The organism is Pseudomonas brassicacearum (assembly GCF_009601685.2).
GTDB classification, from domain to species: Bacteria; Pseudomonadota; Gammaproteobacteria; order Pseudomonadales; family Pseudomonadaceae; genus Aquipseudomonas; species Aquipseudomonas kilonensis_B.
In genome coordinates, this window is sequence record NZ_CP045701.2 from 5,049,164 (window position 1) to 5,162,356 (window position 113,193).

At 60.6% G+C, this 113,193-nt stretch carries 112 protein-coding genes and 1 pseudogene (2 of these 113 only partly in view); 71 read left to right on the top strand and 42 right to left on the bottom strand.

The annotated features are described in order from the left end of the window. From GFU70_RS21730 to acs, 5 genes are all read right to left on the bottom strand, one after another. Positions 1-393: the 5' portion of an ABC transporter ATP-binding protein gene (locus GFU70_RS21730; RefSeq protein WP_018612663.1), read on the bottom strand. 372 nt of this gene lie to the left of the window's left edge; only the first 393 of its 765 coding nucleotides appear in the window; the start codon lies at positions 391-393; its stop codon lies beyond the left edge, outside the window. Between the two features lie 56 nt (positions 394-449). Beyond that, the gene (locus GFU70_RS21735) at positions 450-1,148 is read right to left on the bottom strand and encodes an ABC transporter permease (protein WP_058543456.1); all 699 of its coding nucleotides are present in this window, start codon (positions 1,146-1,148) and stop codon (positions 450-452) included. Beyond that, positions 1,145-1,834: an ABC transporter permease gene (locus tag GFU70_RS21740; RefSeq protein WP_003204800.1), complete on the bottom strand. Its 690-nt coding sequence runs from the start codon at positions 1,832-1,834 to the stop codon at positions 1,145-1,147. Before GFU70_RS21740 ends, GFU70_RS21735 begins: the two co-directional genes overlap by 4 nt. A 90-nt stretch (positions 1,835-1,924) precedes the next feature. Further along, positions 1,925-2,698, bottom strand: coding sequence for an ABC transporter substrate-binding protein (locus GFU70_RS21745; protein WP_058543455.1), 774 nt, complete (start codon positions 2,696-2,698; stop codon positions 1,925-1,927). A 682-nt stretch (positions 2,699-3,380) separates the two neighbouring features. Beyond that, positions 3,381-5,336: an acetate--CoA ligase gene (gene acs, locus GFU70_RS21750; protein WP_116641464.1), complete on the bottom strand. Its 1,956-nt coding sequence runs from the start codon at positions 5,334-5,336 to the stop codon at positions 3,381-3,383. Positions 5,337-5,790: 454 nt separating this feature from the next. Here acs and GFU70_RS21755 point away from each other — a divergent pair, with 454 nt between their 5' ends. From GFU70_RS21755 to GFU70_RS21770, 4 genes are all read left to right on the top strand, one after another. Continuing rightward, complete coding sequence (locus GFU70_RS21755) at positions 5,791-6,054, top strand: DUF2790 domain-containing protein (protein ID WP_058543453.1); 264 nt, start codon at positions 5,791-5,793, stop codon at positions 6,052-6,054. A gap of 32 nt (positions 6,055-6,086) precedes the next feature. Further along, entirely contained in the window at positions 6,087-6,302 is a 216-nt protein-coding gene (locus tag GFU70_RS21760; RefSeq protein WP_058543452.1) for a hypothetical protein, read from the top strand. Positions 6,303-6,792: 490 nt separating this feature from the next. After that, the gene (locus tag GFU70_RS21765) at positions 6,793-8,040 is read left to right on the top strand and encodes a ribonucleotide-diphosphate reductase subunit beta (RefSeq protein ID WP_025215114.1); all 1,248 of its coding nucleotides are present in this window, start codon (positions 6,793-6,795) and stop codon (positions 8,038-8,040) included. 391 nt (positions 8,041-8,431) lie between these two features. Further along, the gene (locus tag GFU70_RS21770; RefSeq protein WP_058543451.1) at positions 8,432-8,941 is read left to right on the top strand and encodes a Bro-N domain-containing protein; all 510 of its coding nucleotides are present in this window, start codon (positions 8,432-8,434) and stop codon (positions 8,939-8,941) included. Positions 8,942-9,354: 413 nt separating this feature from the next. Here GFU70_RS21770 and GFU70_RS21775 read toward each other — a convergent pair whose 3' ends face one another. Further along, the gene (locus GFU70_RS21775; protein ID WP_175360015.1) at positions 9,355-9,531 is read right to left on the bottom strand and encodes a type II toxin-antitoxin system prevent-host-death family antitoxin; all 177 of its coding nucleotides are present in this window, start codon (positions 9,529-9,531) and stop codon (positions 9,355-9,357) included. 317 nt (positions 9,532-9,848) lie between these two features. Between GFU70_RS21775 and GFU70_RS21780 the strand changes: the two genes are divergently transcribed. After that, positions 9,849-10,841: a hypothetical protein gene (locus tag GFU70_RS21780; protein ID WP_153388800.1), complete on the top strand. Its 993-nt coding sequence runs from the start codon at positions 9,849-9,851 to the stop codon at positions 10,839-10,841. Positions 10,842-10,846: 5 nt separating this feature from the next. Here GFU70_RS21780 and GFU70_RS21785 read toward each other — a convergent pair whose 3' ends face one another. Continuing rightward, entirely contained in the window at positions 10,847-11,662 is an 816-nt protein-coding gene (locus tag GFU70_RS21785) for a sulfite exporter TauE/SafE family protein (RefSeq protein ID WP_153388801.1), read from the bottom strand. A 112-nt stretch (positions 11,663-11,774) separates the two neighbouring features. On the opposite strand from GFU70_RS21785, the gene GFU70_RS21790 reads away from it, so the two are divergent. Then, complete coding sequence (locus tag GFU70_RS21790; protein ID WP_153388802.1) at positions 11,775-12,551, top strand: AraC family transcriptional regulator; 777 nt, start codon at positions 11,775-11,777, stop codon at positions 12,549-12,551. An 83-nt stretch (positions 12,552-12,634) separates the two neighbouring features. Next, positions 12,635-12,952, top strand: a complete 318-nt coding sequence (locus tag GFU70_RS21795) for a helix-turn-helix domain-containing protein (protein ID WP_003204826.1) — start codon at positions 12,635-12,637, stop codon at positions 12,950-12,952. Between the two features lie 17 nt (positions 12,953-12,969). Here GFU70_RS21795 and GFU70_RS21800 read toward each other — a convergent pair whose 3' ends face one another. Then, positions 12,970-14,028 carry an MBL fold metallo-hydrolase gene (locus tag GFU70_RS21800; RefSeq protein WP_058543447.1) on the bottom strand — a complete coding sequence of 353 codons (1,059 nt, stop codon included), beginning with the start codon at positions 14,026-14,028 and terminating at the stop codon, positions 12,970-12,972. Between the two features lie 190 nt (positions 14,029-14,218). Between GFU70_RS21800 and GFU70_RS21805 the strand changes: the two genes are divergently transcribed. Next, the gene (locus tag GFU70_RS21805; RefSeq protein ID WP_058543446.1) at positions 14,219-14,827 is read left to right on the top strand and encodes a TetR/AcrR family transcriptional regulator; all 609 of its coding nucleotides are present in this window, start codon (positions 14,219-14,221) and stop codon (positions 14,825-14,827) included. A gap of 23 nt (positions 14,828-14,850) precedes the next feature. Here the strand turns inward: GFU70_RS21805 and GFU70_RS21810 are convergent, their stop codons facing one another. Together GFU70_RS21810 and GFU70_RS21815 are read right to left on the bottom strand one after the other, a co-directional pair. Further along, complete coding sequence (locus tag GFU70_RS21810; protein WP_153388803.1) at positions 14,851-15,375, bottom strand: DUF1003 domain-containing protein; 525 nt, start codon at positions 15,373-15,375, stop codon at positions 14,851-14,853. A 92-nt stretch (positions 15,376-15,467) separates the two neighbouring features. Beyond that, positions 15,468-16,415, bottom strand: a complete 948-nt coding sequence (locus GFU70_RS21815) for a LysR family transcriptional regulator (protein ID WP_153388804.1) — start codon at positions 16,413-16,415, stop codon at positions 15,468-15,470. Between the two features lie 14 nt (positions 16,416-16,429). On the opposite strand from GFU70_RS21815, the gene GFU70_RS21820 reads away from it, so the two are divergent. The 3 genes from GFU70_RS21820 to GFU70_RS21830 all read left to right on the top strand — a co-directional run bounded on the left by GFU70_RS21820 (position 16,430) and on the right by GFU70_RS21830 (position 18,372). Further along, positions 16,430-17,140 (top strand): CTP synthase, encoded by a 711-nt coding sequence (locus GFU70_RS21820; protein ID WP_153388805.1) that lies wholly within the window; start codon positions 16,430-16,432, stop codon positions 17,138-17,140. Further along, positions 17,137-17,451: an antibiotic biosynthesis monooxygenase family protein gene (locus GFU70_RS21825; RefSeq protein WP_116641457.1), complete on the top strand. Its 315-nt coding sequence runs from the start codon at positions 17,137-17,139 to the stop codon at positions 17,449-17,451. Before GFU70_RS21820 ends, GFU70_RS21825 begins: the two co-directional genes overlap by 4 nt. A gap of 630 nt (positions 17,452-18,081) precedes the next feature. Continuing rightward, complete coding sequence (locus GFU70_RS21830) at positions 18,082-18,372, top strand: hypothetical protein (RefSeq protein WP_153388806.1); 291 nt, start codon at positions 18,082-18,084, stop codon at positions 18,370-18,372. A 724-nt stretch (positions 18,373-19,096) separates the two neighbouring features. On the opposite strand, the gene GFU70_RS21835 is transcribed toward GFU70_RS21830, so the two are convergent. Continuing rightward, positions 19,097-19,423 (bottom strand): DUF2025 family protein, encoded by a 327-nt coding sequence (locus tag GFU70_RS21835; RefSeq protein WP_058543441.1) that lies wholly within the window; start codon positions 19,421-19,423, stop codon positions 19,097-19,099. Positions 19,424-19,668: 245 nt separating this feature from the next. Between GFU70_RS21835 and GFU70_RS21840 the strand changes: the two genes are divergently transcribed. Both GFU70_RS21840 and GFU70_RS21845 read left to right on the top strand, forming a co-directional pair. Beyond that, complete coding sequence (locus GFU70_RS21840) at positions 19,669-20,796, top strand: glycerophosphodiester phosphodiesterase (protein WP_153388807.1); 1,128 nt, start codon at positions 19,669-19,671, stop codon at positions 20,794-20,796. A gap of 122 nt (positions 20,797-20,918) precedes the next feature. After that, positions 20,919-21,224 carry a PepSY domain-containing protein gene (locus GFU70_RS21845; protein ID WP_018604552.1) on the top strand — a complete coding sequence of 102 codons (306 nt, stop codon included), beginning with the start codon at positions 20,919-20,921 and terminating at the stop codon, positions 21,222-21,224. A gap of 78 nt (positions 21,225-21,302) precedes the next feature. Here GFU70_RS21845 and GFU70_RS21850 read toward each other — a convergent pair whose 3' ends face one another. Next, the gene (locus tag GFU70_RS21850) at positions 21,303-22,928 is read right to left on the bottom strand and encodes a methyl-accepting chemotaxis protein (RefSeq protein WP_058543439.1); all 1,626 of its coding nucleotides are present in this window, start codon (positions 22,926-22,928) and stop codon (positions 21,303-21,305) included. A 259-nt stretch (positions 22,929-23,187) separates the two neighbouring features. Here GFU70_RS21850 and GFU70_RS21855 point away from each other — a divergent pair, with 259 nt between their 5' ends. From GFU70_RS21855 to GFU70_RS21870, 4 genes are all read left to right on the top strand, one after another. Then, the gene (locus tag GFU70_RS21855) at positions 23,188-24,210 is read left to right on the top strand and encodes a transporter (protein WP_058543438.1); all 1,023 of its coding nucleotides are present in this window, start codon (positions 23,188-23,190) and stop codon (positions 24,208-24,210) included. Between the two features lie 142 nt (positions 24,211-24,352). Next, a complete protein-coding gene (locus GFU70_RS21860; RefSeq protein ID WP_165826009.1) occupies positions 24,353-24,496 on the top strand; it encodes a hypothetical protein in 144 nt (47 codons plus the stop codon). 37 nt (positions 24,497-24,533) lie between these two features. Next, positions 24,534-24,764, top strand: a complete 231-nt coding sequence (locus tag GFU70_RS21865) for a hypothetical protein (RefSeq protein WP_081264498.1) — start codon at positions 24,534-24,536, stop codon at positions 24,762-24,764. A 101-nt stretch (positions 24,765-24,865) separates the two neighbouring features. Next, positions 24,866-26,065 (top strand): MFS transporter, encoded by a 1,200-nt coding sequence (locus tag GFU70_RS21870; RefSeq protein ID WP_057452474.1) that lies wholly within the window; start codon positions 24,866-24,868, stop codon positions 26,063-26,065. Here GFU70_RS21870 and arfB read toward each other — a convergent pair. Continuing rightward, entirely contained in the window at positions 26,062-26,475 is a 414-nt protein-coding gene (gene arfB, locus GFU70_RS21875) for an alternative ribosome rescue aminoacyl-tRNA hydrolase ArfB (RefSeq protein ID WP_013694088.1), read from the bottom strand. The genes GFU70_RS21870 and arfB overlap by 4 nt on opposite strands. A gap of 186 nt (positions 26,476-26,661) precedes the next feature. After that, a complete protein-coding gene (locus GFU70_RS21880) occupies positions 26,662-28,080 on the bottom strand; it encodes an amino acid permease (RefSeq protein WP_116641453.1) in 1,419 nt (472 codons plus the stop codon). Positions 28,081-29,018: 938 nt separating this feature from the next. Here GFU70_RS21880 and GFU70_RS21885 point away from each other — a divergent pair. Continuing rightward, entirely contained in the window at positions 29,019-29,156 is a 138-nt protein-coding gene (locus GFU70_RS21885) for a hypothetical protein (RefSeq protein ID WP_003178782.1), read from the top strand. Positions 29,157-29,248: 92 nt separating this feature from the next. Next, the gene (locus GFU70_RS21890) at positions 29,249-30,214 is read left to right on the top strand and encodes a hypothetical protein (protein ID WP_058543435.1); all 966 of its coding nucleotides are present in this window, start codon (positions 29,249-29,251) and stop codon (positions 30,212-30,214) included. Positions 30,215-30,431: 217 nt separating this feature from the next. On the opposite strand, the gene rluB is transcribed toward GFU70_RS21890, so the two are convergent. The 5 genes from rluB to GFU70_RS21915 all read right to left on the bottom strand — a co-directional run bounded on the left by rluB (position 30,432) and on the right by GFU70_RS21915 (position 35,172). Further along, positions 30,432-31,667: a 23S rRNA pseudouridine(2605) synthase RluB gene (rluB, locus tag GFU70_RS21895; protein WP_058543434.1), complete on the bottom strand. Its 1,236-nt coding sequence runs from the start codon at positions 31,665-31,667 to the stop codon at positions 30,432-30,434. Between the two features lie 202 nt (positions 31,668-31,869). Beyond that, positions 31,870-32,823: an SMC-Scp complex subunit ScpB gene (gene scpB / locus GFU70_RS21900; RefSeq protein WP_058543433.1), complete on the bottom strand. Its 954-nt coding sequence runs from the start codon at positions 32,821-32,823 to the stop codon at positions 31,870-31,872. Between the two features lie 11 nt (positions 32,824-32,834). Further along, on the bottom strand, positions 32,835-33,533 hold the full coding sequence (locus GFU70_RS21905; RefSeq protein ID WP_165826070.1) for a segregation and condensation protein A: 699 nt from the start codon (positions 33,531-33,533) through the stop codon (positions 32,835-32,837). Positions 33,534-33,665: 132 nt separating this feature from the next. Continuing rightward, positions 33,666-34,295, bottom strand: coding sequence for an L-threonylcarbamoyladenylate synthase (locus tag GFU70_RS21910; protein WP_053124883.1), 630 nt, complete (start codon positions 34,293-34,295; stop codon positions 33,666-33,668). A gap of 13 nt (positions 34,296-34,308) precedes the next feature. Next, positions 34,309-35,172, bottom strand: coding sequence for a PHP domain-containing protein (locus tag GFU70_RS21915; protein ID WP_058543431.1), 864 nt, complete (start codon positions 35,170-35,172; stop codon positions 34,309-34,311). Between the two features lie 87 nt (positions 35,173-35,259). Here GFU70_RS21915 and GFU70_RS21920 point away from each other — a divergent pair, with 87 nt between their 5' ends. The 11 genes from GFU70_RS21920 (at position 35,260) to GFU70_RS21970 (ending at position 47,788) form a co-directional block, all read left to right on the top strand. Next, a complete protein-coding gene (locus GFU70_RS21920) occupies positions 35,260-35,856 on the top strand; it encodes a septation protein A (RefSeq protein WP_058543430.1) in 597 nt (198 codons plus the stop codon). Between the two features lies 1 nt (position 35,857). Continuing rightward, on the top strand, positions 35,858-36,157 hold the full coding sequence (locus GFU70_RS21925) for a YciI family protein (protein ID WP_058543429.1): 300 nt from the start codon (positions 35,858-35,860) through the stop codon (positions 36,155-36,157). Between the two features lie 107 nt (positions 36,158-36,264). Then, entirely contained in the window at positions 36,265-36,675 is a 411-nt protein-coding gene (locus GFU70_RS21930; protein ID WP_058543428.1) for a hypothetical protein, read from the top strand. Between the two features lie 7 nt (positions 36,676-36,682). Then, positions 36,683-37,360, top strand: coding sequence for a response regulator transcription factor (locus GFU70_RS21935; RefSeq protein WP_058543427.1), 678 nt, complete (start codon positions 36,683-36,685; stop codon positions 37,358-37,360). A gap of 253 nt (positions 37,361-37,613) precedes the next feature. Then, on the top strand, positions 37,614-38,051 hold the full coding sequence (locus GFU70_RS21940; protein WP_058543426.1) for a Spy/CpxP family protein refolding chaperone: 438 nt from the start codon (positions 37,614-37,616) through the stop codon (positions 38,049-38,051). 65 nt (positions 38,052-38,116) lie between these two features. Beyond that, on the top strand, positions 38,117-39,457 hold the full coding sequence (locus GFU70_RS21945; RefSeq protein WP_116641452.1) for a sensor histidine kinase: 1,341 nt from the start codon (positions 38,117-38,119) through the stop codon (positions 39,455-39,457). 366 nt (positions 39,458-39,823) lie between these two features. Beyond that, positions 39,824-41,251 carry a di-heme oxidoredictase family protein gene (locus GFU70_RS21950; protein WP_116641451.1) on the top strand — a complete coding sequence of 476 codons (1,428 nt, stop codon included), beginning with the start codon at positions 39,824-39,826 and terminating at the stop codon, positions 41,249-41,251. Positions 41,252-41,279: 28 nt separating this feature from the next. Next, complete coding sequence (locus tag GFU70_RS21955; protein WP_058542351.1) at positions 41,280-42,344, top strand: imelysin family protein; 1,065 nt, start codon at positions 41,280-41,282, stop codon at positions 42,342-42,344. A 2-nt stretch (positions 42,345-42,346) separates the two neighbouring features. Then, entirely contained in the window at positions 42,347-43,444 is a 1,098-nt protein-coding gene (locus GFU70_RS21960; protein WP_064107036.1) for a DUF1513 domain-containing protein, read from the top strand. A gap of 155 nt (positions 43,445-43,599) precedes the next feature. Next, a complete protein-coding gene (locus GFU70_RS21965; protein ID WP_058544492.1) occupies positions 43,600-44,748 on the top strand; it encodes an efflux RND transporter periplasmic adaptor subunit in 1,149 nt (382 codons plus the stop codon). A 13-nt stretch (positions 44,749-44,761) separates the two neighbouring features. After that, the gene (locus GFU70_RS21970) at positions 44,762-47,788 is read left to right on the top strand and encodes a multidrug efflux RND transporter permease subunit (protein WP_058544493.1); all 3,027 of its coding nucleotides are present in this window, start codon (positions 44,762-44,764) and stop codon (positions 47,786-47,788) included. 319 nt (positions 47,789-48,107) lie between these two features. On the opposite strand, the gene GFU70_RS21975 is transcribed toward GFU70_RS21970, so the two are convergent. The 5 genes from GFU70_RS21975 to colR all read right to left on the bottom strand — a co-directional run bounded on the left by GFU70_RS21975 (position 48,108) and on the right by colR (position 51,785). After that, positions 48,108-48,335 carry a hypothetical protein gene (locus tag GFU70_RS21975; protein ID WP_058544494.1) on the bottom strand — a complete coding sequence of 76 codons (228 nt, stop codon included), beginning with the start codon at positions 48,333-48,335 and terminating at the stop codon, positions 48,108-48,110. Positions 48,336-48,337: 2 nt separating this feature from the next. Beyond that, entirely contained in the window at positions 48,338-49,048 is a 711-nt protein-coding gene (locus GFU70_RS21980) for a lipopolysaccharide kinase InaA family protein (RefSeq protein ID WP_058544495.1), read from the bottom strand. Positions 49,049-49,052: 4 nt separating this feature from the next. Then, the gene (locus GFU70_RS21985) at positions 49,053-49,721 is read right to left on the bottom strand and encodes a class I SAM-dependent methyltransferase (protein ID WP_058544496.1); all 669 of its coding nucleotides are present in this window, start codon (positions 49,719-49,721) and stop codon (positions 49,053-49,055) included. 113 nt (positions 49,722-49,834) lie between these two features. Next, the gene (locus GFU70_RS21990) at positions 49,835-51,112 is read right to left on the bottom strand and encodes a sensor histidine kinase (RefSeq protein WP_058544497.1); all 1,278 of its coding nucleotides are present in this window, start codon (positions 51,110-51,112) and stop codon (positions 49,835-49,837) included. Next, positions 51,102-51,785: a two-component system response regulator ColR gene (gene colR, locus GFU70_RS21995; protein ID WP_058544498.1), complete on the bottom strand. Its 684-nt coding sequence runs from the start codon at positions 51,783-51,785 to the stop codon at positions 51,102-51,104. The genes GFU70_RS21990 and colR overlap by 11 nt, the downstream gene beginning before the upstream one ends. Before the next feature lie 246 nt (positions 51,786-52,031). Here colR and GFU70_RS22000 point away from each other — a divergent pair, with 246 nt between their 5' ends. Continuing rightward, the gene (locus GFU70_RS22000) at positions 52,032-52,775 is read left to right on the top strand and encodes a phosphatase PAP2 family protein (RefSeq protein ID WP_116641449.1); all 744 of its coding nucleotides are present in this window, start codon (positions 52,032-52,034) and stop codon (positions 52,773-52,775) included. Between the two features lie 211 nt (positions 52,776-52,986). On the opposite strand, the gene groL is transcribed toward GFU70_RS22000, so the two are convergent. From groL to GFU70_RS22020, 4 genes are all read right to left on the bottom strand, one after another. Beyond that, entirely contained in the window at positions 52,987-54,630 is a 1,644-nt protein-coding gene (gene groL, locus GFU70_RS22005; RefSeq protein ID WP_116641448.1) for a chaperonin GroEL, read from the bottom strand. A 50-nt stretch (positions 54,631-54,680) separates the two neighbouring features. Beyond that, complete coding sequence (locus tag GFU70_RS22010) at positions 54,681-54,974, bottom strand: co-chaperone GroES (protein WP_003204913.1); 294 nt, start codon at positions 54,972-54,974, stop codon at positions 54,681-54,683. A gap of 243 nt (positions 54,975-55,217) precedes the next feature. Then, complete coding sequence (locus tag GFU70_RS22015) at positions 55,218-55,694, bottom strand: FxsA family protein (protein WP_058542224.1); 477 nt, start codon at positions 55,692-55,694, stop codon at positions 55,218-55,220. Positions 55,695-55,760: 66 nt separating this feature from the next. Beyond that, positions 55,761-56,492, bottom strand: a complete 732-nt coding sequence (locus GFU70_RS22020) for a HugZ family protein (protein ID WP_153388809.1) — start codon at positions 56,490-56,492, stop codon at positions 55,761-55,763. 164 nt (positions 56,493-56,656) lie between these two features. On the opposite strand from GFU70_RS22020, the gene GFU70_RS22025 reads away from it, so the two are divergent. Beyond that, the gene (locus GFU70_RS22025; RefSeq protein ID WP_153388810.1) at positions 56,657-57,415 is read left to right on the top strand and encodes an SDR family oxidoreductase; all 759 of its coding nucleotides are present in this window, start codon (positions 56,657-56,659) and stop codon (positions 57,413-57,415) included. 171 nt (positions 57,416-57,586) lie between these two features. Here GFU70_RS22025 and apbC read toward each other — a convergent pair whose 3' ends face one another. Next, positions 57,587-58,681 (bottom strand): iron-sulfur cluster carrier protein ApbC, encoded by a 1,095-nt coding sequence (apbC, locus tag GFU70_RS22030; protein ID WP_116641447.1) that lies wholly within the window; start codon positions 58,679-58,681, stop codon positions 57,587-57,589. A 336-nt stretch (positions 58,682-59,017) separates the two neighbouring features. On the opposite strand from apbC, the gene metG reads away from it, so the two are divergent. From metG to GFU70_RS22070, 8 genes are all read left to right on the top strand, one after another. Next, a complete protein-coding gene (gene metG, locus GFU70_RS22035; RefSeq protein ID WP_153388811.1) occupies positions 59,018-61,063 on the top strand; it encodes a methionine--tRNA ligase in 2,046 nt (681 codons plus the stop codon). A gap of 130 nt (positions 61,064-61,193) precedes the next feature. Continuing rightward, positions 61,194-61,766: an Rnf-Nqr domain containing protein gene (locus GFU70_RS22040; protein WP_153388812.1), complete on the top strand. Its 573-nt coding sequence runs from the start codon at positions 61,194-61,196 to the stop codon at positions 61,764-61,766. After that, positions 61,763-62,782: an electron transport complex subunit RsxB gene (rsxB, locus tag GFU70_RS22045; protein WP_058542218.1), complete on the top strand. Its 1,020-nt coding sequence runs from the start codon at positions 61,763-61,765 to the stop codon at positions 62,780-62,782. Before GFU70_RS22040 ends, rsxB begins: the two co-directional genes overlap by 4 nt. Continuing rightward, positions 62,769-63,755, top strand: coding sequence for an RnfABCDGE type electron transport complex subunit D (locus GFU70_RS22050; protein WP_153388813.1), 987 nt, complete (start codon positions 62,769-62,771; stop codon positions 63,753-63,755). The genes rsxB and GFU70_RS22050 overlap by 14 nt, the downstream gene beginning before the upstream one ends. Next, a complete protein-coding gene (locus tag GFU70_RS22055) occupies positions 63,752-64,363 on the top strand; it encodes an RnfABCDGE type electron transport complex subunit G (RefSeq protein ID WP_058542216.1) in 612 nt (203 codons plus the stop codon). Before GFU70_RS22050 ends, GFU70_RS22055 begins: the two co-directional genes overlap by 4 nt. Beyond that, positions 64,356-64,889, top strand: a complete 534-nt coding sequence (locus GFU70_RS22060; protein ID WP_058542215.1) for an Rnf-Nqr domain containing protein — start codon at positions 64,356-64,358, stop codon at positions 64,887-64,889. The genes GFU70_RS22055 and GFU70_RS22060 overlap by 8 nt, the downstream gene beginning before the upstream one ends. Next, complete coding sequence (gene nth, locus GFU70_RS22065; RefSeq protein ID WP_058542214.1) at positions 64,886-65,524, top strand: endonuclease III; 639 nt, start codon at positions 64,886-64,888, stop codon at positions 65,522-65,524. The genes GFU70_RS22060 and nth overlap by 4 nt, the downstream gene beginning before the upstream one ends. 107 nt (positions 65,525-65,631) lie before the next feature. Beyond that, a complete protein-coding gene (locus tag GFU70_RS22070; protein WP_003204937.1) occupies positions 65,632-65,814 on the top strand; it encodes a PA3496 family putative envelope integrity protein in 183 nt (60 codons plus the stop codon). Between the two features lie 53 nt (positions 65,815-65,867). Here GFU70_RS22070 and GFU70_RS22075 read toward each other — a convergent pair whose 3' ends face one another. Next, the gene (locus tag GFU70_RS22075; RefSeq protein ID WP_058542213.1) at positions 65,868-66,494 is read right to left on the bottom strand and encodes a response regulator transcription factor; all 627 of its coding nucleotides are present in this window, start codon (positions 66,492-66,494) and stop codon (positions 65,868-65,870) included. A gap of 468 nt (positions 66,495-66,962) precedes the next feature. Here GFU70_RS22075 and GFU70_RS22080 point away from each other — a divergent pair. Beyond that, a pseudogene (locus GFU70_RS22080) lies at positions 66,963-67,218 on the top strand (hypothetical protein); the annotation flags it as partial. A gap of 331 nt (positions 67,219-67,549) precedes the next feature. Here GFU70_RS22080 and GFU70_RS22085 read toward each other — a convergent pair. Both GFU70_RS22085 and GFU70_RS22090 read right to left on the bottom strand, forming a co-directional pair. Then, a complete protein-coding gene (locus tag GFU70_RS22085) occupies positions 67,550-68,767 on the bottom strand; it encodes an argininosuccinate synthase (protein ID WP_053124536.1) in 1,218 nt (405 codons plus the stop codon). Positions 68,768-68,895: 128 nt separating this feature from the next. Next, the gene (locus GFU70_RS22090; RefSeq protein WP_058542211.1) at positions 68,896-69,846 is read right to left on the bottom strand and encodes a flagellar protein MotY; all 951 of its coding nucleotides are present in this window, start codon (positions 69,844-69,846) and stop codon (positions 68,896-68,898) included. A 193-nt stretch (positions 69,847-70,039) separates the two neighbouring features. Between GFU70_RS22090 and pyrC the strand changes: the two genes are divergently transcribed. Both pyrC and rnt read left to right on the top strand, forming a co-directional pair. Further along, positions 70,040-71,086 carry a dihydroorotase gene (gene pyrC, locus GFU70_RS22095; protein WP_116641442.1) on the top strand — a complete coding sequence of 349 codons (1,047 nt, stop codon included), beginning with the start codon at positions 70,040-70,042 and terminating at the stop codon, positions 71,084-71,086. Next, the gene (gene rnt, locus GFU70_RS22100) at positions 71,083-71,760 is read left to right on the top strand and encodes a ribonuclease T (RefSeq protein ID WP_003204947.1); all 678 of its coding nucleotides are present in this window, start codon (positions 71,083-71,085) and stop codon (positions 71,758-71,760) included. The genes pyrC and rnt overlap by 4 nt, the downstream gene beginning before the upstream one ends. Before the next feature lie 224 nt (positions 71,761-71,984). Here rnt and GFU70_RS22105 read toward each other — a convergent pair whose 3' ends face one another. Next, positions 71,985-72,587: a peroxiredoxin gene (locus tag GFU70_RS22105; RefSeq protein WP_003204949.1), complete on the bottom strand. Its 603-nt coding sequence runs from the start codon at positions 72,585-72,587 to the stop codon at positions 71,985-71,987. A 313-nt stretch (positions 72,588-72,900) separates the two neighbouring features. On the opposite strand from GFU70_RS22105, the gene GFU70_RS22110 reads away from it, so the two are divergent. Both GFU70_RS22110 and bfr read left to right on the top strand, forming a co-directional pair. Then, positions 72,901-73,119 (top strand): bacterioferritin-associated ferredoxin, encoded by a 219-nt coding sequence (locus tag GFU70_RS22110; protein ID WP_003178704.1) that lies wholly within the window; start codon positions 72,901-72,903, stop codon positions 73,117-73,119. Positions 73,120-73,318: 199 nt separating this feature from the next. Further along, the gene (gene bfr, locus GFU70_RS22115; protein WP_153388815.1) at positions 73,319-73,792 is read left to right on the top strand and encodes a bacterioferritin; all 474 of its coding nucleotides are present in this window, start codon (positions 73,319-73,321) and stop codon (positions 73,790-73,792) included. Between the two features lie 97 nt (positions 73,793-73,889). Here the strand turns inward: bfr and grxD are convergent, their stop codons facing one another. The 3 genes from grxD to GFU70_RS22130 form a co-directional block, all read right to left on the bottom strand. After that, the gene (gene grxD, locus GFU70_RS22120) at positions 73,890-74,231 is read right to left on the bottom strand and encodes a Grx4 family monothiol glutaredoxin (protein ID WP_058542208.1); all 342 of its coding nucleotides are present in this window, start codon (positions 74,229-74,231) and stop codon (positions 73,890-73,892) included. Positions 74,232-74,320: 89 nt separating this feature from the next. After that, complete coding sequence (locus tag GFU70_RS22125) at positions 74,321-76,429, bottom strand: molybdopterin oxidoreductase family protein (protein ID WP_058542207.1); 2,109 nt, start codon at positions 76,427-76,429, stop codon at positions 74,321-74,323. Positions 76,430-76,560: 131 nt separating this feature from the next. Further along, a complete protein-coding gene (locus tag GFU70_RS22130; RefSeq protein ID WP_003204960.1) occupies positions 76,561-76,848 on the bottom strand; it encodes a hypothetical protein in 288 nt (95 codons plus the stop codon). A gap of 402 nt (positions 76,849-77,250) precedes the next feature. Between GFU70_RS22130 and argF the strand changes: the two genes are divergently transcribed. Both argF and GFU70_RS22140 read left to right on the top strand, forming a co-directional pair. Continuing rightward, entirely contained in the window at positions 77,251-78,171 is a 921-nt protein-coding gene (gene argF / locus GFU70_RS22135) for an ornithine carbamoyltransferase (RefSeq protein ID WP_058542206.1), read from the top strand. Continuing rightward, entirely contained in the window at positions 78,168-79,274 is a 1,107-nt protein-coding gene (locus GFU70_RS22140) for an ABC transporter ATP-binding protein (RefSeq protein ID WP_153388816.1), read from the top strand. Before argF ends, GFU70_RS22140 begins: the two co-directional genes overlap by 4 nt. A 188-nt stretch (positions 79,275-79,462) precedes the next feature. Here the strand turns inward: GFU70_RS22140 and GFU70_RS22145 are convergent, their stop codons facing one another. Next, positions 79,463-80,245 (bottom strand): PhzF family phenazine biosynthesis protein, encoded by a 783-nt coding sequence (locus GFU70_RS22145; RefSeq protein ID WP_058542204.1) that lies wholly within the window; start codon positions 80,243-80,245, stop codon positions 79,463-79,465. Between the two features lie 183 nt (positions 80,246-80,428). Next, positions 80,429-80,899 (bottom strand): Cys-tRNA(Pro) deacylase, encoded by a 471-nt coding sequence (gene ybaK / locus GFU70_RS22150; protein WP_053124560.1) that lies wholly within the window; start codon positions 80,897-80,899, stop codon positions 80,429-80,431. 323 nt (positions 80,900-81,222) lie between these two features. Between ybaK and GFU70_RS22155 the strand changes: the two genes are divergently transcribed. The 11 genes from GFU70_RS22155 (at position 81,223) to GFU70_RS22205 (ending at position 93,813) form a co-directional block, all read left to right on the top strand. Continuing rightward, on the top strand, positions 81,223-82,074 hold the full coding sequence (locus tag GFU70_RS22155; protein ID WP_058542203.1) for an MIP/aquaporin family protein: 852 nt from the start codon (positions 81,223-81,225) through the stop codon (positions 82,072-82,074). 93 nt (positions 82,075-82,167) lie between these two features. Beyond that, positions 82,168-83,673, top strand: coding sequence for a glycerol kinase GlpK (gene glpK / locus GFU70_RS22160; RefSeq protein WP_116641436.1), 1,506 nt, complete (start codon positions 82,168-82,170; stop codon positions 83,671-83,673). A gap of 85 nt (positions 83,674-83,758) precedes the next feature. Then, positions 83,759-84,514 (top strand): DeoR/GlpR family transcriptional regulator, encoded by a 756-nt coding sequence (locus GFU70_RS22165; RefSeq protein ID WP_003204973.1) that lies wholly within the window; start codon positions 83,759-83,761, stop codon positions 84,512-84,514. Positions 84,515-84,829: 315 nt separating this feature from the next. Next, positions 84,830-86,368: a glycerol-3-phosphate dehydrogenase gene (gene glpD, locus GFU70_RS22170; RefSeq protein WP_058542201.1), complete on the top strand. Its 1,539-nt coding sequence runs from the start codon at positions 84,830-84,832 to the stop codon at positions 86,366-86,368. Positions 86,369-86,814: 446 nt separating this feature from the next. Next, positions 86,815-87,729: a glutamate/aspartate ABC transporter substrate-binding protein gene (locus GFU70_RS22175; protein WP_058542200.1), complete on the top strand. Its 915-nt coding sequence runs from the start codon at positions 86,815-86,817 to the stop codon at positions 87,727-87,729. A gap of 190 nt (positions 87,730-87,919) precedes the next feature. Continuing rightward, on the top strand, positions 87,920-88,666 hold the full coding sequence (locus GFU70_RS22180; protein ID WP_058542199.1) for an amino acid ABC transporter permease: 747 nt from the start codon (positions 87,920-87,922) through the stop codon (positions 88,664-88,666). Beyond that, positions 88,666-89,337 (top strand): amino acid ABC transporter permease, encoded by a 672-nt coding sequence (locus tag GFU70_RS22185; RefSeq protein WP_058542198.1) that lies wholly within the window; start codon positions 88,666-88,668, stop codon positions 89,335-89,337. Before GFU70_RS22180 ends, GFU70_RS22185 begins: the two co-directional genes overlap by 1 nt. Continuing rightward, positions 89,334-90,068 carry an amino acid ABC transporter ATP-binding protein gene (locus GFU70_RS22190; protein ID WP_003204983.1) on the top strand — a complete coding sequence of 245 codons (735 nt, stop codon included), beginning with the start codon at positions 89,334-89,336 and terminating at the stop codon, positions 90,066-90,068. The genes GFU70_RS22185 and GFU70_RS22190 overlap by 4 nt, the downstream gene beginning before the upstream one ends. 160 nt (positions 90,069-90,228) lie before the next feature. Next, entirely contained in the window at positions 90,229-92,130 is a 1,902-nt protein-coding gene (locus GFU70_RS22195; protein WP_116641435.1) for a sensor histidine kinase, read from the top strand. Continuing rightward, a complete protein-coding gene (locus GFU70_RS22200; RefSeq protein ID WP_153388817.1) occupies positions 92,127-93,455 on the top strand; it encodes a sigma-54-dependent transcriptional regulator in 1,329 nt (442 codons plus the stop codon). Before GFU70_RS22195 ends, GFU70_RS22200 begins: the two co-directional genes overlap by 4 nt. A 28-nt stretch (positions 93,456-93,483) precedes the next feature. Beyond that, entirely contained in the window at positions 93,484-93,813 is a 330-nt protein-coding gene (locus GFU70_RS22205) for a GlpM family protein (RefSeq protein ID WP_165826069.1), read from the top strand. 184 nt (positions 93,814-93,997) lie between these two features. Here GFU70_RS22205 and GFU70_RS22210 read toward each other — a convergent pair whose 3' ends face one another. Together GFU70_RS22210 and GFU70_RS22215 are read right to left on the bottom strand one after the other, a co-directional pair. Then, positions 93,998-94,612 (bottom strand): NAD(P)-dependent oxidoreductase, encoded by a 615-nt coding sequence (locus GFU70_RS22210; protein WP_058546104.1) that lies wholly within the window; start codon positions 94,610-94,612, stop codon positions 93,998-94,000. 274 nt (positions 94,613-94,886) lie between these two features. Then, on the bottom strand, positions 94,887-95,765 hold the full coding sequence (locus tag GFU70_RS22215) for an MBL fold metallo-hydrolase (RefSeq protein WP_058542594.1): 879 nt from the start codon (positions 95,763-95,765) through the stop codon (positions 94,887-94,889). A gap of 113 nt (positions 95,766-95,878) precedes the next feature. Here GFU70_RS22215 and GFU70_RS22220 point away from each other — a divergent pair, with 113 nt between their 5' ends. From GFU70_RS22220 to GFU70_RS22255, 8 genes are all read left to right on the top strand, one after another. Further along, positions 95,879-96,784 carry a LysR family transcriptional regulator gene (locus GFU70_RS22220; RefSeq protein ID WP_058542595.1) on the top strand — a complete coding sequence of 302 codons (906 nt, stop codon included), beginning with the start codon at positions 95,879-95,881 and terminating at the stop codon, positions 96,782-96,784. 153 nt (positions 96,785-96,937) lie between these two features. Then, the gene (locus GFU70_RS22225) at positions 96,938-98,446 is read left to right on the top strand and encodes a sigma-54-dependent transcriptional regulator (RefSeq protein ID WP_058542596.1); all 1,509 of its coding nucleotides are present in this window, start codon (positions 96,938-96,940) and stop codon (positions 98,444-98,446) included. Between the two features lie 362 nt (positions 98,447-98,808). Next, positions 98,809-99,192: a glycine cleavage system protein GcvH gene (gene gcvH, locus GFU70_RS22230; RefSeq protein ID WP_058542597.1), complete on the top strand. Its 384-nt coding sequence runs from the start codon at positions 98,809-98,811 to the stop codon at positions 99,190-99,192. A 10-nt stretch (positions 99,193-99,202) separates the two neighbouring features. Continuing rightward, positions 99,203-102,052 carry an aminomethyl-transferring glycine dehydrogenase gene (gene gcvP / locus GFU70_RS22235; RefSeq protein ID WP_058542598.1) on the top strand — a complete coding sequence of 950 codons (2,850 nt, stop codon included), beginning with the start codon at positions 99,203-99,205 and terminating at the stop codon, positions 102,050-102,052. Positions 102,053-102,191: 139 nt separating this feature from the next. Then, positions 102,192-103,568, top strand: coding sequence for an L-serine ammonia-lyase (locus GFU70_RS22240; protein ID WP_058542599.1), 1,377 nt, complete (start codon positions 102,192-102,194; stop codon positions 103,566-103,568). A 39-nt stretch (positions 103,569-103,607) separates the two neighbouring features. Then, complete coding sequence (gene gcvT / locus GFU70_RS22245) at positions 103,608-104,732, top strand: glycine cleavage system aminomethyltransferase GcvT (RefSeq protein WP_116641432.1); 1,125 nt, start codon at positions 103,608-103,610, stop codon at positions 104,730-104,732. 395 nt (positions 104,733-105,127) lie between these two features. Continuing rightward, entirely contained in the window at positions 105,128-105,340 is a 213-nt protein-coding gene (locus tag GFU70_RS22250; RefSeq protein WP_003175786.1) for a cold-shock protein, read from the top strand. A 94-nt stretch (positions 105,341-105,434) separates the two neighbouring features. Beyond that, a complete protein-coding gene (locus tag GFU70_RS22255; protein ID WP_153388818.1) occupies positions 105,435-105,923 on the top strand; it encodes an RDD family protein in 489 nt (162 codons plus the stop codon). 237 nt (positions 105,924-106,160) lie between these two features. On the opposite strand, the gene nadA is transcribed toward GFU70_RS22255, so the two are convergent. Beyond that, entirely contained in the window at positions 106,161-107,219 is a 1,059-nt protein-coding gene (gene nadA, locus GFU70_RS22260) for a quinolinate synthase NadA (protein ID WP_058542602.1), read from the bottom strand. Positions 107,220-107,535: 316 nt separating this feature from the next. Here nadA and GFU70_RS22265 point away from each other — a divergent pair, with 316 nt between their 5' ends. The 5 genes from GFU70_RS22265 (at position 107,536) to GFU70_RS22285 (ending at position 113,008) form a co-directional block, all read left to right on the top strand. Continuing rightward, on the top strand, positions 107,536-109,269 hold the full coding sequence (locus tag GFU70_RS22265; protein ID WP_153388819.1) for a copper resistance system multicopper oxidase: 1,734 nt from the start codon (positions 107,536-107,538) through the stop codon (positions 109,267-109,269). Positions 109,270-109,279: 10 nt separating this feature from the next. Then, positions 109,280-110,182, top strand: coding sequence for a copper resistance protein B (locus tag GFU70_RS22270; RefSeq protein WP_116641429.1), 903 nt, complete (start codon positions 109,280-109,282; stop codon positions 110,180-110,182). Between the two features lie 57 nt (positions 110,183-110,239). After that, positions 110,240-110,626 (top strand): copper homeostasis periplasmic binding protein CopC, encoded by a 387-nt coding sequence (copC, locus tag GFU70_RS22275; RefSeq protein WP_058542605.1) that lies wholly within the window; start codon positions 110,240-110,242, stop codon positions 110,624-110,626. Between the two features lie 4 nt (positions 110,627-110,630). Continuing rightward, the gene (gene copD / locus GFU70_RS22280; protein WP_058542606.1) at positions 110,631-111,542 is read left to right on the top strand and encodes a copper homeostasis membrane protein CopD; all 912 of its coding nucleotides are present in this window, start codon (positions 110,631-110,633) and stop codon (positions 111,540-111,542) included. A gap of 278 nt (positions 111,543-111,820) precedes the next feature. Continuing rightward, entirely contained in the window at positions 111,821-113,008 is a 1,188-nt protein-coding gene (locus tag GFU70_RS22285) for a cyanate transporter (RefSeq protein ID WP_058542607.1), read from the top strand. Between the two features lie 2 nt (positions 113,009-113,010). On the opposite strand, the gene GFU70_RS22290 is transcribed toward GFU70_RS22285, so the two are convergent. Then, a protein-coding gene (locus GFU70_RS22290; RefSeq protein ID WP_058542608.1) for a hypothetical protein crosses the window boundary here: on the bottom strand, positions 113,011-113,193 show its 3' portion. Its footprint extends 504 nt past the window's final position; only the last 183 of its 687 coding nucleotides appear in the window; its start codon lies off the right edge, out of view; its stop codon occupies positions 113,011-113,013.

Here is a 113,193-nt window from a genome sequence, read left to right on the forward strand (position 1 = left end):
CTCGGCTTTCTCCCGCGCTTCAGCCTTGGCCACGCCCAGCACATGCACCGGCGCTTCCATGATGTTTTCCAGCGCAGTCATGTGGGACCACAGGTTGAAATGCTGGAACACCATCGACAGCCGCGAACGCATGCGCTGCAGTTGCTTGGGGTCTGCGGCCTTCAACGCGCCATCCTTGCCGGCAACCAGTTTCAGCTCTTCGTTGTTGAGCAGGATCTTGCCAGCGTGAGGTTGCTCGAGCAGGTTGATGCAACGCAGGAAAGTACTCTTGCCGGAGCCACTGGAGCCAATGATGCTGATCACATCGCCGGCGGCGGCCTTCAGGGACACGCCCTTGAGCACTTCGTGACTGCCATAGCGTTTATGCAGGTCTTGGACTTCAAGCTTGTACATGCGGTCGGTTCTCACAAAACGTCAGTCGTTGAGCAGTCGATCGGATCGATGCGTTATCAGTGCTTGCGCGGGGCCAGGTAACCCAGCCAGCGGCGCTCGGCCAGTTTGAACAGGCGCACCAGGATGAAGGTCAGGCACAGGTAGAAAACGCCGGCCGTGATGTAGGCCTCGAACGGCAAGTAGTACTGCGCGTTCACCGTGCGCGCGGCACCGGTGATGTCGATCAGGGTCACGATGGAGGCCAGGCTGGTGGTCTGCAACATCATGATCACTTCGTTGCTGTATTGCGGCAGCGCCCGACGCAAGGCCGATGGCAGCAGGATCCGGCGATACAGTTTGTAGCGCGACATGCCCATGGCCTTGGCCGCTTCGATCTCACCGTTGGGCGTGGCCCGCAAGCTGCCAGCGATGATTTCGGCGGTGTAGGCACTGGTGTTGATGGCGAACGCCAGGCACGCACAGAAGGTCGCGCTGGACAGCCACGGCCAGAGGAAGCTTTCGCGCACGCTGACGAACTGCGCCAGCCCGTAATAGATCAGGAACAGCTGCACCAGCATCGGCGTGCCGCGGATCACGTAGGTGTAGAGCCAGGCCGTCATGTTGACGACCGGCTGCTTGGACACCCGCATCAGCCCCAGGGGCAACGCCGCCAACAGGCCGAAGAACAGCGACAGGGCCAACAGCTTCAGGGTGGTCAGCAAGCCACTGAAATACAGCGGCAAGGCTTCATAGATGACGTTGTAGTCGAAGATCATAGATCAGCCGCCCTTACGCCTACCGAGTAGCGCTTCTCAAGGTGACGCAATGCCAGCAACGAGACACTGGTGATCACCAGGTACATCGCCGCCACTGCGAGGAAGAAGGTGAAAGGCTCGCGCGTGGCATCCGCCGCCTGCTTGGCCTTGAACATCATGTCTTGCAGGCCCACCACCGAAATCAGCGCGGTGGCCTTGGTCAGCACCAGCCAGTTGTTGGTGAAGCCCGGGATCGCCAGGCGAATCATCTGCGGCACCAGCACCCGGAAAAACACCTGGAACCCGTTCATGCCGTACGCCATGCCCGCCTCGGCCTGCCCCTTGGGGATCGCCATGAAGGCTCCGCGGAAGGTTTCCGACAGGTAGGCACCGAAGATGAAGCCCAGGGTGCCGATACCGGCCGCCAATGGGTTCAGGTCAATGTAGTCGTCGTAGCCGAGCATCGGCGCCACGCGGTTGAGCAGGTCCTGGCCGCCGTAGAAAATCAACAGGATCAGCACCAGATCGGGAATGCCGCGGATGACTGTGGCATACAGGTCGCCCAGCCACGCCAGCCAGCGTACCGGAGAGAGGCGCAACGCAACGCCGATCAACCCCAGGACGATGGCCAGGGCCATGGACGACAAGGCGAGCTCAAGCGTCAACCATGCGCCATCGAGGATGACAGCCCCGTAGCCTTTCAACATGATTCAGGTCCTCGAAAGTGGGATGAAAAAATGGCGCAAACCGCAGAGATCCTGTTGCTTGCGCCATTTCGCACGAGTGGCGGGACGTCGTTACTTGCCGTAGATGTCGAAAGCGAAGTATTTGTCCTGGATTTGCTTGTACTTGCCATTCTCGCGGATGGCGGTGATCGCGCCATTGATCTTGTCTTTCAGGGCATCGCCCTTGCGAACCGCGATACCGATACCGTCGCCGAAGTATTTCTCGTCGGTAAAGGCTGGACCTACAAATGCAAAGCCCTTGCCGGCATCGGTCTTGAGGAAGCCGTCATCCAACAGCGTAGCGTCTGCCACGGTGCCGTCGAGGCGGCCGGCGGCCACGTCCAGGTAGATCTCGTTCTGCGAACCGTACGGCTTGATCTCGGCGCCCAGCGGGGTCAGGACTTCACGGGCGAAACGCTCGTGGATCGAACCGCGCTGCACGCCGATGTTCTTGCCCTTGAGCTCGGCCAGGCTGTCGCTGACCTGGGTACCGGCCTTCATCACCAGACGAGCCGGGGTGTTGTAGTACTTGTTGGTGAAATCAACCGACTTCTTGCGATCTTCAGTGATCGACATGGAGGACAGGATCGCGTCGATCTTGCGAACCTTGAGCGCCGGGATCAGGCCGTCGAACTCTTGCTCGACCCACACGCACTTGACCTTCATCTCTTCGCACAGCGCATTGCCGATGTCGTAGTCGAAACCGACGATGCTGCCATCCGGGGCTTTCGAGGCGAACGGAGGGTAGGCCGCTTCGATACCAATCTTCAGGGGCTTCTCATCAGCGAAAGTCGGCAGGGACAGCACGGACAGTGCCAGGGCGCCAAGCAGCACAAGTTTCTTCATCTTGGAACTCCATCGGTAAAGGGCAAAAACGGCAGAGTGAGCAACAGCCCAATATGCGAATGGTGAAACGAACTTTGGTGCTGCGTCCTAGGAAGCTCACGATTATTTCAACGCAAGCCACGACGAGCGAGTGATCGGCATTCTAACGACAGGCCCGAAGTCGATATTTCTTCAATGCGACAACAAATTACAGAAGCACCGAGAAAGCGGTTCGAGCGCATTGACAGCCCAGCAAATTCATGCAAGAGCAAAAGAAGGGAAACCGATCTATGCTGCAAATAGCGGGCCCATTATTCGCAAACCCTTCTAATCCGGCAAGCACAGCGTGTCGGCTTATTTCAGGAGACGCCTGGCGCCGCTCTGTAACGGGGCTTGGCGTTTCACATCGCCCCGTTGTGGCGCCTTTGGTTACACATTTCGAAAAACCGGTAACGTTCAGACACCTCCTACTTTAAACGCCGATATTTATTCGCAGATTGCTCCAGACTCGCTGAGTTGTGGGAGCAAAGCTTGCTCGCGATGCAGGCGCCTCGGTTTCTGAAGGACCGCATCGCCTGCATCGCGGGCAAGCCTTGCTCCCACAAATCTGGAATAAATCCCTCTCCCCAAGGGGCCACGCCGCACCCATAAAAAAGCCCCGCTCGGCACTGCCGGGCGGGGCTTTCGGTTTTACGGGTTACCGTCAGGCAACGTTCATGGTCTTGTGCGTCTCGATCAGATGCGCCACCACGCTCGGGTCGGCCAGGGTGGAGATATCACCCAACCCGTCGTACTCCGCCGTGGCGATCTTGCGCAGGATGCGGCGCATGATCTTGCCGGAACGGGTTTTCGGCAGCCCCGGCGCCCACTGGATCACGTCTGGCGAAGCAATCGGACCGATTTCCTTGCGCACCCAGTTCTTCAGTTCCAGGCGCAGGGCCTCGCTGGTTTCTTCGCCGGCATTGAGGGTGACATAAACATAGATGCCCTGCCCCTTGATGTCGTGCGGCACACCGACCACCGCCGCTTCGGCGACTTTCGGGTGGGCGACCATGGCGCTCTCGATCTCTGCCGTACCCATGCGGTGGCCGGACACGTTGAGCACGTCATCCACCCGACCGGTGATCCAGTAGTAGCCATCCTCGTCGCGACGCGCACCGTCACCGGTGAAGTACATGCCACTGAAAGTCTTGAAGTAGGTGTCGACAAAACGGTCATGGTCGCCGTACAGCGTACGCGCCTGGCCCGGCCACGAATCGAGGATCACCAGGTTGCCTTCGGCGGCGCCTTCGATCAGGTTGCCCAGGTTGTCCACCAACGCCGGCACCACACCGAAGAACGGACGCGTGGCCGAACCTGGCTTCAACGCCGTGGCGCCTGGCAACGGGCTGATCAGCACGCCACCGGTTTCGGTCTGCCACCAGGTGTCGACGATCGGGCAACGTTCCTTGCCAACATTCTTGTAGTACCAGTCCCAGGCTTCCGGGTTGATCGGCTCGCCCACCGAACCCAACAGGCGCAGGCTGCTGCCGTCAGCACCTTCGACGGCGGCGGTGCCCGAAGCCATCATCGCGCGGATGGCGGTCGGCGCGGTGTAGAGGATGCTGACCTTGTGCTTGTCGATAACCTTGGCCACCCGAGTAATGTCCGGGTAGTTCGGCACGCCTTCGAACAGCAGCGTGGTCGCGCCATTGGCCAACGGGCCGTAGACGATATAGCTGTGGCCGGTGACCCAACCTACGTCGGCGGTGCACCAGTAGACCTCGCCTGGCTTGTAGTCGAACACCCGCTCATGGGTCAGCGCCGCGTACAACAAGTAGCCGGCCGTGGTGTGCTGCACGCCCTTGGGCTTGCCGGTGGAACCGGAGGTGTAGAGGATGAACAGCGCTTCCTCGGCGCCCATTTCCTTCGGCGCGCAAACGGTGCCGGCCACTTTCATCAGGTCTTCGTACCAGATGTCGCGGTGCGGGTTCCACTTGATGTTGCCAGCCGTGCGCTTGCACACGATGACTTTCTGGATGCTGCTGGTTTCCGGGTTGGTCAGCGCGTCATCGACGTTGGCCTTGAGCGGGATCTTCTTGCCGGCGCGAACGCCTTCGTCGGCGGTGATCACCACTTTGGATTTGCAGTCGATGATCCGGCCGGCCAGCGCTTCCGGCGAGAAACCGCCGAACACCACCGAGTGAATCGCACCGATCCGGGCACAGGCCAGCATGGCGACCACGGCCTCAGGGATCATCGGCATGTAGATGGTCACCACGTCGCCACGGTGCACGTCCTGGCCACGCAGGGCGTTGGCGAACTTGCAGACTTCCTCATGCAGTTCGCGATAGGTGATGTTGCGACTCTCGGCCGGGTCATCGCCCTCCCAGATAATCGCAATTTGATCGCCGCGCTCGGCCAGGTGACGGTCGAGGCAGTTGTAGGAAACGTTCAAGGTGCCGTCGGCGAACCACTTGATGTCGACATGGTGATCGTCGAAGGACGTCTGCTTCACCGTGGTGAAAGGCTTGATCCAATCGAGGCGCTTGGCCTGCTCGCGCCAGAAACCGTCGGGGTTGACGACCGATTGCTGGTACATGGCCTTGTAGGTCGCCTCGTCAGTCAGCGTATTGGCCGCAACCTCGGGACGAACGGGATACACAGAAGCCGCACTCATCTTTCTTACCTCGGTGAATAGTTGTTTTTGTATGATCCCGTTGTAGCCCGGGGCGGGCCTATAGAACCATTCGACGATGGTAGTAACAAGTCCCTACAAAATGTCGGTACTAACGTGCAAGCCTCTGCCTGCCGGCATTTTCCTGTGTAAGAGCCGAGCCTGCGGGAGCCGAGTCAGTGGGAGCCGAGCTTGCTCGCGATGACGGCAGCACATCCAACATAGATGCACAGCCCCCCATCTGCAGCGATTATTACCAGATCAACCAACAGTGTTTATCAAAACCACGGCTTTTTGCGCCCACCCTCACCTTCTAAAATCCACCTCGCCAACCGGCAAACACGATTAGCGCAACACAGCCCCCACGAAGGCCGTTAATCAAACTTCCAAAATCAGCTCCACACGCAACCCTAAAAAGGTTGCGTGACCCCACTCGACCTCAAGAAAGGTGAATTAGATGAAAGCTTTATGGGTTCTGGTCCTCGGCAGCCTTTGCGCCACCGCGATGGCAGACGAGGCCCCGACCGATGCTGCACAGCAAAAACCGGCCATTGAGGAGTACACCTACTCCACCCACTTGGACATCGCCAAAGTCATCTCCATGAGCGAGATCCCGAACGTCTGCGAAGTGGTCCCGGCGAAGATGGAATATGAAGATTCAAAAGGCCAGCGCCACATCCTGCGCTACAGCATCATGGGCAACGGCTGCTCCAACGGCTGATTGACTTAATAAAGGAATTTGGAGCAACCACCATGAAAACCAACCTGATCCTGGCCTTGACCCTGTCCGTACTGGCCGCCAATACCTTCGCCGCCGACGGGTTTGATCGCACTGGCTCCGCCGTCGCCGAAGACGGTTACGACCACACCGGCTCCGCTACCGTCGCAGAGGACGGCTACAGCCGCACCGGCTCTGCTACCGTTGCCGCCGATGGCTACGATCGCACCCGTTCAGCCCGCATCGGCTGATCATTACTGACATTTTCCATGGCCCGGTTTCGATCGGGCCTGGTTGTGTCTGGAACCGCCGAAAACCCTCCACAAACACAACATGTAGTGCAAAACCGCAAAAACCGCTGGTTTTTTGATCAAAAAAAACCGCGATCCGCTCCATGCAAAAAAAATCTTCAGCGGCCAAAGCCTTGTAAACCCTCGCTCCCACGCGGATATGCCGCCCGCGCCCCCTTCTGTGAGCTATTTCGTCGCAGCACGTAGGCAAAAAAGTCCTTATAATGCCGCCTTAAACGGGCCTGCAATATTCCCTTACAGGGGATCACGCCAACCTGGAGCCCACGCAGAGGCCAATCGCCTCCTCGCGTTCACAGCCGCTCCGGAATGACCCGTACATTTTTCTGTTTATTGCCTGCGTCAGCTGCTGCAACAAACGATTTTTCCAAGATCCACCGCGGCCAGTAGGCCTTCATCGGGCATCTGGCCCTCACGCAGGAGACGACACGTCATGCTGAGCTGGGACGAATTCGACAAAGAAGACGGCGAAGTTGCTGTAAAAGGCGCCAACGCCGGCCACGCTTCTGAAGCCAACATGGACCGCCTCGACAGCGCCGGCGGTGCCGCCGCCCTCGAAGCACGGGCCGTGACGGCCAGCGACTCGGCCGCGATCATTCGCGCCAAGGCCGCCCTCGACAAACTCGACGTTGCCGAAGGCCTCGCCGAACTCGAAGGCGCCTCCGCCCGTGTCGCCGTCGATGAAAAGCGCATGATCAACTGCCGCGCCGACCTCAACCAGCTCGTGCCATTCAAATATGACTGGGCCTGGCAGAAGTACCTGGACGGCTGCGCAAACCACTGGATGCCGCAAGAAGTCAACATGACCGCCGACATCGCCCTCTGGAAAACCCCGGAAGGCCTGACCGACGACGAGCGCCGCATCGTGATGCGCAACCTGGGCTTCTTCTCCACCGCCGACTCCCTGGTTGCCAACAACCTGGTCCTGGCCGTGTATCGCCTGATCACCAACCCGGAATGCCGCCAGTACATCCTGCGCCAGGCGTTCGAAGAGGCGATCCACACCCACGCCTACCAGTACTGCATCGAATCGCTGGCCATGGATGAAGGCGAAATCTTCAACATGTACCACGAGATCCCATCGGTCGCGAAAAAAGCCGCCTGGGGCCTGAAATACACCCGTTCGATCTCCGATCCGAAGTTCGAAACCGGCACCCCGGACACCGACAAAGAGTTGCTGCGCAACCTGATCGCTTACTACTGCGTCCTGGAAGGCATCTTCTTCTACTGCGGCTTCACCCAGATCCTTTCCATGGGCCGCCGCAACAAAATGACCGGCGTCGCCGAGCAGTTCCAGTACATCCTGCGCGACGAATCCATGCACCTGAACTTCGGCATCGACGTGATCAACCAGATCAAAATCGAAAACCCACACCTGTGGGATGCCGAGATGAAGGAAGAAGCGACCCAGATGATCCTGCAAGGGACCCAACTGGAGATCGAATACGCCCGCGACACCATGCCTCGCGGCGTGCTGGGCATGAACGCGGCGATGATGGAGGACTACCTCAAGTTCATCGCTAACCGTCGTTTGTCGCAGATTGGGTTGAAGGAAGAGTATCCAGGTACGACTAACCCGTTCCCTTGGATGAGCGAGATCATGGACTTGAAGAAAGAGAAGAACTTCTTTGAGACGCGCGTGATTGAGTATCAGACCGGTGGGGCTTTGAGCTGGGATTGATCCGAAAGAAAAATCCTAGGCTCCACGCATAACTAAAAACCCCGTGAAAACGGGGTTTTTGTATTTCTACAGGACCAAAACTGCGTTTAACTCTGGGACCGGCACACTACCTTTACCCTACGAAAAACTCAGAATCTTTCCGCATTGACGCCGTATCGTCTCGTTACCTATCTTAGTCGCAGGTGCCTAAGAAACGCCCAACGTAGTAGCTAATCGCCAAACATAGAACCGCGTACTGTCTAAGGACATTAGTCATTCTGTGCAGGGCAATAGCTTGTTGGGATTTTTCTTGCATCCTCTACGTCGGGCTCGCGCCGCTAACCTTCGAACGTAGAGGTGGTTATGCCCACAAGAACGCTGCTCTGCTCTCCGTATACCTCGGAGACCCATCATGCCTGATGCTTACATTCCGGCGGTTTTCACCCGTCACAACCTCCATCTGCATACCCTCTTGGTTGAAAACCAAGCTTGGTTCAGTGCCTCAGATTTGGGTCGCTTTATGAGCAAGCACCTTGATGAGCGCATGACACGCAAGCTTGACCCTGATCAGCGCCGGATGATGCTCGTGCATGTCCACGGTTTGACTGAAGAGCGTCTGATGCTGAGCGAGTCGGGCGTCTATGCATTGCTGGTTTATCACTACTGCCCTGAGTATCGATTGCTGCGTGAGTGGATCACGCATCAGATAGTGCCAACCCTGCGGGATGAGCGCCACTCGCATAAGGTGGAGCGGCCGACGTTGAGCGTGTTGGATTGGCCAAAGATGTCGCTCTGCATGTTGCACTGGCAGGATGAGCCATGGATTCGCTTGCGGGATATGCCGGCGGTGCTGGTGGATGATCCGTTTAGTCAGCATGAATCCTGGTGGCGGAGAGCTTCTCGTATTTTGCGAGGGTTCTGAGATTCAATCGGAAGCCGTCGTCCGTGTTCGGGCGGCGGTTTTTTGTTGGGAATATTGAATTGGGGCTGCTGCGCAGCCCAGCGGGAGCAAGCTCCCTCGCCACAGGTGTCAGGTCATAGGTTGGTGTAGGACTTGGTTGCTGCGTTGTTTTGCGAATCGCGAGCAGGTTCGCGCCGCTTTGGCGGTGTGGAATAGTGGTTTCGGGAAACAGCTAGTTTCTGTTGGACGAAAAAATATATGGGGATATGTAATGACGAAAAAAATCAGAAGTGAGGCCTTCAAGTCGATCCACAGTTCGGCCGAAGCACTGCTGAAAATCGGTACTATCGACAAGGCCACCATGCGAGAGTTTGACGAGGCCTGCATGGCTGAGGTGCCTGCTGAAATCTCAGATCAGGAAGACTCGTCTGCACTCAGAGCCGGCCCTCAAAACCCTCGATGATGTCCTCGGGGGTGCGGTCAAAATCCGCTGGCATCCGAATCTTTCCCTTCAACCGCCCAGGCTTGCGCGCCTCCAGATAAGGCTTGCCGGTCTTGGTGATCACCACTCTAATGATTTCCCTGCGCCGTTCACCGATGCTCTCTTTCATAGAAGTTTCCCATTTACTGCTTCCGGCAATATATTGCCGGTTATCTGAAAGGTTGAGCTATAACCGGCATTATGATACCGATTTATCCGAGTTTGGGGCCGTAAAACCGGGGCTGCTACGCAGCCCAGCGGGGATAAATCCCCTCGCCACAGGTTGGTGTCAGGGCGCAGGTGGGTGGCAGGCTTGATGGTTGGGTTGGGTTTGGGAATCGCGAGCAGGCTCGCTCCCACAGGGGGGTTGTGGTGTGTTGAAACTTTGGGTGCAGCCCGTCGCGTCCTTCGGTATTAATACACTTCCTCTCATGGACCCGAGCCCCGATGAAATTCGACACTGCCCACTGCCTCAGCCTCGATACCAAGCTTTCGATCTATGACGTTCGGGATCTGAATTTCGACGAGACCATGGCCTTCGATTCGGCCAAGGAGCGCTTTCAGTGCCCCAATGATGCCTGTCGGGCGGCGTTTGATGAGGACAATCGGCTGACGACGTTCAACGCCAAGAACGTCAATTACATCCGCACGCCACATTTCAAGAATCAGCCAACTACCCGGCATATCGAAGGCTGTCCTTATGTCAGTCCGAAAACGCCGGGGCTGGATGCGGAAAGTGTTGAGGCGGAAACGGATGACGACCGTGAGGAGCATTTTCCGTCGGAGCTGTTGCTGACTCGGCGTCAGTACATACGTAAGCCGTCCGATCCGTCGAAGGATGTTGAAGCAGCGACTCGGCCTACGTCCCCCTCCGTATCGTCCCATGGTGATGACGCCCACTCCGCCCATGATTCGACACCCGACAAGACCAGCGTCTTCGCCCACCCGGTGGAGTGTTTTGTGTCGAACTTCACAGACAAGGACCTGCTCAAGCGCAAGCTGTTGAAGATTGGCGAGCACACCGCGCCCTATGGATCGTTCTTCAAGAAGATCGAGTACTTGCAGGACAACAAGGGCTTGATTTACTGGGGCAAGATCAAGGAGATAAAGGATTACACGCAAAGCTTTCGCATCGATTTCGAAGCAAAGATCTGGTTCAAGCAACCGGACGAGGCGAAGAAGAAGCCTTACTCAGTCAACGTTTACCTGAGCAAGAAGCTGATCGATAACTACCGCAAGCGCAAAGCGTTCCTGGAAGAGATCAAGCATGCCGTCGACAGTGACGCGCCGTTGTATTGCTTCTTTTATGGCGTGACGCCGGAGTTGAAACAGGTGCCGAGCAAGAAGAACCCGGAAGAAACGTTCGGGGTGTTCAGTGCCAATATCGAGAACCTGGATCACTTCATTATTCGGGAAGCGCCGGGGTTGGTAGGTAAATAGCAACCCTATCCCAGCGACATTCCGCCCATTACCACCAGCAATAACCCCACATACACCCACGCATGCAATTGATCGGGTATCCGCCCGATCCACGGCGTTGCCAGACGAATCCCCACTAACGCGCCGAGTGTCAGCACAGCGAAGGCCATCAAGTCGACGTAACCGACAAACCACGGTCCCAAATCAAACTCGGTAAAACCGGCCATGGCCATGTAAGTCAGCGTCCCGGCCACCGCAACCGGCAAACTTAGTGGATTAGCCATGGACGTCGCGCGCGACATGTTCAGCCCGCAACGACGCAATAACGGCACGGTCATGACACTGCCACCCACGCCCAGAAAAGTGGCGATAGCGCCGATGCTGATTCCGCCTACTGAGACCTCTGCCCTGCCCAATCGCCGTGGGATTACAGCGTCAGACTGTGTCAGAAAACCGCGTCTGAACAAGCAATCCAGAATGGTCACGCCCAGATAAACGATGAAGGCATAGCGAATGACTTCGCTACTCGCCCACATCGCTGCAATGGCGCCGACAATAGCGCCCAGGCCGATGAAGCCGCCCAACGGCCACACGTAGTGGCGAATGAGGTTACCAGCGCGCTGATGTTTCACCGTGGCGATCAGCGCGTTGACGATCATCACGCAGGTCGAGGTGGCCACGGCAATATGCATCGCCGATTGGCCGATAGGGTCGTCAGCGCCGTGGCTGGCGGTGAGCATGCGGTATAGCAAGGGCACCACAACGAATCCGCCGCCGAAGCCGAACAACACAGCCGTCACACCACTCAAGCAGCCGAAGCAGGCAAGCAATACATAGAACATCGAGGAGAATCCGTGGAATAGGAGGCGCCCACGATAGGTCAGCGAAGCTTGGCCAGCTGTAGCAAACAGGCCAATAATGTTCGCGTTTACGCCAGACACGAGTGGCTCATCGATGCGCAACACTTCGATCGATTTATTGGATGCGACACCCAGGGCCGTCGTTGCCATTGGCACCGATTACGCTCACGGACAAGTGTTGCCATCGCATCGCCATCGCCGCGCGCAGTTGCTCTATGGCGCCACCGGGGTGATGCAGGTCAGCACGGCGGACGGCAATTGGGTGGTGCCGCCGCAACGGGCGGTGTGGATCCCGCCCGGGGTTGCCCATGAGGTGCTGATGCTGGGCGTCAGCACTCGAAGTTTGTATATCGAACCGGCTGCGGTAACGGCCATGGACGCCCGTTGCCAGGTCATCAGCGTGTCACCCCTGATGCGCCAGTTGCTGATGGAAGCCGTGGAGCTTGCGCTGGACTACGACGAGGTTGGACGCGATGGCGCGTTGATCGATCTGCTGCTGCACGAACTGCTGCGCAGCGCCCATCTGCCGTTGCACCTTCCACTGCCCCAAGACCCGGGCCTGCTCGGCCTGTGCCAGGCATTTCTGAAACGCCCGGACGCCCACGTCTCGCCCGTGCAATGGGCGGCGCAGTTGCATATCAGCTTGCGCTCATTCAATCGCCTGTTCAGCCAGCAAACCGGGTTGAGTTTCAGTCGATGGCGACAACAAGCCTGCGTGATGTCGGCATTGTCCCGATTGGCCATCGGCAACTCAGTGACCAGAATCGCCCTGGACCTGGGCTACGACAGCCCTGCGGCTTTCTCCACGATGTTTCGTCGCGTACTGGGCCACGCCCCCAGCGCCTGGCTGGATAAGACCGCCGGTCATTGATCAAAAAAATGAGATTGATCGGGATTCAAAACAACTGTACAAAAACACAGTGTTTTTTTAATCCCACAGCTTTGGAGCCCCCCATGGCCTCTCTTGCAATCAAAACCACCCTGGAACGCATCGCTGTCTATCAATTCACCCCTGCTCACAGTGCACAGGCGCGCGCCATGCTGGGCTGGAGCGTCGAGGAGCTGTCCCGCCAATCCGGCGTCTCGGTCCAGGCCATCCGCCGCTTCGAGGCCGGAGGCGAGTTGCTCGATGTGACTCGCCTGGCCCTGGCGTTTCGCCTGGAGGCCGAAGGCCTGGTGTTCTTCCCCGGCTTCGCACCGGGGCGCGGCATGAACATCAAGGGCGCGACGCCGGACCCGATGGGGCGCTCCGATTACGCGATGATTGAATAACGCCAATCCTGTGAGTGCTAGGCGATACCAGCCTGGTCCTGGTACGCCGAGGGTTCCACGTCCAACCACCAGGCGCGGCCACGTTGCGGCTGCGTCAGGGTGAATGCCTCGCCCATTTGTGGCGTGGCAATGCAAACATTGCGCTCCCAGGCCAGGGCCAGGATGCGATCGAAGGGTTCATACCAGGCATGCATCGCCAGGTCGAACGTACCGTTGTGGATCGGCAGCAGCCAACGGCCCTTGAGATCGATATGAGCCTGCAGGGTCTGCTCCGGCTGCATGTGGACGTGGGGCCAATCGACGTTATAGGCGCCGGTTTCCATCAGGGTCAGGTTAAAGGGGCCATATCGCTCGCCGATGCGTTTGAAACCCTCGAAGTAGCCGGTGTCGCCGCTGAAGAAAATTCGCGTGGCGCCATCGATCATCACCCACGAGGCCCACAAGGTGCTGTTGCTGTCGAACAGGCCACGCCCGGAAAAATGCTGGGAAGGCGTGGCAACGAACTCGATACCGTCCACCTCGGTACCTTGCCACCAATCCAGCTGACGCACCTTGCTGGCGTCGACGCCCCATTTGATCAGGGTGTCGCCCACGCCCAGGGGCGCCAGGAAGTGGCGGGTCTTGGCTGCCAGATTGAGGATGGCCTGATAATCGAGGTGATCGTAATGATCATGGGAAAGGATCACCGCTTCGATCGGCGGCAACTCTTCCAGGCTGATGGGCGGTTGATGAAAACGCTTAGGGCCGGCCCATTGAACGGGTGAGGCGCGGTCGGCGAACACCGGGTCTGTCAGCCAGAATTTGTCCCGCAGCTTGAGCAATACGGTGGAATGACCGAGACGGAATACGCTGTTGTTCGGCGCCGCCAGCAGCGCCGCGCGCGTCAGCGCTTGAACCTCGATGGCGCCCGCAGGCCGGGTGGTGCGCGGCTTGTGGAAGATCATGTTCCAGATGATGCGCAGGGTGGTGCCAAGACCTTCCCGAGGCGTGAAGGCATGATTGCGATATTTACCCTGTTCATGCAGGGATGCGTCATGGGCAGATGGATTGTCGGTAGAAAGAGAAGGAATGGTCATGGTGCGATAACTCCAGGGACGTCGTCGCAATTGCGCTTCGCCGTTGTGGGACGCTGGATGGCCGTTGCATGCACGCTCAGCCGCTTGACTCGAAAACTACACCACTCGGTGTAGTTTCTAGATTGCATGAATCCCGGGAGCAAGTAAACTTCCGAGTGCAAGTTCTCTCCTTTCAACCGACGAATTGCCCATGACCGTACCGCAGCGCCTTACCGAGCGAAAACGCGAAGCCATCCTCCAGGCGGCGATTGCTGAATTCCGTAGCAGCGGTTTCGAGATCACCAGCATGGACAAGATCGCGGCGACTGCCGGCGTATCGAAGCGCACGGTGTATAACCATTTCCCGAGCAAGGAAGCGTTGTTTGCCGAAATTCTGAATCGGTTATGGAACAGCATTACTGCAGAACAGGACCTGCCCTACAGCCCGCAAAAGCCGCTACGGGAACAGCTTCAAACGTTGCTGCAAGCCAAACTGAACATGCTGGCGGACGAGAACTTCCTCGACCTGGCGCGCATCGCCATCGCCGCAACCATCCACTCTCCCGAGCGAGCCCAGGACATGGTGTCGCGCATGGGCCAGCGTGAAGAAAGCCTGACGACCTGGATTCGCCAAGCCCAGGCCGATGGCCGCTTGAAACCCGTGGAACCGGCATTTGCCGCCCAGCAAATGCATGGGCTGCTCAAGACGTTCGCCTTCTGGCCGCAGGTTTCGATGGGGCAACCCAGCCTGACCCAGGATGAGCAGGCCCAGGTGATCGAATCGGCCCTCGACATGTTCCTGAGCCGTTACCAGGCCTGATCAACAAGTCCAGGAATGAAGGGCTACTGCATTGATGGGTTGTGCACGACCTTCTTGTGCATTTCAGTGGTCAAGTTGTCGATACGCTCGGTCAATACCTTGGTCATTTCCGTCAGACGGGTGTTCTGCTCCAACAATTCGAGCAACTGCGCGGTATTCTGCGCGGCCTGGGCCTGACGCTCGCTGTTGGCAATGGCCAAGGCCTCACGATGCAGGGCATCGGCTTCCGCCTGGGCTTTGTCCCGAGCGGCCTGGCGAGTTTGCGCCAGCAGAATCAACGGCGCGGCATAGGCCGACTGCAGGCTGAACGCCAGGTTCAGCAAAATGAACGGGTAAGCGTCGAAATGAAAGACGCCCACCAGGTTCAGGCTGATCCATATCAGCACGATCAAGGTTTGCGCGCCGAGGAACATCGGCGTTCCGAAAAAACGCGCGAACGCCTCCGCCCTCAGCGCAAAACGGTCATTGCCAAAGGTCGGCGCCAGATGCGCGTGAGGGCGATGAAAACGCAAATGGTCAACGGGGTTGGGGATGGAAGACTTCGTCATCGTGGTGTTCTCTGCCAAGGGCGGGTGCTCAAGGCACTATAACCGTTGGGGACCGTCATCCATTGCGTCATGCACACCCTGCCCGTTGAAAATCAGCGCCAGCGCAGATGGCGCCCCAGCTCATCGAACAAGGTCACCACCGAGCGCAAGGCCCGGCAGTCGGGGCGGGTCAGGAGCCACAGGGCCGTGTCGTACCCCTCCAGCGGTTCGCCAAGGGGCATCAGGCCCTGGTGTTCATCGATCAGAAAGTCCGGCAGCGCCGCCACACCCAAGCCGGCTCGCACCAGTTCGGTGACAGAGAGCATGCTGTTGCAGCGATAGGCGGGCACCACGCCGGGTAGATGCTGGCGGCACCAGGCCACGGTGGGGTGGTCCGGGAGGAAATCGTCCGGCGCGATCCAGGTCATGGCGGCCAGGTCAATCGCATCCGCCGAACGCAGGTACGTGGCACTGGCACATACCCGGTAAGCCACGTTGCCCAGCTTTCGACCGACCAGGTGTTCCGGCGGTGTACGGGTCAGGCGCAACGCAATGTCGGCATCGCGGCGGCTCAGGTTGGCGAAGTCGTTCGAGGTGCTCAGCTCAAGAGTCAACGCCGGATAAGCGGGCATGAAGCGCGCCAGCGCAGGCAGCAACAACGCTTGCAGGACCGAGTCGCTGCACGTCAGGCGTACCGTCCCGCTGATGACCTCGCCGCCCTGCTCCACCCCCACCCGCGCCGCCTCCAAGGCCTGCTCGGCGCGCTCGGCTTGTTCGGCCAATGCCTGGGCAAGACTCGTGGGCAAGTACCCGGAACGGCTTTTTTCGAACAAAGGCTGACCCAGGGCCGCCTCCAGTCGACGTACCGAACGAAACACCGTGGACACGTCCACCTGCAGCAGTCGAGCAGCTCGGGCCAGTGAACCGCCACGAACCAGCGCGAGGATCAGGGACAGGTCGGGATAGTCCAGACGATAGTGCGTCGCTGCATTGATCACTTGGATAAACGCCAATATTGATTGCGTGAGCGCCAATCTATAGTGGCGACCAGGAATCAACAAGTGGCGAGCCTCTCATGGAAAAACAACGTCCTTTAAACATCGCCCTGGTCGGCGACCACGACCCACATATCACCGCTCACCGCGCGATCCCCATCGCAATTGAGCTGGGCGGCGGGCAAACCGGCCATGCCGTTCACGTCCAATGGCTGGCAACGCCGCTCATCGCCGACAACGCAGTGCTGGAGGATTTCGACGGTATCTGGTGCGTGCCCGGCAGCCCCTACCGAAACGAAAACGGCGCCTTGCAGGCGATTCGTTTTGCCCGCGAACAGCGTCGCCCTTTCCTGGGCACCTGCGGTGGTTTTCAACATGCCGTGCTGGAATACGCCCGCAACGTGATGGGTTGGGCCGACGCCGCCCATGGCGAAACCGATCCCGAGGCTGAACGGGCGCTGCTGACGCCGCTGAGCTGCGCCTTGGTCGAAACCATCGACAGCCTTCAGCTCGAGGCGGACTCGTTGATTGCCAAGGCCTATGGTCGCCTGATGGTATTCGAGGGCTACCATTGCCGCTTCGGGGTCAACCCGGATTTTGAAAAGGATTTGTTCAATCAGCGCCTGCACGCCGTGGCCCGGGACTCGGCCGGCGGCCTGCGCGCGGTAGAGCTGCCGGACCATCCGTTCTTTGTCGCCACGCTGTTCCAGCCTGAACGTGCTGCGCTGGAAGGGCGCGTGCCGCCGCTGGTCAGCGCGTTTGTCGAAGCCTGCGCCAGGACAACGTCATGAGCGCCCCCTACTACGCCGTGATTTTCACCTCACTGCGCACTGAGGGGGACCAAGGCTACGCCGAAGCCGCCGAACGCATGCTGGCATTGGCTAGAGAACAACCGGGGTTTCTCGGCGTCGAATCGGCGCGCGGCGAAGATGGCTTGGGCATCACCGTGTCCTACTGGAACAGCGAAGCGGCGATCCTGGCCTGGAAGCAGCATCCCGAACACAGCGCGATCCGCGAGCGCGGCCGCTCCACCTGGTATACCCATTGCCATACGCGGGTGTGCAAGGTCGAACGCGATTATGCGTTCCGACGCCAAACCTGATGCCAGGATACAAAACCTGATGGGGGAGCTGGGTGTTCGCAGAACCTACCTTCAGCACAAATCCTCTGTGGGAGCTGAGCTTGCTCGCGATGGCGGTGGGTCAGCTTGCTGCGATGTTGAATGTGCCGCCGCCATCGCGGGCAAGCCTTGCTTCCACACTGAATCTCGGGGTGCTCACAGACCCTGTCTTCAGCACAAATCCCCCGTGGGAGCGGGCTTGCTCGCGATGGCGGTCGGTCAGCTTGCTGCAATGTTGAATGTGCCGCCGCCATCGCGGGCAAGCCTTGCTCCCACACTGAATCTCGGGGTGCTCACAGACCTTGCCTTCAGCACAAATCCCCTGTGGGAGCTGAGCTTGCTCGCGATGGCGGTCGGTCAGCTTGCTGCGATGTTGAATGTGCCGCCGCCATCGCGGGCAAGCCTTGCTCCCACACTGAATCTCGGGGTGCTCACAGACCCTGCCTTCAGCACAAATCCCCTGTGGGAGCTGAGCTTGCTCGCGATGGCGGTCGGTCAGCTTGCTGCAATGCTGAATGTGTCACCGTCTTCGCGGGCAAGCCCGCTCCCACACTGAATCTCGAGGTGCTCACAGACCCTGCCTTCAGCACAAATCCCCTGTGGGAGCTGAGCTTGCTCGCGATGGCGGTCGGTCAGCTTACTGCGATGTTGAATGTGCCGCCGCCATCGCGGGCAAGCCTTGCTCCCACACTGAATCTCGGGGTGCTCACAGACCTTGCCTTCAGCACAAATCCCCTGTGGGAGCTGAGCCTGCTCGCGATGGCGGTCGGTCAGCTTGCTGCGATGTTGAATGTGCCGCCGCCATCGCGGGCAAGCCTTGCTCCCACACTGAATCTCGAGGTGTTCACAGACCTTGCCTTCAGCACAAATCCCCTGTGGGAGCTGAGCTTGCTCCCACACTGAATCTCGAGGTGTTCACAGACCTTGCCTTGCCTTCAGCACAACTCCCCTGTGGGAGCTGAGCTTGCTCGCGATGGCGGTCGGTCAGCTTGCTGCAATGCTGAATGTGCCACCGCCATCGCGGGCAAGCCTTGCTCCCACACTGAATCTCGAGGTGTTCACAGACCTTGCCTTGCCTTCAGCACAACTCCCCTGTGGGAGCTGAGCTTGCTCGCGATGGCGGTCGGTCAGCTTGCTGCGATGTTGAATGTGCCGCCGCCATCGCGGGCAAGCCTTGCTCCCACACTGAATCTCGAGGTGTTCACAGACCTTGCCTTCAGCACAAATCCCCCGTGGGAGCGGGCTTGCTCGCGATGGCGGTCGGTCAGTTTGCTGCGATGTTGAATGTGCCGCCGCCATCGCGGGCAAGCCTTGCTTCCACACTGAATCTCGGGGTGCTCTCAGACCTTGCCTTCAGCACAACTCCCCTGTGGGAGCTGAGCTTGCTCGCGATGGCGGTCGGTCAGCTTGCTGCGATGTTGAATGTGCCGCCGCCATCGCGGGCAAGCCTTGCTTCCACACTGAATCTCGGGGTGCTCACAGACCCTGCCTTCAGCACAAATCCCCTGTGGGAGCTGAGCTTGCCCGCGATGGCGGTCGGTCAGCTTGCTGCAATGTTGAATGTGCCGCCGCCATCGCGGGCAAGCCTTGCTCCCACAGGGGCTCTTGCTCAATTCGAGATTGCGGCTCAGCCTTCCACCAACTGCCGCACCGCCACGATTTCCGGCAGGTCGCTGCGGGCCATGTACACCCGCAAAGGTTCGCAAAGGTTGATCCGGTCGTCGATGTGCTGGTCCAGCAACAACTGGATCCGCTCACGCTTGAGGGCCATGGTGCCGTCCGCCACGGGAGCCCAGACAAATTCGCAGGTGGGGATGATGCCGTCGTCGGCCACGTCCATGCCGAAGGCGTCTTCGCTGAAACGTACGATGTATTGACCGGTCTTGCGGTTCAGGCCGACAAAACCCTTGAGCTGATCGGCGGCCTGGCAGATGAATGTCGAAGTGGTGCGCATGGTAAACCTCATGGATGCGTCCCTCAGGACGTCTGATCGATGGTTTACACGCAGGGCAAGCGGAAAAGGATTTAAGGTTTCCCTCTGCCGGGGAAACTGATGCGGGCAAGGGTACTGCAAAGCGGCCTGGAAATGCGTGGGAAAAATCTTCTTTGCACAAGTTTATGTCGGTATGGCGATAGCGCCGACAGCGTTCAGTTGTTAAAAGATAGGTTTTTGCATACACCTACGAAAGGATTTCGAGCATGCCTGTCACCTTCACCCGCACCGCCTTGATGCTGAGCCTGTTGCTCGGCTTCGGCCAGACCCAAGCGTCCGAGCCCCCTAGCCCCAAGGCCCTGGCGGCCCTCCAGGGGATTCCGCACCCCGCCGTGATCGCCCATCGCGGCGCCTCGTTCGACGCGCCGGAATCCACCGCTGCCGCCTACAAGCTGGCCCGCGACCTGGGCGCCGACTACCTGGAACTGGACCTGCAACGCAGCAAGGACGGTGTGTTGTTCGTCCTGCATGACGACAGCCTGCTGCGCACCACGGACGTCGCGGTCAAGTTCCCCGAGCGCAAGGACAGTACCGCCAACGAATTCACCATGGCGGAGCTCAAAACCCTCGATGCTGGCAGTTGGTTCAACACCGCTTACCCGGACCGCGCGCGCCCTTCGTTCACAGGCTTGAAAATCCTGACCCTCGACGAAGTGATCAACATTGCCGAAGGCAACCCGCTGCATAAACCGGGGCTGTACATCGAAACCAAGGAGCCGAAGCTGTTCCCCGGTATCGAACGCGACCTGAAGGACAAATTGCAGGACCGCGGTTGGCTGAGCCCCGCCGGGTCCAAACTGGCCAAGCGCGCCACCGGTGTTGGCCAGGGCAAGGGCAAAGTGGTCTTGCAGACCTTTGAAAAGAGCAGTCTCGAACTGCTGCACAAAGAGATGCCGAAGGTGCCGAAAATCCTGCTGTTGTGGGTGGGCGAAGGCAACATCGAGCCCAAGTCCAAGGTGCCTTTTGCCGAGTCCGGCGAAACGGACAAAGCCGCCTATTACGCCAAGCAGGAACCCAAGGACAAGGCTGAATTCGAAAAATGGATTCAGTACGCCAAGGCCCAGGGCGCCATCGGCACCGGTCCTTCGGCGATGTTGACCCATGGCGGCAGCCAGAGTTATTCGGACCTGGTGCAGCCGTGGATGAACCAGTACACCCATGACCAAGGTCTGCTGGTGCATGTCTACACTGTGGATGAGCCGGTGGACTTCAAGAAAGTGATGGATGCCGGCGTGGATGGCATTTTCACCAACCGTGCCAGTGAGTTGCTCAAGTACTTCAAGCGTCCCGAAACAGGCAGTGTGGCGCAACTATTGGAGGAGAACGGTTACTGAGGAATCAGGGCCGGAGCGGTGCAGTCGCTGCAAGTTTTCCGAATTAAGGGTGAATTAAGTTGCCACAGATAATCTGAGCCCACTTAAACGACTCACCCTTAACGACACCCAGGAAAGAACTTATGAAAACGTTGACTGCCTTGTTTACCGCTGCTGCCCTGACCCTGACTGCCGGCCTGGCCCAGGCGGATGTTCGCGTCGATCAGATTCCTCAATTGGTCAAGGAAGGCAAGATCAAGTCCCTTGAATCGATGAACGAAGAAGCCCTGAAGTTGCACCCGGGCGCCACCATCACCGACACTGACCTGGATAACCACTTCAACGGTTATGAATATGAAGTCGAATTGAAAACCGCCGACGGCAAAGAGTTCGATGTTGATTTCGATGCCACGACCGGCAAAGTCTTGAGCAACAAGCAAGACACCTGATGCATTAATAAAAAGAGCCGCGCAACCTTAGGGTTGCGCGGCTCTTTTGCGTTTATCCATCACTGTCGCGAACGACCGTCAGGCACTCAACCGCGCCGTCACTTCATTCAACTGCCCCGACAAGCCATGCAGATCCCGACTGGCGGCTTCGGTGCGCTGCACATTGTCCAGGTTAGTGCTGGCAATACAGGTGATTTCAGTCAGGTTGCGGGAAATGTCTTCGGCCACGGAAGTCTGCTCTTCGGCTGCGGTGGCGATCTGGCGGTTCATGTCGCGAATCGCTTCGACAGCCTGGGTGATGCGTTCGAGCATCACACCGGCCTGGGTCACTTGCTCCACACTTTCTTCGCTGCGCGACTGCCCGCTCTCAATGGCTTGAGCGGCGTCCACCGCCCCCGTTTGTACAGTCTGGATAATCTGGTTGATCTCGATGATAGACGAGGCCGTGCGTTGTGCCAGGCTGCGTACCTCATCGGCGACCACCGCGAAACCGCGACCCGCCTCCCCGGCCCGCGCGGCTTCGATGGCAGCATTGAGGGCCAGCAGGTTGGTCTGTTCGGCGATCCCGCGGATCACCTCCAACACCTTGCCGATGCGCCCGCTGTCGGTTTCCAACTGACGGATGACCGTGGCCGTGTTGGCGATCTCGCCGCGCATCCGGGTGATGGTGTGGATGGTCCCCTGCATGACCTTCTCGCCCTGTTGCGCCGATTGATCGGCGTCATCGGCTGCCCGCGCCGCGTCGGCGGCATGACGGGCCACTTCCTGGGCCGTGGCGGACATTTCGTTCATCGCCGTCGCCACCTGATCGGTGCGTTCGAATTGCTCGCTGGTGCCCTGGCTCATCAGGCTGGCGATGGCATTGAGCTCACCGCTGGCACTGTCCAGCTCCGTGGCACTGCGTTGCAGGCGAGTAAAGGTTTCGGCCAGGAAATCGCGCAATGTGTTGGCCGCTACTGCCAGGTTGCCCAGCTCGTCCTGACGGTTGCTCGTCACACGTTCGGCGAAACGCCCATGACTGAGTCGGGTCACGTAGTCGATCAGGTTACGGATCGGTTGAACCAGGTTGCGATTGACCAGCCACAGGCTGAACAGTCCGATCAGTACGCCCGACACCAGCATGATCACGGTGCCCAGCATAATCGTGCGATCGGCGCTGGCGCTGATCAGCGTCGATTGCTCGGTGCCCAGCTTGCGCAGTTCTACCACCAGCGTACTCATTTGCTCACTGGCCGCGCGGTCCACGCCCTTGACCGCCGCATCGCCCGCCGCCGCATCGCCACCGGAGGCGACAAATGCGTCACGGCCCTTTTGGTAGGCAGCGCCCAACTGATGATGCTCATCGCGCAGGGCCTCGATGCGCGTCTTGATTGCCGCCGGCACACCCTCACGCCCGCTCAATTGGCCAAGGATGTCTTGGACATCACGCTGACGCTCCTCGAACTGCTTCCAGTATTTATCCAGGTCCGCCGGCTGCTTGCCGCGCAGCAGGACGTTTTTCCATTCCTGCACCTGCACCTTGAACTGCAGGTTGGCCTCATCGATCAACTGCGAAGCACGCAACGGTCCATCGATCAGGTTGCGATAGCTCTGGACACCATTGGAAAGGAAATGAAAGGACGCCAAGGCGATCAGCAACATCGCCAGCAAGCTGCCGCTCAACAGAGCGAGAATCTGGGCTCGAAGGGATTTTTGTAGAATCATGGGGAGCAATCTCTAAGCAAGGAGAACAGGAACGACGTCCCGACCTCCATGTCCGCAACACACCGCGTCGCAACCCGAATACGGGGGGGATATGCACATACCATCGGCCTGTCTGGGGCATTCTTGAGCCTTGGCGACCGCCGGTAGCACCCGCTTGGCGGCGTGAAGGGAACTGTCACAAAACCATCAAGAAAGCTTGCGAAGATGACGTTCAAGTGAACCTGTAGCCGCGACAGGCACTTCCCGCCAGCGAGATTTCATGAACCACAGCATCGATCAAAGCCACCGCGATCCGGATCTGTTCGGCCTGCTTTATGGTTTTCGTTTCAACCCCGGCGAGCGCGGCCAGGAGATCGATTCGGCCCAGGCCTTACGGAGCCTGCAACACCCGCAAGACACGGATGAGTTCCTCTGGCTGCACCTGAACCTGGCCCACGCGGCGTGCGAGCGCTGGATGAAAAGTCACCTGGCCCTACCCCAGGAGTTTTTCGAAGCCTTGCACGAAGGCTCGCGCTCGACCCGCATCGAGCATGTCGACTCGGCGTTGCTGGCCGTGGTGAACGATGTCGTGTTCAACCTCAGCAACCTGGTGTCCTCGGATGTCTCCACCTTATGGGTTTGCGTGCACAGTCGATTGATTGTCAGCGCGCGCCTGCAACCTTTGCACTCGGTCGACAAGCTGCGCTCGTCGGTGAAGGCCGGCGAGTGCTTTCGCTCGCCAGTGGAATTACTCGTGCACTTGCTGCGCGACCAAGGCGAAGTGCTGACCCAGATCGTGCGCAAGACCAGCCTGAGCGTCGATCAGGTCGAAGATCAGTTGCTGTCCTCGCGGCTGTCCACCAACCGCGCCGAGCTGGGCAGCAACCGCCGGGTACTGGTGCGCCTGCAGCGCTTGCTGGCCTTGGAGCCGGGCTCATTGCTACGCCTGCTCAACCGCCCGCCGCAATGGTTGCAGAAAGAAGATGTCAAGGAACTGCGCAAATCCACCGAGGAATTCGCCCTGATCATCAACGACCTCACCGCGTTGAGCGAACGGATCAAACTGCTCCAGGAAGAAATCGCCGCCAACCTCAACGAACAAAGCAACCGCACCCTGTTCACCCTGACGGTGGTCACGGTATTGGCGTTGCCCATCAACATCATTGCCGGTTTCTTTGGCATGAACGTCGGTGGCGTGCCGCTGGCCAGCGATCCCGAGGGCTTCTGGATCCTGGTGGCGCTGGTCGCCACCTTCACGTTGATTGCTGGCCGCTGGGCATTTCGCAAGCGAGGCGACTATTGAACATGACCTGTCCAGACAACCCCTTTTGTCGGCACAGTGGGATTTAAAAGTCTTTTTGTCATTTCTCCTGAGGTATCCTGCCCAGGCTTTTTAAAAGCGCGGATCTACCAGATCTATCCACAGACTTTGCGAGGAGCGCGATATGCACGAGATCCCTAATCTCCCCTTCCCAAGCCTGCACGACACTGAGCAGACGACCACGCTACAAGCCGGGGGCCAATCCGACGCCCAGCAACCCGAGCCCAAAGAAGCTACTGAACGCCGCCAGGCCGACAGCGAAGACTGATTGACCCGCACCACCAGACCGTGTGGAAAGCGCTAAGATGCGCTTTCCACACTGCCTGAATCCCGAGCCCTCCATGACCGATGACACCCCTCCCTTCAGCGAAGCCCAGGCCAGCGTGCTGATCGGCACTGCCGAAAAAATGGTCGAGATCTGGACCCGCCTTCCTGCCGAGAAACAAGCGGCCCTGCTGGCGCGCTTTGGCAGCGAAGAAAACGCCATCGCCGCGCTGGTGACCACACGCCTGGTCAGCGATCAGAACGACAGCTGAGCCACCATTGGGCAAATAGTTTTACTTTTCCCCGCCCTGGGCCCACGGTCGCCGTTATCATAAGCAGCCTATCTATCCTGCTGCTCCGTGGACCTCTTCCCATGTCAGATTCCCAGCGCCCCCTGGCGGTCACGCTGCAAGTCGTTTCCATCGTCCTGTTCACCTTCATCGGCTACCTCAATATCGGCATTCCCCTGGCCGTGCTGCCCGGGTTCGTCCACGGCGAACTGGGCTTCGGCGCAGTGATCGCCGGGTTGGTGATCAGCGTGCAATACCTGGCCACCCTGCTCAGTCGTCCTTACGCAGGGCGAATCATCGATAACCTGGGGAGCAAGCGCGCGGTGATGTTCGGCCTCGCCGGCTGCGGCCTGAGCGGCGTGTTCATGCTGGTGTCTGCCTGGACACCGCACCTGCCAACGTTCAGTCTGATCAGCCTGCTGATCGGTCGCCTGGTGCTCGGCAGCGCGGAAAGCCTGGTGGGCTCCGGTTCGATTGGCTGGGGCATTGGCCGGGTCGGCGCGGCGAATACCGCCAAGGTGATTTCCTGGAACGGTATCGCCAGTTACGGCGCGCTGGCGATTGGCGCGCCGCTGGGGGTGTGGCTGGTCAATGCGCTAGGGCTGTGGAGCATGGGCGTGAGCATTATCTTGCTCGGTTTGCTGGGGTTGGCATTGGCCTGGCGCAAAACCGCCGCGCCCATCGTCACTGGCGAACGCCTGCCATTCATGCACGTGCTGGGGCGCGTGCTGCCACACGGCTGCGGCCTGGCGCTGGGCTCCATCGGGTTTGGCACCATCGCGACCTTCATCACCCTGTACTACGCCACGCAGCACTGGGATAACGCGGTGCTGTGCCTGAGCCTGTTCGGCGCCAGCTTCATCGGAGCGCGCCTGCTGTTCGGCAACCTGATCAACCGTCTGGGCGGCTTTCGTGTGGCGATTGCTTGCCTGTCGGTGGAAACCCTGGGGCTGTTGCTGCTGTGGCTTGCACCGGATGCCCATTGGGCCCTGGCGGGCGCGGCGTTGAGCGGTTTCGGCTTCTCTCTGGTGTTTCCGGCGCTGGGCGTGGAAGCGGTCAACCTGGTGCCGGCCTCCAGCCGCGGGGCGGCGGTGGGCGCTTATTCGCTGTTCATTGATTTGTCGCTGGGGATCACCGGACCGCTGGCCGGTGCGATTGCCGCGGGTTTCGGCTTTGCCTCGATCTTTCTGTTCGCCGCACTGGCGGCCCTGGGCGGGTTGGCATTGAGCGTCTACCTGTACCGACAGGCGCCGAGGCATCGCCAGGAACGGGAGAAAGGCTAGAAGTCCACCTTGCCGCGCCCGGCCTTGATCGAGCCACGCTTGGTCTTGGATTCCAGGCGACGCTTTTTCGAACCCAGGGTCGGCTTGGTCGGGCGGCGCTTCTTTTCGACCTTGGTGGCGCTGAGGATCAGTTCGGTCAGGCGCTCCAGGGCATCGGCGCGGTTCTGTTCCTGCGTGCGGTATTGCTGGGCCTTGATGATCAATACACCGTCGCTGGTAATGCGACTGTCGCGCAGGGCCAGCAGCCGCTCCTTGTAGAACTCGGGCAGCGACGAGGCCGGAATATCGAAGCGCAAATGCACGGCACTGGAGACCTTGTTGACGTTCTGCCCACCGGCCCCCTGGGCGCGGATGGCCGTCAGCTCGATCTCGGCGTCCGGGATGTGCACGGTGTTGGAAATCGCCAGCATGGAAAGTGTCCGGTATCAGGACCCACAGGATAACCGAAACCGCTGGGATGAGGCTTGTGAGAGCCTGACCTATGGAGACGTCTGTGGGAGCAAGGCTTGCTCCCACAGACCGTGTTCACACAGGTTTTGTACCTTCTTGAACGACAAACCCGGCACTTGGCCGGGTTTGTTGTATTTCAGGCTTGCTTACTTGGTGGCAGCCGCCACAGCCAATTCATGCCGGGCACTGCGCTTGTTCTTGATCCAATAGCACACAGCCATGAACACCACCCACACCGGAATCGCATAGACCGATATCTGGATGCCGGGAATCAACAACATCACGCCCAGGATGAACACCACGAACGCCAGGCAGATGTAGTTGCCGTACGGGTACCACAGCGCCTTGAACAGCGGCGTCTGGCGGGTCTGGTTCATGTGCTGGCGGAACTTGAAGTGCGAGTAGCTGATCATCGCCCAGTTGATCACCAGGGTCGCGACCACCAGCGACATCAGCAACTCCAGCGCATGCTGCGGGACCAGGTAGTTCAACAATACCGCCACCAGCGTGACCGCCGCCGACGCAAGGATCGAACGCACCGGCACGCCGCGCTTGTCGATCTTGGACAAGGCCTTGGGCGCATCGCCCTGCTCGGCCATGCCCAGCAACATGCGGCTGTTGCAGTAGGTGCCACTGTTGTACACCGACAGCGCGGCGGTCAGCACCACGAAGTTGAGGATATGCGCCGCGGTGTTGCTGCCCAGCATCGAGAACACCTGCACGAACGGGCTGCCGCTGTAGGCATCGCCGGAAGCGTTGAGCGTGGTCAGCAGGCTGTCCCAAGGGGTCAGGGACAACAGCACCACGAGCGCGCCGATGTAGAAAATCAGGATCCGGTAGATCACCTGGTTGATGGCCTTGGGGATCACGGTTTTCGGTTTGTCAGCCTCGGCGGCGGTGAAACCGAGCATTTCCAGGCCACCGAAGGAAAACATGATGATCGCCATGGCCATCACCAGGCCACTCACGCCGTTGGGGAAGAATCCACCGTGGGCCCACAGGTTCGTCACCGAAGCTTGCGGACCACCATTGCCGCTGACCAGCAGATAGCTGCCCAGGGCAATCATGCCGACAATCGCCACGACCTTGATGATCGCGAACCAGAACTCGGCCTCGCCGAAGACTTTGACGTTGGCCAGGTTGATGGCGTTGATCAGCACGAAAAACGCTGCCGCCGAAACCCAGGTCGGGATGTCCGGCGCCCAGTAGTGGATGTACTTGCCAACCGCAGTCAGCTCGGACATGCCCACCAGGATGTAGAGAATCCAGCAGTTCCAACCCGACAGGAAGCCGGCGAAACCGCCCCAGTACTTATGGGCAAAGTGGCTGAACGAACCGGCCACCGGCTCTTCGACGATCATTTCGCCCAACTGGCGCATGATCATGAAGGCGATGAAGCCGCAGATGGCATAGCCCAGGATCATCGACGGGCCAGCTGATTTCAGCACCCCCGCCGAGCCAAGGAACAGGCCGGTGCCGATCGCGCCACCGAGGGCGATCAGTTGAATGTGGCGATTTTTCAGGCCGCGTTTCAGCTCGCCCGAATGCGAGTTTTGTCCACTCATGAAAAGGGTCTCACGCAAGGTTTGATGATGTTCGTTAGACGTTGCCGCTCGAATCGGATCTCAAGCAGCGCCGATCAAACCCCAGCGCAGGCACCAGGAATTCAGCGTTTTTACAACGGTCATGCGTCACCTGTTTGTTTTTATCTGTGACGAAATCGAACCCGACACGCTTGTGGCGTGGCGGAGTGAACAAGGCGGATAACCTTGAAAGTGCGTGGGTACGCGAAGGGTCACAGTAAAACGCGGCGCATTGTACACCGCTGCCCCCCTGCTGCCAGACACCACCGGATCAGCGTGCCCTTTGCCGGGATTGCCTGTGTCCGCCCAGACCATGCGCGGCGGCTGCAAAAATATGTCCAGGCCCTTGCGAGCCCTCGATGGGTGTAGCGCGAAAAACGCCACGACGGGGGGAATGGAACTGAGCTGCGGCGTTCATTGCGCCTCCTTTTTGTTATTCACCTGCACGACAGGCATGGGGCGCATCTCACCCTTCTGGTCGATTGGAAACAAGCGGGGCAGAGCCTTGGAAAGCCCGCCTGGGCAGGCTTCGCGGAAGCTTTTCCTTACATCCCGGAGGAACCGGGTTTGCGGCCATCTCGACGGGCATTTTTCGTCAGCATTTCTTTACAAGCCGTAACGCAGAGTTGCCATGCAGCCATCTTTTGCGGATTGACTGCAAATTGACGGTAGGTAGCTACCTATTTAAAAAAACACCCAGGCGGCTGTTTTTGAATGGGTAATGGTGTCGCTGAAAATGGAACAAAAAGTTCAAACAAAAAAAACAAAATTATTTTTTTGCAATCCAAAAAACCCTCGACTAGGTTTTCATCGACTTGCCAAGGCATCGTGCCGACAAGTTCTGCGGTGCCGTCGCCGGCCTGTTTGCATTCGCCGAATCGAGCCGCAACTTTCCGTAAAAGTCATCTAGGAGATTCACTATGCAAGCACTGGACAAAGACTTGGAAACCGAACTGCAACTGGACGAATGGTTTGAAGCCCCAACCCATGAAGCCGCCGTTGAAATGATGCAGGCCGACGCCGTCGTTCCATTCGGCACGGCGATGTGGCCTCTGTAGGCACTGCCCGGCGGAGGCGATCCGGCCGGTCGACTCCGCCACTCATGCCGGTTGTCAGGGACGTTTAATGAACTTGTCAGGGAAGAATAAGCATGGACACACAACGAGCCATCTCACATTTCCTTTACTACCTCGAACACCATCCCGCCCTGGCCGGCATCCAGCCCGCCAAGGTGTTGCTCGGCCATACCGCTGACTACGAAGCGCTGACCGGCGCCATTGCCGAACAGGCGGGCAGCGGCTCGCCCTTCCGGTTCAGCGCCATGCGCCTGGACCTTGAACCCACGGAACGCCTGTCCAAGGCCATTGCCGACAGCGATCTGTATATTTTCTTCTACGACTCTTCCACCCTGCCCAACCCGCGCCCCGACGGCCCGGACTTTGTCCGCGCACTGCAAGGCGTGATGGCTGACAACTGGAAGAAATCGCTGCTGTTCAAGGACTACGGCGACTACTTCTACGACACCTTCAGCGTGATTCCCCAGCGTATCGCCGGGCTCAACAGTCACCTGATCCGGCGCATGTCCCAGGCGACGACCCTGAGTTACCAGGATGACCATGGTTCATATTTCGACACCGCCCTGGGCAGCGTGAAGAAATGGACCGACATCAACGGCCTCGGCAACTACGACCTGGCCCCCGGTGAAATCGCCACCCACAGCGACACCATCAATGGCCGGGTGAATTTCGTCGGCACCTTCCTGAGCACCATCCCGTTCGCGCGCAAATACGGCGTGCTGCAATCGCCGCTGGAACTGTGGATCGAAGACTCTACCATCCAGAAAATCGCCACCGACGTGCCGGGCCTGGAACACGATTTCAACAAATACCTGGACGCCAACCCGTCCAACCGCCGCATCGAGGAACTGGGGATTGGCACCAACGAAGGGGTCAAGAGCCTGTACGCCCGCAATGCCGGTTTCGAGGAGCGCCATTGCGGCCTGCACCTGGGGCTCGGCGGCGGGGCCAAGGGCAGCCATCACCTGGATCTGATTTTCGAGAAAGGGGTGTTGGCGCTGGATAATGAGCCGATGTTCGATGGGCGGTTTGTGCTTTAGGGGCAACCTGAGGGGAGGTGGTGAGCCTGCTGGCCTCTTCGCGAGCAAGCCCGCTCCCACACTGGATCGCCAGTGATCACAAATGCTATGCCCACTGAAGGTCGAATGTGGGAGCGGGCTTGCTCGCGAAGGCGGACTCACCTGCGCCCCATCACTAAAGCCAGCTCAAAAAAAAACGCCAACCCGAAGGTTGGCGTTTTTCATGGGCGGCTGCCGATCACTCCGGCTTGCGACGCCCAAACCCCGGACGCTGACCCGAACCTGCCGGTGCACCACGGCGTTTACCCGATGGCGCATCGCGATCGGCCAGGACGATACCCGGGCGCTTTTTCGGCGCAGGCTTGGCCGGACGCTTGGTGTCGACCGGACGATCGGCGACTGGCGTACCGCGGCCAGCCGGAGCACCGCGCCCTTCACCCCGTTCAGTCCGACCGTTGGCCGGACGCGGCGAGCGTGGACCACGCTCGCCGTCCTGACGCGGGGCAGGCTTGCGGGCCGGGCGTTCGCCTTCGATCTGCGGCTCGCGCGAAGGGCGCGGACCAATCGGCGCGCCTTCGGCAGCCGGACGCAGCGTACGCACGCGCTCGGTCTTGCCCATCGGGCGCGAGGATTTACGCTGCATCCGCTCCAGCTTGTCCTTGCTCTTGGCGGTCATCTGCGGCATTGCCACCGGCTTGAGGCCCACTTCGGCCGCCAGGATGTCGACTTCGTACTGGCTCATTTCGCGCCAGCGGCCCATCGGCAGGTCGGAATTGAGAAACACCGGGCCGAAACGCACACGCTTGAGGCGGCTGACCACCAGCCCCTGGGATTCCCACAGGCGACGTACTTCCCGGTTACGGCCTTCCATCACCACGCAGTGGTACCAGTGGTTGAAGCCTTCGCCACCCGGTGCCTGCTTGATGTCGGTGAAACGCGCCGGGCCGTCTTCCAGCACAACGCCGGCCTTGAGACGCTCGATCATCTCGTCGTCGACTTCGCCACGCACACGCACGGCGTATTCGCGGTCCATTTCGTAGGACGGGTGCATCAAGCGGTTGGCCAGTTCACCGTCGGTGGTGAACATCAGCAAACCGGTGGTGTTGATGTCCAGGCGACCGATGTTGATCCAGCGGCCTTCTTTGGGGCGCGGCATCTTGTCGAACACGGTCGGACGGCCTTCCGGGTCGTCACGGGTGCAGATCTCGCCGTCGGGCTTGTTGTACATGATCACGCGGCGCACGGTTTCGGCGGCCTCTTCGCGCTTGATCACCTTGCCATCGATGGTGATGGCATCGTGCATGTCGACACGCAGGCCCAAGGTGGCATCTTTGCCGTTGACCTTGATTCGGCCCTGGGTGATCCAGGCTTCTACATCGCGGCGCGAACCGACGCCGATACGGGCGAGGACTTTTTGCAGCTTCTCGCCTGCTGGGCCGATTTCCTGGCTGTCGTTCTGGTCTTGGTCTTTCATTCTGGGCACCTCCCGGTGTGGTCGAGCCAGGCTTGGCCTGACGCTTTGAAAACGGGTCTTCGACGAAGGGATCGCCAAAGGGTCGCGAATCATACGCTCGTTGAGGCGATTGCGCATCAGAGACTAGCTGATCAACCAGCGCCCGACACTTTTTCCGCCGACCGGTGGCGCCCATCTACTTAATGTGAGCGCGGTGTATCAATCAATCGTCGAACTGGCGCCGTTCGTTCTCGATCGCTTCGGCCAAGGCCCGGGCTTCGGCTTCTTCGTCGCTCAGTTCGGGTTCCGGCGGCTGGAGGGCGGCGACAGCGGCCAGCAGTTTTTCCCGGGCTTGGGCAACACCAAGGATGTCCTCTTCCGGCTCAGGCTCAGGCTCAGGCTCGGGTTCCGACTCGCTGTCGGGCTCCGGCAACTCATCCGTCTCGCTGTCAGGCTCCGGCCCCTCACGCAGCAGGTCGTCGAAATCGGTCTTCAAGCCCTCCTCCATGGTGTCCAGCTCCAGCAACAAAGAGTGGAAGCTGGTCTCTTCCTTCGGCTCCTCCGGCTCGGCACTGGCGTCGGCCAGCTCCTGCAGGCCCTGGGGCACCGGGGCGTCGTCGAACTCCAGCATCGGTTCGGGTTCCAGCTCCCGCAGTTCGGCCAGCGGCGGCAGGTCGTCCAGGTTCTTGAGGTTGAAGTGATCGAGAAAGGCCTTGGTGGTGGCGAACATCGCCGGTTTGCCCGGCACATCGCGATAGCCGACGACGCGGATCCACTCACGCTCCAACAGCGTCTTGACGATATGACTGTTGACCGCCACGCCCCGCACATCCTCGATCTCGCCGCGGGTGATCGGTTGGCGATAGGCAATCAACGCCATGGTTTCGAGCATGGCGCGGGAGTAGCGCTGCGGCCGCTCCTCCCACAGGCGCCCGACCCATGGCGCGAACTTCTCGCGGATCTGCAGGCGATAACCGGACGCCACTTCCTTGAGCTCGAAAGCCCGCCCCTCGCAGGATTTGCCCAAGAGTGTCAGGGCTTTCTTGAACACGGCCGGCTCAGGCCGCTCGCCTTCTTCGAAGAGTTCGAACAGGCGCTCCATCGATTGCGGCTTTCCCGAGGCCAACAGGAAAGCTTCAAGCAAGGGGGCCAGCTCGCGGGGTTCAGTCAGATTCATTGATTTGCTCGTTATTCGGCTCGTGCCCGCACGTGGATCGCTGCGAACGGCTCATTCTGCACCAGCTCGACCAAGGATTCCTTAACCAATTCCAGGACCGCCATAAACGTCACGACGACCCCCAAGCGCCCTTCCTCGGCGGTGAACAGCTCGACGAACGGCACGAAACCGCCGCCCTTGAGCCGCTCCAGCACATCGCTCATGCGCTCGCGGGTGGACAGCGCTTCGCGGCTGACCTGGTGACTTTCAAACATATCGCCCCGGCGCAGAACCTCGGCCATGGACATCAGCAACTCTTCCAGGCTCACATCCGGCAGCAACTTGCGCGCCCGCGCCTCGGGGGCATCGAGCTTGGGCACCACCACGTCGCGCCCGACCCGGTTCAAGCCATCGAGGCCTTCGGCTGCGACCTTGAAGCGCTCGTACTCCTGCAAGCGGCGGATCAGCTCGGCCCGCGGGTCGTCTTCTTCCGCTTCGACCTCAGCCGAGCGCGGCAGCAGCATCCGCGATTTGATCTCGGCCAGCATGGCCGCCATCACCAGGTACTCGGCCGCCAGCTCCAGGCGCACCGACTGCATCAACTCGACATAGCCCATGTACTGGCGAGTGATTTCCGCCACGGGGATGTCGAGGATGTTGATGTTCTGTTTGCGGATCAGGTACAGCAGCAGGTCAAGCGGGCCCTCGAAGGCTTCGAGGAACACTTCCAGCGCATCTGGCGGAATGTACAGGTCCAGGGGCATTTCCATGACCGCCTGGCCATAGACCATGGCGAACGGCAGCTCCTGCTGCGCGCCGGCCTGGCTGTCTGCGCTGTCCACGGCGGTTTCCGCGGCGGACATTCAGGCCTCGACCATGAACGGCGTCGGATCGCCACAACCAACACGCACCACCTGGGGCTCGCCATCGGCCAGGTTGATCACCGTAGACGCCGACATGCCGCCAAAACCGCCGTCGATGATCAGGTCCACCTGATGCTCGAGGATCTGGCGCATCTCATAGGGATCGGTCAGCGGCTCGGTCTCGCCGGGCATGATCAGCGTCACGCTCATCAGCGGCTCACCCAGTTCTGCCAGCAGCGCCAGGGCAATGGGATGGCTTGGCACCCGCAGGCCGATGGTGCGTTTTTTCGGGTGCAGCAACAGCCGTGGGACTTCCCGCGTGGCATTGAGAATGAAGGTGTACGGCCCCGGCAAATGCGCCTTGAGCAGGCGGAAGGTGCCGGTGTCGATCTTGGCGAACAGGCCCAACTGCGACAGGTCGCTGCAGATGAGCGCGAAGTTGTGCTTGTCGTCCAGTTGACGCAGGCGTCTTACCCGCTCCACGGCATTCTTGTCGCCGATCTGGCAACCAATGGCGTAGGACGAGTCGGTGGGATAGACCACCACGCCACCGCCACGAATGATTTCCACGGCCTGTTTGATCAGGCGCGCTTGCGGGTTTTCCGGATGAATCTGGAAAAATTGACTCACGTGTTCTACCTGTTCAGACGGCGGCGGTAACGGGATCATGTTTGAATCTACACCATAGTGGTGGCAGATCTTCCGGCAACGGGCGGTATTCGCCGATCTCGGACCAGCCCCCAGGGCCATGGAAATCACTGCCGGCGGTGACCAGCAGACCGAACTCACGGGCCAGGATCGCCAGGCTGCCGACCTGCTCGGCCGGCTGATGGCCATTGACCACCTCGATGGCGTGGCCCCCTGCTTGAATATAGTCGGCGACCAGGCGGCGGCGCTTGCTGCGGGTGAAGTCATAGTGCCACGGATGCGCCAGGCTGACCCAGGCACCAGCGGCCCGCAAGGTTTCGACAGTTTCTTCCAGCGTCGGCCAATGCTGCTTGACGTCCCCCAGCTTGCCGGCCCCCAGCCATTTGCGAAACGCTTCGGCGCGGTCCTTGACGAACCCTTCGCGCACCATCCAGTCGGCAAAGTGTGGCCGGGCCGGTGCGTTGCCGCTGTCGCCCAGCGCCTGCTGGAGCTGCCGGGCGCCGTCCAGTGCACCGGGCATGCCCTTGAGGGCCAGCTTGCGGCTGATCTCCTCGGAGCGTAGCCAGCGACCATCGCGCAGGTCGGCGATGGCCCGGACCAGCGCCGGGGCATTCACATCAAAACCGTAGCCCAGTACGTGGATGGTTGCCCCACCCCAGGTACAGGACAACTCGACCCCGTTGACCAGCTGCATGCCCAGCGCCGTGGCGGCACTGCGGGCCTCGTCGAGGCCTTCAAGGGTGTCGTGATCGGTCAGGGCCAGGACTCGCACGCCGTGCTCGAACGCCCGCGCCACCAGAACCGCAGGCGCCAGGGCGCCATCGGAGGCCGTGCTATGGCAGTGCAAATCAACATTCACGAGAGTTTGTTACCTCAAATCAGCTGGCCCTATCGCGGCCAAGGATGTTTGTTATTATGCCGCCACATCCTGCTTCTGGCTGCCACTGTGAAACAATTCATCGACTTCATCCCGCTCCTGCTGTTTTTCATCGTCTACAAACTTGATCCCCGGGCCGTCGACATCGCCGGTCATTCCTTGACTGTAGGCGGTATTTACAGCGCCACGGCAGTGCTGATCATCAGTTCCCTGGTGGTCTACGGCGCGCTGTTCGTGTCCCAGCGCAAGCTCGAGAAGAGCCAGTGGCTGACCCTGATCGCCTGCCTCGTGTTCGGCAGCCTGACCCTGGCGTTCCACAGCGAAACCTTCCTCAAATGGAAGGCCCCGGTGGTCAACTGGCTGTTCGCCCTGGCCTTCATCGGCAGCCACTTCGTCGGTGACCGCCTGCTGATCAAGCGCATCATGGGCCATGCCGTGAGCCTGCCGGACCTGATCTGGACTCGCCTGAACATCGCCTGGATCGCTTTTTTCCTGTTCTGCGGCGCTGCCAACCTGTTCGTTGCGTTCACGTTCCAGGCCTACTGGGTCGACTTCAAGGTCTTCGGTAGCCTGGGCATGACGCTGTTGTTCCTGATTGGCCAGGGTATCTACCTGTCCCGTCATCTGCATGATGCCGACCCCACCACGCCAAAAACCGAGGACTGACATGCTCTACGCAATCATTGCTACCGACGTCGCCAACTCCCTGGAAACACGCCAGGCCGCTCGTCCCGCGCACCTGGAGCGCCTGCAAAAACTCCAGGCCGAAGGCCGCGTAGTGCTGGCCGGCCCGCATCCGGCGGTGGACAGCAATGATCCGGGCGCCGCGGGTTTCAGTGGCAGCCTGATGGTGGTCGAATTCGACTCCCTGGCCGCTGCACAAGCCTGGGCCGAGGCCGACCCGTTCGTTAAGGCCGGCGTCTATGCCAGCGTCGTGGTCAAGCCATTCAAGCAAGTCATGCCGTAAATCCCCCGGGCGCGATGAGCCTTCGCGGCTCATTGCGTTCAGTTGCTCATTATTCTCGTTTGCCTGCCGATAACCTGTCTAATCTCGATTGGAATTCAGGAGTTGCAATGCGCAAAGGTCCGTTGTGCCTGTTATTGGTCACGTTGGCGATCGGGGCACCCGCCCATGGCGAGGAGAGCACCGAGGGCAATCATTCGACGCCTTTGTCCCTGAGTGCCGGCGGCCAGATCGCCGAACTGCAGCAACGCTTGAAAGACAGCGAACGCCAGCGCGAAGAACTGAGCAAGCAATTGCAAAGCGCCGGCAACGAACGCGAGAGCGCCTTGCTGGCCCGGTTGCGCCAGGAAAACCAGCGCCTGAAGCTGCAACTCAAGGAAGCCCAGGCAAGCCCCCTGCCGCGCCTGTTGACCGATCAACAGCAATGGTTTGTCATCGGTGCCGGGGTAGCGCTATTGGCCCTGCTCTGCGGTATCTTTGCCAGCGGTGGACGTAGACAACGTCGGCAATGGCTAAATTGAGTGAGTCATGAGCGAGCTGTTACTGATAGACGATGACCAGGAGCTGTGCGAGCTCCTCGTAAGCTGGTTAAGCCAGGAAGGTTTTCAGGTCCGTGCCTGTCACGATGGCCAAAGTGCCCGCAGGGCCCTGGCCGAAACCGCGCCGGCGGCCGTGGTACTGGACGTGATGCTGCCCGACGGCAGTGGCCTGGAGCTGCTCAAGCAATTGCGTAGCGATCACCCGGAGCTGCCGGTGCTGATGCTGTCGGCCCGGGGTGAACCGCTGGACCGGATCCTCGGCCTGGAACTGGGCGCCGATGACTACCTGGCCAAGCCCTGCGACCCACGAGAACTGACCGCCCGCCTGCGCGCCGTGCTGCGCCGCAGCCACCCGACGGCCGTGTCCAGCCAGATCGAACTGGGTGACCTGACCTTCAGCCCGGTGCGTGGCGTGGTCAGCATCGATGAACAGGAACAGGCCCTCACCGTTTCCGAAAGCCGCCTGCTCGAAGCGTTGCTCAAGCAGCCGGGCGAGCCGCTGGACAAGCAGGAACTGGCGCAGATCGCCCTGGGCCGCAAGCTGACCCTGTACGACCGCAGCCTCGACATGCACGTGAGTAACCTGCGCAAGAAAATCGGCCCCCACCCCGACGGCCGCCCGCGCATCGTGGCGCTGCGTAGCCGGGGTTACTACTACAGCCTTTAGGGCACTACGCCGCTGGGCTGTGGGAGCAAAGCTTGCTCGCGATGCAGGCGCCTGGGTTCCCTTGGAGACCGCGTTATCTTCATCGCGGGCAAGCCTTGCTCCCACAGGGCTGTGTGTCCGGCCCTGCAGATTTGTCAGGTCCGCACCAAAACGTCTTTACCCAAGCTTTACCCACCCCTGACCGCCGCTGACCTTGATCTCCGTAATCTGTACTCATCCGGAACTGACCGGGAATGAGACAAGGAGACACACCATGCGCAAGACCCTTATCGCTCTGATGTTCGCTGCCGCCCTGCCGACCGTCGCCATGGCCATGCCTGGAGACGCCGGCCCGATGGGTCCGATGGACGGCCCGCGCCACGGCGGCATGATGCATGACAAAGGCCCGTACAGCGAACTGGACCTGAGCCGCGAACAACGCCAGCAGATTCGCCGGATCATGGGCGAACAGCGCCACGAACAACGCGAACTGGTAGACAAGTACCTGGCCAAGCTGTCGCCAGCCGACCAGAAAGCCATGCAGGACGAAATGCAAGCCCGGCATCAGAAGATCGATGCCCAGATTCGCGGCCTGTTGAAGCCTGAGCAACAGAAAGAGTTCGACGCGATCCAGAAGAAACAGGCCGAGCGTCGCGCCGAGTGGGCTGAGTTCAAGGCCTGGAAAGCGCAACAGCCGCAAAAAGCGCAATAATGCACTGAAGCCCCCAGCCCAACGGCAAGTCGCCGTTGGGCTTTCTTTGTTTTCGAGGATTTACCGTGCGTTCATTGTTCTGGCGCATCCTGGCCAGTTTCTGGCTGGCCATCGCCCTGGTTGCAGGGCTTTCACTCTTGATGGGCCACATGCTCAATCAGGACGCTTGGATCCTCAGTCGCCACCCAGGCCTCAACACCCTGCCCGAAGAGTGGACACAAACCTACGAAAGCCAGGGTGAGGATGCCGCCCAGGACATCCTGCAACAGCGCAAGCGCCAGTATCACGTCGACGTCCAAGTGTTCAATGGAAGCGGCGACCCGGTGGTGCGCGGCACCTTCCCACATCGCGCCGCAGCCTTCGAGGCTAGGCAGAACAACAACGAGCGACGCCTGCCCTGGCGGCGGCTGACCGACGAATTCACCAGTGCAAAAACCGGTGACACGTATCTGTTCATCTACCGCATCCCCCATCCCGAACTCGACGCCTGGCACCGCGACAGCCTGCTCTGGCCCATCAGTGCGCTAGGGATCGCGCTGGTGGTGCTGACATTGTTCAGCCTGTTGGTGACGCTTTCCATCACCCGCCCGCTGAGTCGCCTGCGCGGCGCAGTGCATGACCTGGGCCAGGCCGCCTATCAGCAGAACAGTCTCGCCAAGCTGGCCAACCGGCGGGATGAGTTCGGCGTACTGGCCACTGACTTCAACCGCATGGGCGCGCGCCTGCAAAGCTTGATCGCCAGCCAGCGACAACTGCTGCGCGACGTGTCCCATGAACTGCGCTCGCCCCTGGCCCGGCTGCGCATTGCCCTGGCATTGGCCGAACGGGCCAGCCCCGAGGAGCGTGAAAGGCTCTGGCCGCGCCTGACCCGCGAATGCGATCGCCTGGAAGCGCTGATCAGTGAAATCCTGGTGTTGGCCCGGGTCGATGCCGACAACGCCAGCGCCGAAGAGGTGGAACTCAACGGCTTGCTGGTCACCCTGCAAAAAGATGCGCAACTGGCCTCACCGGAACAAACCGTGCAGCTCGAAACCGAGGCGGACCTGACCCTCAAGGGCTGGCCGACCATGATCGAGCGCGCGGTGGACAACCTGCTGCGCAACGCCCAGCGCTTCAATCCGGCCGGGCAATCGATCGAGATGCGCGCGGCGCGCCAGGGCGAACGGATCCTGATCAGTGTGCGCGACCATGGGCCAGGTGTTGCGGCCGAACACCTGGGGCAATTGGGCGAACCGTTCTACCGCGCACCCGGCCAGACCGCCGCCGGTCACGGCCTGGGCCTGGCCATCGCACGCCGTGCCGCCGAACGCCATGGCGGCACCCTGGTGCTGGGCAATCATCCCGACGGCGGGTTCATCGCGACGCTGGAGTTGCCGTTGGTGCCGGGGGCTGTCGTCCAGCCTTAAGGCACCACACTGTAGGAGCTGCCGAAGGCTGCGATCTTTTGATCTTGATCTTGATCTTGATCTTGATCTTGATCTTGATCTTGATCTTGATCTTGATCTTGATCTTCTGATCTTCTGATCTTTCACTCCAGATTCAATTGTCTGGGGCAAGATCGCAGCCTCGTTGCACTCGTCAGCTCCTACACAGCTCCTACACATCTCCTACACATCTCCTACACCGCTCCTACACCGCTGCGACACAGCCCTTCCTACGCAGTGTCAGAATCATGCAGCCTCCTTCAAACCAAACGATAATTCCTCTTATTCAAACTGCCCCGCCCTGTTAGACTTTGCGCCCTCGTTTTCACTCATCTCCCAGGACGCCCGATGCCGTCGTTGCCTCTTCGTTTATGTGCGCTGTTCATGGCCCTGGGCTTGAGCGCCTGCGATGATGCCCCGCGTTTTACCCAGGCCGAACCGGGTGAAGCCCGTTCCGGTGGCGCCGCGACGGTACGCAAGACGGATCAGAACGCCTTTTCCCTGCCCTCGGCCAACCTGCCGCCCTCGCGCCGTGTGGATTTCAGCGTCGGCAACAGTTTCTTCCGCAGCCCTTGGGTGATCGCCCCCGCGACCACCACCGCCCGCGACGGCCTCGGGCCCTTGTTCAATACCAACGCCTGCCAGAACTGCCATATCAAGGACGGTCGCGGCCACCCGCCAGCACCGGACGCGCCCACCGCAGTATCGATGCTGGTACGCCTGTCGATCCCCGACGCGCCGCCTTACGCCAAGGTCATCGAACAACTGGGGGTGGTGCCGGAACCGGTTTACGGCGGGCAGTTGCAAGACATGTCCGTGCCCGGCGTCGCCCCCGAAGGCAAAGTGCGGGTCGATTACACGAAGGTTCCGGTGCGCTTCAAGGACGGCACCGTCGTGGAACTGCGCAAGCCGGATTTGCAGATCACCCAACTGGCCTATGGGCCGATGCACCCGGACACGCGTTTTTCCGCCCGCGTCGCCCCGCCGATGATCGGCCTTGGGCTGCTGGAGGCCATCCCTGACGAGGCCATCCTGGCAAACGCCGAAGCCCAGGCCCGGGAGAAAAACGGCATCGCCGGGCGTCCCAACCAGGTTTGGGACGATGTCCAGCAAAAAACCGTCCTTGGACGGTTTGGCTGGAAGGCCGGACAGCCCAACCTCAACCAACAGAACGTCCACGCGTTCTCTGGAGACATGGGCCTGACGACAAGCCTGCGGCCCTTCGACGATTGCACCCAGACCCAGGTCGACTGCAAGCGCGCGCCCAGCGGCAATGGCCCGGACGGCGAACCGGAAGTCAGCGACAACATCCTGCGACTGGTGCTGTTCTATAGCCGCAACCTCGCCGTACCGGCCCGGCGCGAGGTGAGTTCACCCCAGGTACTGGCGGGCAAGAATCTGTTCTTCCAGGCCGGTTGCCAGTCCTGCCACACACCGAAATACACCACCTCCGCCAACGCCGCCGAACCGGAGTTGGCGAACCAGGTCATCCGCCCTTACACCGACCTGCTGTTGCACGACATGGGCGAAGGCCTGGCGGACAACCGCAGCGAATTCAAGGCCAGCGGCCGTGACTGGCGAACCCCGCCACTGTGGGGCATCGGCCTGACCGAAACCGTCAACGGCCACACCCAGTTCCTGCATGACGGCCGGGCCCGCAACCTGCTCGAAGCCGTGCTGTGGCATGGCGGCGAGGCACAAGCGGCGCAGCGCCAGGTTTTAGCGTTCAATGCCGAGCAGCGCACTGCGTTGCTGGCCTTTCTGAATTCCCTTTAAACGCCTTTTCCAGAAGTGGGAGCACGACATGTTCCGTCCCAAGCTGTTGTTCACCAGCCTCGCCGCCATCGCCCTAGGCGCCTGCTCGCCCCAGGACCCGCAAGCGGTCACCTCGGCCGCCATCGCCAAGCAAGTGATCCTGCCGACCTACAGCCGCTGGGTCGATGCCGACCGGCAACTGGCGACCAGCGCCCTGGCGTTCTGCCAAGGCAAGGAAAACCTGGAAACCGCCCGCGCCGATTTCCTCAAGGCGCAAAAAGCCTGGGCCGAGCTGCAACCGCTGCTGATCGGTCCGCTGGCCGAGGGCAACCGCGCCTGGCAGGTGCAGTTCTGGCCGGACAAGAAAAACCTGGTGGGCCGTCAGGTCGAGCAATTGGTCAACAGCCAGCCACAGATCGACGCCGCTGGCCTGGCCAAGTCCAGTGTCGTGGTCCAGGGCCTCTCGGCCTATGAATACCTGCTGTTCGACGCCAAGATCGACATGGCCGACAGCACGCAAAAAGCCAAGTACTGCCCGCTGCTCACCGCCATCGGCGAACGCCAGAAACAACTGGCCGAAGATATCCTGTCGCGCTGGAACACCAACGACGGCATGCTCGCCCAGATGAGCAAGTTCCCCAACCAGCGCTACGCCGATTCCCACGAGGCCATCGCCGATCTGCTGCGGGTCCAGGTCACCGCCCTGGATACGCTGAAGAAAAAACTCGGCACACCGATGGGCCGCCAGAGCAAAGGCGTGCCACAGCCGTTCCAGGCCGATGCCTGGCGCAGCCAGTCGTCGTTGCAGGGCCTGGAGGCCAGCCTGAGCGCAGCGAAAACCGTCTGGGCAGGCGTGGACAACAAGGGTCTGCGCGGCCTGTTGCCAAGCGACCAGAAGCCACTGGCCGACAAGATCGATGCCGCCTACGATGCCTCCTTGAAGTTGTTCGCCAGCAGCCAGCGTTCGCTGATCGAAATGCTCAACGATGACGCCGGGCGCCAGCAACTCAACGATTTGTATGACAGCCTCAACGTCGTCCATCGCCTGCACGAGGGCGAACTGGCCAAGGCGTTGGGCATTCAACTGGGCTTCAATGCCAACGACGGTGACTGATCATGTTTCGACGTCAGGTCCTGGCACTGGGCAGCTTGCTGCTCGGCGTCGTCACCCTGGGCGGCTGGACGCTGTTCAAGCAAAAGGACAAGAGTCCGCTCCTGCTTTCGGCACGGGACGATGGCGACGGCAAGCACTACGCCGTCGGCTATCGACTGGACGGCACCCGGGTGTTCGCCACCCAGGTCGGCCAGCGTTGCCATGACATCATCAATCACCCGACGCAGCCGATTGCGCTGTTCGTTGCCCGTCGTCCAGGCACCGAAAGCTACCTGATCGACCTGCGCGACGGGACGCTGCTGCAAACCATCACCTCGTTGCCGAACCGGCATTTCTATGGCCACGCGGTGATCCACAAAAGCGGCGAATGGCTGTATGCCACCGAGAACGACACCACCGACCCTGGACGCGGCCTGTTGGGCGTGTACCGTTTCGAAGGCGAGCGACTGGTGCACAGCGGCGAGATGTCCACCCATGGCATCGGTCCGCACCAGGTGTCATGGATGCCCGATGGCGAAACGCTGGTGGTGGCCAATGGCGGCATTCGCACCGAGGCCGAAAGCCGGGTCGAAATGAACCTCGACGCCATGGAGCCGAGCCTGGTGCTGATGCAACGCGATGGCACCCTGCTGAGCAAGGAAACCCTCGCCCAATCGATGAACAGCGTGCGCCACCTGGGCATCGCCAGCGACGGCACCATCGTCTCCGGCCAGCAGTTCATGGGCGCTGCCCACGAGTCGTCGCAATTGCTGGCGATCAAGCGGCCGGGCCAGCCGTTCCAGGCGTTCCCGGTGCCCGAAGAGCAATTGCAGGCCATGGGGCACTACACCGCCAGCGTCGCCGTGCACAGCGACCTGCGCCTGGTGGCCCTGACCGCACCCCGTGGCAACCGCTTCTTTATCTGGGACCTGGACAGTGGCGAAGTACGCCTGGATGCGCCGCTGCCGGACTGTGCCGGTGTGGGCGCGGTGGCCGACGGGTTTGTCGTGACCTCGGGCCAAGGGCGTTGCCGATATTACGATTGCCGGCAGACACAACTGGTTGCAAAACCACTGGATCTGCCAGCAGGGCTCTGGGACAACCATTTGCATCTGGCCTGAGCCAGGGAGCGAAGCACCCTCGGTGCCGAGCTCCCTGTTTTTTCGGAAAAAACCCACGCACCAACCGCCTGCGAACATCTGGAATAGCCCGCACACTCAGGGTAATGTGCCCGCCTGTCTGTATTTTCTCTCGGCTCTTTCCAAGGAAGTGGAACATGCTGCGACGCCGCATGCTGATCATGTTGGGTGTTGTCCTGCTGGTGGTGCTGTTGCTCGCCGGCTACAAGGCCTTCTCCGTCTACCAGCAGATCCAGATGTTTTCTGCCCCCAAACCGCCGGTCAGCGTGGCCGTGGCTACGGTCGCCCAGCGACCCTGGCAAACCCGTCTGCCCACCGTTGGCAGCCTAAAGGCGCTGCAAGGGGTGGACCTGAGCCTGGAAATCGCCGGGACCGTGCAGAAGGTGCAGTTCCAGTCCGGGCAGAAGGTCAAGGCCGGCCAGCCGCTCCTGCAACTGGACAGTGACGTCGAAAGCGCCCTGTTGGAAACTGCCGAAGCCGACCTTGGCCTGGCGCAACTGGATTTCGGGCGCGGCCGACAACTGGTGGGCAGCCAGGCGATCTCCAAGGGCGAGTTCGACCGGCTCTCGGCGCAACTGAAGAAGAACCAGGCCACGGTCAACCAGCTCAAGGCTTCGCTGGCCAAAAAACAGATTCTGGCGCCATTCAGCGGCACCGTCGGCATTCGCCAGGTGGACGTTGGCGACTACCTGGCCAGCGGCACGGTGATCGCCACCCTGCAGGACCTCAGCAGCCTCTACGTAGACTTCTACGTCCCTGAGCAAAGCGTGCCCAGGCTCGCCGTTGCCCAGTCGGTCAACGTCAGTGTCTCGGCCTATCCCGGGCAAAACTTCGTCGCCACCATCAGCGCGATCAACCCCAAGGTGGAGGACAGCACCCGCAACGTCCTGGTACGTGCCACCCTGGCCAACCCCGACGACAAGCTGCTGCCCGGCATGTTCGCCAACCTGGAGGTGATCCTGCCGGATGTGGCCGCCGGAATCGTCGCGCCGGAAAGCGCCGTGACCTACACCCTCTACGGCAACTCGATGTACGTGGTGAGCCAGAAGAAAACCGCCGACGGCACTGTCGAGAAAAACGACAAGGGCCAGCCGGTGCTGATCGCTGAACGGCGTTTCGTAGAAACCGGCGAGCGACGCGACGGGCAGGTGCTGGTGACCAAAGGCGTGCAGAGCGGCGAGCAAGTCGTGATCGCCGGCCAGCTCAAGCTCGATAACGGTACGCCGATCGCCATCAGCGACGACAAGACCCTGACCGAACAGAACAGCCCGCCCCGCGCGGACTGATCAAGGAACCCCCATGGCTTTTACCGATCCGTTCATCCGCCGTCCGGTGCTCGCCACCGTGGTCAGCCTTTTGATCGTGCTGCTGGGCTTCCAGGCCTGGAGCAAGTTGCCCCTGCGCCAGTATCCGCAAATGGAGAACGCCCTGATCACGGTGACCACCGCCTACCCCGGGGCCAACGCCGAGACCATCCAGGGCTACATCACCCAGCCGATGCAGCAGAGCCTGGCCAGTGCCGAGGGCATCGACTACATGACCTCGGTCAGCCGCCAGAATTTCTCGGTGATTTCGGTCTACGCCCGCATCGGCTCCAACAGCGACCGGCTCTTTACCGAATTGCTGGCCAAGGCCAACGAGGTCAAGAACCAGTTGCCCCAGGATGCCGAGGACCCGGTCCTCAGCCGCGAGGCCGCCGATGCCTCGGCACTGATGTACATCAGCTTCTTCAGCAAGGAACTGAGCAACCCGCAGATCACCGACTATCTGTCGCGGGTGATCCAGCCCAAACTGGCGACCCTGCCAGGCATGGCTGAGGCGGAGATCCTCGGCAACCAGGTCTTTGCCATGCGCCTGTGGCTGGACCCGGTCAAGCTCGCCGGTTTCGGCCTGACTGCGGCCGACGTGACCAATGCCGTGCGCCAGCAAAACTTCCTCTCCGCCGCCGGTGAAGTGAAAGGCGAGTATGTGGTCACCAGCATCAACGCCAATACCGAACTCAAGTCCGCCGAGGCCTTCGGCGCGATCCCGCTCAAGACCGAGGGCGACAGCCGCGTGTTGCTGCGGGACGTGGCCCGCGTGGAGATGGGTGCCGAGAACTACGACACCATCAGCTCCTTTGGTGGCACACCCTCGGTGTACATCGGGATCAAGGCTACGCCCGGTGCAAACCCGCTGGATGTGATCAAGGAAGTGCGCAAGATCATGCCGGACATGGAGGCCCAGCTCCCGGCCAACCTCAAGGCCGAGATCGCCTACGACGCCACCCTGTTCATCCAGGCCTCCATCGACGAAGTGGTGAAAACCCTGTTCGAGGCGGTGCTGATCGTGATCGTCGTGGTGTTCCTGTTCCTCGGTGCCCTGCGTTCGGTGGTCATCCCGGTGGTGACCATTCCGCTGTCGATGATCGGCGTGATGTTCTTCATGCAGTTGATGGGCTACTCGATGAACCTCCTGACCCTGCTGGCCATGGTGCTCGCCATCGGTCTGGTAGTGGACGACGCCATCGTGGTGGTGGAAAACATTCACCGGCACATCGAGGAAGGCAAGACCCCATTCGACGCCGCGATAGAAGGTGCCCGGGAAATCGCCATGCCGGTGGTCTCGATGACCATCACCCTGGCCGCGGTGTACGCGCCGATCGGCCTGCTGCAGGGCCTGACCGGAGCCTTGTTCAAGGAATTCGCATTGACCTTGGCCGGGGCGGTGGTGATCTCCGGGATCGTCGCCCTGACCTTGTCACCGATGATGTGCGCCATGCTCCTGCGCCACGACGAGAACCCCTCGGGGTTGGCTCATCGGCTGGACAGGGCTTTCGAAAGCTTGAAGAGCCGTTACCAGCGCATGCTCCATGGCACGCTCAACACCCGGCCGGTGGTCCTGGTGTTCGCCGTGATCGTCCTGCTGCTGATCCCGGTGCTGATCATGTTCACCAAATCCGAACTGGCACCCGACGAAGACCAGGGCATCATCTTCATGATGGCCACCGCTCCGCAACCCACCAACCTTGACTATCTGAACACGTACACCGATCACTTCATTACTATCTTCAAGGAGTTCCCCGAGTACTACTCCTCGTTCCAGATCAACGGCTACAACGGCGTACAGTCGGGCATCGGGGGCTTTCTGCTCAAGCCCTGGAACGAACGCAGCCGTACCCAGATGGAAATCCTGCCAGAGGTCCAGGCCAAGCTGGAAAGCGTGCCTGGCTTGCAGATCTTCGGTTTCAACCTGCCCTCGCTGCCGGGGACCGGTGAAGGCTTGCCGTTCGCGTTCGTCATCAACTCGCCGAAGGACTATGCGACGCTGCTGGAGATTGCCGAGCGGGTCAAAAAGCGCGCATTGGAATCCGGCAAGTTCGCCTTCATGGACATTGACCTGGCGTTCGACAAGCCCGAAGTCGTGGTGGATATCGATCGCGCCAAGGCCGCCCAGATGGGCGTCTCGATGCAGGACCTGGGCGGTACCCTGGCGACACTGCTGGGCGAGGCTGAGATCAACCGCTTCACCCTCGAGGGACGCAGCTACAAGGTCATTGCCCAGGTCGAACGCCCCTTCCGGGACAACCCGCAGTGGTTGAACAACTACTACGTGAAAAATGCCAAGGGTGAATCACTCCCGCTGTCGACCCTGATCAAGGTCAGCGACCGGGCGCGGCCGCGACAACTGAACCAGTTCCAGCAGCTCAATGCGGTGACCATCTCGGGCTTTCCCATCGTGAGCATGGGCGAGGCGATCGAGACCGTCCGCCAGATTGCCCGGGAGGAAGCCCCGGTGGGGTTTGCCTTCGACTACGCCGGGGCTTCGCGCCAATTCGTACAGGAAGGTAGCGCGTTGTGGGTGACCTTTGCCTTGGCCCTGGCGATCATCTTCCTGGTACTGGCCGCACAGTTCGAAAGCTTCCGGGACCCGCTGGTGATCCTGGTGACCGTGCCGCTGTCGATTTGCGGCGCCTTGATCCCGCTGTTCCTAGGCTGGTCGAGCATGAACATCTATACCCAGGTGGGGCTGGTGACGCTGATTGGCCTGATCAGCAAGCATGGGATCCTGATTGTCGAATTCGCCAACCAGCTGCGCAGGGAACAGAACCTGACACCGCGCGAAGCCGTGGAACAAGCTGCGTCGATTCGTCTGCGGCCGGTACTGATGACCACCGCAGCCATGGTGTTCGGCATGGTGCCGCTCATCTTCGCCACAGGCGCCGGGGCGGTGAGCCGCTTCGACATCGGCACGGTCATCGCCACCGGGATGTCGATTGGCACCTTGTTCACGTTGTTCGTGTTGCCTTGCGTCTACACGCTGCTGGCCAAGCCGGACAAAGCCTGAGGAGTGTTGAAGCAAACTTGCTGGTACGGGATGTTTTTGTGGCGAGGGAGCTTGCTCCCGCTCGGCTCTGTAGGAGCTGGCGAAGCCTGCGATCTTTTGATCTTGATCTTTCGCTCTTGACTCAATGAGCAATGAGAAGATCGCAGCCTCGTTGCACTCGACAGCTCCTACACAGCTCCCGCCCATACAGCTCCAGCGGGAGCAAGCTCCCTCGCCACGGGTTGTGTGTTTGACTGGAGGCTTGTAGTGGCCTTCTAAAAAACCAAAACAAAAATAAAGGCCTCGCACAAGCGAGGCCTTTATTTTGGCTTCATGTCTCTCAACTTTGCGGCCTCATCCCCTGGGACAGGCTGAACATGAACAGCAGCAGATCATCGTCCGGCTGGATCGCCTCGCTGACCTTTGCCACACGCGGCAAAGGACAATACGTATCAGCATTGGAAGCGCTGAGGATCTGCGAGCGGGGCTGCTCCCATACAGCCACCGCCATTGATGCAACTGCCAGGGCTGCGACTAAAAACAAACCTCTAGCAATTTCTAATTTCATCGCTATAAACCTTTGATAGCGCTGCCAAACGCCGCCTCGTAAAAGTAGACGAGTTTTTTCCAGTCAGCGTCGCTAAACGACGAGTGGCGCCGCAATTGCTTAAGGTCATGGGATGCCGCACGTTGGGCGGTCAGGCGCTGGCGACACTTTTCAAAATCGAGCAAAGCCACCTCGGGCTTGGCCGCCTCGCCCTCCCCGGTCACGCGTACAAAGACGTGCTTGATATAGATACAGCCATGTTGCCAACGGCCCTTGTGCATGCGCGCCAGGTTTTCAGCCAGCGCCAGGAGGATTTGATCATGCACCGCTTCGCCATGGCGCTCGCGGCCACCTCCGGCATACCAGTGCTCGATCTCTTCAAATCCTTCCAGCGCCTGGGTCACCAGCAGCGCACGCCACTTGTGAACCGGGTCCCGCTGGGCGCCACAGAAAATGAGCTGGGGGACGCGAACACCCAGTCGGGTCAACGCCAGGAGTGCGTCTTGCTCGCGCAGCACGGTCGGTCTACCGAACGGGTGCAACCAGCTACGATAAATATGTCCGGTCTGACGCTTGGCATAAAGCAGCTTGCCGTCCTTGCTCTTGATACGTTGTACGCCGCTTTCACCGCCGCGACGTACATTGGGCTCTTCCACCCACTCTCCCTGCTGGCTCCAGAAATCTTCAAAGTCACCGGGAAAATTCGTTGATGCCTCTACTGCCTGCACACCCATGCCCTTACCTCTTGCGTAATACATAAACTCGCCACATGGCATAGAGCGGTAGAAAATCCAGCCGTTCCTGAATGCGAAACCCTGCCTGCCGAAACTCATCCTCTACTGTAGCAACCGGTAACACAAATCGATTCTGGTAGTCTTTTTGCCCACGAGTGCGTTCCTGACGCTTGCGTTTCCAGGCCTTGAAATTGCCATCGACCCATAACGAAACGATCACGCTATCACGGGTAACGCGCTCGAATTCCTTGAGAATCGCCAGTCGATGCGCGGGTTCACCGATGTGGTGCAACAGGCGCATGCAAAAAATGCTGTCGACGGCGTTATCAGGCAAGGCAATGTCGAATGCAGAAGTGTGCAAGGGTTGTACCCGTTTCACCACATCGGCCGATTGAGCCTCCATTGCGGTCTTGAGCATGGCCTCGGAATTGTCCGCGCCGATGATGACCCGGTTCGGTTTTTCGGCCAACAAGGGCCAGAAGCGCCCGGCACCGCACGGCAGGTCCAATACCAGGCCAGGGTCACCGACAAGCGCCAATGCACGCCGGGCCAGTTGTTGGTCTCGCTGGTTGGACAGACGGCGACTCAAGCCACTGCGATGCTTATGAAAATATTTCTTGGCGTGCTGTTCGTCGTATTTTTCGGAAAAGTCCAGCTTGATGGGTTTGGACATAAAGGGGGCTCCGTGACTGATCGGCCCACTTTATGATTCGAGATGTCATGTCTCTGTGAAAATGAAGTCACGTAAATGCCATAAATATTTACAAGACTTTTCCGTGCATACGCTTAGCCCTTTGGATTCAATTCCACTTCGAAATGACAACCATTGGGTTCCATCGTACTGAGACTCACCGTCCAGCCCTGGTTCTCGCAAATCCGTTGCACCAGGGATAACCCCAACCCCAGCCCCTCGCCGCGCTTTTCGTTGCCGCGCACGAATGGCTCGAACATCGCCTCGCGCTTCTCCTCCGGGATGCCCACGCCGCTGTCCTCGACCACGAAGCCAGTGGCAGTCAACGAGAGACGGATGAACCCCTGGTCGGTGTAGTGCAAGGCATTACGCAGCAAATTGCCCATGACGGCGGTCAGGAAAGTGGCGTTATACAAGGTGTCGAGGGTTTGTCCCGGTTCGAAGATCAGCGTCAAACCTTTGGATTCGATGGGGTCGCGCCACACGCCGAGGAGATTTTCAGCCACCTGTGCAAGGTTCAGCCGAGGCGACATGCCATTGTCTTCACGCTGGGCCCTGGCGAGCATCAGGAAGGTCTGCACCAGTTCGCGCATCTCTTCACTGGCTCTGTTGATGCGCTCGACCTGGGTGCGACCACGCAGGTCCAGTGTCGGGTTTTCCGCCAGCAATTCACAGGAGGTCGCCAAGACCATCAACGGTGTGCGCAACTCATGGCTCACGTCGCTGGTGAACAATCGTTCCCGGGTCAGGGCCTGGCGCAAGCGCCCCAGTGTTGCGTCGAACGCCACGGCCAGTTCACCCACTTCATCGGCGGCATAATCCGGGGCCAGTGGCGGAGCCAGGCCCAGGAGTTGGTCGCGATGGCGCACTTGCCGGGCCAGGCGAACCACCGGCGCCATCACCCGGCGCGCCAGGACCCAGCCCAAAAATACCGCCAGCGCCAGGCTGAGCACAAAGCCCACCAGCACCACGGCAAACAGCACCCGCTCGCGCTCTTCGAAATCACTCTGGTCTTGCAGCAACACGTAGCGCCGGCCGTCAACGATCTCGACCATGGCGTGATACGACAACTGCTCGCGAAACACTTCGTGGAAACCACGTTCCAGATGGCGAAGGTCCTTGGGCAACTCGAAGTCACCTGGACCGCCGCTGAAATAAAACAATTGGTCGGGTTCCGGGCGATGGTTCCAGTCCGAGACGCTGTCCATCAAGAGCAAGCGCTGCAGATCGCCGCCAAGCCCGGCAGAAATCAGTTTTTCTTCGACCAAATGGACCGTCGCCACAATGCCCATGGCGAAAGCGCCAGCCACCAATGCGCTCATCAGCGCAAAGGCGATGATGATCCGTTGGGCGAGGCTCTGCTTAAACTCCATCGCGGCCCTCGGCCAAGCGATAGCCGACGCCATGTACGGTGTGCAACAACGGTTTGTCGAACGGTTTGTCGATCACCTGGCGCAGTTGATGGACGTGGCTGCGCAGGCTGTCGCTGTCCGGGCAGTCATCGCCCCACAACGCTTCTTCGAGGATTTCGCGGCGCAGCACGTGAGGGCTTTTCTGCATCAATACCGCCAGCAGCTTGAGGCCTACGGGGTTGAGCTTGAGCAGCTTGCCTTCACGGGTCACTTCCAGGGTATCGAGGTCGTAGCTCAGGTCGCCGACCTGCAAGGCACGGCGGCCACCACCCTGGGACCGACGCATGACAGCTTCGATCCGCGCCGCCAGTTCCGACAGGGCAAACGGTTTGATCAGGTAGTCATCGGCCCCGGACTTGAAACCCTGCAGACGATCGTCCAACTGATCCCGGGCGGTGAGCATGATCACCGGTGTATCGCGCCGGGCGTCTTCACGCAGGCGCTTGCACAAGGTATAGCCATCGATGCCCGGCAGCATGATGTCGAGCACGATCAGGTCGTAGTGTTCGGTCGCGGCCAGGTGCAACCCCGACAGACCGTCCTGGGCACAATCGACGGTGTAGCCCTTGAGCCCCAGGTAATCGGCCAGGTTGGCCAGGATATCGCGGTTGTCTTCGACCAATAGAATTCGCATGGGCACCTCTGCGTACACAGTTAACGGCCATCTTGGCCCGCGCAGCTTACGGCCAAGCGTGCCTCACGGCTAGGGTTGTATCGGGTCGCGGCAGCTCAGGCCTCTGTGGGAGCGGGCAAGTGAGCCCAGGCACGGGACTCGTTGGCATTGACGAGTTTTTCACCCAGCATTCACACCGTCCCGACGCAACGCAGACCAGACTGCGCAACGCGCTGCTTTACGAAAACTCCCATCAAAGGTATTGCCATGGTTTCCACCGTCATCCGACCCGCTTCCAGACCCCTGAATTTCTGGCTTGCCCTGGGCCTGCCTGTCGTCGTCGCAGCGACGCTGGTGTTGCTGGAGTTGACCACGCTGGACATGGACGTGGCCAAGCTGTTTTACGACCCGATGTCGGGTGGATTCATCGGTCGGCACAGTTTTTTTCTGGAAGACATCCTGCACGATCGAGCCAAACAGGTGGTTATCGTATTCTCCGTGCTGGCGGTCCTGGGATTCATCAGCTCATTCTTCATCAGCTGGCTCAAACCGTTCAAGCGCGAGCTCGGTTGCCTGGTGCTGTCCCTGGCACTGGCGACGTCCTTCGTCACGCCAATGAAAGCGGTGACGGCGGTGCAATGCCCCTGGAGCCTGAAGGAATTCGGTGGCAAGGAAACCTACAGCGAACTGCTAAGCCCGCGCCCGGCCACGGACAAACCCGGTCGATGCTGGCCCGGCGGCCACGCCGCCACCGGGTTCACCTTGTTTGCGCTGTTCTTCGTCCTGCGCGACCGCCGCCCACGCCTGGCCCGCCAGGTCCTGGTATTCGCCTTTACCTTGGGAACAGTCTTCTCCGTGGGTCGGATGATGCAAGGGGCGCACTTCTTTTCCCACAACGTGTGGACCGCGGTGTTCTGTTGGCTGATCAGCCTGGGGTGCTACTACTACATCCTGTACCGACCGGCCGTCATGACTGATCGCGTGGCGTTGAGCCAGCCTTCCAACGCCTGAAAACGCCCCGGACAAACCCTGTGGGAGCAAAGCTTGCTCGCGATCGCAATGGCAGCTTCAGCATCCCGGCAAGCTGACCCACCGCAATCGCGAGCAAGCTTTGCTCCCACAGAGACAGCTGGGTCCAGCTCAATGCCGGGATAAACCCAAGGCAAAAAAAAACCCGCCTGCTTTCGCAGGCGGGTTTTTTCGCTACAGGGGTAAGGCTGGCTTACATCATGCCGCCCATGCCACCCATGCCGCCCATGTCTGGCATACCGCCGCCAGCTGGAGCGTCTTCCTTGATTTCAGCGATCATCGCCTCGGTGGTGATCATCAGGCTGGCAATCGACGAAGCCGCTTGCAGAGCCGAACGAGTCACTTTGGCTGGGTCCAGGATACCCATTTCGATCATGTCGCCGTATTCGCCGGTAGCAGCGTTGTAACCGTAGTTACCCGTACCCTGCTTGACCTTGTCGACCACAACGCTTGGCTCGTCGCCGGAGTTGGCAACGATCTGGCGCAGCGGGGCTTCGACAGCGCGACGCAGCAACTGAATGCCCACGTTCTGGTCATCGTTGTCGCCTTTGAGTTCGCTGATGGCTTGCAGAGCACGAACCAGTGCCACGCCGCCGCCAGGTACCACGCCTTCTTCGACGGCTGCGCGGGTGGCGTGCAGGGCGTCTTCAACGCGGGCTTTCTTCTCTTTCATTTCAACTTCGGAACCAGCGCCAACCTTGATCACTGCAACGCCGCCGGACAGCTTGGCCAGGCGCTCTTGCAGTTTTTCACGGTCGTAGTCGGACGAAGTCTCGGCCACTTGGGCGCGGATCTGAGTCACGCGAGCCTGGATGTCAGTCTCGACGCCGGCACCGTCGATCACGGTGGTGTTTTCCTTGGACAGGATCACGCGCTTGGCGTTACCCAGGTGCTCCAGGGTGGTGCTTTCCAGGCTCAGGCCGATCTCTTCGGAGATAACGGTACCGCCGGTCAGTACGGCGATGTCCTGCAGCATGGCCTTGCGACGATCGCCGAAGCCTGGTGCCTTGACGGCAGCGACCTTGACGATACCGCGCATGTTGTTCACGACCAGGGTCGCCAGGGCTTCGCCTTCAACGTCTTCAGCCACGATCAGCAGTGGGCGGCCGGCTTTGGCAACGGCTTCCAGCACTGGCAGCATTTCGCGGATGTTGGAGATCTTCTTGTCCACCAGCAGGATCAGCGGGCCGTCGAGCTCGGCGGTCATGGTGTCCGGCTTGTTGACGAAGTACGGGGACAGGTAGCCACGGTCGAACTGCATGCCTTCTACGACCGACAGTTCGTTTTCCAGGCCCGAGCCTTCTTCGACGGTGATCACGCCTTCTTTACCGACTTTTTCCATGGCTTCGGCAATGATGTCGCCGATGGAGTTGTCGGAGTTGGCGGAGATGGTGCCGACCTGAGCGATCGCCTTGGTGTCAGCGCATGGCTTGGACAGCGCCTTGAGCTCTTTGACGATGGCGATGGTCGCCTTGTCGATGCCGCGCTTGAGGTCCATCGGGTTCATGCCGGCAGCGACGGCTTTGAGACCTTCGTTGACGATCGATTGAGCCAGGACGGTCGCGGTGGTGGTGCCGTCGCCAGCGTCATCGTTGGCACGGGAGGCAACGTCTTTGACCAGTTGCGCGCCCATGTTTTCGAAGCGGTCTTTGAGCTCGATTTCTTTGGCTACGGAAACGCCGTCCTTGGTGATGGTCGGAGCGCCGAAGCTCTTCTCGATGATCACGTTACGGCCTTTCGGGCCCAGGGTCGCTTTTACTGCGTCAGCCAGGACGTTGACACCGGCGAGCATTTTCTTGCGGGCGGAATCGCCGAATTTAACTTCTTTAGCAGCCATGATCGATATTCCTTAAATACTTTGTAGTAATGGGAAAATGGGCGGGGGAATCAGCCTTCGAGAACAGCGAGGATTTCGTTCTCGCTCATTACCAGCAGGTCTTCGCCGTCGACTTTCACTGTGTTGCTGCCGGAGTAAGGGCCGAACACAACCTTGTCACCCACTTTCACGGCCAGCGCACGTACTTCACCGTTTTCCAGTGCCTTGCCTGGGCCTACAGCGAGAACTTCACCGTGGTTGGCTTTTTCAGCAGCCGAACCTGGCAGGACGATACCGCCAGCGGTTTTCTTCTCTTCTTCGCTGCGACGGATGACGACGCGGTCATGCAGAGGACGAAGCTTCATTGTCGATCTCTCCTAATTTTTGGTTTTCATCGGCCGGTGTAGTCCCGGCGGGTTTAACAAAGCCGGCAGAGCCGGGTGCGGTTCGTCAGTCGAACCGCGGAAGTCTGTCCGGTGTCACCACCGGAAACCTTGCGGTGACCGTTACATAAGGGCGCACAAGTGGATTACAAGGGCGGGGCAGAAAATTTTTTACTGCGCGCAGCCAAAATGAACACGGCGCCCGAAGGCGCCGTGTCGCAGGTTTTACTTGGAATCGCGGTGTTCGAATTCGCCTTCGATCACGTCGGGCTCGCGGCCCAAAGGCTCGCGCGGAGCCGGACCGCCGCGGGGCTGGAGGTCATCGGCGAAGGCGCGCTGACGAATCGCCTGCTCTTCGGCGCGCTGGCGCATTTTATTGGCCAGCAACCGACGGGTGAACGGCAACAGCATGACCAGGCCCAGCACGTCGCTGATAAAACCAGGCAGGATCAACAGGCCGCCACCCAGGGCCAGCATCAGGCCTTCGAGCATGGTCTGGGCAGGCAACTCGCCACGATTCAGGCTTTCACGGGCACGCAACGCCGTGGCCAGGCCAGCAATGCGCAGCACGAACACGCCGAGCATCGAGCCGAGAATGACCAGCAGCAGCGCCGGGAAAAACCCGATCGCACCGCTGACCTTGACGAATACGAACAGCTCCAACACCGGGAACAGCAGAAAGAGCAACAAAAAAGGGCGCATCAAATGGTTCCTCAACGCAAGAATGCCTTGCTATGAAAACCTAAATGACGTCGCCCTTTCGTGAATTCAAGCGTCGACCTCCGCATTTTTTGGCCATTGCTCGGCGTGAGCCAGATAAACCAAGGCTTCGCGCACTTGTGTCGGCGTGTTGCAAGGCGTCGGAAAGGCCAGCCAGTGCAGGCCCTGGCCTATACGCAGGTGCATGCCTTCGCTGTCGATGCCCACCAATTGCGCCGGTTCGCTTTTCGGCAGGCCGGCCAGTTCCACGTAATGGGCAATGGCCTTGGCGTGGTCGGCGTTCATGTGCTCGACCATGCTGGTTTCGGCTTTGCCGGCGAAGGGATTGGCCAGGGTGAGCTGGTCGATCCAGTGGATGGCGCCAAAGCCGCCGATGTAGCGATGGCGTACCGGCTCGAGTACCCAGAAATCGAAATCATGGGCCTTGTGGTAGTTCTGCGAGTCAGGGAAATAGCGGTAGTAACGCTCGGCGGCAGCCTCGATGGCAGCGCTGTCTTCGAGTTTGCGGGCCTCGGCCAGGTAGGTCAGGCGCCCCACGGCCTGCACATCCTCGGCGCCCCGCTCGCCCACCAGCATCGAACACCTGGGGTCTTTTTGCAGGTTGTGAGTGTGCTGGGCGATCCGGCTGATCAGGATCAGTGGCCGGCCTTGATCGTCCAGGCAATAGGGCACCACGGAGCCGAACGGAAAGCCGGGCATGGATTTGGAATGAGTGGAGAGCACTCCACGGTATTCCTTGAGCAGAAGTTCGCGGGCATGCTTGACAGCTTCAACGCTCAATTTATGACTCCTTTAATGAAATCCGTCTAGAAAACGGTCAGGCGACTGGAGTAATGTTCCGATACACCGATAGGGCAGTTCTCGTGTGCAACCGGGCTACACCGTCGCAAATCGAGAGACGTCCCCGAAGGTCCCCTCCACCGCTGCGCCACCTGGACATGAGCATGCAACTCACTGACAAAGTAATCATTATCACCGGCGGTTGCCAGGGCCTGGGCCGCTCCATGGCCGAGTATCTCGCGGGCAAAGGCGCGAAGCTGGCCCTGGTGGACCTCAACCAGGAGAAACTCGACCAGGCGGTTGCCGCGTGTGTAGCCAAGGGCGTCGAAGCCCGGGCGTACCTGTGCAACGTCGCCAATGAAGAGCAGGTGATCGACATGGTCGCCCGCGTCGTCGAGGATTTCGGCGCGATCCACGGCCTGATCAACAACGCCGGGATCCTGCGCGACGGCTTGCTGCTCAAGGTCAAGGACGGCGAAATGACCACGATGAGCCTGGCCCAGTGGCAGGCCGTGATCGACGTCAACCTCACCGGTGTATTCCTGTGCACCCGTGAAGTGGCGGCGAAAATGGTCGAGTTGAAAAACAGCGGCGCCATCATCAATATCTCGTCGATCTCCCGCGCCGGCAATGTCGGCCAGACCAACTACTCCGCCGCCAAGGCCGGCGTGGCCGCCGCCACCGTGACCTGGGCCAAGGAACTGGCGCGCTACGGCATCCGCGTGGCGGGCATCGCACCGGGTTTCATCGAAACCGAGATGACCCTGGGCATGAAGCCCGAGGCCCTGGAAAAAATGACCTCGGGGATCCCACTCAAGCGCATGGGCAAGCCCGAGGAGATCGCTCATTCGGCAGCGTATATCTTCGAGAACGACTATTACACCGGTCGGATCCTGGAGATGGATGGCGGGTTGCGGATCTAAACCCAGCGCATAACCAAATGTGGGAGTGGGCTTGTGGGAGCACAGCTTGCTCGCGATGACGGCGTCACATACAACACATCTGTGGCTTTAAAACCGCTATCGCGAGCAAGCTGTGCTCCCACAGGTTTGCTCCCACAGGCTCGCTCCCACATGGGATTGCTGTTCAGCCGGTCAATCGTCGCTCATGGTGATGTTCGGCATCGCCGGTGACGCAGCCTCCTGCAACACGATCCGCGCGCCCACGTGGCGGGCCAGTTCCTGATAGACCATGGCGATCTGGCTGTCCGGTTCAGCGATGACTGTCGGCTTGCCGCCGTCGGCCTGTTCGCGGATCAGCATCGACAGCGGCAGCGAAGCCAGCAATTCGACGCCGTACTGGCTCGCCAGTTTTTCCCCGCCCCCTTCGCCGAACAGATGCTCGGCATGCCCACAGTTCGAGCAGATGTGCACAGCCATGTTCTCCACCACGCCCAGCACCGGGATGTTGACCTTGCGGAACATCTCCACGCCCTTGCGTGCGTCCAGCAAGGCCAGGTCTTGAGGCGTGGTGACGATCACCGCACCGGCCACCGGGACTTTCTGCGCCAGGGTCAGCTGGATATCGCCGGTGCCAGGTGGCATGTCGATCACCAGGTAATCCAGGTCGCCCCAGGCGGTTTGCGTGACCAGTTGCAGCAAGGCGCCGGAAACCATCGGCCCGCGCCAGACCATTGGCGTGTTGTCGTCGGTCAGGAAGGCCATGGACATGACTTCCACGCCATGGGACTGGATCGGCACGAACCACTTCTGGTCCTTGACCTGTGGCCGGGTGCCCTCGGCAACACCGAACATGATGCCCTGGCTCGGACCATAGATGTCTGCATCGAGAATCCCGACCTTCGCCCCTTCACGCGCCAGGGCCAGGGCCAGGTTGGCCGCGGTGGTGGACTTGCCCACGCCGCCCTTGCCCGAGGCCACGGCGATCACGTTCTTGACGTTCGCCAGCCCCGGCACCTGCGCCTGGGCCTTGTGGGCGGCGATCACACTGGTGATGTCGACTTTGGCGGCGCTCACCCCGTCCATGGCCTCGATCGCCATTTGCAGCATCTGCGCCCAGCCGCTCTTGAACAGGTCGGCGGCATAGCCGATTTCCAGCTGGACACTGACGCGATCTCCCTGGATGTCGATGGCGCGCACGCATCCGGCGCTGACCGGGTCCTGGTTCAGGTAAGGGTCGGTGTACTGGCGAAGGACGGCTTCCACCGCTGCGCGATTGACGGCGCTCATGGGCAACTCCGATAACAAGACTTGAAAACAGGCCGCTATCCTACGCCGCGCATGCTTGTGTGGCGACCCGATTACTGTCGCGCGAATATCTTTGTGGCGAGGGGATTTATCCCCGCTGAGTTGCGAAGCGACCCCAAAACCAGGCGCCTCGGTGGACCAAACTGGTCAGGTTCGAATGTTTTGGGACTGCTGCGCAGTCCAGCGGGGATAAATCCCCTCGCCACAGTTGTGCTCTGCTGCTCCCGGCAATGCATCCCGAAACAGCCCCGAAGGGTGAAAAAAAGCCGCCAGCGCTTTATAGTGGCCGACCTCCGTTTCATCAAGTAGCCGAGCCCCATGTCCGAGCCACGCAAGATTCTCGTCACCAGCGCCCTGCCCTATGCCAATGGTTCGATTCACCTCGGCCATATGCTGGAATACATCCAGACCGATATGTGGACGCGCTTCCAGAAACATCGCGGCAACCAGTGCATCTATGTCTGCGCCGACGACGCCCACGGTTCGGCGATCATGCTGCGCGCGGAAAAGGAAGGCATCACCCCGGAACAACTGATCGCCAACGTCCAGGCCGAACACAGTGCCGACTTTGCCGAGTTCCTGGTGGACTTCGACAATTTCCACTCCACTCACTCCGAAGAAAACCGTGAGCTGTCGAGCCAGATCTACCTGAAGCTGCGTGACGCTGGGCACATCGCCACCCGTTCGGTCACCCAGTATTTCGACCCGGAAAAGAACATGTTCCTGGCCGACCGCTTCATCAAGGGCACGTGCCCGAAATGCGGCACCGAAGACCAGTACGGCGACAACTGTGAAAAATGCGGCGCTACCTACGCACCGACCGATCTGAAAGACCCGAAATCGGCGATTTCCGGCGCCACCCCGGTGCTCAGGGACTCCCAGCACTTCTTCTTCAAGCTGCCGGATTTCCAGGCGATGCTGCAAACCTGGACCCGCAGCGGCACGTTGCACGACGCGGTGGCCAACAAGCTCTCCGAATGGCTCGACTCCGGCCTGCAAGAGTGGGACATTTCCCGCGATGCGCCGTACTTCGGCTTCGAAATCCCCGGCGAACCCGGCAAGTATTTCTACGTGTGGCTGGATGCGCCCATCGGCTACATGGCGAGCTTCAAGAACCTTTGCGACCGCACCCCGGAGCTGGACTTCGACGCGTTCTGGGGCAAGGACTCCACGGCCGAGGTGTATCACTTCATCGGCAAGGACATCGTCAACTTCCACGCGCTGTTCTGGCCCGCCATGCTCGAAGGCGCCGGTTTCCGCAAGCCGACCGCGATCAATGTCCACGGCTACCTGACCGTCAACGGCCAGAAAATGTCCAAGTCCCGCGGCACCTTCATCAAGGCCCGGACCTACCTGGACCACCTGTCCCCGGAATACCTGCGTTACTACTACGCGGCCAAGCTCGGCCGCGGCGTCGACGACCTGGACCTGAACCTCGAAGACTTCGTGCAGAAGGTCAACTCCGACCTGGTGGGCAAGGTCGTCAACATTGCCAGCCGTTGCGCCGGGTTCATCCACAAGGGCAACGCCGGGGTCCTGGTCGCCGGCAACGCCGCGCCGGAACTGACCGACGCCTTCCTGGCAGCCGCGCCAAGCATCGCCGAAGCCTACGAGTCCCGCGACTTTGCCCGTGCCATGCGCGAAATCATGGCACTGGCCGACCGCGCCAACGCCTGGATCGCCGACAAGGCGCCCTGGTCCCTGGCCAAACAGGAAGGCAAACAGGACGAAGTCCAGGCGATCTGCGCCCTGGGCATCAATCTGTTCCGCCAACTGGTGATTTTCCTCAAGCCGGTGCTGCCGCTGCTGGCTGCCGATGCCGAGGCATTCCTCAACGTCGCGCCACTGACCTGGAACGATCACCAGACGCTGCTGAGCAACCATCAGTTGAACGCGTTCAAGCCGTTGATGACCCGTATCGACGCCGCCAAGGTGCAAGCCATGATCGACGCCTCCAAGGAAGACCTGGCCGCCAGCCAGACCGACACCGGCGCGCCTGCCGGCAATGGCGAACTGGCCAAGGACCCGCTGTCGCCGGAAATCGATTTCGACGCCTTTGCCGCTGTCGACCTGCGCGTGGCACTGATCGTCAAGGCCGAGGCCGTCGAAGGGGCCGACAAGTTGCTGCGCCTGACCCTGGACATCGGCGACGAGCAACGCAACGTGTTCTCCGGTATCAAGGGTGCCTACCCGGACCCGGCCAAGCTCGAAGGCCGGCTGACGATGATGATCGCCAACCTCAAGCCACGCAAAATGCGCTTTGGTATTTCCGAAGGCATGGTGATGGCGGCAGGCCCCGGCGGCGAGGAAATCTACCTGTTGAGCCCTGACAGCGGCGCCAAGCCGGGCCAGCGGATCAAGTAACACGACCGCTCGCTGCACCGATCCCACAGCCGCCATGCCGGTGGCTGTGGGATTTTCATATCTGGCCCACGCCTGCGGCGTGCCGGATAATGCCTAATCTTGTAACAGGCCCTTTGTCGCCAACACGCCCATGACCGAAATCGTCCTCACGCTGTTCAGCGCTGCCCTGATCAACAACCTGGTGTTGCATTGGCCGCTGGGCGTCGATCCGCTGCTGGCGGTCAACGGTAGGAGGCAGGTACACGCCTTGGGGCTGGCGACGGCATGCCTGATGCTGATCGTCGGCACCCTGGGCTATCTGGTCGATCATGGGCTGTTGGCGCCGACAAACCTGGTCTCGCTGCGCCTGCTGGCGTGGCTGTCCTTGAGCGTGTTGCTGATCGCCCCCTTGCTGCGCCTGCTGGCACGCGGGCTCCCGGCAATGCTGTTCGAGGGGTTGTGGCCGCTGTTGCTCGGCAATGCGGGCATACTGGGGGTCACGCTGCTCAACGGCCAGGATGACCGAGGCCTGGGCCACGCCGTGGCCCTGAGCCTGGGCGCCGGGCTGGGCTTCTGGCTGGTGCTGAGCCTGTTCGACGATCTGCGCCAGCGCACCTTCAATAACGATATTCCCTTGCCCTTTCGGGGCCTGCCGATTCAGTTGATCAGCGCCGGACTGATGGCGGTGGCCTTTCTCGGATTGCGCGGGCTGGTCAAAACATGAACCTGATTCAACGTATCGACGCCCTGCTGCCGCAGACCCAATGCGGCAAGTGCGGCCATCCCGGGTGCAAGCCCTACGCCGAAGGCATCGCCCAGGGCGAGCCGATCAATAAATGTCCGCCCGGGGGACGTGAAACCCTCGCCGCCCTGGCCGAGCTGATGAAAATACCGGTGTTGGAGCTCGACACCAGCCGCGGCGTGGCCCCGGCGCAAATCGCCTTTATCCGTGAAGCCGAATGCATCGGTTGCACCAAGTGCATCCAGGCCTGTCCGGTGGACGCGATTGTCGGCGCGGCCAAGCTGATGCACACCGTCCTCATCGACGAATGCACAGGCTGCGATCTGTGCGTGGCGCCCTGCCCGGTCGATTGCATTGAAATGCACCCTCTGCCGACGGCAAACGTGCTGCCGATCGTCGGCGGCCTGGCTTTCAGCGCCGAAGAACAGCAGGCGCGAACCGCCAAGCGCAATCATGCCCGGCGCCGCTTCGAACAACGCAATGCGCGCCTGCGCCGCGAAGAAGAGCAGCGCCAGGCCGAACGCCTGGCTCGGGCCCAGCGAGCGGCGCAGGCCCAGGTTCAAACCCAGGATCAGGCACTCGATCCCGTACAAGCGGCACTGGAACGCGTGCGCGCGCAAAAAGCCGCCACCGCCGATGCCGCCTTGAAAAAAGCCAAGGTTGAGCTGGCCATGAGCCGGGCGCAATTGAACAAATCCTTGAAAGCCTTCGGCCACCCGCCCACCTTCGAGCAGCAGTCGCAACTGATCGTGCTGCAACGCCAGTTCGAAGCGGCCGAACAGGCCTTGAGCCAACTGGAAAACGCCGCACCCGCGGCCGCGCCAACCCCTGCACCGACGCAAAACGCCGAGCTGAAGCGGGCCAAGATCCAACTGGCGATGCGCCGCGCCGAACTCAGCAAAGCCCGGGCAGCTACGGCATCGGATGAACAACTGCAGGCATTGGAACAAGCGGTGAAGGATGCCGAACGCCAGGTGGACGCCCATGCCGCCTCTTGAGCCAGTGGACGAACGGCTGCGCCAAGCAATGACGCGAGTGTTGCTGGCGACACTGCCCGGCACGCTGGCGTTGCTGTGGTTCCATGGCTGGGGCGTGGCGCTCAACTTGCTGTTGTCCGGCGTCACTGCGCTGGCGGTCGAAGCGTTGGTGCTGCGCCTGCGACGCCGGCCACTCAAGCCCGACCTGAACGATGGCAGCGCGCTGGTCAGCGCCACGCTGCTGGCCCTGGCCTTGCCGGCCTATTGCCCCTGGTGGCTGACCGTCACGGCGGCCGCTTGCGCCTTGCTGTTGGGCAAGCACCTGTGGGGCGGCGTCGGCAGCAACCCGTTCAACCCGGCGATGCTCGGGTACGCCCTGGTACTGGTGGCGTTTCCTTCCCAGATGAGTCACTGGCCGGCGCTCCACGGCATGGGCCTGTCTGAAGGCTTGCAGCAGGTATTCGGCGCTCATCCGACGCCCGATGCCTGGGCCGGGGCGACCGCGCTGGAAAGTGTGCGGATCAACACGAGCCTGACCGTCGATGAACTGTTCGCCAACGATCCGGCGTTCGGACGCTTCGGGGGCCGGGGTGTCGAATGGGTCAACCTGGCCTTCCTGGCGGGTGGTCTGTTTCTGCTGCAGCAACGGGTGTTCAGTTGGCATGCACCGGTGGGCATGCTGGTGAGCCTGTCCATCGTCAGCCTGCTGTGCTGGAACGGCTCGGGCTCCGACTCCCATGGCTCGCCGCTGTTTCATCTGTTCAGCGGCGCAACCATGCTCGGCGCATTTTTTATCGCGACCGAACCGGTCTCGGGTGCCAAGACCCCTCTGTCCCGCCTGCTGTTTGGCGCGGGCATGGGGTTGCTGGTCTATCTGATACGCACCTGGGGTGGCTACCCGGACGGCGTGGCGTTCGCGGTGTTGCTGATGAACCTCGGCGTGCCGGCGCTGGACCGGTTTGCCGAGGCGCGACAACGGCGGCCACTGACATGAACAATCCCGTCGGCGTGGCACTCCTGACCTTGTTGATCGGCCTGGGTGTCGGTGCCACTTACCTCACGCACCTGGGCACGACCGGGCGCATCGAGGCCCAGCGACAAGCACTGGCGAACAGGGCCTTGCTCGAGGTGCTGCCCACCGACCACTATGATAACCAGCCTTTGGCGCACCCCGTTGTCACAGCCTCGGTGCCCCTGGCCCATAGCACGCTGCTGGGTGGCTACCTGGCGACTCGCAGCGGCCAACCCAGCGCCGTGCTGCTGCGTAGCCAGGCGCTGGGTTATGAAGGCAGCATCGAATTGTTGATCGCCATCGAGCCACAAGGCCGGTTGCTGGGCGTCAAGACCTTGCGTCAATCCGAGACACCCGGATTGGGCGCGGCGATTGCCGGCTGGCCGAATGCCTGGTTGCAGACTTTCACGGGTAAATCACGCCAGGCGCCTGATGACAGCGGCTGGGCCTTGAAAAAGGACCAGGGCCAGTTCGATCAACTGACAGGCGCGACAGTGACGTCCCGGGCGGTCCTGCAGGCTGTTCACGATGCGTTGCGTTACTTCGACGAGCACAAGGCTCAGTTGATGGGGGTGGCTGCAAATGAATAAGCCATGGGCACTGACACACGGCCTGCTGCTCGTCCCTTTGGTTGGCGCGAGCGGTTCGCTGGTTGGCGCGCTGGGGTTATGGCTGGCCTGGGCCTGGGTTCTTTTCAGCCATGGCTTGGCAATGGGGCTTGTCCGGCAACGCCTGACAGCCTGTCAACGGCTGCTCGCCTCCATCGTGCTGGCCGCGACCCTGACCACCTGCACTGGCCTTGTCGTCCAGGCCTGGGCGCTGGAGCTTTATCGACCGTTGAGCCTTTACGTTGGCTGGATCGCCCTGAGCTGCGTGACCTTGGAGCACGAAGGTTTCTTCGTTGAGTCTCGCTGGTCCGGCCGCCTCAGGCTGGCCGGGCTGTTTGGCCTCTTGATGATCAGCCTGGGCGCCGTGCGTGGGCTGATCGGCAGCGGCCTGCCCCTGGCCCTGCTCGCCCCTGGCGGGTTCATTCTGCTTGGGCTGCTGTTGGCGGCCCGACAGGCCTGGACGACCGCCAAACCCCATTCATCCGTTAAGGAAACGCCGCGCCCATGAACGCCGCAAAACGCCTGGAAATATTTCGTCGCTTTCACGAGGACAACCCGGAACCGAAAACCGAACTGGCTTATTCCTCGCCGTTCGAGTTGCTGATCGCAGTCATTCTGTCAGCCCAGTCCACCGACGTCGGCGTCAACAAAGCCACGGCCAAACTGTTCCCGGTGGCCAATACGCCGGAGGCGATCCATGCCCTGGGCGTCGAAGGATTGTCCGAGTACATCAAGACCATCGGGCTGTTCAACAGCAAGGCCAAAAACGTGATCGAGACCTGCCGCCTGCTGATCGAGCGCCACGGCGGTGAAGTCCCGCAGACTCGCGAAGCGCTGGAAGCCCTTCCGGGGGTCGGCCGCAAAACCGCCAATGTCGTGCTCAATACCGCGTTTCGGCAGTTGACCATGGCGGTCGACACCCACATTTTCCGCGTCAGCAACCGCACCGGGCTGGCCCCCGGCAAAAACGTGGTGGAGGTCGAGAAGAAACTGATGAAATTTGTCCCCAAGGAATTCCTGCTGGACTCCCATCACTGGCTCATCCTTCACGGGCGTTACGTTTGCCTGGCCCGCAAGCCTCGCTGCGGCAGCTGCCGAATCGAAGATTTATGCGAATACAAGCACAAGACCTCCGACGATTGAGACGCTATTGCTTTTATCGATCCATCGATTGAAAAAATCTTTTTTACCCGCCCGTGGTTTATGGATATAAGGAGCGCCAATGGCAGTCTTAGCCTGGAGTCGAACCCATGAGTGCTGGCAAAGAACAACTGGATGTAGAAGACGAATTCATCGCCGCTGAGGCCGACGACGTCGAACCTGTGGTCGTGGAAGTGGCGAAAACCAACCTGAGCAAGCGCCGCACCATTGATAACCTGCTGGAAGAGCGCCGCCTGCAGAAGCAACTGGCCGATTATGACTTTGACCTCTGACACGTAAAAGCCTCCCTGATGGAGGCTTTTTACTGTACGCGTGTTCCGTAAACTCACGCCAACCCATTGCGCTGTGCCAGTTCGATCAGGTCGACCAGCGAACGGGCATTGAGCTTCAATAACAGGCGCGTCTTGTAGGTACTGACGGTCTTGTTGCTCAAGAACATTCCATCGGCGATCTCCTTGTTGGTCTTTCCGCGCGCCAGTTGCTGCAAGACCATCATCTCGCGCCCCGATAATCGATCGACCATATCGGACTCACTGGCATTGCCCAGACTCGACCGCACCGTATGCAGTGCCTGGTTGGGAAAGTAACTGTAGCCGGACAGTACTGCCTTGATAGCACTCAGTAACTCGGTAAGATCCTGTTGCTTGCATACATATCCGGCCGCCCCCGTCTGCATACAGCGCATCGAAAAATGTCCCGGCGACTGGGAAGTCAGCACCAACACCTTCATGGGTGAAGGAATAGTCGTCAGGCGAGCAATGACTTCCAATCCGTCCAACTTCGGAATACCGATATCGAGAATGACGATATCGGGCATAAGTTCGCGGGCAAACTGTAAAGCATCGACGCCATTATCGGTTTCGGCAACGACTTCATAACCATGACGCTCCATCAGCAAACGTACAGCAAGACGAATGACGGGATGATCATCCACGATCAGCACTTTATTCATGGGCAAATCCAACTTCGCTGTTCGAATTTTTAGAGCACGCACAATAGCCTAGTCATTTCTACCTTGGCATGCTGCCCCCCCCTGAACGCTCGCACCGAGAGACAGAACCTACAAGCTATACAGAAAATTCCTACGAATTACCCCAGAAAAAATGTGTCATGAATTTTTTTACCGAGAAAAAATGACCTCTCTCAACAACCCGGCAACCCTATGAACAATGCGCTCTTTCAGCGCCATACCCAGTTGCGGAAACCCCGTTGAAAAACACTTCACTCATAGAAAGTAACTGAATTATTTACTGTTAAAACTACCTTCCACTCACTCCAGGAAGAAGATTCATATATAAAACACACTCAGGCACCCGACATCCAGCATCGGCAGCCTTTGCAACCACACCTATATTTATCAAGCATAGACAACCACTTTCCAGCCCACTCACCGAGCATGAATATTTCATGAGCATTTACCATGAACAAACCTTTGAAAACCATCACCAACCCCATGACTCTCATTGCCATATTTGCAACTTTATCCGAAACGTCCGCAGCCATTTCGTTACCCTTTCTGGATGATGACGATCGTGAATACTATCTTTGGTTCTTGATCAGTTTTCCTTTTTATCTATTGCTGCTTTTTTTCATCACCCTCAATTTCAATTATCGTTCCCTGTACTCACCTTCAGATTTTCGCAAGAGCAAACATTTCATAAAGACCATGGGTGATTCGCCCTGTCGGCGTAAACGGATCCTGCGCCGGGCGGGAAAGGCCAAAGAGTGGCTGTTGATACGTTTTCAACGACACGGGCGCGAATCAGCGGACACGCTTTTCATTGTGTGCAGCCAATCGGGGCATCTGATCGAAACCTGCCAGTCTGTGCACGTAAAGCGCACTGGCATCGTTGTGTGCATCATCTACAACAGCACCGAGCGTGCCGCACCAGGGCAGGATGAATGAGCGATCGTGGGGCAGCGCTACGGCGAATGGGCCTGCGCAAAAGAAGAGGTCCAAAAAAAACGGCCTGCTCGAAGCAGGCCGTTTTCTTTGTACAGCCAAGGTCAGAACAGCTTGCGACCCTTGTTCGCCGCGATGCGCATGCGCAGGGCGTTGAGCTTGATGAAGCCGGCCGCGTCAGCCTGGTTATAGGCACCGCCGTCTTCTTCGAAGGTCGCGATGTTGGCATCGAACAGCGAGTCGTCGGACTTGCGCCCGGTCACGATCACGTTGCCCTTGTACAACTTCAGGCGCACGACACCGTTCACGTTGGTCTGGGAGGCGTCGATCATCTGTTGCAGCATCAGACGCTCAGGGCTCCACCAGTAGCCGGTGTAGATCAGACTGGCATACTTGGGCATCAACTCATCTTTGAGGTGAGCCACTTCGCGGTCCAGGGTGATCGACTCGATCGCCCGGTGGGCACGCAGCATGATGGTGCCACCTGGGGTTTCGTAGCAGCCGCGGGACTTCATGCCCACATAGCGGTTTTCGACGATGTCCAGGCGACCGATGCCGTGTTCGCCACCGATGCGGTTCAGGGTCGCCAGCACGGTGGCCGGGCTCATCTCAACGCCGTCCAGCGCGACGATATCGCCGTTGCGATAGGTCAGTTCCAGGTATTGCGGGGTATCAGGAGCCTTCTCCGGGGAGACGGTCCAGCGCCACATGTCTTCTTCGTGCTCGGTCCAGGTGTCTTCCAGCACGCCGCCTTCATAGGAGATGTGCAGCAGGTTGGCATCCATCGAGTACGGGGATTTTTTCTTGCCATGGCGCTCGATCGGAATCGCGTGCTTCTCGGCGTAGTCCATCAGTTTTTCACGGGACAGCAAGTCCCATTCACGCCACGGGGCAATGACTTTCACGCCCGGCTTGAGGGCATAGGCACCCAGTTCGAAGCGCACCTGGTCGTTGCCTTTGCCGGTGGCGCCATGGGAAATGGCGTCGGCGCCGGTTTCGTTGGCGATTTCGATCAGGCGCTTGGCGATCAACGGACGGGCGATGGACGTACCCAGCAGGTACTCGCCTTCGTAAACGGTGTTGGCGCGGAACATCGGGAACACGAAATCGCGGACGAATTCTTCGCGCAGGTCATCGATGTAGATCTCTTTGACGCCCATGGCCTGGGCCTTGGCGCGTGCAGGCTCGACTTCTTCGCCCTGTCCCAGGTCAGCGGTGAAGGTCACCACTTCGCAGTTATAAGTGTCCTGCAGCCACTTGAGGATCACCGAAGTGTCCAGGCCGCCGGAATACGCCAGAACGACCTTGTTTACGTCCGCCATGCCATCACTCCACGGGTTGTACGGAAAGCCGTGAAGTCTAACGTCCAGCGCGGATAATTTACAGGGGCGCGACAGCTTATGACGACGAAGCGACAGATTATGTCGAGCGTGCGACGGTCAAAATCAACTCAGGACGTGCGCGAAGTCGCCCCGGCAGGCGCGACGGCGGGTGTCTTGGCCGGCGCCGCAGTAGGCGCGGGCTGCGCAGCAGGTGCCGGCGCTTCGGTCGGCGCCACGCGCTCCAGGCGCACGACCACTCGACGGTTCTTGGCACGGTTGGCGGCATTGGTGTTGGGCACCAGGGGGTAACGCTCGCCATGGAAGCGCAGGGTAATCTGCGACTCCTGGAAGCCATTGGCCTTGAAGAAGTCCTGGACCGCCAGGGCCCGGCGGCGCGACAGCTCACGGTTGGTCAAGCGGTTGCCACTGTTATCAGAGTGGCCATCTAGCTCGACATGGTTGACGCTCGGGTCGGCCTTGATGAAATCGAGCATCACCTGCAGTTGGGCCTTGGCTTGGGTGTCGAGCACCACTCCGTCGCCGGGGAAGCCGATCTGTGTTTGCTTGATCTGCTCAAAGTTCTTCGGCAACAGTTTCGCTACACAACCCTGATAATCGCTGAAAGCCTTGCTGAAACGCACCGGCAGCAGGCGTACCTCCGAGACCCGGCCGTCTTCGGCATTGCGGCGCACCACGGGGCTGCGACCTTCCATCAGTCCACTGATCAAGCGGCCCGCCTGGACCTGGGAGCTGTTGAACAGTACATCGCCGCTGCCGATCCTGACCGACCCCAGGTTGATATCGCCCCGCCCCGGTTGCCACGGTGCGGCGGCCGCCAATAGGGTTGCCGAACCACCGCCAAGCATCGGGTTGTAGGTCTTGAGGCGAAACGTAGCCTGTTCGCCGGCCCGACGCACGAATTCGCCACTGCCAAAATCAGTGATCGGCTGGCTCAGCCGGCACTCGAACTTGTCGCCTTCGACCGTCCACTCAATGCTCTCCAGACGGGTCTGGAAAGTGAGCGCCATGGCGGGAAGGCTGGCAAACACACTGAGCAAGGCTAGATAACGCTGGCGCACGGGAGGCTCCACTGACTTTTATACAAAGATCGACGCATGCCAGGGGGGCATGACGCCTGTCCGGGGCGCTGCACGGATTCGCGGCACACCTGTAGGAGCTATCGGTAAGTTGCGGCAGAACTTGATAGCGGGTGCCTGAATCGGTCTTTTCCGGTAGCATTCCCCAGAGTTTGACCCGCCTGGAAGCCCCCCAATGTCCGACCGCCTGACCCTGCTGCGTCCCGACGACTGGCATATTCATCTTCGCGATGGTGCTGTGTTGACCCATACCGTCGCCGATGTCGCGCGCACCTTCGGGCGCGCAATCATCATGCCTAACCTGGTTCCGCCCGTGCGCAACGCCGCCGAGGCCGACGGCTATCGCCAGCGTATCCTCGCCGCGCGCCCGGCCGGTAGCCGCTTCGAACCGCTGATGGTGCTGTACCTCACCGACCGCACCCAGCCCGAAGAGATCCGCGACGCCAAGGCCAGCGGTTTTGTCCATGCCGCCAAGCTGTACCCGGCTGGCGCCACCACCAACTCCGATTCCGGTGTGACCAGCATCGACAAGATTTTCCCGGCGCTGGAGGCCATGGCCGAAGTCGGCATGCCGTTGTTGATCCATGGTGAAGTCACCCGGGGCGACGTCGACGTGTTCGACCGCGAGAAAATCTTCATCGACGAGCACATGCGCCGCGTCGTGGAGCGTTTCCCGACCCTCAAGGTGGTCTTCGAACACATCACCACTGGCGATGCCGTGCAGTTCGTCAACGAGGCCCCGGCCAACGTCGGCGCGACCATTACCGCCCATCACCTGCTGTACAACCGCAACCACATGCTGGTGGGCGGGATCCGGCCGCACTTCTATTGCCTGCCGATCCTCAAGCGCAATACCCATCAGGAAGCCTTGCTGGACGCCGCCACCAGCGGCAGCGCCAAGTTTTTCCTCGGCACCGACTCGGCCCCTCACGCCCAGCACGCCAAGGAAGCGGCCTGCGGTTGTGCCGGTTGCTACACCGCCTATGCCGCCATCGAGATGTACGCCGAGGCGTTCGAACAGCGCAACGCGTTGGACAAACTCGAAGGCTTCGCCAGCCTGCATGGCCCACGGTTCTATGGCCTGCCGGTAAACACCGATCGTATTACCCTGGTCCGCGACGAGTGGACTGCCCCCGCCAGCCTGCCTTTCGGCGATCTGGCTGTCATCCCGCTGCGCGCCGGTGAAAAACTGCGCTGGCGCCTGCTGGAGGAAAACGTGTGAGTGAAGATCATTTCGACGACGAACTGGACGGCAACGGTGGTTCGGGCGGCGCCCGCCATCCCATGGCCGCTCGGTTCCGTGGCTATCTGCCGGTCGTCGTCGACGTAGAAACCGGTGGTTTCAACTCCGCCACCGACGCCTTGCTTGAAATCGCCGCGACCACCATCGGCATGGACGAAAAAGGCTTTGTGTTCCCTGACCACACCTATTTCTTCCGTGTCGAACCGTTCGAAGGCGCCAACGTCGAAGCGGCGGCCCTGGAATTCACCGGGATCAAGCTCGATCACCCGTTGCGCATGGCAGTCAGCGAAGAAACGGCCCTGACCGACATCTTCCGTGGCGTGCGCAAGGCACTCAAGGCCAACGGTTGCAAGCGAGCGATCCTGGTCGGCCACAACAGCAGCTTCGACCTGGGCTTTCTCAACGCCGCCGTCGCGCGCCTGGACATGAAGCGCAACCCGTTTCACCCGTTCTCCAGCTTCGATACCGCGACCTTGGCAGGCCTGGCGTACGGCCAGACCGTCCTGGCCAAGGCGTGCCAGGCGGCCGACATCGATTTCGATGGCCGTGAAGCCCACTCGGCCCGCTACGACACCGAGAAGACCGCCGAGCTGTTCTGCGGCATCGTCAACCGGTGGAAAGAGATGGGTGGCTGGCAGGATTTCGACGACTAAAGAGCAGAGCCATTGTGTCTGTCGGTGACACTCTGTGGGAGCAAAGCTTGCTCGCGATGCAGGCGACTGGTTTTTTGGAAGACCGCATCGCTGCCATCGCGGGCAAGCCTTGCTCCCACAGATAAATTCCCTCGCCATAAGGTCCCGTGTTTCAGCCGACAGGTTTGAAACCCCCATAAAAAAACCGGCCCATCATGGGCCGGTTTTTTATGCCTGGGGTGCGCTTACAGCTTGTCGCTGTGCTCGCCCAGGTAAGCAGCAACGCCTTCAGGCGAAGCGGTCATGCCCTTGTCGCCTTTTTTCCAGTTGGCCGGGCAAACTTCGCCGTGCTCTTCGTGGAATTGCAGCGCGTCGACCAGACGGATCAGTTCTTCCATGTTACGGCCCAGTGGCAGGTCGTTGATGATCTGCGAACGGACAACACCTTTGTCGTCGATCAGGAACGCGCCACGGAAAGCCACGCCGCCTTCGGACTCTACGTCATAGGCCTTGGCGATTTCGTGCTTCATGTCGGCAGCCATGGTGTATTTCACCTGACCGATACCGCCATTGTTGATCGGGGTGTTGCGCCAGGCGTTGTGGGTGAAGTGCGAGTCGATCGAAACAGCGACCACTTCGACGTTGCGCGCCTTGAAATCATCCATGCGGTGATCCAGTGCGATCAGCTCGGACGGGCAGACGAAGGTGAAGTCCAGCGGATAGAAGAACACCAGGCCGTATTTGCCTTTGATGGCCGAGGACAGGGTGAAGCTGTCGACGATTTCGCCGTTGCCGAGGACGGCTGGAACGGTGAAGTCTGGGGCTTGTTTGCCTACGAGTACGCTCATTGGGTATCTCCTGATGTAATAGCGTGAAAACAAGGTCCGGGCCAGCCTGTCACCCTCAGGCGACAGCCCTGTGACACGAACCCGCTTGCAAGGGCCGATCATCATACACCGCGCATTTGGACTGTCTTCAACGGTTTTTCGGTGGCACCGAAAAATTGCCGCCCCGTTTCATGCTGCCTCAGTCGTCCTGGATGAACCGTCCGTCAGCCTGGCAACACTCTAGCGCAAAACCCCGAGAAACCACTTTGACAATCATTCTCGTTAACATTAAGATCCATCTCAATTGAGTCACAACCAGCGACGGTTCTTACTTATGTATGTATGCCTCTGCACTGGCGTCACCGACGGGCAAATCCGCGAAGCAATCTACGAAGGTTGCTGCAGCTATCGCGAAGTCCGCCAGGCCACCGGCGTAGCCAGCCAATGCGGCAAATGTGCCTGCCTGGCCAAGGAAGTGGTTCGTGAAACCCTCGCCAAAGTGCAAACGGCACAGGCCTCGATCCCCTACCCGGTAGAATTTACCGCGGCGTGATGAACAGCATTTCAAGGAACCGGACCCAGTGTCCGGTTTTTTTATGCCTGTAAATCAAATGCTTAGCGTTCAGACGCGGAACACAAACATTCTTATTCCGATTAATTTTCATTTATTATTCAATAACTTAGGTTTGACACTCGTAAATGCGCGGCTCAAACTCTGCCCTATATACAGCTATTACAGGGCAGGTCTGATCATGAAAGGCGACAACACAGTCATCCAGCATCTCAACAAGATCCTCGGCAATGAGCTGGTCGCGATCAATCAATACTTCCTGCATGCGCGCATGTACGAGGATTGGGGCCTGAACAAGCTGGGCAAGCACGAGTACCACGAGTCCATCGACGAGATGAAGCACGCGGACAAGCTGATCAAGCGCATCCTGTTTCTTGAAGGCCTGCCAAACGTCCAGGACCTGGGCAAGCTGCAAATCGGCGAACACACCCGCGAGATGCTTGAGTGCGACCTGCGTATCGAGCGCACCGGCCACGCCGACCTGAAGGCCGCTATCGCCCATTGCGAAAGCGTTGGCGACTTCGGTAGCCGCGAACTGCTGGAAGATATTCTCGAGTCAGAGGAAGAGCACATCGATTGGCTGGAAACCCAATTGGGCCTGATCGACAAAGTCGGTCTTGAGAACTACCTGCAATCGCAGATGGGTGAAGAGTAAGCTTCCCCGAAAGCACGCCACTAAAAAGCCCCGCCCTCTTTCGAGAGGCGGGGCTTTTTATTGCCTGAATTCAGGCCACGCCGAAAACGTCCATAAATCAGGCTTCGGTCTTGTTCGCCGCAGCTGCTTCCACCGCTGCCTTGATCGTGGTCTGCAGGGAGCCATCAGCGGCCATCTCGGTCATGATGTCGCTACCACCGATCAGCTCACCACCCACCCACAGCTGTGGGAAGGTTGGCCAGTTGGCGTACTTGGGCAGGTTGGCGCGGATTTCCGGGTTCTGCAGGATGTCCACGTAGGCAAACTTCTCGCCACACGCCATTACCGCCTGAGCAGCCTTGGCCGAGAAACCGCACTGTGGCGCGTTCGGCGAGCCTTTCATGTAAAGCAGGATGGTGTTGTTGGCAATCTGGTCTTTAATCGTTTCGATGATATCCATGGAGCACCTCGGCTTAAAACTTTTGCGACTTAAGTTGTCGACACGGTGACGCATTGTAACGGAAAGCCGAACGTGCTCCAGAGACAATTTTACGCAGCCGCCACCTTCACCGGTACGCCGTTAAGCGCCGCGTTGCCGGACAACTCATCGAGCTGACAATCATCGGTCAGGTCGTTGGCGCTGGAGCCCGGCTGTCCGCTGGCAATGGTCATCTGCACGCCCGGCCGGGCATGGCCCCAGCCGTGGGGCAGGCTGACCACGCCTTTCATCATGTCCAGGCTGCCCAGCACCTCGACTTCGATGACGCCGACCCGCGAACTGACGGTCACCCGTTGCCCGTCGACAAGGCCGCGACTGGCGAGGTCATCCGGGTGCATCAGCAACTGATGACGCGGCTTGCCCTTCACCAGTCGATGGAAGTTATGCATCCAGGAGTTGTTGCTGCGCACATGGCGACGGCCAATCATCAGCAACTCATCCGGTTTTGGCGCCTGCAACGCGGCAAAGCGCGCAAGGTCGGCAAGAATCACCGCCGGCGCGGCCTGCACACGTTGGTTTTCGGTTTTCAGGCGCGCAGCCAGGTTGGGCTTGAGTGCGCCGAGGTCGACGCCATGGGGATGATCGAACAGGGTGGCCAGGGACAGCTTGTGCGGCGAGGCGTCGCCATATGCCCCACTGCGCAGGCCGAAATCGATCATCTGCGCCGGTGGCATGGTCGGCTTGAGTTCCTTGCCGGTCCGGGCGGCAAAAGCCTTGGCCAGGCCGACGAAAATTTCCCAGTCGTGCAGCGCGCCCTCGGGCTTGGGCAGGATCGCCCGGTTGAAACGGGTCACGTTGCGCACCGCGAACAGGTTGAACGTGGTGTCGTAATGATCGTTTTCCAGGGCCGAGGTCGAAGGCAGGATCAGGTCGGCGTAACGCGTGGTTTCGTTGATGTACAAATCGATGCTGACCATGAACTCCAGCCCGTCCAGGGCCTGCTCCAATTGTCGCCCGTTGGGTGTGGACAGCACCGGGTTGCCAGCCACGGTGACCAGCGCACGAATCTGGCCTTCGCCCTCGGTGAGCATTTCCTCGGCCAGGGCCGACACTGGCAACTCCCCCGCATATTCAGGACGCCCGGACACACGGCTCTGCCAGCGATTGAAATGCCCGCCCGAGGTGGTGGCGACCAGGTCCACCGCCGGCTCGGTGCACAGCGCCCCGCCCACTCGATCAAGATTGCCGGTGACCAGGTTGATCACCTGGATCAGCCAATGGCACAGCGTGCCAAACGCCTGGGTCGACACCCCCATCCGCCCGTAGCACACCGCTGACGGCGCGGCGGCGAAGTCCCGGGCCAATTGCCGGATCTGCGCTGCCGGCACCGCACAGAGCGGGCTCATGGCTTCAGCCGTGAAAGTGGCGACGGCCTCGCGCACCTCGTCCAGGCCGTCCACGGGCAGGTGGCTGCCACGGGCCAGGCCTTCGCTGAACAATGTATTGAGCAAACCAAACAGCAACGCAGCATCGCCGCCGGGGCGTACAAAGACATGCTGGTTGGCAATCGCCGCCGTTTCGCTGCGACGCGGATCGACCACCACCACTTTGCCGCCACGGGCCTGGATCGCCTTGAGGCGCTTCTCCACGTCCGGCACGGTCATGATGCTGCCGTTGGAAGCCAGCGGGTTGCCGCCCAGGATCAGCATGAAGTCGGTGTGGTCGATGTCCGGGATCGGCAGCAGCAGGCCGTGACCGTACATCAGGTAGCTGGTCAGGTGATGGGGCAGTTGGTCCACCGAGGTCGCCGAGAAACGGCTGCGGGTTTTCAACAGGCCCAGGAAATAGTTGCTGTGGGTCATCAGCCCATAGTTATGCACGCTGGGGTTGCCCTGGTAGACCGCCACCGCGTTCTGGCCGTGACGCGCCTGGATATCCGCCAGGCGCTCGGCCACCAATGCGAAGGCATCGTCCCAGGCAATGGGGTGCCATTCATTGCCGATGCGCTGCATGGGCTGGCGCAGGCGATCCGGATCGTTCTGGATATCTTGCAGGGCCACCGCCTTGGGGCAGATGTGACCCCGGCTGAAGGTGTCCAGCGCATCGCCCTTGATCGAGGTGATCGCCAGGCCCTGGCCGTCGGTTTCGGTGGTTTCGAGGGTCAAGCCGCAGATGGCTTCACACAAATGGCACGCACGGTGGTGGAGAGTCTTGGTCATGGCCAGTCTCTGTTTTATTCGTGGCGGGCACTTTCGGCCGCGGGAACAAAACTATGGCGCGTGATTCCCGGCAGCGCCAGCGACGTTCGTCCTGTGAATCGCCGGGCATCAGGCCCACCGATGACAGGGCATCAAGGCTGGTCGGGAGGCGGCGCCAGCATCTGGATTTCTTCGACGGTTTCCACCTGCTCCTGGGCAATGGGCACCCCCGTGAGCTCGCCAATCAGCCGCCAATGCTCGTCGAGGCCGCTGCTGATAGTGGCCATGCGATCAATCATCCGGCGGCCCGCGGCCTTGGTCACCTCGTCATCGCTGCGCAGCAATTCGAATGACATGGAAGTCACCGAAGCCGTCAGGTGCGTCAGCGAGCGTGCAGTCAGCCCCAGCAATTCCATCAATTGTTGCTCTTTCGAATCCATTTCGGGCTCCTGTGCCGCTGTGGCTCATTTATAACCCAGGCCTTTGCATTAGGAAATGTTTCACAACCACAGCAGACAAGCGAAAGGATGGGGTGCCACGGCATAAACCGCCCCTCATCCATGGCGCACCCGCCGCGCTTGATTGCCAAGCCAAGCTGCGCCAGTGTACAAATGGGTTGCTGCTGTCAGGAAACCGGCCACAAATATGCCATCGCATTCGCGTGATGGCCTCGCTGAAATCCCCAAAAACCGTAGCCCTATTGGTAAGACGCGACATTTAATTATAAGATCGCGCCTTCCCCTATTTCGTCGCCCCGTGCGGCTTTTGCCGCAGGTCTCGCCCGTTTTTTGAATAAACAAGGCTTTGAGCATCTGCGGTCAGTTACAAAAAGGTAGTCAATCATGAGCGCAAGGCACTTTCTCTCCCTGATGGATTTCACGCCCGATGAGTTGCTCGGCGTGATCCGTCGAGGCGTGGAGCTCAAGGACCTGCGTAACCGCGGCGTACTGTTCGAGCCCTTGAAAAACCGCGTGCTGGGGATGATCTTCGAGAAGTCATCGACCCGCACCCGCATCTCTTTCGAAGCCGGCATGATCCAACTGGGCGGCCAGGCGATCTTCCTGTCGCCCCGCGACACCCAACTGGGCCGTGGCGAACCGGTCAGCGATTGCGCCATCGTCATGTCGAGCATGCTCGACGCAGTAATGATCCGTACCTTTGCCCACAGCACCCTGACCGAGTTCGCGGCCCATTCCCGCGTACCCGTCATCAATGGCCTGTCCGATGACCTGCACCCCTGCCAGTTGCTGGCCGACATGCAGACCTTCCTCGAACACCGCGGCTCGATCCAGGGCAAGACCGTGGCCTGGATCGGCGACGGCAACAACATGTGCAACAGCTATATAGAAGCCGCGATGCAATTCGACTTCCAGCTGCGCATTGCTTGTCCTGAAGGTTATGACCCCAATGCCGAGCTGCTCGCCAAGGCCGGGGAGCGGGTGACCATCGTGCGTGATCCGAAACAGGCCGTGGCCGGTGCGCACCTGGTGAGCACCGACGTCTGGACCTCCATGGGCCAGGAAGAAGAAACCGCCAAGCGCCTCAAGCTGTTCGCGCCGCTGCAGGTCAACCGGGCCTTGCTCGACCTGGCGGATGCCGACGTGCTGTTCATGCACTGCCTGCCGGCCCACCGTGGCGAGGAGATCAGCTTCGACTTGCTGGACGACCCGCGCTCGGTGGCCTGGGACCAGGCAGAAAATCGCCTTCACGCGCAAAAGGCACTGCTCGAGTTCCTTGTCGAGCCGGCGTATCACCACGCATGAGCCATTCGCTGCTGCTGAATTTGCATGACCTGGCCTGCGGCTACCAAAACCAGCGGGTCGTGCAGAACCTCAACCTGCACCTTAATGCCGGCGATATCGGTTGCCTGCTCGGTTCGTCCGGGTGCGGCAAGACCACCACGTTGCGCGCCATCGCCGGCTTCGAACCGGTGCACGAGGGTGAAATCCAACTGGCTGGTGTAACCATCTCCCGCCCCGGCTTCACCCTCGCCCCGGAAAAACGCCGTATCGGCATGGTGTTCCAGGACTATGCCCTGTTTCCCCACCTGAGCGTGGCCGAGAACATCGCCTTTGGCATTCGCAAGCATCCAGACAAGGATCGCGTCGTCGAAGAGCTGCTGGAACTGGTCAACCTCAAGCACCTGGGCAAACGCTTTCCCCATGAACTGTCCGGCGGCCAACAACAGCGCGTGGCCCTGGCCCGCGCACTGGCGCCAGAACCACAGCTGCTGTTGCTCGATGAGCCGTTCTCCAACCTCGATGGCGAGCTGCGACGCAAGCTCAGCCATGAAGTGCGGGATATTCTCAAGGCCCGCGGCACCAGCGCGATCCTGGTCACACACGACCAGGAAGAAGCCTTCGCCGTGAGTGACCACGTCGGGGTATTCAAGGAAGGCCGACTGGAACAGTGGGACACGCCCTACAACCTGTATCACGAACCGCTGACGCCATTCGTCGCCAGCTTCATTGGCCAGGGCTACTTCATTCGCGGCCGGCTCGACAGCCCGGAGTCGGTGCAAACCGAGTTGGGCACCCTGCGCGGTAACCGGGCCTACACCTGGCCCATCGGCGGTGCGGTGGACGTGTTGCTGCGCCCAGACGATATCGTCTATGCACCGGACAGCCCGCTCACCGCCATCATTGTCGGCAAGACCTTCCTGGGCGCTTCAACCTTGTATCGCCTGCAATTGCCCACAGGCGCGCAATTGGAATCGATCTTCCCCAGCCACGCCGACCATCAGCTCGGCGACAGTGTCGGCATCCGCGTGGCGGCTGAACACCTGGTGCTGTTCCAGGCCTCGGGCAGCACCGCGGCGCACATCCCGCCAGTGGACAGCGGTGTGCGGCGCTATAGCACCGCGTAGGAGCTGTGTAGGAGCTGTGTAGGAGCTGTGTAGGAGCTGTCGAGTGCAACGAGGCTGCGATCTTTCCCAATACACTTGAATCTCAAGCGAAAGATCAAAAGATCAAAAGATCAAAAGATCGCAGGCTTCGCCAGCTCCTACAGGGCGTAAACCAGCGAGGATAAATCCCCTCGCCAAGAAAAATGCTATCAGCCCAAGGACAACGTCCCACTGGCCACCAACCTCGCATTCCCGCCGATCTTCACCCGCTCACCCTCCAACCGGCAGAACAACGCCCCGCCCCGGGCCGAGCATTGATAAGCCGTCAGGCCGTGCTTGCCCAAGCGCTTGGACCAATAGGGAATCAGGCTGCAGTGGGTCGAGCCGGTCACCGGGTCTTCGTTGATGCCGATCGCCGGAGCAAAATAACGCGAGACAAAATCATGCTTGCTCCCGGGTGCGGTCACGATAGCGCCCGGCCAAGGCAGTTTCGCCAGGGCCGCCATGTCCGGCTTGCAATCGAGCACCGCTTGCTCCGATTCCAGCACCACGAACAGTTCGTTGGAGCTCAGCACATCCACAGCTTCGACACCCAAGGCACTCTGGACGGCCAGGGATGCACCCAACTCGGCAGGTACGATGGCCGGAAAATCCAGCCACAGCCGATCACCCTCACGCGTAACGCTCAACGAACCGGACTTGCAGATAAAATCCAGTCGTTCGACCGTTTCGTGATAGACCTCGAACAGTACATAAGCGCTGGCCAACGTGGCGTGCCCGCAAAGCGGGACTTCGGTGGTGGGCGTGAACCAGCGGATATGCCAATGCTGGCCTTCACGCACCAGAAACGCAGTTTCAGCCAGGTTATGTTCGGCGGCGATCTTCTGCATCAAGTCATCGGCAAGCCAGCCGTCGAGTCGATAGACCATTGCCGGGTTACCGCCAAACGGCCGATCACTGAACGCATCGACCTGATGAAACGCAAGCTGCATGGCTCTTCTCCTTTTTTTGATGCGCCAGCATGCGGTGCAGCGGCACGGCTTATCCAGAGACAGATCAGCAGAATTTTCACCCTACAGCGCGGGATCAAAATCTGACTCCAGGCTTAACCCTTCACACCCTTGTGACGAGGGCGCTCGCTCCCGCCTGGCTGCGCAACCGCCATCCGTTTTTATTCAAGCACGCCCAATGTCAGCAAACGCCGCCCCGGTATGCTCCTTCAAAACCGAAGGCGCCAACTCGACTTCCAACCCGCGCCGTCCGGCACTGACAAACATACTGGCGAGCGGCTGTGCGGAACTGTCGATAAAAGTGCGCAGGCGCTTCTTCTGCCCCAGCGGGCTGATCCCGCCAAGTAAATAACCGGTCGAACGCTGCGCGGCAGCTGGGTCGGCCATCTCGACCTTTTTCACCCCGGCGGCATGGGCCAGGCCTTTCAAGTCCAGGCTCCCGGCCACGGGCACCACCGCCACCAACAGTTCACCTTTTTCACTCGCCGCCAACAAGGTCTTGAACACCTGCGCCGGATCCAGCCCGAGCTTTTCCGCCGCTTCCAAACCGTAGGACGCGGCCTTGGGATCGTGTTCGTAACTGTGGATGCGATGTTCGGCGCGCACTTTCTTAAGCAGATCCAACGCGGGTGTCATGACTGCTCCTGACAAGGAAATCAAAAAAAGAGTGGCCGAATTCTAAGCCATCGCCAGCGAAAAGGCTTGGGACGGCCCCGCGAGTACCGGTGATGCGTCGCCAGCAGAGGAGTCATTCACGCCACGAATAGTTGAAATGTGACCGACGGTTCACTTTCGACCTTTGACATCAGCGTTTCTTGTCTATATTTTTTCGAAACTGAAAGTCATATCACATGTCTCAAGCAGCAACCCGAGATCAGGATGGGGATCCTGCCTCGGTGAAGATCGCGCAATCGAGCTTTATCGAAAGCGCAGCAAAACAACAAAAAACCGAGGTTTGAATGACAACTGCTTTACAACAGCCGTCCCTGTCCAGCCAATGCCTGGCCGAATTCCTGGGCACTGCCCTACTGATTTTTTTCGGCACCGGTTGCGTCGCAGCGCTCAAGGTCGCGGGCGCCAGTTTCGGCTTGTGGGAAATCAGCCTCATCTGGGGCGTCGGCGTCAGCATGGCGATCTATCTGAGCGCAGGCATTTCCGGTGCCCATCTCAACCCCGCCGTCAGCATTGCCCTGTGCATTTTCACCGACTTCGAAAGGCGCAAACTGCCTCTCTATATAGTTTCCCAGGTGGCCGGTGCTTTCTGCGGTGCCCTCTTGGTCTACACGCTCTACAGCAATCTATTCTTCGATTTCGAACAGTCCCGGCACATGATTCGAGGCACCGAAGCGAGCCTCGAACTGGCCTCGGTGTTTTCCACCTACCCGCACGCAGCGCTGTCCACCGGCCAAGCCTTCCTTGTGGAGATGATCATCACGGCCATCCTGATGGGCGTGATCATGTCCCTGACCGATGACAACAATGGCTTGCCCCGTGGCCCACTGGCACCATTGCTGATCGGCCTGTTGATTGCGGTGATCGGCAGTTCCATGGGGCCCCTGACGGGTTTTGCGATGAACCCGGCGCGAGACTTCGGTCCTAAACTGATGACTTTCTTCGCCGGCTGGGGTGAAATTTCCCTCACGGGTGGACGCGACATCCCGTACTTCCTGGTGCCGATTTTTGCGCCGATTGTGGGTGCGTGCCTGGGTGCTGCGGCCTATCGCGGCTTGATTGCCCGCCACCTGCCCAGCGCCATAACTGCTACAAAGGATGCAGAACCGGCCATTGACGGCAAGCCCAGAACATCCTGAAACAGTCGACGCAGACTCCTGCCATTCCAGTCTGCGCCGTGGCTTCTTCCTTTATTTAGTCTCCCTTTTATAGAAAGACCCGAGGCAATCGACATGACCGACATACAGAACAAGAACTACATCATTGCCCTCGACCAGGGTACGACCAGCTCGCGTGCGATCATCTTCGACCGTGACGCCAACGTGGTCTGCACCGCCCAGCGCGAATTCGCCCAGCATTACCCACAGGCTGGCTGGGTCGAACACGACCCGATGGAAATCTTCGCCACCCAGAGCGCGGTCATGGTCGAAGCCCTCGCCCAGGCTGGCCTGCACCATGACCAGGTAGCCGCCATCGGCATCACCAACCAGCGTGAAACCACCGTGGTCTGGGACAAGACCACCGGCCGCCCGATCTACAACGCCATCGTCTGGCAATGCCGGCGCAGCACCGAAATCTGCCAGCAACTCAAGCGCGATGGCCACGAGCAATACATCAGCGAAACCACCGGCCTGGTTACCGATCCGTATTTCTCCGGCACCAAGCTCAAGTGGATCCTGGACAACGTCGAAGGCAGCCGCGAACGTGCGCGAAACGGTGAACTGCTGTTCGGCACCGTCGACAGCTGGCTGATCTGGAAATTCACCGGCGGCAAGGTCCACGTCACCGACTACACCAACGCCTCGCGCACCATGCTCTTCAACATTCACTCGCTCGAATGGGACGCGAAGATGCTCGAGATCCTCGACATCCCCCGCGAAATGCTTCCGGAAGTGAAGTCCTCTTCGGAGATCTATGGCCGCACCAAGAGCGGTATCGCCATCGGCGGCATTGCCGGCGACCAGCAGGCGGCCCTTTTCGGCCAGATGTGCGTGGAGCCGGGCCAGGCGAAAAACACCTACGGCACCGGCTGTTTCCTGCTGATGAACACCGGTAACAAGGCCGTCAAATCCAATCACGGCATGCTTACCACCATCGCCTGCGGCCCGCGCGGCGAAGTGGCCTACGCCCTGGAAGGCGCGGTCTTCAATGGCGGCTCCACGGTCCAGTGGCTGCGCGATGAACTGAAGATCATCAACGACGCGCTGGATACCGAATACTTTGCCAACAAGGTCAAGGACAGCAACGGTGTGTACCTGGTGCCCGCCTTCACCGGCCTGGGCGCGCCGTATTGGGACCCCTATGCCCGTGGCGCGCTGTTTGGCCTGACCCGCGGCGTACGCGTCGATCACATCATTCGCGCGGCGCTGGAGTCGATTGCCTACCAGACCCGCGACGTACTCGACGCCATGCAGCAGGACTCGGGGGAACGCCTCAAGGCCCTGCGCGTTGACGGTGGTGCGGTGGCGAACAATTTCCTGATGCAGTTCCAGGCGGACATCCTGGGTACCCGGGTCGAACGCCCGAAAATGCGCGAAACCACCGCCCTGGGTGCTGCGTACCTGGCGGGCCTGGCGTGCGGCTTCTGGGGCAGCCTGGAAGAACTGCGCGGCAAAGCAGTGATCGAGCGCGAATTCGAACCGCAGCTGGACGAACAGGCAAAGGAAAAACTCTACGCCGGCTGGCAGAAGGCGGTCAGCCGCACCCGTGACTGGGAACCCCATGAAGACGCTGAATAAAGCCTGATAAGGTTCTGAAACTGGTCGGGAGTGGATTCCTGCGGCATCATGGGCAAATTTTGTACGGCAGCCCAAAGGAAGCCCCATGAATCTGCCTCCCCGCCAGCAACAAATCCTCGAACTGGTCCGCGAACGCGGCTATGTCAGCATCGAGGAAATGGCGCAGCTATTCGTCGTCACCCCGCAAACCATTCGCCGGGATATCAACCAACTGGCGGAAGTGAACCTGCTGCGTCGCTACCATGGCGGCGCCGCCTACGACTCAAGCGTGGAAAACACCGCCTACGCCATGCGCGCCGATCAGATGCGCGACGAGAAGCAACGCATCGCCGAAGCCATCGCCGCCCAGATCCCCGATCACGCCTCGCTGTTCATCAACATCGGCACCACCACCGAATCCATCGCCCGGGCGCTGCTCAATCACAACCATCTGAAGGTCATCACCAATAACCTGCACGTGGCTTCGATCCTCAGCGCCAAGGACGACTTCGAAGTTTTGATCGCCGGCGGCAATGTACGGCGTGACGGCGGCGTGGTGGGTCAGGCCAGCGTCGACTTCATCAACCAGTTCAAGGTCGACTTCGCCCTGGTGGGCATCAGCGGGATCGATGAAGACGGCAGCCTGCTGGACTTCGACTACCAGGAAGTACGGGTTTCCCAAGCCATCATCGCCAACGCCCGGCAAGTGCTATTGGCGGCGGACTCCAGCAAATTCGGGCGCAATGCCATGGTCCGCCTGGGCCCGATCAGCCTGATCGACTGCCTGGTAACCGACCAACAACCGGTGCCGGCCCTGGCGCAATTGCTGAGCCAGCACAAGATTCGGCTGGAGGTGGTCTGACGACCGCCTCAATACCTTGTGGCAAGGCTGCTGTGGGAGCATGGCTTGCCCGCGATGAAGGCAACACGGTTTCTCCATAGAACGAGACGCCTGTTTCGCGAGCAAGCTTTGCTCCCACAAAACCCTCTCGCCACAAAAGCGCGCCCTGACACCTTCTCCCGCCCTTCCATGTTCGAAAATTTTCCTTTCAGCTTCCCTTGATCAGTATTTTCAATCGAAGTTGACTGGCTGTTGCCGTCTTTATGGGCTAGTATTTTCGCAAATGAACATTTATGTTCGATTTCAAATATTACGAAAAGAGCCCGAGGCCAGCCGATGCCCACTTCTACCTTGCCTACGCCCCCTCTCGCCGAGGTTTACGACGTCGCCGTCATTGGTGGCGGTATCAACGGCGTGGGTATTGCCGCGGACGCTGCCGGTCGCGGTCTTTCGGTGTTCCTTTGTGAAAAGGACGACCTGGCCAGCCACACATCGTCGGCCAGCAGCAAGCTGATCCACGGTGGCCTGCGCTACCTCGAACATTACGAATTCCGCCTGGTGCGCGAAGCGCTGGCCGAGCGCGAAGTGCTGCTGACCAAGGCCCCGCACATCGTCAAGCAAATGCGCTTCGTGCTGCCTCACCGCCCGCATCTGCGCCCGGCCTGGATGATCCGCGCCGGCCTGTTCCTCTACGATCACCTGGGTAAACGTGAACAGCTTGCCGGCTCCAAAAGCCTGAAGTTCGGTGCCGACAGCGCATTGAAAAGCGAGATCACCAAAGGTTTCGAATATTCCGACTGCTGGGTCGACGATGCGCGACTGGTGGTGCTCAACGCCATGGCCGCCCGGGAAAAAGGCGCGCATATCCACACCCGCACGCGTTGTGTGAACGCCCGTCGCAGCAAAGGCCTGTGGCACTTGCATCTGGAACGTGCCGACGGCAGCCTGTTTTCGATCCGCGCCAAGGCACTGGTCAACGCCGCCGGCCCGTGGGTCGCCAAGTTCATTCGCGATGACCTGAAGCTGGAATCGCCCTACGGCATCCGCCTGATCCAGGGCAGCCACCTGATCGTGCCGAAACTCTACGACGGCGAACATGCGCACATTCTGCAAAACGAAGACCAGCGCATCGTGTTCACCATTCCCTACCTGAACCAGTTCACCCTGATCGGCACGACTGACCGTGAATACACCGGCGACCCGGCCAAAGTGGCGATCACCGAAGGCGAAACCGATTACCTGTTGAAGGTGGTCAACGCCCACTTCAAGAAGCAGATCAGCCGCGACGATATCCTGCACAGCTATTCCGGTGTGCGTCCGCTGTGCAACGACGAATCCGACAACCCATCGGCCGTGACCCGCGACTACACCCTGGCGCTGTCGGGTAGCGGTGAAGAAGCGCCATTGCTGTCGGTGTTCGGCGGCAAGCTGACCACCTACCGCAAACTGGCCGAATCGGCGATGGCGCAACTGGCCCCGTATTTCACCCAGATGCGTCCGAGCTGGACCGCCGTAGAGGCCCTCCCCGGCGGCGAAAACATGACCACCCCGCAAGCGCTGTGCTCGGCGATCCGCGACAAGTTCGACTGGCTGCCAACCGATATCGCCCGTCGCTGGGCCACCACCTACGGCAGCCGTACCTGGCGCATGCTCGAAGGTGTACACAACCTGGGCGACCTGGGCGAGCACATCGGCGCCGGTCTCTATACCCGCGAAGTCGACTACCTGTGCAGCGACGAGTGGGCCGTCGATGCCCAGGACATCCTCTGGCGCCGCAGCAAGCTGGGCTTGTTCACCACCGCGCTCGAGCAGGAGAAGCTGCAGCAGTACCTGGACAAGGTCGAGCACAACCGCCGCAAGATCGAAGCGGCCTGAATAATAGCCCGCTAAACCCAAAGCCCCTGAATCCTGCGATTCAGGGGCTTTTTTGCATTCTGGACTCTACCGATACCCCTGTGGGAGCAAGCTTGCTCGCGATGAGGCCAGCACATTCAACATCTATGTGACTGCCCCACCGCTATCGCGAGCGAGCTCGCTCCCACAATGGATCAAGGCAGGCTCAAGGCATTCGGTTTTCCGAACAAGACCCACCAGTCAGTTCGGTCAACCGGATAAAACGGGTCTCATAAAACCTGAAACAGAACATTAATTACCTTTTAAATCAGTCTGTTATACGACTTCAACTGGCTTGGCACGACTCCTGCTCTACACTCCTGGAGACGAATGTCTGTAGCCAACACAACAGGAGCTGCCAGGCACTTCGAAGTACTCAGGGCCGACGAACCGGCCGAAATAAAAAAAACAATGTCGAGGAAATATAGATGCGCATCGTTCCCCATCTCCTGGGCGCAGCCATTGCTGCGGCTCTGATCAGCACTCCGGTTTTCGCGGCCGAACTGACCGGCACACTGAAAAAGATCAAAGAGTCCGGCGTTATCACGCTTGGGCATCGCGACGCTTCCATTCCGTTTTCCTACATCGCGGACGCTTCCGGCAAGCCAGTCGGCTACTCTCACGACATCCAGATGAAAGTCGTCGAAGCGATCAAGAAAGACCTGGACCTGCCGAACCTGCAAGTCAAATACAACCTGGTCACTTCGCAAACCCGTATCCCGCTGGTACAGAACGGCACCGTGGACCTGGAATGCGGCTCCACCACTAACAACGTCGAGCGTCAGCAGCAGGTTGACTTCTCCGTTGGCATTTTCGAGATCGGCACCCGGCTGCTGTCCAAGAAAGATTCCAAGTACAAGGATTTCGACGACCTCAAGGGCAAGAACGTCGTGACCACCGCCGGCACCACGTCCGAGCGCATCCTCAAGTCCATGAACGCCGACAAGCAGATGGGCATGAATGTCATCTCCGCCAAGGACCACGGCGAATCCTTCCAGATGCTGGAATCAGGTCGTGCCGTCGCCTTCATGATGGACGACGCCCTGCTGGCTGGCGAAGCCGCCAAGGCCAAGAAGGCCGATGACTGGGCCGTGACCGGTACCCCACAGTCCTACGAAATCTATGGCTGCATGATGCGCAAGGGCGACGAGCCGTTCAAAAAGGCTGTCGATGACGCCATCAAGGCCACCTACGCGTCGGGCGAGATCAACAAGATCTACGAAAAATGGTTCATGCAACCCATCCCGCCAAAAGGCCTGAACCTGAACTTCCCGATGAGCGACGAACTCAAGGCACTGATCGCCAAGCCGACCGACAAAGCGGCTGACGACAAGAAATCCTGATTTCTGACTAACCTTATCTCCTGAAGGGGCCCGGCCCTTTCAGGGGATGGTCACTCCCTGCTGGCAAATCTGGAAACACTCGAACCGGTGGCTGTCGAGCCGATCGCGTGTGCCTGGCCTTCAAGCCGGGCGGGAACGGAGTTTCCCCAGGCGGGCATTTGTACATCGATCGATCTGAGGGGAGACCCTAATGAATTACAACTGGGACTGGGGCGTGTTCTTCAAGTCCACCGGCATCGGCAGCGAGATTTATCTCGACTGGTACGTGGCCGGCCTGGGCTGGACCATCGCCATCGCCGTCGTCGCCTGGATCATTGCCCTGCTGCTGGGCTCGATTCTGGGTGTGATGCGCACCGTGCCTAACCGGCTGGTGTCGGGCATCGCCACCTGCTACGTGGAGCTTTTCCGTAACGTGCCGTTGCTGGTCCAGCTGTTCATCTGGTACTTCCTGGTGCCGGACCTGCTGCCCGCCGATCTGCAGGAGTGGTACAAGCAGGACCTGAACCCGACCACCTCCGCTTACCTGAGCGTCGTCGTGTGCCTGGGGCTGTTTACCGCCGCCCGGGTCTGTGAACAGGTGCGCACGGGTATCCAGGCGCTGCCGCGCGGCCAGGAATCCGCCGCCCGTGCCATGGGCTTCAAGCTGCCGCAGATCTACTGGAACGTGCTGCTGCCCCAGGCCTACCGGATCATCATTCCGCCGCTTACCTCGGAATTCCTCAACGTCTTCAAGAACTCCTCCGTGGCCTCGCTGATCGGCCTGATGGAACTGCTCGCGCAGACCAAGCAGACCGCCGAGTTCTCCGCCAACCTGTTCGAAGCCTTTACCCTGGCGACGCTGATCTATTTCACCTTGAACATGAGCCTGATGCTGCTCATGCGCATGATCGAGAAGAAAGTCGCGGTGCCCGGCCTGATCTCCGTGGGGGGTAAATAATGGAATTCGACTTCACTGGCATCATCCCGGCCATTCCCGGCTTGTGGAACGGCATGGTGATGACCCTCAAGCTGATGGCCATGGGTGTCGTCGGCGGGATCATCCTGGGGACGATCCTGGCGCTGATGCGCCTGTCCCACAACAAGCTGGTCTCCAATATCGCTGGCGCCTACGTCAACTATTTCCGCTCGATCCCGTTGCTGCTGGTGATCACCTGGTTCTACCTGGCGGTGCCGTTCGTGCTGCGCTGGATCACCGGCGAGGACACGCCGATCGGTGCGTTCGGCTCCTGCGTCGTGGCGTTCATGATGTTCGAGGCGGCGTACTTCTGCGAGATCGTGCGGGCTGGCGTGCAGTCGATCCCCAAGGGCCAGATGGGTGCCGCCCAGGCGCTGGGGATGAATTATGGCCAGGTCATGCGCCTGATCATCCTGCCCCAGGCATTCCGCAAGATGACCCCGCTGCTGCTGCAACAAAGCATCATCCTGTTTCAGGACACCTCGCTGGTCTACACGGTCGGCCTGGTGGACTTCCTCAATGCTTCGCGGGCCAATGGCGACATCATCGGCCGCTCCAATGAGTTCCTGATCATCGCAGGTCTCGTGTACTTCACAATCAGCTTTGCCGCCTCGCTGCTGGTCAAGCGTCTGCAAAAAAGGTTCGCCGTATGATCTCTATCAAGAACATCAACAAGTGGTATGGGGACTTCCAGGTACTGACCAATTGCAGCACCGAGGTCAGCAAGGGTGAGGTGGTGGTGGTGTGCGGGCCGTCCGGTTCGGGCAAGTCCACGCTGATCAAGTGCGTGAACGCCCTGGAACCGTTCCAGAAAGGCGACATCGTGGTCGATGGCACGTCCATCGCCGACCCGAAGACCAACCTGCCGAAACTGCGTTCGCGCGTGGGCATGGTGTTCCAGCATTTCGAACTGTTCCCGCACCTGACCATCACCGAGAACCTGACCATCGCGCAGATCAAGGTACTGGGCCGCAGCAAGGAAGAGGCAACCAAAAAAGGCCTGCAACTGCTTGAGCGGGTCGGCCTCTCGGCCCACGCCCACAAGCACCCGGGCCAGCTCTCCGGCGGCCAGCAGCAGCGCGTGGCGATTGCCCGTGCCCTGGCGATGGACCCGGTGGTGATGCTGTTCGACGAACCGACCTCGGCCCTTGACCCGGAAATGGTCAACGAAGTGCTCGACGTGATGGTGCAACTGGCCCACGAAGGCATGACCATGATGTGCGTGACCCACGAAATGGGCTTCGCCCGCAAAGTGGCGAACCGGGTGATCTTCATGGACCAGGGCCAGATCATCGAAGACTGCAAGAAAGAAGAGTTCTTCGGCGACATCAGCGCCCGCTCCGAACGCGCGCAGCATTTCCTTGAGAAAATCCTGCAGCACTAAACAACACCGCTCCCCACTGTGGGAGCGAGCTTGCTCGCGATAGCGGACTGCCAGTTACATCATTGTCGAGTGATCAGCAGTCATCGCGAGCAAGCTCGCTCCCACAAGGGAGAAGTGTTGGCTTGTCGATTTGTGTTGTGGTTGACCCAAGGCTTCTGTGATGAAATGCGACCCCACCCTTTATCGCGCCGCGCCGCCATCACTCGCCGTGAAACCCCGCCTGATCCGTCATCTGTTCCTGCCGCCACTGATCATCGCCCTGATGATCGGCCTGGGTTATCTCGGCTTCTGGATCAGCGAGCACTACGGCGTTCGCGGCCTCGCCGAGAATGGCGAGCGCCAGTTGGAGCTGCACGCCCGTGCGGTCGAAAGCGAGATCAGCAAGTACACCTACCTGCCCAGCCTGCTGGAGCTTGAATCCAGCGTCTCGCAACTGCTCGACGACCCGACGCCCGAGCATCGCAGGGTCGTCAATGAATACCTCGAAGGCCTGAACCGCCGCAGCCGCAGCCGAGCCATCTACGTGATGGACACCACCGGCCGGGTGATGGCCACCAGCAACTGGCGCGACGTCGACAGTTACCTGGGTGAGGACCTGTCCTTCCGTGCCTATTTCCAGAGCGCCGTACGCGGCCAGCCGGGGCGTTTCTACGGCATCGGCAGCACCAATGGCGAACCCGGCTACTACCTGGCCCATGGCCTGGAACAACAAGGCAAGATCATCGGCGTCGCCGTGGTCAAGGTGCGCCTCGAAGCCATGGAGGAACGCTGGCAGCGAGCGCGACTGGAGGCGTTCGTCAGTGATGAGAACGGCATCATCATCCTGTCCAGCGACCCGGCGCGCCGTCTCAAGTCGGTGCGGCCCCTGAGTGACGAAACCAAGGAACGCCTGGCCCGCAGCCTGCAGTATTACTGGTTTCCACTGAACGAACTGGTGCCCCTGGCCCGCGAACGCCTGGCCGAAGGCATGGAGAAGCTGACGTTCCCGGCCAACAGCGAACTGGTGTCCGACGAGCGCGCCATCAGCTACTTGTCGCAGACCCGCCCCTTGAGCGATACGCCGTGGAACTTCACCCTGCTGACGCCACTTGAAGACCTGCGTCGCCAGGCGATCAACCAAGGCATCCTGGTGGCCGTGGCCTTCGCCCTGGTGGCGTTCCTGTTGATCGCCTGGAACGAACGGCGCAAGGTCATCGCCACCCGCCTCGCCGCCCGGGAAGCCTTGCAGCAAGCCAACAACCAGCTCGAGCGTCGGATTACCGAACGCACCACCGACCTGCGCGCCAGCAACGAACGACTCAAGGGCCAGATCCGCGAACGGCGCCAGGCCGAAGAGACCTTGCGCCGGGCCCAGGACGAACTGGTGCAGGCCGGGAAACTGGCGGCCATCGGTCAGATGTCCACCAGCATCGCCCATGAACTCAACCAGCCGCTGGCGGCGCTGCGCACCTTGTCCGGCAACACCGTGCGCTTCTTGGAGCGCGGCCAGTTGGACATCGCCAGCACCAACCTCAAGACCATCAACGAATTGATCGACCGCATGGGCCGGATCACCGCCAGCCTGCGCGCCTTCGCCCGGCGCGGGGACGACCAGGGCCGGGCAAGCCTGGGCAAGGCCGTCGAGGCGGCGCTGCAACTGCTGGGTGGGCGCCTGGAAAACCTGCATATCCAGATCCATAGCAGTTTCGATGACGTCCAACTGCAAATCGACCAGACTCGCCTGGAGCAGATCCTGGTGAACCTGATCGGCAATGCGCTGGACGCCATGCAGACGCAATCCGAACCGAAACTGTGGCTCGAAGGCCAGGCGGTCGATGGCAAATACCGCCTGCGGGTGCGGGACAATGGCCACGGCATTGATCCAGAGGCCCGCAAGCATTTGTTCGAACCGTTCTTCACCACCAAACCTGGCGAACAAGGCCTGGGCCTGGGCCTGACGCTCTCGGCGAGCCTGGCCGCCGCCGCTGGCGGGCACCTGGGTGTCGAGTACCCGCTTGAGCGTGGCACCACGTTTGTCCTCAATTTACCGTTGGTCAGCCTTTCACCTGCCGAGCCGCTATGAACCACGACCTGAGCGTACTGATCGTCGAAGACGACCCCCATGTCCTGCTGGGCTGCCAGCAGGCCTTGAGCCTGGAAGACATTCCCTGCATCGGTGTGGGCAGCGCCGAAGAGGCCCTGGATCGAGTCGACGATAATTTCGCTGGCATCGTCATCAGCGACATTCGCCTGCCGGGCATCGATGGCCTGGAGCTGCTGACCCGCCTCAAGGCACGGGACCGCAGCCTGCCGGTGGTGCTGATCACCGGCCACGGCGACATCTCCATGGCCGTCGGTGCCATGCAAAAAGGCGCCTATGATTTCATGGAGAAACCCTTCTCCCCAGAACGCCTGGTGGACGTCGCCCGCCGTGCCCTGGAGCAGCGCAGCCTGGCGCGGGAAGTGTCATCGTTGCGTCGGCAACTGGCCGAACGCGACTCCCTGGAAGGCCGCATCATTGGCCGCTCGCCGGCCATGCAACACCTGCGCGCGCTGATCGCCAACGTCGCCGACACTTCGGCCAACGTGCTGATCGAAGGCGAAACCGGCACCGGCAAGGAATTGGTCGCCCGCTGCCTGCATGATTTCAGTCGGCGCCACGACAAGCAGTTCGTCGCACTGAACTGCGGCGGCCTGCCGGAGAACCTGTTCGAAAGCGAGATTTTCGGCCACGAGGCCAATGCCTTCACCGGTGCCGGCAAACGCCGGATCGGCAAGATCGAGCACGCCGATGGCGGCACACTGTTTCTCGACGAAGTGGAAAGCATGCCCCTGCCCTTGCAGATCAAGCTGCTGCGCGTGTTGCAGGAACGCACCCTCGAACGCCTGGGTTCGAACCAGAGCGTGGCCGTGGATTGCCGGGTGATCGCCGCCACCAAGTCCGACCTGGACGAAATGGGCCGGTCCGGGCAGTTCCGTAGCGACCTGTATTACCGCCTCAACGTGGTGACCCTGGAGCTGCCCCCCTTGCGCGAGCGGCGTGAAGACATCTTGCAGCTGTTCGAGCATTTTCTTCAGCAGTCGTCCCTGCGTTTCGACCGCACGGTGCCGGAGCTGGACAACCAGACCCTGTCGAACCTGATGAGCCACGACTGGCCGGGCAACGTGCGCGAACTGCGCAACGTCGCCGAACGCTACGCCCTGGGCCTGCCGGCGTTCAAGCGCTCCGGTGCCAGCGGTGGCAGCCAGGGCCTGGCCTTTGCCGAAGCCGTGGAAGCCTTCGAGCGCAACCTGCTGGTGGACGCCCTGCAACGCAGCGGTGGCAACCTGACCCAGGCCAGCCAGGAACTGGGCATGGCCAAGACCACGCTGTTCGACAAAGTCAAAAAATATGGCCTGAGTCATTAACCAACTGAGCGGTAGACCTGTGGATCTGATTTTCAAGGCGGCGCTCGGTGCAGCCGTAGTGGTGATCCTGGCGATGTTGGCCAAGACCAAGAACTATTACATCGCCGGGCTGGTGCCGTTGTTCCCGACCTTCGCCCTGATCGCCCATTACATCGTCGGCAAGGGCCGCTCGGTGGACGACCTGAAGACCACCATCGTGTTTGGCATGTGGTCGATCATTCCGTACTTCGTGTACCTGGCAACGCTGTATGTGATGGTGGACCGCATGCGCCTGGAAGCGTCCCTGGCCGTGGCGGCGGTGGCGTGGCTGATGGCCGCGACGATGCTGGTCAGCGTCTGGGTAAGAATCCACGGCTGAAGCTGCGGCGACGCACATCCCCCGTAGGAGCTGCCGAAGGCTGCGATCTTTTGACCTTGGTCTTTCGCTCGTGACTCAATTGTCAGTGGAAAGATCGCAGCCTCGTTGCACTCGGCAGCTCCTACAGTTCGCGCAGGCCAGACAGTGCGTGCAGGCCGGGCAAGGTCAGAGCGTTCGTGCAGGATCAATAGCCGACGGTAAACCGCGTGCGCGAAAACTGCGGTGTTTCCACTTCATCGATCATCGCGATCGCGTAGTCGGCAAAGCTGATCCAGCTACGCCCGGCATCGTCGAACAGCAGGTAATCCGTGCCGAGACGGAACTGCTCCGTGCGCTCGGTTTCGACGAACTCTGCCGAAGGCGAAAGGAAGGTCCAGTCCAGGTCCTGCTCCTGGCGCAGTACATCCAGGAACAATGCGCCGGCGCTGGCTTCGGCCAGGTATTCCTCCGGGAAGCCTTCGCTGTCGATCACACGAGAGCCGTCCGGGAGCAGCAACGAACCGGCCCCGCCGACCACCAGCAAACGCTTGACCCCGGCGGCTTTCACCGGCGCGATGACCTTGTCGGCCGGCACGCTGGCGAAGTGAGCGGCACTGATTACCACGTCATGGCCAGTGATGGCTGCGGTCAACGCCTCGCTGTCCAATACGTCCAACTGCTTGCTGACCACACCGGCCCTTTCGCCGATTTTCGCGGTGTGGCGGGCAATGGCGGTCACGCTGTGGCCGCGGCGCAGGGCCTCTTCCAGCAATTGGCTGCCGGCGCGGCCGGTGGCGCCGATGATTGCGATTTTGCTCATGGTGTTCTCCAGTGATTACACATAAGGGCTATTAAAGCTGTGCTCGAAACGGACATGACAAAACTTTGCGGTATGTACACCGTTGTGGCGAGGGAGCTTGCTCCCGCTCGGCCCTGTAGGAGCTGCCGAAGGCTGCGATCTTTTGATCTTTCGCTTGGGATTCAAGTGTCTTGGGAAAGATCGCAGCCTCGTTTCACTCGACAGCTCCTACACAGCCCAGCGGGAGCAAGCTCCCTCGCCACAAAAGCGCATCCGATACCCTGGAATCAGGGCTTCACCACTTCATCTCGCCCTTTGCCACCTTGGCACTGAGCTCCAGGGAACTGTCTTCACCCAGGTCCGGATAGCGTTGCTTCATGGCGGCGATCAGTGCGACGGAGTCCTTGGCCCGAGCGGTTTCCTCATCGAAGGCCTTGATGTAGTCGGCAGTGAAGCGCACCGGGGCCAGGGAACGGGCGCTTTGACCCAGGTAGTGGCCCGGAATCACGGTGTTCGGCTGCAGCTTTTCAATACCGGCGAGGGTCGCCAGCCAGTCCTTGTGGGACTGCGGCGTCTGGGTGTCAGCCATCCAGACATGAATGTTCTCGGCCACCACCACACCGCCAACCACGGCCTTGATCGATGGAATCCACACGAAACTGCGGTCCGGCTGCGGGCCATCGAGACCGACGATCTGCAAGCGCTGGCCTTCCAGGGTCAGGCTGTCGCCCTTGAGCACCTGGGGCACGATGGCTTTGGCCGGGGCATCGGCTTTCAGGATCGGCCCCCAATATTTCAGCTTGCCATCGACGGTTTGCTTGATGTGCGCGACGGTCGGCGCGGACGCCAGCACTTTGGCCTCGGGAAACGCGGTGGTAAGGGTTTCCAGACCAAAATAGTAGTCTGGATCGCCATGGCTGATGTAGATCGTGGTCAATCGTTTGCCGCTGGCGCGAATTTTTTCCACCACCTGCTCGGCCTGGCTCTTGCCAAACTGGGCGTCCACCAGGATCGCGTCTTTTTCGCCGCTGACTAAAACCGAAGTCACGGGGAAAACCGCTGCCGCGCCGGGGTTGTAGACGTCCAGCGTCAGGTCGGTGGCCCAGGTCTGGGCCGTGAAAGCCAGGGCGGCGGTTGCCAGCATCAGGCGCTTGAGTGGGGTGAATCCGGTCATGGTGTGCTCCGTTGTCCAAAGGCCCGAGAGGGAATGAGACGAAGCTTAGTGACCTGACTCGTTTCAAAAAATGCGATGATCGGACATAGTTTGTTTCTGAAATCGGGCAGATCATGGATCGTCTACAAGCAATGCGGGTGTTCGTCACGGTGGTGGACTTGGGCAGCCAGTCGGCGGCGGCCGAGCATCTGGACCTGTCGCGGCCGGTGGTATCGCGGTATCTGGCGGAGCTGGAGGACTGGGTCGGTGCCCGGCTGATGCATCGCACCACCCGCAAGCTGAGCCTGACGGCCGCAGGCTCCGAGATCCTGCCGCGTTGCCGGCAGATGCTGGAGCTGTCCGGCGACATGCAAGCCGCGGTCAGCGCCCCGGACGACGCGCCACGGGGCATGTTGCGCATCAGTGCCAGTACCTCGTTCGGCCAGGCCCAACTGGCGAGTGCCATGGCCGAATACGTCAAGCAATACCCTGGGGTGAGCGTCGACCTGCAAATGCTCGACCGCACTGTGAACCTGGTGGACGAGCGCATCGACCTGGCGATCCGCATGAGCAACGACCTGGACCCGAACCTGATTGCCCGTCGCCTCACGGTCTGCCGCTCGGTGATCTGCGCCTCGCCGCGCTATCTGCGAGAGCACTCGACACCGCTGCGCGTGGAAGACCTGAGCCGACACAACTGCCTGACCCATTCCTACGTCGGCAAGAGCCTGTGGCATTTCGAGCAGGACGGCGAGCAGGTCTCGGTGCCGGTGCAAGGCAACATCAGCGCCAACGAAGCCAGTACATTGCTTCAGGCAACGATAGCCGGTGCCGGCGTGGCCATGCTGCCCAGCTACCAGGCCGGCGCCCACATCAAGAACGGCGAACTGATCCGCCTGCTGCCCCACGCCGAACCCCGCCGGATGAACATGTACGCGGTGTACGCCTCACGCAAACACATGCCGTCGGCGCTGCGCAGCCTGCTGGATTTTCTGGTGCTCAAGTTTCCCGAGAGACCGGAGTGGGATATTGGGTTGTAAACGATATCCGCCTCACCGCCGACCTCCTGTGGGAGCGGGCTTGCTCGCTCCCACAGGGGGTCACCGTCGTTCTCAAGTATTACACCAGGATTTCACCAACAGCCCGCCCCAAGGCATACTTGCGGCCCTCCGAGTTCCAGAATCCATCGCCCCATGCGTATCCACGTCAGTTTCATCGACCGCGTCGGCATTACCCAGGAAGTCCTGGCCTTGCTCGGTGGGCGCAATCTCAACCTGGATGCGGTGGAGATGGTGCCGCCCAACGTCTACATCGACGCCCCGACCCTCAGCCCGCAAGTGCTCGACGAGTTGCGCGAGGCGCTGTTCAGCGTGCGCGGCGTGCAGGCGGTCACCGTGGTGGACATCCTGCCGGGCCAGCGTCGGCACTTGCAGCTCGATGCCTTGCTCGCGGCCATGACCGACCCGGTGCTGGCCCTGGACAGCGCCGGCAAGGTGTTGCTGGCCAACCCCGCGCTGATTGCCCTGTACGGTCGTGAGCCGGCCGGGGAAAGCGTGGCCGAACTGTTCGGTGACGAGGCCTTGCTGGACGCCTTGCTGGAGAACGGTTTCCGCTTGCCGCTGCGGGAAATCACCCTCAACGGCCAGACGTTGCTGCTGGACGCCACGCCCATCACCGATGCCGGCGCGCTGCTGACGCTGTATCAGCCGAACCGCATCGGCGAGCGCCTGTCGGCACTGCATCACGATCACGCCGAAGGCTTCGACGCGCTGCTGGGCGAGTCCCCGGCGATCCGCACCCTCAAGGCCCGGGCCCAGCGGGTCGCGGCGCTGGATGCACCGCTGCTGATCCAGGGCGAAACCGGCACCGGCAAGGAACTGGTGGCCCGGGCGTGCCATGCCATCAGCGCCCGTCATGGCGCACCGTTCCTGGCCCTGAACTGCGCGGCATTGCCGGAGAACCTGGCGGAAAGCGAACTGTTCGGCTACGCCCCCGGCGCCTTCACCGGGGCGCAACGCGGCGGCAAGCCCGGGCTGATGGAGTTGGCGAACCAGGGCACGGTATTCCTCGATGAAATCGGCGAGATGTCGCCCTACCTGCAGGCCAAGCTGCTGCGTTTCTTGAACGACGGCAGCTTTCGCCGGGTGGGCGGCGACCGGGAAATCAAGGTCAACGTGCGGATCCTCAGCGCCACCCACCGCAACCTGGAAAAAATGGTCAGTGAAGGCTCGTTCCGCGAAGACCTGTTCTATCGCCTGAACGTGCTCAATGTCGAAGTCCCGCCACTGCGTGAACGCGGCCAGGACATCCTGCTGCTGGCGCGCTATTTCATGCAGCAGGCCTGCGCGCAGATCCAGCGCCCGGTCTGCCGCCTGGCCCCCGGCACTTACCCGGCGTTGCTGGGCAACCGCTGGCCGGGCAACGTGCGGCAATTGCAGAACGTGATCTTCCGCGCCGCGGCCATCTGCGAAAGCAGCCTGGTGGACATCGGCGACCTGGACATCGCCGGCACCTCCGTGGCGCGCCAGGGCGATGTGGAAGTCGAAAGCCTGGAGCAGGCCGTGGAAAGCTTCGAGAAGCACCTGCTCGAAAGCCTCTACGTCAACTACCCCTCCACCCGCCAGCTCGCTAGTCGCCTGCAGACCTCCCACACGGCGATTGCCCATCGGTTGCGTAAGTACGGGATTTCCGGGAAGCCATAAACCCGCCCCAGTCCCCACTGAGGGAGCAAGCTTGCTCCCACAAATTCTGTGTTGTGGCGAAACTGCGTGAAAAACGACCTCCACCTGTACTGAAAGCGCTACAGCGGAACGATATCGCTACACTCATCGCTAACCAGCGCTGCGCAAGGCTTTGATCCCACAACGATTTTATCCAGCCTCCCAGCTGTAGCGATTTCGCTACAGCAAAGTCGATCCAAGTTTCGACAAAATCGTTCAAGCCATTGATATTTAAGCAATTATCAACATTGGCCGTATTCTTGCTATGGGTATTGTCATTCGGCCGGGCCAAGCCCCGCGCCTTTCTTCGCGTCCACCAGACGAATCTGGCCCCAGGAGTTTCCATGAGCGAGTTGCGTTTCACTGAAGATCACGAATGGCTGCGCACCGAAGCCGACGGCAGCGTTACAGTCGGTATTACTGCGTTTGCCCAGAACGCCTTGGGCGATGTGGTCTATGTTCAGTTACCGGAACTGCAAAGCTACGACAAGGGAGCCGAAGCCTCCACCGTGGAATCGGTGAAAGCCGCCAGCGGTGTCTACATGCCACTGGACGGTGAAGTGCTCGAAGTGAACCCGGCCCTGGAAAGCAATCCGGAACTGGTCAACGAAGATCCGTTGGGCGCAGGCTGGTTTTTTCGTTTCAAGCCAGTCAACACAGCCGCCGTTGGCCAACTGTTGGATCAGGACGCCTACGACCGCCTGATCAAAGCCAACGCCGAAGCCTGAGGAGCGCCACATGACCGTTAATCTCGGCACCGCCAATGAATTCATCGCCCGCCACATCGGCCCGCGTGCCAGCGACGAGCAAGCCATGCTCGAGCGCCTGGGCTACGACTCCCTGGAGGCCCTGAGCGCCAGCGTCATCCCGGAAAGCATCAAGGGCACCAGTGTGCTGGACATGGGCGACGGCCAGAGCGAAGCCGATGCACTGGCCTCGATCAAGGCCATCGCCGCCAAGAACCAGCTGTTCAAGACCTACATCGGCCAGGGCTACTACAATTGCCACACGCCGGCACCGATCCTGCGCAACCTGCTGGAAAACCCAGCCTGGTACACCGCCTACACCCCGTACCAGCCAGAAATCTCCCAGGGCCGTCTCGAAGCGCTGTTGAACTTCCAGACCCTGATCAGCGACCTTACCGGCCTGCCGATTGCCAACGCCTCCTTGCTCGACGAAGCCACCGCCGCTGCCGAAGCCATGACCTTCTGCAAGCGCCTGAGCAAGAACAAGGGCAGCAACGCGTTCTTCGCCTCCGTGCACAGCCACCCGCAAACCCTCGACGTGCTGCGCACCCGTGCCGAGCCCCTGGGCATCGACGTGGTGGTGGGCGATGAGCGCGAACTGAGCGACGTCAGCGGCTTCTTCGGTGCGCTGCTGCAGTACCCGGCCAGCAACGGTGACCTGTTCGACTACCGCGAACTGACCGAACGTTTCCACACCGCCAACGCCCTGGTGGCGGTTGCTGCGGACCTGCTGGCCCTGACCCTGTTGACCCCGCCAGGTGAATTCGGCGCCGACGTGGCCATCGGCAGCGCCCAGCGCTTCGGCGTGCCCCTGGGCTTCGGCGGCCCGCACGCGGCGTATTTCTCCACCAAGGACGCCTTCAAGCGCGACATGCCGGGCCGTCTGGTCGGCGTTTCCGTGGACCGTTTCGGTAAGCCGGCCCTGCGCCTGGCGATGCAGACCCGCGAGCAACACATCCGCCGCGAGAAAGCCACGAGCAACATCTGCACCGCCCAGGTGCTGCTGGCCAACATCGCCAGCATGTACGCCGTGTACCACGGCCCCAAGGGCCTGGTGCAAATTGCCAACCGCATCCATCACCTGACCGCAATCCTTGCCAAGGGCCTGGGTGCGTTGGGCTTGAGCGTCGAGCAAGACAGTTTCTTCGACACCCTGACCTTGCACACCGGCACGCAAACCGCCGCCCTGCACGACAAGGCCCGCGCCCAGCGCATCAACCTGCGTGTGGTGGACGCTGAACGCCTGGGCCTGTCCCTGGACGAAACCACCAGCCAGGCTGACGTCGAAGCCCTGTGGAAGCTGTTGGCCGACGGCAAGGCCCTGCCGGACTTCGCGGCACTGGCCGCCAGCGTGCAAAGCCGCATCCCGGCCGAACTGGTGCGCCAATCGGCGATCCTCAGCCACCCGGTGTTCAACCGCTACCACTCCGAAACCGAGCTGATGCGCTACCTGCGCAAGCTCGCCGACAAGGACCTGGCCCTGGATCGCACCATGATCCCGCTGGGTTCCTGCACCATGAAACTCAACGCCGCCAGCGAAATGATCCCGGTGACCTGGGCCGAGTTCGGCGCCCTGCACCCGTTCGCCCCGGCCGAGCAGAGCGCAGGCTACCAGCAACTGACCGACGAGCTGGAGGCCATGCTCTGCGCCGCCACCGGCTATGACGCAGTGTCGCTGCAACCCAACGCCGGTTCCCAAGGCGAATACGCCGGTCTGCTGGCGATCCGCGCCTATCACCAGAGCCGTGGCGAAGACCGCCGCGACATCTGCCTGATCCCGTCCTCGGCCCACGGCACCAACCCGGCCACCGCCCACATGGCCGGCATGCGCGTGGTCGTGACCGCCTGCGATGCCCGCGGCAACGTCGACATCGAAGACCTGCGGGCCAAGGCCATCGAGCACCGCGAACACCTCGCCGCGCTAATGATCACCTACCCGTCCACCCACGGTGTGTTCGAAGAAGGCATCCGCGAAATCTGCGGCATCATTCATGACAACGGCGGCCAGGTGTACATTGACGGCGCCAACATGAACGCCATGGTCGGCCTCTGCGCCCCGGGCAAGTTCGGCGGCGACGTGTCGCACCTGAACCTGCACAAGACCTTCTGCATCCCCCACGGCGGTGGCGGCCCGGGCGTCGGCCCGATTGGCGTCAAGTCCCACCTGGCACCGTTCCTGCCGGGCCACGCCAACATGGCACGCAAGGAAGGCGCGGTGTGCGCGGCGCCGTTCGGCAGCGCGAGCATCCTGCCGATCACCTGGATGTACATCCGCATGATGGGCGGCGCCGGCCTCAAGCGCGCCTCGCAACTGGCGATCCTCAACGCCAACTACATCGCCCGTCGCCTGGAAGAGCACTACCCAGTGCTCTACTCCGGCAGCAACGGCCTGGTGGCCCACGAATGCATCCTCGACCTGCGTCCGCTCAAGGACAGCAGCGGCATCAGCGTCGATGATGTGGCCAAGCGCCTGATCGACTTCGGTTTCCACGCCCCGACCATGTCGTTCCCGGTGGCTGGCACGTTGATGATCGAGCCGACCGAAAGCGAATCCAAGGAAGAACTGGACCGTTTCTGCGACGCCATGATCTGCATCCGCGAAGAAATCCGCGCGGTGGAAAACGGCAGCCTGGACAAAGACGACAATCCACTGAAAAACGCCCCGCACACTGCCGCGGAAATCGTCGGTGAGTGGACCCACCCTTATAGCCGCGAACAGGCGGTGTACCCGGTGGCGTCGTTGATCGAAGGCAAGTACTGGCCGCCCGTGGGCCGGGTCGACAACGTGTTTGGCGACCGCAACCTGGTCTGCGCTTGCCCGTCGATCGAAAGCTACGCTTGACCTGTGAGGGGGCGGGTTTGCTCGCCCCTTTCAACCACACCGCATATCCCCTTGTGGGAGTGGGCTTGCTCGCTCCCACATTGGATCTACGCCGACTTCATAATCGTCGATCCTCATAAAAAGAAACCGGAGAAACACCATGTCGTTAAGCGTGTTCGACCTGTTCAAGATCGGTATCGGCCCTTCCAGCTCCCATACCGTCGGCCCGATGCGTGCCGCTGCCCGTTTCGCCGAAGGGCTGCGTCGTGATGACCTGCTCAACGTCACCACCAGCGTCAAGGTCGAGCTCTACGGCTCGCTCGGCGCCACCGGCAAGGGGCACGGCAGCGACAAGGCCGTGCTGCTGGGCCTGGAAGGCGAGCACCCTGACACCGTGGACACCGAAACCATCGACGCCCGCCTGCAAGCGATCCGCAGCAGCGGTCGCCTGAACCTGCTCGGCGAACACTCCATCGAATTCAATGAAAAGCTGCACCTGGCGATGATCCGCAAGCCGCTGGCCTTTCACCCCAACGGCATGATCTTCCGCGCCTTCGATGCCGCGGGCCTGCAAGTGCGCAGCCGCGAGTACTACTCGGTCGGTGGCGGCTTTGTCGTGGATGAAGGCGCGGCCGGTGCCGACCGTATCGTCGAAGACACCACCCCCCTGACCTTCCCGTTCAAGAGCGCCAAGGACCTGCTGGGCCATTGCAGCACCTATGGCCTGTCCATCAGCCAGGTGATGCTGACTAACGAAAGCGCCTGGCGTCCCGAAGCCGAGACCCGTGCCGGCCTGCTGAAGATCTGGCAGGTGATGCAGGATTGCGTGGCGGCCGGCTGTCGCAACGAAGGGATTTTGCCGGGCGGGCTGAAGGTCAAGCGCCGGGCTGCGGCGTTGCACCGCCAGCTGTGCAAGAACCCCGAAGCCGCCCTGCGCGACCCGCTGTCGGTGCTGGACTGGGTCAATCTGTATGCCTTGGCGGTCAACGAAGAAAACGCCTACGGCGGGCGCGTTGTCACCGCACCGACCAACGGGGCGGCGGGCATCATCCCGGCTGTGCTGCATTACTACATGCGCTTTATTCCCGGGGCCAGCGAGGATGGCGTGGTGCGCTTCCTGCTGACCGCCGCTGCCATCGGCATCCTGTACAAGGAAAACGCCTCCATCTCCGGCGCCGAAGTCGGTTGCCAGGGTGAAGTGGGTGTGGCCTGCTCCATGGCCGCCGGCGCCCTGTGCGAAGTGCTCGGCGGCAGCGTGCAACAAGTGGAAAACGCCGCCGAGATCGGCATGGAACACAACCTCGGCCTGACCTGCGACCCGATCGGCGGTCTGGTGCAGGTACCGTGCATCGAACGCAACGCCATGGGCTCGGTGAAGGCCATCAACGCGGTGCGCATGGCCATGCGCGGCGACGGGCATCACTTCGTCTCCCTCGACAAAGTCATCCGCACCATGCGCCAGACAGGCGCCGACATGAAAAGCAAATACAAGGAGACCGCCCGCGGCGGTCTGGCGGTCAACATCATCGAATGCTGATGCGCTTGCCTCACTTCTACACTTTTTCCAGGAGCTGATATGTCCACCGAACAACTGCTGAAGACCCCGCTGCACGCCCTGCACCTCGAACTCGGTGCCCGCATGGTGCCGTTCGCCGGCTACGACATGCCAGTGCAGTACCCGCTGGGGGTGATGAAAGAACACCAGCACACCCGCGATCAGGCCGGGCTGTTCGACGTGTCCCACATGGGCCAGATCCGCCTGACCGGTGCAGGTGCCGCCAAGGCCCTGGAAACCCTGGTGCCGGTGGACATCATCGACCTGCCGGTGGGCATGCAGCGCTACGCCATGTTCACCAACGACAACGGCGGCATTCTCGACGACCTGATGGTCGCCAACCTGGGCAACGACGAATTGTTCCTGGTGGTCAACGCCGCTTGCAAGGAACAGGACCTGGCCCACCTGCGGGCCCATATTGGCGCGCAGTGCAGCATCGAGCCGTTGTTTGAAGCCCGTGCCCTGCTTGCCCTGCAAGGCCCGGCCGCCGTCACCGTGCTCGCCCGCCTGGCGCCGGACGTGGCGAAGATGACTTTCATGCAGTTCCAGCGCGTCACGCTGCTGGGCGTGGACTGTTTTGTCAGCCGTTCGGGCTATACCGGTGAAGACGGTTTCGAAATCTCGGTGCCCGCCGCCGACGCGGAAAAACTGGCCCACGCGCTGCTGGCCGAACCAGAAGTGGCCGCCATCGGCCTCGGTGCCCGTGATTCCCTGCGCCTGGAAGCCGGCCTGTGCCTCTATGGCCATGATATGAACAGCGAGACGACCCCGATCGAAGCCAGCCTGCTGTGGGCCATTTCCAAGGTTCGTCGTGCCGATGGCGCTCGCGCCGGCGGTTTCCCCGGCGCTGAAACCGTGTTCGCCCAGCAGCACAATGGCGTGAAGCGCAAACGTGTCGGCCTGCTGCCCCAAGAACGCACACCGGTGCGCGAAGGCGCAGAGATCGTCAACGACGCAGGCGAGATTATTGGTGCAGTGTGCAGCGGCGGCTTCGGCCCGACCCTGGGCGGTCCGTTGGCAATGGGTTACCTGGATAGCGCCTATGTCGCACTGGATACGCCAGTCTGGGCCATCGTGCGTGGGAAAAAGGTGCCTTTACTTGTAAGTAAAATGCCATTCGTCCCACAACGCTACTACCGCGGTTGATTGACTGTTTCTATAAGTAACGCGATTGCGTTATACGTGCACTAATGTGTAACGCAACCGCCATAAAAAGGTGCATATCCTTAGACATTCAATGGCGCTTATAACGGTCATTAACAATTGAACTAGCCTATCGAATAAGCCCCGCCTGGCGATGTATGTAAATGCCTGCAAGCTGAGCAAATACGGGCTTCCCCGGGGGGTTGTTTTTTCGTTCGGAGTTGGCGTAGAGTTTGGTCACTGTGTTTGCATGGGTCGCTTGGATCGTGACCTGGGCAGTAGCCTACGAAGTTAGCTACATCCCGTTCGACGTCATCTTACTTTCCTGCAACCCAGCCCCAGTACTCTTTCATGCGAAAGAGGCTGTCATCAATTTTAGCGTCAAAGGAAATAAGAAAATGTCTCAACGTCAGAGCGGTACCGTCAAGTGGTTCAACGACGAGAAGGGTTTTGGTTTTATCACGCCTGAAAGCGGTCCGGACCTGTTCGTGCATTTCCGCGCCATTCAGGGCAACGGCTTCAAGAGCCTGAAAGAAGGCCAGAAAGTCACTTTCGTTGCTGTGCAAGGCCAGAAAGGCATGCAGGCTGACGAAGTACAAGCTGAAGCCTAAGGCTTTCGCGAACTAAAAAGCCCCTGATTGATATCAGGGGCTTTTTTATGGGCGTAAATCCGTAAAATGGCTTCTTTTTTCAGCCGAGGCCGACATGCCGAAACACCTGCTCATCCCCCAGGGCGACTTTCCTCCCGCCGGCCTTGGCCGTCGCCTGGCTGCGATGTTTTATGACTTCCTGCTGTGCACGGCGCTGCTGATCGTCACCAGCGGCGCCTACAAGATGATCCAGATGGCGATCATCGGCGAAGAGAAAATGCGCGCCCTCACGGAAGCTGGCGCCCTGGACGGCGACCCGTTGCTGTCCACCGTGCTGCTGTTCGTGCTGTTCGGCTTCTTCGCCAAGTTCTGGACCCACAACGGCCAGACCCTGGGCATGCAGGTGTGGTGCATCCGGGTACAGAACGCCGATGGCACGGCCATCAGCCTGTGGCAGGCGCTGTTACGGTTCGTCGTGTCGATTGCATCATTGCTGCTGTTGGGCGCAGGCTTCATCTGGGCGCTGTTCGACAAGCGCAAGCGCAGCTGGCATGACATCTACTCGGATACGCAGTTGGTGCGGATTCCCAAGAAGGCCAAATAAGAACACCACAAAACCCGTGGCGAGGGCGCCTGCCCGCTGGGCTCTGTAGGAGCTGTCGAGTGCAACGAGGCTGCGATCTTTCCCCAGACACTTGAGTCTAAAGCGAAAGATCAAAAGATCGTCCGAACGCGGCCCGAGCCTTCGGCAGCTCCTACAGAGCCCGGCGGGAGCAAGCTCCCTCGCCACAAAAAGCGTCATAGGCCTCAAGACTTCTTGAAGCCTCAAGCCTCCCAACGATCAGGCATTGCCCGCCAGCTTCATCCGCGCGGCCTGGGTGAAGTCCAGCATGCGCTTGAGCGGGCGAATCGCCTGGGGGATCAGCGCCGGGTCGACGAATATCTCGTTGGTGCCTTCCTGCAAGCTCTTGAGCGTGCGCTCCAGGGTATTCATCGCCATCCATGGGCAGTGTGCGCAACTGCGGCACGCCGCGCCGTTGCCGGCGGTAGGGGCTTCGATGAAGACCTTGTCCGGGCACAGCTGCTGCATCTTGTAGAAAATGCCCCGGTCGGTGGCGACGATCAGTGTCTTGTTCGGCAGGGTCTGGGCCGCGGCGATCAACTGGCTGGTGGAGCCAACGGCATCCGCCAGTTCGATCACCGACGTCGGTGACTCCGGGTGCACCAGGATCGCGGCGTCCGGGTAGAGCGCCTTCATGTCCTCCAACTGCTTGGACTTGAACTCTTCGTGGACGATACAGGCACCGTCCCAGAGCAGCATGTCGGCGCCGGTCTTGCGCTGGATGTAAGTACCCAGGTGCTTGTCCGGGCCCCAGATGATCGTCTCGCCGTTGTCCATCAGGCTCTCGACGATTTCCAACGCACAACTGGATGTCACCACCCAGTCGGCCCTGGCCTTCACTGCCGCCGAGGTGTTGGCATACACCACCACGGTGCGTTCAGGATGCTGGTCGCAGAACGCCGAGAACTCGTCCACCGGGCAACCCAGGTCCAGGGAGCAGGTGGCTTCCAGGGTGGGCATCAGCACACGTTTTTCGGGGTTGAGGATCTTGGCGGTCTCCCCCATGAACTTGACACCCGCCACCACCACGGTCTTGGCCGGGTGGGCATTGCCGAAGCGGGCCATTTCCAGGGAGTCGGACACGCAACCACCGGTCTCTTCGGCCAGGGCCTGGATGATCGGGTCGCAGTAGAAGTGCGCGACCAGCACCGCGTCCTGAGCCTTGAGCTCGGCGGCGATGGCGGCGCGGTACCAGGCCTCTTGCTCGGCAGTCAGCGGCTTGGGCTGCTTGGCGTCGAGGTGGGCCTGGACCAGAAGGCGTTCGGAAATTTGCGTCATGTTCGCAAGACCTGCAGGCGCGTTTTGCGCGAAAGTCGAGTATACACCCGGCTCCGGACCACTCGGGTACCGCCGGGAAAGTGGGTATCAATCAGGCACGGGACAGCGTGAAGCCGGCAAGGCTACAGAATATCCCGTCGATGCAAAAGATCATTCTGCCCTGTGCCCGCCCCTGGAACCGGACGCGCGCCCCAGCAAGAGCAAGCTGACCGAAATGTAATCACCTGCCCAGCCGGCTTATGTCATCTTCTTTTCAAAGCGACACCGAGGGATTGCCCCCGTATTCGCTGCGAATCGACTGACGGACTTCCATCGTATGCACACAAAAACTTCCCGGCGAACCTTCGTAAAGGGCCTGACTGCCGGCGCCATCCTCGGCGGCCTGGGCTTGTGGCGCGCGCCTGTCTGGGCCGTCACCGGCCCGGGCCAGCCCAACGTCCTGAGCGGCACCGAGTTCGACTTGTTCATCGGCGAAAGCCCGGTCAACTTCACCGGCAACCCACGTACCGCCCAGACCATCAACGGCGGTATTCCCGGCCCCCTGCTGCGCTGGCGCGAAGGCGATACCGTGACCCTGCGGGTGCGCAACCGCTTGAAGGACACCACCTCCATCCACTGGCACGGCATCCTGCTGCCAGCCAACATGGACGGCGTTCCGGGGTTGAGTTTCAAGGGCATAGAACCCGACGGCATGTACGTGTATCAGTTCAAGGTCCGGCAGAACGGCACCTATTGGTACCACAGCCACTCTGGCTTCCAGGAGCAATCCGGGGTCTACGGCCCGCTGGTGATCGACGCCCGGGAACCGGAGCCCTTCCAATACGAACGGGACTACGTGGTGATGCTCACCGATTGGACCGATGAAGACCCCGGCGACATCATCCGCAAGCTCAAGAAACAGTCCGATTACTACAACTACCACAAGCGCACCGTCGGCGACTTCATCGACGATGTGAGCAAGAACGGCTGGGCCGCCACCGTGGCGGATCGCAAGATGTGGGCCGAAATGAAGATGAACCCCACGGACCTGGCCGACGTCAGCGGGGCTACCTACACCTACCTGATGAACGGCCAGGCGCCGGACATGAACTGGACCGGCCTGTTCAAGCCTGGCGAACGTCTTCGCCTGCGCTTTATCAACGGCTCGGCCATGAGTTATTTCGACGTGCGTATTCCCGGCTTGAAGATGACGGTGGTGGCGTCCGACGGCCAATACGTCAAACCGGTGAGCGTCGATGAGTTCCGGATCGCCGTGGCCGAAACCTATGACGTCATCGTCGAACCGACCCAGGAGGCCTACACCCTGTTCGCCCAGTCCATGGACCGCACCGGCTACGCACGCGGCACCCTCGCGGCCAGGGCCGGGCTGTCGGCACCGGTGCCGCCCCTGGACCCTCGGCCATTGGTGACCATGGACGACACGGGCATGGGTGGCATGGACCACGGCTCGATGCAGGGTATGTCGGGTATGGACGACGGCCAGATGCAAGGTATGGATCACAGCCAGATGCAAGGCATGGACGGCATGCTGTCGCATCCCGACACCGAGAAAGACAACCCCCTGGTGGACATGCAGGCCATGAGCGTCAAGCCCAAGCTCGACGACCCGGGCATGGGGCTGCGCGACAACGGCCGCAAAGTGCTGACCTACTCAGACCTGCGCAGCACCTTCCCCGACCCCGACGGCCGCGAGCCGGGCCGTACGATCGAACTGCACCTGACCGGGCACATGGAGAAATTCGTCTGGTCGTTCAACGGCGTGAAATTTTCCGACGCCGCGCCGCTGCTACTCAAGTACGGCGAGCGACTGCGCATCGTGCTGATCAACGACACGATGATGACCCACCCCATCCACCTGCACGGCATGTGGAGCGACCTGGAGGATGAGAACGGCCAGTTCATGGTGCGCAAGCACACCATCGACGTGCCACCGGGCGCCAAGCGCAGCTACCGCGTCACCGCCGATGCCCTCGGGCGCTGGGCGTACCACTGTCATCTGCTGTTTCACATGGAAATGGGGATGTTCCGTGAAGTTCGGGTGCAGGAATGAGGAGCCGACCATGACCACTGTTTTTCAATACCCCATGGCACTCATTGCCAGCCTGACCCTCGGCGCCACCACCTCGGCCTGGGCAGCGGGCAACGATATGCAAGGCATGGATCACAGCCAGATGCCCGGGATGGACCATAGCCAGATGCAAGGCATGGACTCGATGCAGGGCATGGAACCCATGCAGTCAGCACCGACCAGCAGCCGCACGCCGATCCCGGAACTGACCGCTGCCGACCGCGCCGCGGTCTACGAGGATCATGGCGGACACGCGGTGCATGACAGTGCCATCAATTCGTTTTTCCTCATCGACCAGCTGGAGTGGCAGGACGCCGATGACGGCAGCGCCCTGAGCTGGGACGCTTCCGGCTGGATCGGCGGCGACATCGATCGTTTGTGGCTGCGCTCCGAGGGCGAACGCCTCAACGGCAAGACCGAAGAAGCCGAGCTCCAGGCCCTGTGGGGCCACGCCATCAGTCCTTGGTGGGACGTCGTGGCCGGCGTACGCCAGGACTTCAAGCCGGGCGATCCGCAAACCTGGGCTGCCTTCGGCGTGCAAGGCATGGCGCTGTACAACTTCGAAGCCCAGGCCACTGCCTTTATCGGTGAAGGTGGCCAGAGCGCGGCGCGCCTGGAAGGCGATTACGACATCCTGCTGACCAATCGATTGATCCTGCAGCCCACCGCCGAGGTCAATTTCTATGGCAAGAACGATCCCGCCCGTGGCGTCGGCTCAGGGTTGTCGGACACCGAACTCGGCGTACGGCTGCGTTATGAAATACGCCGCGAATTCGCACCCTACATTGGCGTCACCTGGAATCGGGTCTATGGCAACACCGCCGATTACGCCCGGGAAGAAGGCGAGGACCGCAGCGAAGCACGCCTGGTACTGGGCTTGCGCATGTGGTTCTGACCCGCTTACCGGCATCACTAAAAACTAAAACTAAAAACAAGCTGTAGGAGTCCTTGCATGTCACTCATCAAAACCGCTGTCGTTGCTGTCGCCCTGTCCACCGGCCTGTTGCTCAGTGGCCTGGCCCAGGCCCACCCGAAACTGCTGTCCTCTACCCCTGCCGAAGGCGCCGAAGGTGCGGCACCGGCAAAGATCGAGCTGCATTTTTCCGAAAACCTGATGACCAAGTTTTCCGGCGCCAAACTGATGATGACCGCGATGCCCGGCATGGCGGCGCATTCGCCCATGCCCATGCCGGCCAAGGTCTCCGGCAGCGATGACCCGAAAACCATGGTCATCACGCCGAATGCCCCCCTCACCGCCGGCACCTATCAGGTCCAGTGGCGCGCGGTGTCGTCCGACACCCACCCGATCACCGGTAACGTCACGTTCAAGGTGAAGTGAGTTGATGAGCGACTCGATCAACATCGTCCTGCGTTTTGCCCTGTATCTGGATCTGATGTTGCTGTTCGGCCTGGCCGCGTTCGGGCTCTATAGCCTGCGAGGCCAGGAGCGGGTGTCAGGCGCACAGTTGCCTTTCACGCCGCTGCTGCTGATCTCGGCGGTGCTGGGCGGGTTGCTCTCCCTCGCCGCCATGGCGTGCATGGCCTGGGCCATGAGCGGCGCTGTGGAGTGGGTCGAGTTGTGGCCGCATATCGAAATGATGGTAGTGGAGACCGACGTCGGCTTGAGTTGGACACTGCGGATGGCTGCGCTGCTGCTGGCCGGTATCGCCGTGACGCTCAATAAACGCTGGCCGGCCGCCAGCCTGGGCCTGGTCATGCTGGGCGGGGCCGTGGCGCTGGCGACATTGGCCTGGGCAGGGCACGGCGCCATGGACGAAGGCGCACGCCGCAACTGGCACTTCATCACCGACTTCCTGCACTTGTGGGCGGCGGGTGGCTGGGTCGGGGCCTTGGCCGCGTTTGCCCTGCTGCTTCGCCAGGCCGAACCGCAGTTGGCGGTACTGGCCCGGACATTGATCGGGTTTGAAACCGCCGGGGCGGTGATCGTGGTGCTCATCAGCGTGACGGGGGTGGTCAATTATCTGTTCATCGTCGGCCCAAGCGTCGAAGGGCTATTGGACAGCACCTACGGGCAGTTACTGGCGCTCAAACTCATCTTGTTCGCCGCCATGCTCGTGTTCGCCGCGCTTAACCGCTTTCACCTGAGCCCACTGCTGGAGCAGGCTCGACAGACCGGCGAGCACAGGGTCGCGGTGAATGCCCTGCGACGCAGCATGGTCCTGGAGTTCGCTGTGGCGGTGGCCATCCTTGGGTTGGTGGCGTGGTTGGGGACGCTAAGCCCGGGGATGGAATAGCGCCTAGCGAGAGAGCTTGCTCCCGCTGCGCTGCATGTAGGAGCTGCCGAAGGCTGCGATCTTTTGATCTTGATCTTGATGTTGATCTTTCGCTCAAGACTTAATTGGCTGGGGAAAGATCGCAGCCTCGTTGCACTCGACAGCTCCTACGCTTCTACGCGCGCCAGCGGGAGCACCAGGCTCGGTATTTAATTTTTCAATAGCCTCCACCAGTTTTCAATTTGCTCCCATCACGACTCCCCGGCCTAAATGGCGCTTTGTTTAGCCAAGGCCCCGTTATGGAAAACATTCGAACCTCAAGCACCCACGCCATCTGGCTGATGGTCAGCATCGTCTTGGTCGCGCTGAACCTGCGGCCCTCGATGGCGGCGGTCGGGCCGCTGTTGTCGGCTATTCGCGGCGAGGTGCCCTTGAGTTTCAGTACCGCCTCGCTACTGACCATGTTGCCCGTCATGGCGATGGGCCTGGCGATGTTCCTGGGCATGCGCATCGCCCTGCGCATCGGTGAACACCGCACCATCGTAATGTCGCTGTTGATCATTGGCATTGCCACGGCATCGCGCTTGTATCTGGACAGCGCCGCCGGGTTGATCGCCAGCGCGGTCGTGGCAGGGCTTGGGATTGCTTTGATCCAGGCTGTGATGCCGGCGCTGATCAAGTCGCGCTTCGCCGACAACGTATCCTTGTTCATGGGCTTGTACGTCACCTCCATCATGGGCGGGGCGGCGATTGCCGCATCGTTTTCACCCTTTGTCCTGACGCAGACCGGCAGTTGGCGCGTTGGCCTGGCCATCTGGGCATTGTTGGCGCTGGTCGCCCTGGGCTGCTGGTACGCCCAGCGCTCGAACATCAGGCCTTTGCCCGAAGCAACGTCCCGGCATCACGAAGCGTTTTCCAGCAACGCCCGGGCCTGGCTCCTGGCGATTTTCTTTGGCCTGGGCACCGCCTCCTACACCTGCGTGCTGGCCTGGCTGGCGCCGTATTACGTGGAAAAGGGCTGGAGCGAACAGCACGCTGGCCTGCTTCTGGGGTTCCTCACGGCAATGGAAGTGCTATCCGGCCTGGTCACCCCGGCGATTGCCAACCGCAGCCGGGATAAACGCCTGGTCCTGACCGTCCTGCTGGCCCTGATCATCGGCGGCTTCTGCGGCCTGATCCTCAGCCCGGAACGCTTCAGCCTGCTCTGGCCCTGCCTGCTGGGACTGGGTATCGGCGGCCTGTTCCCCATGAGCCTGATCGTGTCCCTCGACCACTTGGACAACCCACGCCGGGCCGGCGGCCTTACTGCGTTCGTGCAGGGTGTCGGCTATCTCATCGCCGGCCTCTCGCCCTTGATTGCCGGGATGATCCGCGACCAATTGGGGAGTTTTGAGTGGGCCTGGTGGTCGCTCACGGCGGTCATGGCGTTGATGATGGTGATGGTATTGCGGTTTGACCCAAAGGGTTATGGGCGACATATCCGCTAAGGCTACTGCTTTGTCCCGGTGAAAAAACGACTCCTGAACTCTCCCAAGGCTCGGGCTTTCTCCTCGCTATCGTTCGACAAGCGCAGTTGCAAGGGATCTTCGTCAACAACGGAAATCGCCGCCGTGTAGGACAGCAGATAACTGGAAAGGCCACTCTTCCAGGCGAGGATGCCGATCGCCTTGGT

Bases quoted from the DNA above. Each gene is read 5' to 3' on its own strand.
- GFU70_RS21735 (WP_058543456.1), bottom strand. From the start codon at position 1,148: ATGATCTTCGACTACAACGTCATCTATGAAGCCTTGCCGCTGTATTTC.
- GFU70_RS21740 (WP_003204800.1), bottom strand. From the start codon at position 1,834: ATGTTGAAAGGCTACGGGGCTGTCATCCTCGATGGCGCATGGTTGACG.
- GFU70_RS21745 (WP_058543455.1), bottom strand. From the start codon at position 2,698: ATGAAGAAACTTGTGCTGCTTGGCGCCCTGGCACTGTCCGTGCTGTCC.
- acs (WP_116641464.1), bottom strand. From the start codon at position 5,336: ATGAGTGCGGCTTCTGTGTATCCCGTTCGTCCCGAGGTTGCGGCCAAT.
- GFU70_RS21755 (WP_058543453.1), top strand. From the start codon at position 5,791: ATGAAAGCTTTATGGGTTCTGGTCCTCGGCAGCCTTTGCGCCACCGCG.
- GFU70_RS21760 (WP_058543452.1), top strand. From the start codon at position 6,087: ATGAAAACCAACCTGATCCTGGCCTTGACCCTGTCCGTACTGGCCGCC.
- GFU70_RS21765 (WP_025215114.1), top strand. From the start codon at position 6,793: ATGCTGAGCTGGGACGAATTCGACAAAGAAGACGGCGAAGTTGCTGTA.
- GFU70_RS21770 (WP_058543451.1), top strand. From the start codon at position 8,432: ATGCCTGATGCTTACATTCCGGCGGTTTTCACCCGTCACAACCTCCAT.
- GFU70_RS21775 (WP_175360015.1), bottom strand. From the start codon at position 9,531: ATGAAAGAGAGCATCGGTGAACGGCGCAGGGAAATCATTAGAGTGGTG.
- GFU70_RS21780 (WP_153388800.1), top strand. From the start codon at position 9,849: ATGAAATTCGACACTGCCCACTGCCTCAGCCTCGATACCAAGCTTTCG.
- GFU70_RS21785 (WP_153388801.1), bottom strand. From the start codon at position 11,662: ATGTTCTATGTATTGCTTGCCTGCTTCGGCTGCTTGAGTGGTGTGACG.
- GFU70_RS21790 (WP_153388802.1), top strand. From the start codon at position 11,775: ATGCGCAACACTTCGATCGATTTATTGGATGCGACACCCAGGGCCGTC.
- GFU70_RS21795 (WP_003204826.1), top strand. From the start codon at position 12,635: ATGGCCTCTCTTGCAATCAAAACCACCCTGGAACGCATCGCTGTCTAT.
- GFU70_RS21800 (WP_058543447.1), bottom strand. From the start codon at position 14,028: ATGACCATTCCTTCTCTTTCTACCGACAATCCATCTGCCCATGACGCA.
- GFU70_RS21805 (WP_058543446.1), top strand. From the start codon at position 14,219: ATGACCGTACCGCAGCGCCTTACCGAGCGAAAACGCGAAGCCATCCTC.
- GFU70_RS21810 (WP_153388803.1), bottom strand. From the start codon at position 15,375: ATGACGAAGTCTTCCATCCCCAACCCCGTTGACCATTTGCGTTTTCAT.
- GFU70_RS21820 (WP_153388805.1), top strand. From the start codon at position 16,430: ATGGAAAAACAACGTCCTTTAAACATCGCCCTGGTCGGCGACCACGAC.
- GFU70_RS21825 (WP_116641457.1), top strand. From the start codon at position 17,137: ATGAGCGCCCCCTACTACGCCGTGATTTTCACCTCACTGCGCACTGAG.
- GFU70_RS21835 (WP_058543441.1), bottom strand. From the start codon at position 19,423: ATGCGCACCACTTCGACATTCATCTGCCAGGCCGCCGATCAGCTCAAG.
- GFU70_RS21840 (WP_153388807.1), top strand. From the start codon at position 19,669: ATGCCTGTCACCTTCACCCGCACCGCCTTGATGCTGAGCCTGTTGCTC.
- GFU70_RS21845 (WP_018604552.1), top strand. From the start codon at position 20,919: ATGAAAACGTTGACTGCCTTGTTTACCGCTGCTGCCCTGACCCTGACT.
- GFU70_RS21850 (WP_058543439.1), bottom strand. From the start codon at position 22,928: ATGATTCTACAAAAATCCCTTCGAGCCCAGATTCTCGCTCTGTTGAGC.
- GFU70_RS21855 (WP_058543438.1), top strand. From the start codon at position 23,188: ATGAACCACAGCATCGATCAAAGCCACCGCGATCCGGATCTGTTCGGC.
- GFU70_RS21860 (WP_165826009.1), top strand. From the start codon at position 24,353: ATGCACGAGATCCCTAATCTCCCCTTCCCAAGCCTGCACGACACTGAG.
- GFU70_RS21865 (WP_081264498.1), top strand. From the start codon at position 24,534: ATGCGCTTTCCACACTGCCTGAATCCCGAGCCCTCCATGACCGATGAC.
- GFU70_RS21870 (WP_057452474.1), top strand. From the start codon at position 24,866: ATGTCAGATTCCCAGCGCCCCCTGGCGGTCACGCTGCAAGTCGTTTCC.
- arfB (WP_013694088.1), bottom strand. From the start codon at position 26,475: ATGCTGGCGATTTCCAACACCGTGCACATCCCGGACGCCGAGATCGAG.
- GFU70_RS21880 (WP_116641453.1), bottom strand. From the start codon at position 28,080: ATGAGTGGACAAAACTCGCATTCGGGCGAGCTGAAACGCGGCCTGAAA.
- GFU70_RS21885 (WP_003178782.1), top strand. From the start codon at position 29,019: ATGCAAGCACTGGACAAAGACTTGGAAACCGAACTGCAACTGGACGAA.
- GFU70_RS21890 (WP_058543435.1), top strand. From the start codon at position 29,249: ATGGACACACAACGAGCCATCTCACATTTCCTTTACTACCTCGAACAC.
- rluB (WP_058543434.1), bottom strand. From the start codon at position 31,667: ATGAAAGACCAAGACCAGAACGACAGCCAGGAAATCGGCCCAGCAGGC.
- scpB (WP_058543433.1), bottom strand. From the start codon at position 32,823: ATGAATCTGACTGAACCCCGCGAGCTGGCCCCCTTGCTTGAAGCTTTC.
- GFU70_RS21925 (WP_058543429.1), top strand. From the start codon at position 35,858: ATGCTCTACGCAATCATTGCTACCGACGTCGCCAACTCCCTGGAAACA.
- GFU70_RS21930 (WP_058543428.1), top strand. From the start codon at position 36,265: ATGCGCAAAGGTCCGTTGTGCCTGTTATTGGTCACGTTGGCGATCGGG.
- GFU70_RS21935 (WP_058543427.1), top strand. From the start codon at position 36,683: ATGAGCGAGCTGTTACTGATAGACGATGACCAGGAGCTGTGCGAGCTC.
- GFU70_RS21940 (WP_058543426.1), top strand. From the start codon at position 37,614: ATGCGCAAGACCCTTATCGCTCTGATGTTCGCTGCCGCCCTGCCGACC.
- GFU70_RS21950 (WP_116641451.1), top strand. From the start codon at position 39,824: ATGCCGTCGTTGCCTCTTCGTTTATGTGCGCTGTTCATGGCCCTGGGC.
- GFU70_RS21955 (WP_058542351.1), top strand. From the start codon at position 41,280: ATGTTCCGTCCCAAGCTGTTGTTCACCAGCCTCGCCGCCATCGCCCTA.
- GFU70_RS21960 (WP_064107036.1), top strand. From the start codon at position 42,347: ATGTTTCGACGTCAGGTCCTGGCACTGGGCAGCTTGCTGCTCGGCGTC.
- GFU70_RS21965 (WP_058544492.1), top strand. From the start codon at position 43,600: ATGCTGCGACGCCGCATGCTGATCATGTTGGGTGTTGTCCTGCTGGTG.
- GFU70_RS21970 (WP_058544493.1), top strand. From the start codon at position 44,762: ATGGCTTTTACCGATCCGTTCATCCGCCGTCCGGTGCTCGCCACCGTG.
- GFU70_RS21975 (WP_058544494.1), bottom strand. From the start codon at position 48,335: ATGAAATTAGAAATTGCTAGAGGTTTGTTTTTAGTCGCAGCCCTGGCA.
- GFU70_RS21980 (WP_058544495.1), bottom strand. From the start codon at position 49,048: ATGGGTGTGCAGGCAGTAGAGGCATCAACGAATTTTCCCGGTGACTTT.
- GFU70_RS21985 (WP_058544496.1), bottom strand. From the start codon at position 49,721: ATGTCCAAACCCATCAAGCTGGACTTTTCCGAAAAATACGACGAACAG.
- GFU70_RS21990 (WP_058544497.1), bottom strand. From the start codon at position 51,112: ATGGAGTTTAAGCAGAGCCTCGCCCAACGGATCATCATCGCCTTTGCG.
- colR (WP_058544498.1), bottom strand. From the start codon at position 51,785: ATGCGAATTCTATTGGTCGAAGACAACCGCGATATCCTGGCCAACCTG.
- GFU70_RS22000 (WP_116641449.1), top strand. From the start codon at position 52,032: ATGGTTTCCACCGTCATCCGACCCGCTTCCAGACCCCTGAATTTCTGG.
- groL (WP_116641448.1), bottom strand. From the start codon at position 54,630: ATGGCTGCTAAAGAAGTTAAATTCGGCGATTCCGCCCGCAAGAAAATG.
- GFU70_RS22010 (WP_003204913.1), bottom strand. From the start codon at position 54,974: ATGAAGCTTCGTCCTCTGCATGACCGCGTCGTCATCCGTCGCAGCGAA.
- GFU70_RS22015 (WP_058542224.1), bottom strand. From the start codon at position 55,694: ATGCGCCCTTTTTTGTTGCTCTTTCTGCTGTTCCCGGTGTTGGAGCTG.
- GFU70_RS22025 (WP_153388810.1), top strand. From the start codon at position 56,657: ATGCAACTCACTGACAAAGTAATCATTATCACCGGCGGTTGCCAGGGC.
- apbC (WP_116641447.1), bottom strand. From the start codon at position 58,681: ATGAGCGCCGTCAATCGCGCAGCGGTGGAAGCCGTCCTTCGCCAGTAC.
- metG (WP_153388811.1), top strand. From the start codon at position 59,018: ATGTCCGAGCCACGCAAGATTCTCGTCACCAGCGCCCTGCCCTATGCC.
- GFU70_RS22040 (WP_153388812.1), top strand. From the start codon at position 61,194: ATGACCGAAATCGTCCTCACGCTGTTCAGCGCTGCCCTGATCAACAAC.
- rsxB (WP_058542218.1), top strand. From the start codon at position 61,763: ATGAACCTGATTCAACGTATCGACGCCCTGCTGCCGCAGACCCAATGC.
- GFU70_RS22050 (WP_153388813.1), top strand. From the start codon at position 62,769: ATGCCGCCTCTTGAGCCAGTGGACGAACGGCTGCGCCAAGCAATGACG.
- GFU70_RS22055 (WP_058542216.1), top strand. From the start codon at position 63,752: ATGAACAATCCCGTCGGCGTGGCACTCCTGACCTTGTTGATCGGCCTG.
- GFU70_RS22060 (WP_058542215.1), top strand. From the start codon at position 64,356: ATGAATAAGCCATGGGCACTGACACACGGCCTGCTGCTCGTCCCTTTG.
- nth (WP_058542214.1), top strand. From the start codon at position 64,886: ATGAACGCCGCAAAACGCCTGGAAATATTTCGTCGCTTTCACGAGGAC.
- GFU70_RS22070 (WP_003204937.1), top strand. From the start codon at position 65,632: ATGAGTGCTGGCAAAGAACAACTGGATGTAGAAGACGAATTCATCGCC.
- GFU70_RS22075 (WP_058542213.1), bottom strand. From the start codon at position 66,494: ATGAATAAAGTGCTGATCGTGGATGATCATCCCGTCATTCGTCTTGCT.
- GFU70_RS22085 (WP_053124536.1), bottom strand. From the start codon at position 68,767: ATGGCGGACGTAAACAAGGTCGTTCTGGCGTATTCCGGCGGCCTGGAC.
- pyrC (WP_116641442.1), top strand. From the start codon at position 70,040: ATGTCCGACCGCCTGACCCTGCTGCGTCCCGACGACTGGCATATTCAT.
- GFU70_RS22105 (WP_003204949.1), bottom strand. From the start codon at position 72,587: ATGAGCGTACTCGTAGGCAAACAAGCCCCAGACTTCACCGTTCCAGCC.
- GFU70_RS22110 (WP_003178704.1), top strand. From the start codon at position 72,901: ATGTATGTATGCCTCTGCACTGGCGTCACCGACGGGCAAATCCGCGAA.
- bfr (WP_153388815.1), top strand. From the start codon at position 73,319: ATGAAAGGCGACAACACAGTCATCCAGCATCTCAACAAGATCCTCGGC.
- grxD (WP_058542208.1), bottom strand. From the start codon at position 74,231: ATGGATATCATCGAAACGATTAAAGACCAGATTGCCAACAACACCATC.
- GFU70_RS22125 (WP_058542207.1), bottom strand. From the start codon at position 76,429: ATGACCAAGACTCTCCACCACCGTGCGTGCCATTTGTGTGAAGCCATC.
- GFU70_RS22130 (WP_003204960.1), bottom strand. From the start codon at position 76,848: ATGGATTCGAAAGAGCAACAATTGATGGAATTGCTGGGGCTGACTGCA.
- argF (WP_058542206.1), top strand. From the start codon at position 77,251: ATGAGCGCAAGGCACTTTCTCTCCCTGATGGATTTCACGCCCGATGAG.
- GFU70_RS22140 (WP_153388816.1), top strand. From the start codon at position 78,168: ATGAGCCATTCGCTGCTGCTGAATTTGCATGACCTGGCCTGCGGCTAC.
- GFU70_RS22145 (WP_058542204.1), bottom strand. From the start codon at position 80,245: ATGCAGCTTGCGTTTCATCAGGTCGATGCGTTCAGTGATCGGCCGTTT.
- ybaK (WP_053124560.1), bottom strand. From the start codon at position 80,899: ATGACACCCGCGTTGGATCTGCTTAAGAAAGTGCGCGCCGAACATCGC.
- GFU70_RS22155 (WP_058542203.1), top strand. From the start codon at position 81,223: ATGACAACTGCTTTACAACAGCCGTCCCTGTCCAGCCAATGCCTGGCC.
- glpK (WP_116641436.1), top strand. From the start codon at position 82,168: ATGACCGACATACAGAACAAGAACTACATCATTGCCCTCGACCAGGGT.
- GFU70_RS22165 (WP_003204973.1), top strand. From the start codon at position 83,759: ATGAATCTGCCTCCCCGCCAGCAACAAATCCTCGAACTGGTCCGCGAA.
- glpD (WP_058542201.1), top strand. From the start codon at position 84,830: ATGCCCACTTCTACCTTGCCTACGCCCCCTCTCGCCGAGGTTTACGAC.
- GFU70_RS22175 (WP_058542200.1), top strand. From the start codon at position 86,815: ATGCGCATCGTTCCCCATCTCCTGGGCGCAGCCATTGCTGCGGCTCTG.
- GFU70_RS22180 (WP_058542199.1), top strand. From the start codon at position 87,920: ATGAATTACAACTGGGACTGGGGCGTGTTCTTCAAGTCCACCGGCATC.
- GFU70_RS22185 (WP_058542198.1), top strand. From the start codon at position 88,666: ATGGAATTCGACTTCACTGGCATCATCCCGGCCATTCCCGGCTTGTGG.
- GFU70_RS22190 (WP_003204983.1), top strand. From the start codon at position 89,334: ATGATCTCTATCAAGAACATCAACAAGTGGTATGGGGACTTCCAGGTA.
- GFU70_RS22195 (WP_116641435.1), top strand. From the start codon at position 90,229: ATGAAATGCGACCCCACCCTTTATCGCGCCGCGCCGCCATCACTCGCC.
- GFU70_RS22200 (WP_153388817.1), top strand. From the start codon at position 92,127: ATGAACCACGACCTGAGCGTACTGATCGTCGAAGACGACCCCCATGTC.
- GFU70_RS22210 (WP_058546104.1), bottom strand. From the start codon at position 94,612: ATGAGCAAAATCGCAATCATCGGCGCCACCGGCCGCGCCGGCAGCCAA.
- GFU70_RS22215 (WP_058542594.1), bottom strand. From the start codon at position 95,765: ATGACCGGATTCACCCCACTCAAGCGCCTGATGCTGGCAACCGCCGCC.
- GFU70_RS22220 (WP_058542595.1), top strand. From the start codon at position 95,879: ATGGATCGTCTACAAGCAATGCGGGTGTTCGTCACGGTGGTGGACTTG.
- GFU70_RS22225 (WP_058542596.1), top strand. From the start codon at position 96,938: ATGCGTATCCACGTCAGTTTCATCGACCGCGTCGGCATTACCCAGGAA.
- gcvH (WP_058542597.1), top strand. From the start codon at position 98,809: ATGAGCGAGTTGCGTTTCACTGAAGATCACGAATGGCTGCGCACCGAA.
- gcvP (WP_058542598.1), top strand. From the start codon at position 99,203: ATGACCGTTAATCTCGGCACCGCCAATGAATTCATCGCCCGCCACATC.
- GFU70_RS22240 (WP_058542599.1), top strand. From the start codon at position 102,192: ATGTCGTTAAGCGTGTTCGACCTGTTCAAGATCGGTATCGGCCCTTCC.
- gcvT (WP_116641432.1), top strand. From the start codon at position 103,608: ATGTCCACCGAACAACTGCTGAAGACCCCGCTGCACGCCCTGCACCTC.
- GFU70_RS22250 (WP_003175786.1), top strand. From the start codon at position 105,128: ATGTCTCAACGTCAGAGCGGTACCGTCAAGTGGTTCAACGACGAGAAG.
- GFU70_RS22255 (WP_153388818.1), top strand. From the start codon at position 105,435: ATGCCGAAACACCTGCTCATCCCCCAGGGCGACTTTCCTCCCGCCGGC.
- nadA (WP_058542602.1), bottom strand. From the start codon at position 107,219: ATGACGCAAATTTCCGAACGCCTTCTGGTCCAGGCCCACCTCGACGCC.
- GFU70_RS22265 (WP_153388819.1), top strand. From the start codon at position 107,536: ATGCACACAAAAACTTCCCGGCGAACCTTCGTAAAGGGCCTGACTGCC.
- GFU70_RS22270 (WP_116641429.1), top strand. From the start codon at position 109,280: ATGACCACTGTTTTTCAATACCCCATGGCACTCATTGCCAGCCTGACC.
- copC (WP_058542605.1), top strand. From the start codon at position 110,240: ATGTCACTCATCAAAACCGCTGTCGTTGCTGTCGCCCTGTCCACCGGC.
- copD (WP_058542606.1), top strand. From the start codon at position 110,631: ATGAGCGACTCGATCAACATCGTCCTGCGTTTTGCCCTGTATCTGGAT.
- GFU70_RS22285 (WP_058542607.1), top strand. From the start codon at position 111,821: ATGGAAAACATTCGAACCTCAAGCACCCACGCCATCTGGCTGATGGTC.